Below are 115,343 nucleotides of genomic sequence, written 5' to 3' on the forward strand. Positions count from 1 at the left end.
GAATCAATGAGGAAAAAAATTAAAAATAAACGTTAACTTCAGCACCAAAATGAGTCGATCTCGTGCACTTGATTTGCACTGCTCAGTTTAATCCGCCGCAGGTGGTATACATTGACCGCCCTATCCAATCTACTGCGGTACTGGTTATACCTCCAATAGACATGGTACAAATTCCTTTGACGACATTGTTGTTGTTCAGATATACAACCTTGAAAGACTCATGAAGTTCGATATGGTCTTTGTCCCAAAAGTCATAGATGATTCGGTTGGCATCCTCGGATGACTTGATTTTTAATTTTTGATTGTTTTTACGATTGCCTTTGTAGCTAATTTTGATTTCTCTTGCTCGTTCCATAGTTTTTCTATTTTGATGGCGAGCGTTACCCGAATTTTGACTGAATAAGCCAAATACTTTCATTTGGTGTTTCATTCAAAATTTGGAGCTTGCAAGTCAAAATAGAAATACTGGATAAGGGTTGATGAAATATGGTTGTATAAGCTTCAATTTGAAAACATTTTACTTAAATGTCGGCTAGATGACCTAAACTAGTATGTTGGGAAGTATCCTTTTAGTGTCTAGTGAAAATAAATAGTTTGTATTATTCAAAACACTTTTAAGTATCAAGCTTGCACGTATATATGGTGTATATGGTATATTTTTTGTACATTTATGATTTAAATTTATGCCATGAGAAAGAACATTGACATTGACGAAACCACGTTGACCAAGTTAAAAATACTTTCTGCCTTTGAAGGTATGACTGTAAAGGGTTTGATGGAAAGAGCGGTTTCCTACTTTATAGAACAAAAAGAGAAAGAGCGTTTGGGCAAAATGACAGATGAAGAAAAAGAGGATTTGGGGCTACTATTACTAATGCAACAGGCTGACAGAAGCGAAACTGTCAGCGAAGATGAAATAATGAAGGAATTGCAGCGTAAACGATGAAGATAGTATACTTAAAGACCTTTCTTAAAGACATTAAGAAAATCAAAGACCCTAAGTTAGCCCTGAAAGTCGAACAACTAATTCTAGAAATAAAATCAGTTGATTCGTTGGAAGATTTGAAGAATGTTAAAAAGATGAAGGGTTATTCTATTGCCTACCGCATCAGAATAGGTGATTACAGAATGGGTATTTATAAAGAATCCGACTACGTAGAAATCGCCCGTTTTTTGAAGCGCAGCGATATTTATAAGGTTTTTCCTAAATAGATAATAGCTGCCGTCTCAATTGTATAATAATCTTTTTTGCACTTATGCACCAAATACATATTCATTTTCCATGTTTTGAGGACTTTATGGACAATGCCATAACTTTCACTATCGAAATGCCCTATGTACCGAGGATAGGTGATTGCATTTCCTTGGATAGCACTCTTTACGAACACCTTGAAAGAAAAATAGAGAAAAGTGATGGGCTAAGAAAAAAATATAAAAGATGGATTTTTGGAAACGGATACTGCTCTTTTGATGATGCTAGTGTAGTAGTGGAGTTATCCTATCTAGAGGCCAAAAAGGAAATTCATATAGAGCTAGGAGAAATATTAGACGAGAAGCAAAAACACGAGTATTAATGGTTTTTATCCTTTTGTTCCCATAGAATGATACCACCGTACCAAGAGTTAGATCATTAACCTAGATTTAAAACAGACATGATTTCTAGGATGATAACCAGTACTTAACGAAGATTTTCTGGACAGGAATTAGACAACTTTAGCTTATGCAAAATAATGACATCTTTTAAAGATGCTAATTGTTCGATATTTCTAATATGATAGGACTCCTCTTTTTTCGGCAAGAAGGAGTTCAATTTATTTTTGAGTAAGGTTTTGTAGTTTACTTCGATTTCTAAATAATATTTCAAAAAATTACTCGTCATATTGAAGTTTTCAAAGTATACAGGTCTTCCATAGACCCACAAAATCCAGTCAGAACTTCTTGAATAATAGCGTAATTTAGGTTGCATATTCAAATCGGAAACCACCCTATACAAGCCATAGAATTCTTTATCAAGGTAATATTCGGTAACTGGTACTTCAAGATATTCTAGTTCAAAAAACTTGGCAATCGTGGCTCTGTGATTTCCGCCTGTTATGAAGTACTTATCATCGTATTTTGAAAAGGAGATACCCCCATCATTGTATTTCTTGGCAAATGTAGAGCTATCCCAATTTCTGGCTTCAAATCGTTTTAGGCATCCTAAAACTTCTAACCACATCTTACTGTGGTAATCGGGATGCCTTGTGCCAACAATTCTATTGGTAGGTACTTTTTGGTTTTTATTGTGCTTACTTGGAATTATTTGCCAAAAATCATAAAATGGCATGTCTTTTTCATCTAAGCATTGTTTGAAATGCCATTGTTTGAATTTAAGCGTTGAATCGAGAATGCCCATCCTTTCCAATCCACAATTTGCACAATAAGCTTCATCTGCGTAATTCATTTTCGGCTTGCATAAAATTTATTCTTTGTTTTCTATGGCTATATGTATGTGAATGGCACCTACTATATGATCATAATGAGAACTATTTTTGCTTACTTTCAATTAGGCTAAGTCTAGCCTCTAAACTTTCAACTTTATCGACAAGTTTTTGCTCTTTTTGGTTGGACTTTTTTAGAATAAAAACGGCAGAGAAAACTATCATGAATAAAGAAATCACTAGCATTATTTTTGGGATTATTGTATTATCCCAAAAAGTTGTACGCTTATTGGCCATAAGTATTTAATTTAGAATCTATTCCTTTAAAATTAGGGAAAAATTCATGGATTGAATATAATCGAGGTTAAATAAGCTTACTTGATTGCTGATTAAGATGTTTTACTAAAATGCTTTTTTGACCTTCCCATCCAGCTTCATTTTCTTCAATGAATAGATTTGACAAAGCAATATTTACTAGAGTTTCATAAGTAAAATTCATATCGCATTTATGTATTTTTGACATAAGTCTGAAAAGAATATAGTATTCAAAGTTGATTCCATCAATTCTAAATATTTTGTTGGATTTGTCGGGAAATTTGAACCACTCTGAAAGAGTTAAATCTTCAATAAAAGACTTGTCAAATTTCTTGTTCGTAAACTTCACATCGCGATTATGTTTCGGCTTGAAAAGCTTTATAAATAAATCTTCTGCATTGTAGCTCCATTTAGAAAAGATAATCTGAGAAGTTTCATAGAATACCATTTTACCTTTATGATGGCATGCTATTCTTTGTTGCACAAAGTTTTCTGTTTTACCAACATAGATAATTTCATTCTTACTATTTAGAAATAGATAAATTGTAGTTTCCATGGTTTCTTTTTTTTGGAAAAAAATAATCATATCCCATCAAATATCTAGCAATGTATTAACTACTTTCGGTTTGATAATATTCTGAGCTTCAGCAATTATCTTATGATAATTTTTAATTATTTCATCAAAATTTACTTCTGGCATGGATCTTAAATTTTCTGGAATGTCAATTTTTGATTTGTCGTATTTGAACCTATGACCAATGAACTCTCTAGGGCTTCCTTCTGCGACAATGCCATAAAACTGACCAGTATCAGCTTTTAAAATTTGATTGACTTTTAATCGCTCCCGTTCTTGTATGCTTTGGCTTTTTCCTCGACTATCGTTTGAATTTAGGTGAACAATTTGCCCTGAAGTGCCAGTACTCTTATTGGACAACCAATACATTTTATCTTCTTTGCTAAAAACGGATTGGATTATTTCAGCGGTTTTGGTATTCGATGTTCGTCCATAGAATTGATTACCCAGATTGGCTATAATTACCTGCGCCTTATCGCTTCCGTATTTTTCGACAATCTGACTATAATCCTGTGTACCGAATACTGTTGAAATTTTGTTGCTTCTACCCGTAGCGGGCAACTGTTCAAAATTTGGAATATATAGCGTGGGAGCTTCGTCAAGTATAATTGTACTTGGTAATTTGTCCGGTTTGTTCATCAACTTGGCTGCCACCGAAATAATTAATGAGATTGCAGGGGAATACGTTTGGGGCAAGGAACTATCATTACCGATACATAAAAATTTTGGCGATTCAGGGTTATTCAGATCTAAGTTCAAATCGTTACCGGATAATAACCAGAATATTTCAGGGTTGTTCAATCTGGAAAGGGCGGTCTGCAACGTTGATATGACGCCGGCTACTTGTTTTTCAGCCCCTCTATTCATGGCCTGTCTAAGACTTACAACCATGCCAGCCGTTTCAGGGTCTGAACTAACTTTATCAAGCAATTGTTGCGTATCAGCTTCTAAAACCAAGCTTATTATATGTGGTAAGCTACATTGTTTTGGATGATGCTTTTTAATAAACCAAATTATGCCAGTCAAAATACTTTGAGCATCCCTATCCCAATATTTCCGTTCCTTAATTGTTTCTGGCAAAAGATTATTGATTATCACTTCGCTATATTCGAACGCATAAGGAGCTTTCAAGAGGTATTCTGGGGCTAATGGATTTAATCTATGACTTTTCAATGGATTTAAAAAATCCAAAAAATAAACGTCTAAATTCTGCTCTCCCTTTTGTTGGTGGTGATAATAGTATTTTGTTAGTTCTGTACTTTTAAAGTCGTACAATATTCCCGTAATCGACTTTTTTACTGCATTTTTTATGATTGGCTTAAAAAGGCTTTCTGATTTCCCAGAACCAGCACCCCCTTGAATATATATGCCGCGCATTGGATTGTTTAAATAAATTTTAGATGGTCTTGCGTCAAACACTATACCTTCTTTGCATAATCTTATTTTTTTATGTGCAGAAAGTTTTTTGTTTGATTTTCTAGAAATCAATATGGACATCACTATTTGGCAAGCTATTAAAACATCCATTATAAGGTAAATCTGTTCAATATCGTATTGCAGTTCATATATGTTTAAGGAGAATAGCAAGTTTACCGCCGTCATTTGCAAGAACGTTCCAACACTCAAGAAAAGAAAAGCCTTTGACCAACGTTTTGTGAATCTGTATAGTACTATATATAATAAAATTGGGTTGATTGTAAAGTAAATTCCTAATCCAGAATTCATTAGGAATTCTCTTGTATGAAGCGTAGTTTCGAAATCCAATTTGGTATTCATTCCGAAATCGGTGCTATAAAAAATTGAAACAATCCCCATCGCAAAACAGCCAATTGGAAAAATTGCCAATACTGCATAGAAGTAATACTTAAGAAATTTGAATATCATTGACGCTATCATAACCCTAGTGATTTATCATTTGACTGTTCTTTATTTTTAACATTCGATAATCTAGATTGCAGTTTATCCTTTTCCATGGCCGTGCCATTTTTGAGTGTATTTTGATTCTCGAATTTTTCTAGTTCATTTCTTTTGTACCCAAAGGAATTGTCAAAGGTTTTTTCATTATTTGTTATCCAAGCCTTTCTGTCAAAACCTACTTTGTATGTATTGTTCCCAATAGTCCTTTGCTTGGATTTTTCATTCGATAAAGGGCTTAATTTCATCTTCTGGGTTTTGTCCTTTCGGCTGACAATGACATGTACATGGGATTGAAGCCCCTTTTTCTTATCTCCCGATTTCTTTTTCCCATTTATCACTTCGGCATCCGTTCCCTTGTATTTTCTAGTATGCTCTATTTTAGCATAATACACCAAGTCATTTCCGCTTTCCAGTCCCTTGTTTTGTCTACCAAAATTTCCGGCATAATTGTCCATGACTTTTCTTGAATAATCTTTTAAATAATTATTGTAGCGTTCAAATTCTTCCCTGTTCATCTGCCAAGTATTTTGTATTGGCTTTCCGCTAGTTGCCTTATCCGCCAAATGCTTCAATTCATTTTTGCTAAAATTGATTGTCGGTGAAAAAAACTTTGCATCTTGTTTACCGAGTTTGGAGATATTCGCATCAATCTTTTCCTTTACTTCAAAACCCCTTATATTGTCGGAATAGGCATTGAAAAACTGCTGTTGTCTATTTCTCATATCGATTTCTCTTTCCCGATTTGTTTCGGATAATGCCATTTTTTCAAGTTCTTGGTTTTCCTTATCCAAGTATTCCACTAAGCTCGATGAGCTTCCTGTGTTGTTCGAGGCCAAACTGCTATGTGGTTTGCTTATCGGCATTAATTGAATATTTCCTTTATTCTTTGGTTTAGTCCAGATTTGCCCCTGCCATCTAGAAAAGATGCTATTTCAATAAGGCAGTCTTTATGTTTCGTTAATTCGCCTTTCACTAAAAGCGTTCGGTTTTTGTCCGCATCATTTATTTTTCCTAGTACATCTTTAAGGCTATTGGTTAGCTCAACTAATTCTAATTTTTGGTTTTTGCTGTTCATATAAACTTCATCTTTCAGAGGTTTGAGAATATCCCTTTCCTGGACTTTAAGAAATGACACTATTCTTTTATCAAGTATCTTTATCATTGTCGATGGGTTTTCGTTTATTGCATCCTTTGGATTTATTCCGGTACGTTTAAAATACCTTATCATAGCCTCTGTCAAAGCTCCGATAGGACTTCCGTAGGTTAGTGAAAGCTGCTTCATATCCTTATGGCTTCTTTCTGATATTATGATGCTTTTCTTTTTCATTTTATAACTGTACACTTTGGTATTCAATTAGTTACAAGTCGGATTATATTCTGGTTATAAATAGTTATAATCTTAAAAGTTCTTCAAACCCCAATTTTTATTGGGGTTTTGGCCCCGCAGGGCAAGTCGGAGATAGGGGCATCGCCCCTGTCCGACTTGCTCTTTTCAAGACCTACCGCCGTCTACTTCCTCCACCTAGTTCAATGAAATTGAACATCTCAAAAATTCTATCGTAAACCTGAGCACCGTACATAGCTTCTAAAGACCTTGTTGAAAGGTTGGTTGTTATATATGTCTTTGTACCATTCTCCTTAAAAATGTTATACCTTATTTGCAAAAGCCTCTCGAAAAGATTCTCTTTTATTCCCCAAGACTGAGCAATTTTTTCTGTTCCCAAATCTTCAAAATGAACAGTTCCCTTGCTGTACTTTTCAATTACTTTCTCTCCCAATGAATTAAATTCGGACACCACGGTATGAACTGAAACATTCCTAAACCATAAACTTTTATGCTGATAATGTTTGCCGATGCTTCCTATAATATCAAAAACCGAACTCTTGCCTGTTCCGCATGGCCCATAAACCAAAAGCCCCTTCCTTAACTCTCCGCCAGTAGCTTTCTCAAACGAAGGATTGTTTGAAAAATATTGGCTGATAACATCCAAAAATTGTCGATTATCCTTATCAACAATAAATGGCCTATCCATTCTATTAAAGTATGTCTTACCAAATGTCCATAGCAACTTTTTAAATTGCGCTGTCTGTAGTTCCTTTGCTTTTTCATGCGCTTGTTTCAACATAATTTCATCCTCGGTTTTAATATGTACTTTCAAATTCCGACCTAAACTATTTTCCATGGTAATATGTGTTAACAATTGAACGGATATTGTTATTTGCGACTAGCAATTAGGACTTCACGGTTTTTACGCGCTAGTTTTAAAAGTTCTGATTTGGAAAAGAAAATAGAGCGGCCTATTTGGTAGTAAGGGACTTTGCCTTTTTTCTTCCATGAAATCAGGCTTGTTATGGATATACCTAAAAAGGCAGCTGCCTCTCTTTGGGTCAACCTATCTTCCTTGACATTGATACCATCATCGTTGATATGTTCGGTCTTACGAATCTCTTCGACCACCATTTTCACGATGCGCTTTAAATCTTCCTTATTGTGCGTGTAAAACAGTACGTTACCCATGCTAATTCATTTAAGTTTAACTTGGAGCTAAACTCAATAAAAGTTGGGTCACCAGAAATTGGAATGAGGTATATTCTAATCTTGAAGACCACAATTAATTGATAACAAGTATGTTGAATTTTTAAAAAGATTTAATCAAAAAATGAAGATTCTAATTTTTCATTTCATTCAAGAGAGCAATCTCGCTTGTCAAACCTTGAAATGATAGCTTAATGCTTTGAATGTTATCGGGATTGTAGGATAGTTTTTTTAGGATATGGTAAAGATTACTTTGAGTCATACCCTTACTTTTTAATGAACAATTATTGGCTATAATCTTAGGTATGGAAACCTTTGGGTTATACTTTATATATTCATGTTTTTCGAGCAATAGTAAAAACTCAAGCATAGTTTGATTGCTTAAGTTCACCGTATCGGGAATCGGTTGACCTACTTTTTCCGTCGAAGTATGGAACAATTCAATTATTAGTTGGTTCGCAGAGCTATCAATTATTTCGGAACTTAAATCTAAATTCGATTTTTTAAGCAAGTACTTGAACCCTTTCTTTACATGACTTATATTTCTTAAAATCCGAATCTTAGAGTTTTTTAATTTCTGAAGGATTACTTCTTTTCTTTTTTCATCTTCAACAATTCTTGAGGCAAGATTCTTCTGATTTAATTTTTCAATATTGTCGAGTGGTAGACCAGAAATAAAGTCTGAATAATCGGATATTTTATTCGTGTATCCTTCAATACCATAATAAGCGTTGTACGTAGATTTATAGTATTCTCCATCATCAATTGAATAACCACTAAAATAGTTTTCAATTAAAGGGAAACGGTTATAATTTAAACGGTTCTCAAGTTCCTTTATTAAGGCAATAAACTTTTGTGCATATCCTTTTACTAACTTAGAGTGGTCAATTAACATCAATTCCCTGCTCAATAATTTTTTCCATTGTTCATAATTGAAAAGAATTGGTGATAACATTAAACAATCATCGTTCTGGTTTATTACGCTCAGATTGGAATCGACGAGGTACTCCACACTATTCAATAGGTTCATGCTCTTGAACAATTGTATTGACGATTGTAGTTCAACGTTGATATCAAAGAAATAACCTCTTATAAATGCCTCACATATATTTATGGATTCTTCTAAATTGACATGCTGGAACTTTTTGTTATAATATTTTTGTTTGGTATGGATTCTATAATTGATTTCTTCGATAATCAAGGCGTGTGCTTTATGATACAGCTTTCTGGGTTCATTTAGTTTGACAATATGTGCCAAAATCAACAAAATCCTTTCAAAAGGGGATTGGGTTTTTAAACTCGTAAGAAATCCTTGGGTTTCAGGAATAATTCCGAATTCTTTACTTTCAATAAAATTCAAAAAATAATCTTCTGATAGCTCAGAGATTGGTCTAAACTCTATGATTTTCTCATTCTCGTCTTCAAATATTTTAACATAGGTATCGGTGTTCCCTTCATTTTCAACAAATTCCTTTCGTACAGTTTCAATACTCTGATAACTTGCTGCCTCTTCAAGTATTATATCCACTTTATCAGATACTATTTTGTATTTTTTTATCATAAAACTGTACAATAAGTTTTAGTTCTTTCAAGATAGTAATAAGTTGACAAATCTAAGCAAGGGCAAGGCAAGTGCATAACTTTCGGAGTTCCCCCGTGAGGATCCGCGACCTACTGGATGAAGCTGTGCAGAAGTGGTCCCACGGAAGGGAACGGAGAAACGTTTTGCTCTTGTGCGCGGTTTCGAGGATGTTGGAAATTAAGGAGACCGCAAGACTTCCAAAGGTATCTAAGCCTTGCGGGACACTCGGTGTGTCTTAGAGACGGATTAATTTTCAACTTCCGCAGGAACATGGCCAGATGCATCAGGGATAGTGTGTAAATGCATTGAATGCAGTTTTTAGCGTGTTTTGTATGAGGAAGCCAATGCTACCGGAATAGTTAAAAAGCTTAATACCTTTGAAAATAATCGAAACCAAACCCCGTCCGATGCCCTAAACCTTTTTAAATATCGTATTTCTGTACTCGGTCTTGACCACTTCGTACAGCTCCCCTAAACGTCTATGGAAATCCGGGGTCATTTCCATCGTAAACGCCCTGAATCCTACTTCTAGTTTCTCTCCTGCAACGACCCTGCCCTGCACCAAGAAAGCATCGGGTTTGCTGTTCAGTTCTGTATCCATCATCTGCTCGTATGGATGGGCGGCGAAAGTCAATGTATTCTTTACATGCGGTGCTATCTCAAAAATTACCCTGAACCCAATATTCCAGTATTCTTTTTTGTACTTCATTTTTCATTTCCAAAGCATCTTTTACGGTTGGGGATTATCTTCAAATATAGGGTGTTGCCCTCGAATTTTGATTTTACTATATTTATAAAAAAATAAAATGGTACTCGCATTAATTTATAAAGGCTCCATGTTTTAAGTATTAACTTAAAACATAGTAATGGTGAAAAGTCAAAAAAAATTCGGAAAGGCTTTTGGTCTGAACGAAAAAGGATTGATAGATTTCCCAAAGAAAATATCCAGCGTAAGAATTTCCAGAATCAAAAATGTGGATAAAATGGGCGGCTGTTCTTATTGCTTTCCACATGGAATAGATACAACCAATTCTAAGCATTCAAAATTCACAAGAAACTGGAAGAAATATAGGCTAAAACAATATAAATCTTTAAACTTTGGCAATCAGAATTAATTTAATGTTAACCTCATTTTTCTACAGCAAAAAGAGGTTTTTCAATTTTTTTGGGTTTATAAAACAAACCTTCCATTGTTCCTGTTTTGAATTCTATTAATACTACATATATTGTCCATAGAATTGTGCGTTTCATCAAAAAATGGATTAAAAAAGCACACTTTGAGTGTCCTTTGTTGTACTTTAGTGACAGATTTAAAATTATATTAAGTAGGAATCTACGTTAAATAATGTTAATAGAAGTTGGAGAAATAAAAGTGATGTAAGGTCAAAAAAGCAAAAGAGCTAGGTAAATTTGGGTAATTATTAACCCTATAATTTATTTAGTTATGAAAGCACAAAAATTGATTTTTGCAGTGGCCGTATTGTTTACAATTGGATTATCAACTTCTTGTACAAAGAGTGATATTGCAGAACAGGACGAGCTGTACGAGCAGTCCATCGAAAGAGATGAAATTACGGAAGACGACGTTGTATGAGTTAGTGGTAGTGGTCGGTATCATTGTGGTATCGACCCTACCTTATTTTCATGACTTGGTTGCTGATAGGTCGGGCGTAAAGCCCAACGTTCCCGTTATTGGTGTGGAATCTTTTCTTACTGGTAGCGACGGGAAGATACTTGGGTTCAGTTCCTATCGTGTTTTTCTATATACCATCATGATTCACTTGTTCGCCCATGTCGGTTTTCTTGGTTGGATGATGGATGCAAAAGGGAAATTTTACCGTATTGCCCTGCTTGTTCCGGTAGTACTTAGCGGTTATACTTTGGCCGTAATATTGTTCAATGCCAGACAGGGGCCTTTTAATGATGTAAACACAAAATTTATAATAACGATAGTAACATCCCTTGGGGTGCTGGTTTACTATATCCTTGACCACAGAAATAAATTGAACCTCAAAAAATCCAAATCGAATCATGCGAGTTCTGAGGTGGGCAATTAGATTACATTTTCACTCCAAAGAAAAGCTTTGGAAGCTTTTCGACGCTTTTAACGAAGATAAAATCTACGTTGCTAATGTTAGTGACATACTTCAGAAATATATTGATTTCAAAATTGATGATATAGAGGAATTCGCTGCAACATATACCTACGATTTCCATGATACAAGGCGGATTCTAGACAATAAAAAAAGTAAGGAACACATGTACAATCGGGTATATAAAATGATGAAGGCACTTGAAGAAAAAGGGAGCCTTGACCGCTAAATCTTTCCGATATATTTTTCCATGCGTACACCGGATTTGAATATATGTTTTCGTAAAACAACGGATTCTTGCTTACTCCATTGCGGTTCTTTCAGGTATTCCAATTCAACAAAAAACGTATTTAGGGCATATAGCGCAAAGGAACTGGTTCCATTGTGAAGATGTGTTACCAAATTGCCATTTACCATGACTTTGGTCATTTGCTCTTTGGTGTCCAACATGAGAAAATCGTAGAGGGTCATATGATGGGCTGCTTAATGATTAAGCGTGTGTTGTAAAAGTAGTAAAACCTTTACAAATTAAAAATATTTTTGTGGGTTTTAAAGCCCACATTAATTTTTAGTAATCTGCGCAACTTGCGTAGATGGACGAAATGGATTTTTTAAGGGCGTTCGGAAAAAGATTGCAGCAACTTCGCAAATCTAAAGAACTAAGCTACCGTAAGATGTCCACTATGTGCGATATTGATTATAGCGACATATCAAAAATCGAAAAGGGTCAAGTCAATATACAGCTTTCTACAATTTTGGAACTTTCCAAAGCCTTGGAAGTAGAACCAAAGGAATTTTTTGAGTTCAACAAGGACTAGCAACTTCGTGGCTAGATAAAACGGCAACTTGACTTACTAGTGTCTATTAATAGACCTAAATCAAAATAATAATTGTTAAATAAATTGATTTAGGAATCAATAGTCTTTTTAGTACCGAAAAAGGTTCGTTTTATGACACTACAACGGTTTGTGTATGAAGCGTTGGCATTTCTAAGCACTTCATTTTCAGTTTACCGTAATGTTTATTTATAACTGTAATGTTCATTTAACCACTTATTGCCCAATGATTTATACACGTTGTTGTGCGTAGTTATTTATTATCATTCCTGATTATTTCGCCTTCTTTCATTACAAAATGAACTGTCCTTATTGACTCAATGTCGTTAAGTGGGTTATTTTTAACTGCAATTATATCAGCATAGTAAGAAGATTCAAGGATTCCTCTTTCTTTATCAATTCCTAAAAGTTCAGCCGCTTTAATAGTCATTGTCTGCAAAATATATGAAGCAGGTATTTCCGCTGCTTTCCACGTTTCTAAAACTTTAAGACTTGATTGTACACGGTTTAATTCTGGCAGGTCAACAATAATATCTGTCCCAAAAGCCATTGGAGTTCCGATTTTATAAGCTCTTTTAAGTCTGTCCACAAGCATATTATTTAATGCTGTTGCTGTCACAGAGTCCATGCCATAAGCATACCAATTGTCATAAGAGAAGTCTGTACCTACTAAAAATATCCCTTTATCTTTCATTAATTGAAGCTGTTCATTGTTCAATTGAAATCCATGTTCTATTCCAGCTGCACCACCAGAAATTACATTTGTTGCTGCTAATCCTCCACCCGCGTGAACTGTAACTTTTATGTTATATTTTTTAGCCTCGTCAACAGCTGCCTTAATATCTTCTGCATTATAAATTCCATTATCGCCTGTAACCATTTTAATCACAGTTGCACCATTATAAAGATTCTTTCTTACAGCTTTCTTTATTTCATCAGGAGTATCTGCATCTATATATTCAAAATTCCAAAAAAGTTCATGTTCAGGGTTTATTCCACTAGATTGTCCTCCATAGGGCGCAATTATTTTACCTGCATATATAATAGTAGGTCCTTGTATCCAGCCATTCTTAATTGCTTTGATAACATCAGCGGTGGCATAGTTAGCATCATTACCTATTTCTTTAATAGTTGTAAATCCGTTGTCTAAAAATTGTTTGGCAACCACTGAACCTCTTATTGCACGGAGAGATGTGCTTTCGCTTGCATACATCTGTTCCATCTGAAGGTTTCTATAAGGAAGGTTAGCAGTTATATGAACATGGCAGTCCATTAATCCAGGTAAAACCCACGAATTAGATAGGTCAATTATACTGTCAGTATCACTAAATTTTGGATTGGTTCCAATTTCTTTAATTTTTCCATCTTGAATGACTATGATTTGGTTCTCTAACATTTTACCATTTCGAGCATCGAAGAAATGACCTGCCTTAATCACAGTGTTTTGTGCATTTATTGTTAAAGAAGTTATCAGAAAGGCTAAAAGAAATATTATATTTTTGGTCATTATTTTTTCAATTTTTATGGTTTAGAATGAGTTTGGTTTTAATTACGCACAATGGGCTTTGTTTATGGCGTGTGAGGCGTGCCTCACCAGGAGCCATCATTACGCCTCATAGGTTATAAGTGTAGTCGATGGCCGTACCTTTTGCTCCAGTGCCAGTTTAAAATTAGGGAAAACTNGTAGTTGCGCAGCAATTACTTATAGCCAATGTTGTGTTTAGTATTTTTGTAGTTCTCAATTATTTTTAATCCAAAATCATTTACCCTTTTCCATTCAGTAAATTCAATTGGTTCTTTCGATTTTGTCGGACCATTCGTAATTAGCATTATCAATTTTATCATTATTCTATCTAAAAAGGAATATGAGTTATAATCCAATTTTCCTGCAAAGACCTGCAAGAAATCTGCTTTCCATTCAATCTTGTCTAAAAATTTAATCATATAAGGATTTGTGCTTGTTGAGTTCTTATCTTTTTTTCTTGCTACAAGGTTTACAGAAAAAAAAGCAGTTTGAATTTGATTGAGTTTATTCAAATTCGCCAAAATAAATTCTGACACCTTATTTTTATGTTTCCCATACCTAATGCTTGCTCCGATAATAAGTGTATGGTATTGCAATAAATCATTGTTAAAATTGTCAATTGGGTACAATTCAGTTTCGATTTGTTGTTTTTTAAAAATTAGGCTCAATTCTTCACATATCTTTTTGGTTTGTCCATCTACGGAAGAATAAATTATAGCAATCTTTTTTCTCATTCTTTAGAGATTACTACTTTTTTCTTTATCAAAGCATCTTTTTCTAAACTTTCTAACAAATGGTTCGCAACACTTTTTCTGCTTATTAAAATGCTTGGTTTAGGCTTATTGTCAAAAGTTTCCCTTATTCGTTCTTCTCTTTTTGAATTCGTCAATCCCACAGGTCTTACGATTGTCCAGTCAACATCAGAGTTAGAAAGTATTTTTTCTTGTCTTTCGTGGTCTTTATAAGCAACTCCAATATTACTGTTGTTAATGAACCATTTAAACCATTTTGGGATATCATTTTTTGTTTCAGCAACGCCCCAAGCCGAGCATATAGAAATTCGTTTTATGTTATGTTCTTTGGCAATTGGGACGAGCTTAGTTAGTACGTCTGAAAGGTAAGTTTTTGGTGTTCTTAAACTTGCCCAAGGAAAGTCAGATTTTCTTGAAATATTTAAAACACTAATTATATAATCGCAACCAGAAATCGCTCTATTCAAATCATCTTCATTGTTAGGAATACCCTCAAAGATTGTCACTCCCTCGCTTTTTGGAATTCTATTAGATTTTCTTGATAAACAATTTACTTGATAGCCCTTATTTAATGCTTTTTTCAACACCAATTTTCCTGTTCTTCCTGTGGCTCCAAGTAATAGTAGTTTCATTCTTTAATATTAAACACAATGGGCTTTGTTTATGGCGTGTGAGGCGTGCCTCACCAGGAGCCATCATTACGCCTCATAGGTTATAAGTGTAGTCGATGGCCGTACCTTTTGCTCCAGTGCCAGTTTAAAATTAGGGAAAACTTCCTTAGGTATGGGGTGTAATGTACAAAGCCCATCGATGGCGATAAGCAAAAGGGAAGCGTGCAATGTACGTGATTTTGCGTTCCCGAAGGGATATGGCCATCGACGGTTAGTATATGAAAAGTAGGCGATTTCGAAGCACTAAACTTTGGGTTAAGCACAAAGTTTCACACGAGCCAAAAGCCTTGTATTTATTACTGTTTCGCCTATTTTTTATATACATTGTTGGCAGCTTTTTTATGTTCAATAGTGATATTTTATTTACTTTCTTTTAGTAAAGCTTTTATTAATGACACAAGATTATTCATGTCTCGATAATCCATTACTTCAATTGGGGAATGAGAATACCTCCCTGGCCAAGACAATGGAATTGAAGGAATACCATAGCCAAGAAAGGCTTGACCATCTGTACCTCCTACAGTCATTCCATATTGCACCTTGATTTTATTTTGGGCTGCAAGACTTTGAGTTTCTTTTAAATTTGCTCTACTTATGAAATTTATACTTTCCAATACTCTAATTACTGCCCCATTTCCTAAAGGACAATTTGCAAATGTCTCGCTAGAATATGGGTCATCTGAGGATACATAGGTGTCAATAGGGTATACCGTTGTGGCATTGCTGAGAGTTTTTGCAGCGAATGAGGAACCAGACAAACCTGTTTCTTCTTCAACAGACCAAACAAAAGTGACTTTCTGACTCAAGAGATCAGGATTTAAATCGGACAAACTCATCAATAATGCTGCACACCCCACTCGGTCATCGAACCCGCGGGCGGTCGCTCTGTTTTCACTTAGCCGGATCATCTTTTTAGGCATTGTTACAGTGGTGGAACCTTCCCTTATTCCAGCTTCCTCAGCCTGGTTCTTTGAAGTGAAGCCAGCATTGACAGCAAGTGGTTCTGTAAATGACCTTTTTATAGCTGTTTTATAATCAGCTCTGGGTTCAAATACCCCGTCAATTGGATTTCCGTTAACATGAATCAATGCTGGTTGAGCTTCCCACAACCAATTAAGCATCCCACCCCTTGGCTGAAGTAGTAATGTTCCATTGTCTTTAATAGAATCCACCACATACCCTGTCTCATCCATGTGGGCAACAAAAACAATATGCTCATCTCCTTGTCCGAAAGTTAGATTAATATTCCCTTTTGAATCAACATTGGGGTTTGCCCATATAGGCAATTTGCTCAAAATAAGTTCTCGTACTTTATTTTCATCGCCACTCACACCATATTGATCAATTAGTGAAGAAATTAGAATGTGTTCATTTTGGAAGCTATTATAAGCACCTAGATTATCTGTACGATTTACCAGTGGTAACTCAGTTCGTTTTTTCTCAGTACCAAAAATAGTTATCCAATGTGCAATCAAATTTTCTATATCAGAAATTGCAACTAATTCAACAGGGGTTTCTGGATATAAGGAAGGAAACCCATATTCATATATCCTTTGCTTTGTAAACTCTACGGTAGATGCCGGCATTCTAAATGAAGTGGTAGGTTTAACTGCGACTAAATTATTAGTGTTTCTATTCAAAAGGGTACTATTGACTACCAATTTGTTATTGTTCACTTCATCAGATTCTAGAAACCTATTGAATCGATAGATTTCATCAAATACACCATAGTTATTGATGACAGTTTCAATTCCTTTTGAATTAATCAACTCAAGTGCTGTCCAAGCTACAACAACGGTTCCTTTAATGTTCTTCTTAGTCAATTGCTGTGCTACCATCGCCAACGCAATTGCTGCAGACTTGGTTTTAGCCGAATTCGCGGCAATAAACGTATTCCCAATAATCACAGGCTTTTTATTCAACGTCACTGGATCTAGCAGTTGAATCCCTTTTTTAGTTACATCCAATGCCGTAGATTCTCCTACGTCTAGGCGGGCTTCCTGCCATTTGAAAACTTCTTTGTTATTTTCACTCGGGGTTCTAGTCCCTTCAAAATGTGCAGAGGGTACAGTAGATACACCAATAAAAGAGCCCTTTTCAGTACTTATATTGACTTCATGTCCTTGTAAAAACTGATGATACAAGTTGCCATTATGTCCTGATCCAACCGGGTTGATTTTCAGATAACCATCATCCAAAATTTCGCTCACAACATAACCTGGTTCGTCCAAAGGAACCGTAATCAACCGCCTTGGTTCACCAGTCCCAATGGTGAGGATTAGATTCCCTAATTTATCTTTCTCCAGGTCAGCATTCTTAAACAAAGCTTGAATATAGGAAGCGGCCTGTTCTTCTCTTCCTGTTATCGATGAAGTTTTAGAAAATTCGATGAGATGATCGACTAAACTTGTATTTCCTCCATTATTTTGTGCCAAAGAAACCTGAGAACTAAAAATCAATGCTAAAAAGTAGAATGTCGTGAATTTCATATGGTCTAATTATTTTTTAAAAATTGCTGCCAATGGGCTTTGTTTATGGCGTGTGAGGCGTGCCTCACCAGGAGCCATCATTACGCCTCATAGGTTATAAGTGTAGTCGATGGCCGTACCTTTTGCTCCAGTGCCAGTTTAAAATTAGGGAAAACTTCCTTAGGTATGGGGTGTAATGTACAAAGCCCATCGATGGCGATAAGCAAAAGGGAAGCGTGCAATGTACGTGATTTTGCGTTCCCGAAGGGATATGGCCATCGACTATTGGATATCCGAACAATCCCGGACAACCATACCATTTTGGAATAAAAATAGTACTTTTTCATCATAAATAGATATCTTCACATTATTATGCCATTGCCTGATTTTGTGAAAATACTGGAGGTTAAACGGTATAGTAAGAATACCATAGAGAGTTATTCCTCAATCGTAAAGATGGCCATTCAATTTTTCGAAAAGCCACTGAACAAGATTGATGAAACCGAACTTCACAGGTACTTCTATCATATGGTACACACTAAGAAAGTATCCTATTCCTATCAGAAACAGATAGCAATGGCCTTGAAGCTGTATTACAGGGAGGTTTTCGATCAAAACATTAACCTGGAATTTCTGTTCCCAAGTAGAAAACCGGACAGACTTCCCGTAGTCATCGCAAGAAAGGAAGTTCTTAAAATCATTGAAAAAGCCAACAACATCAAGCATAAGAGCATGATAGCCGTGGTCTACAGTGCAGGCTTAAGGGTAGGCGAGTTGATTGCACTTGAAATCAAGGATATAGATTCATCCAGAATGGTGATACATATTAAATCAGGAAAGGGCAACAAGGACAGGATAGTACCCTTATCTGAAAAAACCTTGTCAATGCTTCGTGAGTACTATAAAGAATATACGCCCAAACGATACCTATTTGAAGGCCAAAAGGGAGACAGGTATTCTTCGTCAAGTTTCAACAAGCTTCTCCAGGCTGCTGCCAAAAGGGCCAGAATAAATAAAAACATCACCGCGCATACCTTGAGGCACAGTTACGCAACGCACCTATTGGAAAATGGTACCGATATTAGAATCATCCAAAAACTTTTAGGGCACAATTCCATTAAGACGACCATGATTTATACCCAAGTTACTGAACCTACTTTGTTGAATGTGACAAGTCCTTTTGATGATTGAACCGTTCCATAAATTGGCCGTTTTACGGCACAATACAAATATCATTTAGAAATATTCTTTTCCAGTTCCATTTTCCGTCTTTTTTAATAGTTTCGAAAATTAACGTTTTACGGGACTAAAATGATATTCGGATACGCTAGTGGATTTCACTCAAAAAATTTACGATTACAAATAAAATTGCTTATGGGTTTCGGTTGCGATAAAATTTACAGGGACAAATATGTAAATCGAAATGACTACCGCGATGGTCTTAGAAGAATGTTGAAAAGAACCAAAAAGGGAGACATCATTTTTGTCCATCGAAATGAAGTCATTTTTGCCTCGATGAATGAAATGGTCAGAATCCTATCAATCTTAAGAGATAAAAATGCTCATTACATTAGTTTATCTGATTTCCATTTCAATACACTTCGTCTCAATGGTAGTTTTCTCCTTAAAGTATTTGATTCCATTCGAAGGTTTCAAAACGATATCTTACTTGAAAAAAGAAATCATATCAAACGACCGAAACAGAGAACCCTTTTAATGGGTCGTCCATCAGGCATTCAAAATGCAACTTTGGATAAGTATGAATATGCAAATTTTCTATATGAAGTGAAGAAGGAAACAATTGAAACAGCTTGTCAGAAAGCCCAATTGAGTAAATCGAGCTACTATAGAATCAATTCTGTCTTTAAAACTGAAAACTATAAGACCTGAAATCATTTGTCTTTAACATTTGGAATAAACTTTATGTTGAAGGAGTATCTAAATACTATTCCAAGTGCTATCCATTTCCTGTTTTTTTAAATCCTCAGCGATTTTTACATACCGCCTAAAGGAAGCTTCTTTTTTGTGACCCGTAATATTTCTCACAACCATTTCTTTCATACCCAATACCAAGCTATTAGTGACGAACGTTTTTCTTGCTGTATGACTTGTTATAAACTTCCATTTGGGTTCTGTAAGATCAATTCTTTTCTGACCAACCCAACGAGATATTGAAGTGGGAGTTGTGATTTTTGCAAATCGGCAACACTCCTTTATATACTTGTTAAACTTGACATCAGATATAATTGGAAGTGGTTCATGTATTGTGTCTTCATATCTGGCTAGTATCTCCTTTGCAAAATTATTCAAAGGGATTTTATGTGATATAGTTTTGGTCTTTTTAATATTAAGGACTAAATAATCATCTAGAATATTGGATGATCTCAGTTGACTTAAATCGGAATATCTCAATCCTGTAAAACAACCGAAACAATAAACGTCTCTGACCTGCTTTAATCTATCATTGTGAAAATCATGTTTGTAAAGTGCCATCAATTCATCCATAGTGAGATAAATTACTTCTATTTCTTCTTCGGAAGCCTTGAATTTTCGGTATTCTACATTTTCATGATAACCTCTTTCAAATGACCAATTCATAAAGGTTTTTAAAATTGAAATCAACTTGGCAAAATAGTTGTTCAATGTGTTCTTTTCTTCAAAACAATAATCCCTGAACCGTTCAAAGAACTGAATATTAATAGTTTCAAAAGTTAAAGGAAAATTGGTGTTTTCTGAGAACTCCTTATAAAAATTCAGTACTGATTGATACTTCTTAAGAGTGCTAGTCGCCTTAACATTTTTACCCTTTTCTATAAATTCATCGAACGATGGAAAAAAATCATTTGTCAATTTGATTGGCTCCAAACCTTTGCTCATCTTTTCGACAATGAAATCTTTAGTAGGATTAATATTGTTTAAGAGAATATATCTAAAAAGAGTTTTAGCCCTATTTTCCGATTCATCTATGATTTTATTGTATTCAAGATGATAATTGTAGGCTTCATTTTTTCTTGGCGTTTTAATACGTTGATTGCTATCATCCCAATGTGGTTTAATACAATCTATACCCTTGATTACTTTAAAATATTTAAACCCATTAGCAGAAATAAGCATCCGAATTGGTACTAGACCTGATTTCTTGATTTTGTCCTGTCTTAAGTGAAATGAAACTTGCATTATACTTTATTTAGGTAAAATTTGATAAAATAGGGCAACTAATAGGGCTACATATTTTTATTTAAATTGACAAAAATAGAGTTTAGATACCCTTGTAAACCCCAATATAGGCAATATATACCCAAGAAACTACGTTTTAACGAGTTTTAAAATTGAAGTAGTCCCGTCCAGACCGCAGAAGCTCTCAAGAAATTGGGAGCTTTTTTCATGCTTGAAATTAATTAGCTCTTCCATACTTCTTTATACCAAATAGCACTATTCTATTTATCTGCAGTGAAACCAGAATTGAAAATAACAACTTAAACCTATTTTAAGTGAACTTATAGAAACGGCCTACCAAAAATCTTTCTATGGATAAAAACAAAGGCTAAACTTAACTAAGGGCCAGTGGTAAAATCGAAAGGTCTATGTATATTTATAAAGTCGCTAAATAATAAAGATTTCGTTTTAAAAAAGAAACGTAAACCGATGAGCAAATACCAAGGAATATTAGATCACATCGCCAAATATGTTAAATTGTCAGAGAGTGAAATAGCCGAGTTTATTTCGATATTGAAAATCACTAGGGTAAAGAAAAGACAATTCATCATCCAACCAGGGTTTGTATCAGAATATCGGAATTATATCGTGGAAGGTGCTGTCAGGGTTTTTTATTTAGATGACGCCGGAAAAGAACATACGGTAAGTATAGGTGTTGAAGATTGGTTTTTTACAGATTTTACCAGTTACCTTAACAGAACTCCAGCAGAATACTATGCAGAAGCCCTTGAGGACTCTATAATTATACAAATGAAGTATGACGATGTAGAGGCAATTTGCGAAAGAATACATGCTTTATGCCAATACTTTAGACTTTATATAGAAAAAGCACTTTCCTTTTCAAATCAGCGGGTAATTACCAATATTAGTAAAACTTCAGAAGAACGCTATTGGGAATATGTCAATAAATATCCCCAAATCGCCAATAGGGTACCGCAGTATGTTTTAGCTTCCTATTTGGGAATTTCCCCAGAATCAATAAGTAGAATACGTTCGAAATCATAAATCTTGATATACATCAAGATTAGGTCTTGATGCGAATCAAGCACTTTTCTTAACACACGTCATATTCCTCTCTTCACATATGACGCAACTTTGTCATGTCTAATAATTACAAAAAAATAGATGATGAGCACATAGGTCATTTCAGAACCTTCACCCTCATTCCATATAAAATTGGCAGTCATGAATTCACAAGCAATTCCTTCCTATAAAGAAGGTTCAAAAGAATTAAAGGAAAAACTATCGCATACGCTTTCAGCAAATGCGTTCGAGGTCTTTAATTCAGATGCGGAAAGAATCGGTAAGGAATATACATCTGTGTTAAAACTCAAGGTTGGGGATAAGGCACCAAATTTTAAGCTTGTCAACACAGACGATGAATATGTCAACCTCTATGAGGTTTTAGAAGCAAAAAGAGTAGTACTTACCTTTTTCAGAGGTACGTGGTGCCCTTATTGTAATTTAATCTTAAGCCAGTATCAGGCGGTGCTTCCTGAAATAGAGAAAGCAGGGGCCACAGTACTTGCTATCTCCCCACAAACACCGGATGCCTCTTTAGAGACAAAAGAAAAAAATGGGCTGGAGTTTGAAATATTGAGCGATAATGGAAATATAGTTTCCAAAGAGTTTACCGCAATTCATAAAAATCCCGAAGAATCACTACATAAAATGACCGAATTGGGATACGACTATGATTGTTACAACTGTGATGAAAAAAGTGAAATTCCGGTTCCCGCCACATTTATTATTGAACAAGATGCAACGATTTCCTTCGCAAAAACAGAAGGTGGAGATTATAGAAATCGTGTCGAACCTAGTGATATCATCAATGCTTTAAATAGAAAATAACAATCTCATCACCTATTAAATTCAATTTTTTTAATCACAACAACAGTAAAAACAAAGTAAAACACAGTAATCAAGTTATCATGAAAAAAGTAATTTTTAAAATCTTACCCTTCGTACTCATCACATTTACCATTTCTGCGCAAGCACAGGAAGCAAAAGAACTAATTGTCAAAGTGGTAGAAGCCAATGGTGGAAAAAAAGCCTTGCGCAAATTAAAGGATGTATCCTTTGACTATATCTTCAAAGTTAAAGACAACAACATTGAAGACATTTCTAAAGAACGATACATCTTTAATGGTGAGGTTTCTTATGCAGATTATACCAAAAGACAGGTTTACGCCATACCTCAGATGCCTGGCGAAACATACACACAGTTCTTTAACGGTACAAGTTCAATCTCTAAAATAGACGGAAAAACGATTACCGAGCAACAACCGGCCTTCATTGGTCATATTCTTAGAAAAACAAACTATTACTGGTTCACCATGATGTTCAAATTGGCTGATCCAGGTGTAAATCATAAAATGTTACCCTCAAGAGAAGTAGACGGTGTGACGTACAAAGTCGTTGAGATGACCTTCGGTGATAATATAGGGGAATCAAGTAAGGATAAGTACATCCTGTACATCAATCCAGAAACATATTTGGTAGATCAATTTCTATATAACGCAACGGGATTCGGTGTTACGGAGCCAAGTATTATGAAAGTGAAGTACGAGAAAGTAGATGGCATCTATTTATCTACCTACCGTAAATACGCCCCAGCGGACTGGGATGGCAATAAGCTAGAAGGACCATGGACAGAGCAGTACACCAAGAATGTGAAGTTCAATAATGGTTACAATTTGGAGAACATTCAAAGCTAGCACACGCTTATTTAACCATATTAAAAATCTCAATAAACAGAAAATTCTAAAACGAAATTAAATTAAAAACAAAGTAAATAATTAATTATGAAAGCAGTAGTATATAAAGAAAGAGCAAAAATCGAGGTCGTAGATATTCCAAAACCTCAATTGGTAAAAGATGATGATGTCATTGTACGCATTACCCTTGCAGGTGTTTGTGGAGCCGATTTGGAGTTCACTCAAAACGGACCTGAAATGGGCTTGTTTGAAGGCATGCGAATAGGGCATGAATTTGTTGGTATCGTTGACCAAGTAGGCAAGGATGTTCATACCTTAAAAGTTGAAGATCGGGTCATAGCTTCCGCTATGTTTGTTGACGGAGATTGCTACTATTGTAAACGCGATTTACCTAGCGCCTGTGACCATGGTGGACTTTTTGGAACACCACTTTTCGCTCAACATGGTGGTGATGATATCCAAGGTGGACAAGCAGAATTCATACGGGTCCCTTATGGAAATTCCTCCCTGTTTAAACTTCCAGAAGGCTTAACCGGCGATGAGCATGATACCAAAGTTCTTCCTCTAGGAGATAACTTCGCTACAGGTTACCATGGCGCATTAAATGCAAATATCAAAACAGGAGAAACGGTAGTAGTAATAGGTGATGGTGCTGTAGGCCTTAGCGCAGTAATGGCCGCAACATTATTTGGCCCTTCTACCATTATTCTCGTAGGACGTCATGATAGCCGATTGGAATTGGCGAAAACTATTGGAGCAACGCATGTTGTAAATTCTAAAAATGAAGATCCTGTTGCCTTTGTGAAATCACTGACGGAAGGAAGAGGCGCAAATTCAATTATCGATTCTGTTGGTAATAAAACGGCAATTGCTCAAGGTATGGAAATGACCCAGGCCGGAGCCTCGATAAGTGTACTAGGTTTTGGTCACCTTTATGAGACAGTAGAGCAACCTTATTCATCAGCTTTGTTTAGAAACATAACGATTCATACAGGGGTTGTAAACGTAGCCGCGTACATGAAAAAATTACTTCCTATAGTGGAAAGAGGGGTTATTGACCCAAGTAAGATCTTTACGGACATCTTACCGCTATCAGAGGCGGAGAAAGGATATGATTTGATGCGTGACCGTTCATCGGGAACGCTTAAAGTGGCTTTACGTCCATAACATCTTTTAAAGTTGATGTGTCGAAAAAGGTTTCTAGAAAGTCTTTTTTGACACATCATTCAACTCCATAATATAAAGCGCATTACGAATATGAGAAGATTATTTTTAGTTGTTTTTACGGGAATTTTATTGGCCTCCTGTGCAAATGAGCAAACAATAGTAGATAGAAAACAGGAAGAAGCCAATTTAATGGAAACCAGTCGTGAATGGTCACAATCATTTTCTACGGATGAATATTTTAGTTTCATCGGTGAAGGTGGTATCATGATGGCTCCGGGCCAACCCCTTTTAGAAGGCCATGAAAAAATCAGAAACGTGTTACAAGAATTTCAATCACTACCCGGTTTTAAAGTCACTTGGGAACCTCAACAAGCACTCGTATCTAAGAGCGGAGATTTAGGTTACACCATAGACAAAATGTTAATGAATTTTGACGATGAAAATGGCGTCACGGTAAATCAATTTCAAAAAGTCGTTTCTATTTGGAAGAAGAACGAAAAAGGCGAATGGAAAATGGTCGTAGACATTTGGAATGCTGACCCTACCCTAACATCGATCAATTAATAATTTTTCAGTATGAAAAAGCAGATAATGCCCTTTCTAACACTGACCATTTTTCTAACACTTTTTACCATGTCAAACTTAGGAGCTCAAATCACTACACCGGCTAAAAGCCCAGAAGCGGAGGTTAGTCAGCGTGTCGGTATTACCGATATTACCATTCATTATAACCGACCTTTTGTGAAAGGTAGAAAAATCTGGGGCGGTTTAGTGCCTTACGGATTTAACTATTTAGGTTTTGGAACTTCTAAAGCTGCACCATGGAGGGCGGGCTCGGATTATAATACTACGATTAGTTTCACGCATGAAGTTAGTATTCAAGGCAACAAATTTCCTGCTGGTAAATATGCCTTGTTCATGGCACCTGAGGAAAATGGTGAAGTCACTATAATTTTGTCTTCCAATACAACGTCTTGGGGCTCATACTTTTATGATGAAAAAGAAGATATACTCCGTTTTAAAGTTACTTCGAAAGATAAAAGCACTTCAACCGAACTATTAACCTATAGTTTTGATACGGTTAAACCAACAAGCGCGACTGCTTCTTTGCATTGGGGTACCAAAGAGATTCCCTTTACCATTGATGTTGCGGTTGATGAAATTGTAATGAAAGGTATTCGGAATGATTTGAGGAATCCGAAAGGATTTCAACAATCTACTTGGGATGCTGCCGCAAACTATGCTTTTAGTATTGGTCAATTAGAGCAAGCTTTGGAATGGGTAAATGCATCTATAGAGGGGAACTTTTTTAGTAAAGAAACCTTTAGCAATCTTTCCTTGAAATCTCGAATATTAGAAAAACAAGGCAACACTACCGAAGCAAATGAAATATTACAAAAATCATTGCCTTTGGGAAGTCCTGATGAATTGTACAGATTAGGCATAGGTTTAATTACAGATGGGCAATTGGATAAAGCCCTTGAAATCATGCAAGCCAATGTCAAATACAACAAAGGCGCTTTCCCCAGCCATTATGGTTTGGCTAGGGTGTATTCTGCTAAAAAAGATTTTAAAAATGCCCTAAAAGCTTTGGAAAAAACAGGTAACGATACGCCAGAACATTTTAAACCAAGATTTAAACAGTATAAGGAACGATTACAAAAAAAAGAAGATTTTAATTCGAAATAGTATGTGGTCTTTCGCTTTAAATCAGAGGCTAACTTTAATAAAAATCAAGTAACAATAAAAATTAAAACAGACATGAAAAGAATTCTATTAACATTAATGACAATAATTACTATGACAAATACAACAGAAGTAAATGCACAACAAACAGATGTGCTGCGCATTGAGACAACATTGAATTACTATCTAACAGGATTGGTAAACAATGATGCCGAAACCTTAACAAAAGCCTTTCACCCTACCGCAACAATGAAGTGGATTGGTGAAAAATACACGGAAGTTAATGCTATTGAAGGATTAACTGAAGGCATGGATGGAACTCCGTACAAAGAAAAGATAAAAACAAGAGTTGTTTCCATAAGCATTGCAGGAGATGCTGCAAGCGCTCAGTTAGAGATTCAATTTCCCACTTTCACTTATATCGATTTTATGCACGTATTAAAGATAGAAGGTGAATGGAAAATAGTTAGTAAAATATTCCACACTAGACAAGACTCTAAGTTATAGAATGCTTCTAAAAAGAGCTTTAATCTTAAAAAAGGTAGGTTCATTTACAACTGTTTTTGAACCTATCTTTTATGGGTACAGCACGGCTTTACACCACCGATTATTCTTGTGATATAAAACTTGATGTACATCAAGTTTTCTTTTTGATGGAGGTCAAGCTTTTTTCTTAGCACAGGTCATATTAATCCCTTCACATTTAACGCAACTTTGTAATGTCAATATAAACCAAATAAGCGTCTAAACAATTAATTGAAATTCTTGAAAATATCGCTATGAATAAGTATCTACTTCCTGTAATTGCCATTGTTATTGGAGTCACCATTGCCTTTGTAACCAAAAATCAAAAATCAATAGGCACCAAACTTCTATTATCATTCAGCGGTGCTTTTTTATTGGCATTAACTGTTTTTGATCTATTACCAGAGGTATATCATCATTTAGAGCCTAGACAAACCGGACTTTTTATCATGTGTGGTGTTTTATTACAAATTGTTTTGGAGTTTTTCTCAAAAGGTGCAGAGCATGGTCACGACAATACACATGAGAAAGACAAAAGGTTTCCATGGGTTTTATTTATAAGCCTCTGTATTCATAGTTTTTTAGAAGGCTTTCCTATTCATGAACACAATGATATGGTCTATGGTGTATTGATTCATAAAATTCCAATAGCTGCATTGATAACTACATTTTTGTTTCAATCCAGCTATAGCATAACTAAAATTATTGGTTTCTTATTAGTATTTAGTGCAATGACACCTTTGGGCACATACATATCCAATAACATGCTTTTGACAACCGAAAATATAGCGATTGTTAATGCTCTGGTGATTGGCATCTTTTTACATATTGCCACTACTATTTTATTTGAAACCGGCGAAGGACATAAATTTAACTTATCAAAATTGGCAATGATATGTTTAGGTATTTCTATCGCTCATTTTATATAATCAAGAAGGGGTCATCTGCGAGCACAGGTTAATCATTTCATGCATAAAAAGCATTATTATGTACTAAAGAAAAAAAGTATGCTACATTTTTAACGACTATTACATCATTCAGAACATTTGTTGAGTAGTTCTTATTATTAACTTTGAAAGAAACTGCTCTAAATGAAACATCTATTCGCATTTTATTTTTTAATCGCCCTTATATTTTCTTGTAACTCAAATTCCAGTAGTATTACAATTATACCAGAAGACGATTCGAATACTGAAGAACCGGTAGGTGAAAATCCTGATACGGGTAGTGGTTCAGCAAGTGAATTTGATAATGGGGTTATAAGAAATCTTTCACCTTCAGAGATAGTTTCTGAAATGAAAATAGGTTGGAATCTCGGGAATAGTTTAGATGCAGAAGGTCCTGACGAGACTTTCTGGGGCAATCCGGCAACCACTCAAGCAATGATCAAGGCAGTGTCAGATAGAGGTTTTAATACCTTAAGGGTTCCGGTCACATGGCGTTTTCATCAAGGTTCCGCTCCGAACTATTTAGTTGAAGAAGATTGGTTAGATCGAGTTGAAGAAGTAGTAAACTATGGCAGGGCCAATAATATGTATGTTATTATCAATATACACCACGATGACCCATGGATAATACCTACTGCAGCCATGACAAATGAAGTAAGCGATAGGCTCGTCAAGTTATGGACTCAAATTGCGAATAGATTCAAAAATTATAGCGATTATGTAATCTTTGAAACCTTAAATGAACCAAGACATGAAGGCACACCTGAAGAATGGAGCGGTGGCACAGCTGAAGGTAGAGAAGCCGTAAATCAGTATCACCAAGTAAGTTTAGATGCTATTCGAGCGACGGGGGGCAATAATAATTTGAGACAAATTATGATCTCGACCTACGCGGCAAGTACTTTACCATTAACAATGAACGCTTTACAGATTCCGAATGACGATCCAAATACAATTGTATCACTTCATTCATATTTTCCCTTTCCGTTTACCCTTGAAGGCACTGACCAGACCTGGGGTACAGATGACGACAAGGCCCAACTAACAGCAGAAATGGACCGAATTAAAACAAAGTTTATAGATAATGGAAAAGCGGTAGTTTTAGGCGAATGGAGTTCGGGAAACCAGAATAATCTAAATGATCGTCTTGCCCATGCTACCTTTTATGCGCAAGCTGCAGCCGAAAGAGGTTTCGCTAGTATATGGTGGGACAATGGCAATACTAGCGTATCAAACGATGGACTAGGTATATTTGACAGACGAACCCTAACGTGGCCATTTGGTGAAATAGCTGATGAGATTGTAAATGCTTACAATTGAGACGAGTTGCTTTTAGTTCAGTGAAATATTAGTAAAACTTCCCGCACCCAAAACAATTTTTATACTTAGCCAACATCGCACTTCATGATTTTTAAACTTAAAAACAAAAATGGCCTTAGTGCTACTTTCACTGACTATGGGCAACGTCTAATGGCTCTCAACCTTCCCGATAAAAATGGAAAAATAGATAATGCTGTTTTGGGATATAAAGACCCAAAAGACTATTTAAAAAAAGAACCTAACTATTACGGAGCTTTCTTAGGCAGGTATTGTAATCGAATCGCTGATGCCCAGTTCAAGATAGAAGTTAAGATAATAAAGCTTACTAAAAATTCTAATTATAAAAATTTATAAGAAAGCAAAGAGACTATTTGCCATCCCAAACTGTGCGAAAACCGATATGCTCGGCAGATGAATCAAGTGTTGTAGCCATTCTTGCCGAAATACGATAACTAGAGCAATAAGACGCGTTACATAAAAAAGAACCTCCCTTTATCACTTTCTCTTTTGCATATGGGTTATTAGGGTTATGCGGCGAAAGCGCTCCTTGAGGATTGACTATGGGAATAGCGCTCTCAGCTAATTCTCTATAATACCCGGTATTATACCAATCGTTGGTCCATTCCCACACATTACCGGCCATATCATATAAACCATTTGCATTTGGAGGGTACGAACCTACCGGGGCTGTACGGGTATAATTGTCTTCATTTGTATTGTTATAAGGAAAAGTTCCCGTCCACGTATTGGCTTTAGAGACCAATTCGGCAGATGAATTACCCCAGTAATAGATTTTATCTACAGCTCCGGCTCTTGCCGCCAATTCCCATTCAGCTTCAGTAGGTAACCTTCTATTTGCCCACTTACAATAAGCCAACGCATCTTCATAGGCGATATGCACCACAGGATGATTTTCATGTCCCTCAATAGAGCTGTCCGGTCCTTGCGGATGCTTCCAATTTGCCCCAATAGTCCAGCGCCACCATTGGGTGAAATCTCCTAAATTTTGTACCGGACTATCCGTTTTCAAAAAAGTTAGGGAACCTGGTTGCAAGATAGAGTCAGCTGGCTTGAGTGTGCCAGCAGGTACTTGATTTTTCATCTCATTCCAATCAATTCCTCTTTCAGCAACAGTCTTATAACCCGTGTTTTCAACAAACTCCTCAAACTGACGGTTGGTCACTTCAGTGATATCCATAAAAAACCCATCAACGATTACCTTATGTTTTGGTTTCTCGTGATTCATGGCAAACTTATCCTGATCAACTGCACCTTGAACAAAACTTCCACCGGGCACCCAAACCATGCCCGATGGAGGTTTTATATTTTCAGGTGGAACTATTTTTACCTTGTAGACTACCTCATCTTTTGCCTCCGTTCTACTTTTTTTTTGAGCATTGTTACATGCATTAAAAAGAAATAAACCAGAGAGTAGTAATAGAAGTCTATATTTCATAAAATTGATTTACTTGTTAAAATAACAGCCTAAAAAATATCAGTTCCATTCTATCCTAAAAATCGATTTTATTTAAAATTGTAATAAAATCTAACTGTTTAATGAACTCAAAACTGGGTAGAATAATATTCCATAAAAAAAGAAAAATAGTCCAAATTCAGCAATTTCAAATGTTTTATTCTCTTCTTAAATGAGCATTTTTTCGCATACAAACATCTAATTTGACCTTCCGAGCCCTTATAAAATGGGCTAAAACCATTTGTTCTAATCTTCAAAAGATTTGTCGCCTTTATTCGTTGCACACCCAACCTATATTTAACAAAATTTTAAACTGACTAAACAATTAATTAATGTAAAACTTATGAATTTAACTAAAAACAACCTGACTAAGTACCGATATGGTAAACTACTCTCGTTGCTGTTTTTGATGTTTGCGACCATGACGACTTATGGTCAAGCTCAATCAGTAAGTGGTACTGTTTATGATAATAGCGGAAGCCCTTTACCGGGTGTGAATGTAATTGTAAAGGGGACCTCCAGTGGTACCCAGACTGATTTTGATGGTAACTATACTATTAATAATGTAGATTCTGGAGCGGTTCTAGAGTTTTCATACATTGGTTTTAAGACAACCGAAGCAACCTTTTCTGGAAGTAGCGTCATTAATGTAACTATGGAAGAGGACACACAGGCATTGGACGAGGTGGTTGTGATAGGCTACGGAACACAAAAGAAAAGTGATGTAACCGGTGCAGTTGCAAGCATTGACTCTAAGGCAATTGAAAAATTTACGTTTACTGATGCCTCTCAGGCATTACAAGGGCAACTAGCCGGTGTAAGCGTTCAATCTGCCGGTGGTGCTCCGGGTGCGGGCACTGATATCGTAATACGTGGTATCGGCACCTTTTCAAACAACGGCCCTTTATTCGTTATCGATGGTGTAATTACCAACAATATGAGCTCTGTGAGCCCACAGGATATTGCTAATGTCTCCGTTCTTAAAGATGCTTCCGCATTGGCCATTTACGGTTCTAGGGCAGCAAACGGTGTTGTCATTGTTACTACCAAAAAAGGAACTAGAGGAAAATTAAGTATTGATTTTAACACGAGTTATGGGGTTGCAAGTGTAATTAGAGAGCTAGACTGGGCCAATAACAGACAATATGCCGATATCGTAAACCGTGCGAACGATAACGATGGTAATGCAAGATTTCCGGCAAACGACACGCAGTTCGATCCGAATTTTGGAAGCAACCTTTACGCCGAGTCTGTACAAACGGCTGGTGTCCATGATAGCAACCTTAGACTTTCCGGTGGTGGAGAAAACACACTTTTCAGCTTATCATTAAGCCACTATGACCAAGAAGGGGTGATTAAATTCTCCGATTTTGAACGATATACGGTAAGAGCTAACGCAGGCTTCACAAAAGGAAGATTCGACCTTCAAAGTACAATAGGTTTAACCAGAACAGTAAACAATCCCAATCCATACTTTAATAGGGAAAGAAACTTGTTACCTACTATTAATCTAAGAAATAGTGCTGGTCAATTTAGTGCTTCTGACTTAGAAGATAGAGGTATTGATGCTGCCCTTGGCGCTTTTTACGGTCCAGGAACCATCGTTAACGAATTAGGTTTGGCCGCTTTAGAAGACAGAACCATCACAAGAAATACTATTTTAGGTAATATCGCCGCTTCTTATGAGATATTCAATGGCTTAACGTATAAATTAAGTCTAGGTCTTGAATCTTATGCTAACAACAACTTTAGGTTTAGTCCGGCAGAACAAGTAATTTTCGATGGTTCTAACAGAGCATTCTCAGAACTTTCAGAAACCAATGAAAATTTCCTTTCTACTTTAGTAGAGCACACTTTAAATTACAACAGAACCTTTGGCAAACATACTGTTGATGTATTAGGAGGTTTCACAGAGCAAATTAACGATGTACGCAGATTAGGGGTTAATGCGATTAACTTTCCTTCAAATGATATTAGAGTTGCTTCTGCTGGTGAAGTACAAAATACTCCTGCATTTCAGGGTACCGATGCTATACAGTCTTATTTTGGAAGGGTAAACTATACGTTTGATGATCGATATGTACTTACAGGTACGCTTCGTCGTGACGGTTCTTCTCTTTTTAAGGAAGAACTGAGATGGGGTACTTTTCCATCAGCTGCCGTTGCATGGAATATCAGTAATGAACCATTTTTACAAGATTTCGATGCTTTGACAAATATCAAATTTAGAGTAGGTTATGGTGAAATAGGTTCTAATAATGTTGGGCGTTATGCCACGGACCCTGTATTAAATTTATTCAGTGAATATATTTTAGGAGACAACCAAACTAGGGTTCAAGGATACTCTATCACCAATAGTGTTAACCCTAACCTTACTTGGGAAACTACTAAAACAACAAACTATGGTTTAGAATTCAATACCCTCAACAACAGGTTGGGTATTACCATGGAATACTTTGTAAAAGATACTGAGGACATTTTGGTCTCTACACCTCTTTCTTTTATTACCGGAACTGGAAATCCTGTTCCTGCTAACCGAGGTAGTATTACAAATAGTGGTTTCGAATTTCTAGCCAACTATCGCGATCAAATCACCGACGATTTATCCGTTAGCGCAACATTTAACTTTTCAACAGTTAAGAACGAGGTAACTTCAATTGGTGATGGTTCACCGATTAGATCTGGTTCTTTTACTTCAAACACCATTTTTAGTACTCGAACAGATGTTGGGCAGCCAATTGGATCTTTTTATGGTTATATCGTTGACGGAATTTACCAAAGTGATGCCGAGGCAACTGCTGCCAACGACCAACCTGGTAATCCACGTGCCGGTGATTTAAGATTTAAGGATATAGCTGGCCCCGATGGTAGTGGCCCTGATGGAATAATCGATGAAAATGATGAAACCTATATTGGTAATCCTGCTCCTGATTTTGAATATGGACTTAATTTATCGGCAGAATATAAGAATTGGGACGTAAGCCTATTCTTTAATGGAGTTGCGGGTAACGAAATTTTAAATGGAACAAAATACCGAGGGTACTTCGATTTTAATGGCAACTACTTTGCAGATGCCCTAAACGCTTGGACACCTTCAAATACGAATACCAATATTCCAAGAAATACACAATCAGACCCTGGTTTCAATAGAAGAATGTCAACATTTTACTTAGAAGACGGTTCTTACTTTAGGTTAAGAAATGCCCAAGTAGGGTATTCTATACCAGATACCATTCTAGATAAGATAAAACTGGCCAAACTACGCTTATACGTATCAGCGATAAATCTATTTACCATTACAGACTATGAAGGTTATTACCCTGAAGTAGGTCGTAACGGAAGAGGCGGTCGCGGAGTATTTACAAGAGGTGTAGATGAAGGTTCTTACCCAACACCGAGAACCCTTCAACTTGGTGTACAAGTTTCTTTTTAACTCAAAAAAAATAATTATGAAAAACATTCAAAAGAAAATGAAGACAGGTATAGCTTTGCTAGCTATCAGTCTTGTTAGTTTAAATTGTTCTGATGATATTTTAAATCAGACAAATCCAAACTCTATTACCCCTGCATCATTCTGGCAGAATGCCGATGATGCCAATAGAGGGGCATTTGGTATGTATACTCCATTTACCAATATTTGGTACTATACCCGTTTTGAGATTTTTACTTCCGATTACAGAGATGATGTAATCAATGGTTTCAATACTTCTGAAAGAACCGCTGTTGGTTATTTTAGTGGTACTGCGGACAGTAACGCTACCTTTTGGGTATGGCAAGCTATGTTCCAAGGTGTGGCGAGAGCCAATGAAGTAATCTTTAATGTGCCTAACATAGATATGGATGCGACCCTTAGGGATAATATTGTTGGGGAAGGTCATTTTGTAAGGGCTTTTAATTACTTTAATCTACTGAACAATTGGAGAAATATTCCAATTATTACCTTACCAACATCAGAATATGATTTGAATGAAGTAATGCAGGCCCCACCAGAAGATGTTTGGGCTCAGATAGAGCTTGACCTTCAAACCGCCCGTGACCTATTACCTAATTCTTGGTCTGCCGAGTTTACCGGAAGAGCAACTGCAGGTGCTGCGGCTGGCTTATTGGGCAAAACATACCTATACCAAGGTAAATGGGCCGAAGCCAAAGCTGTATTTTCAGAAATAATGGCCGGTACTTACGGTAGTTACCAGCTTATGGATGATTATGCGGCCAACTTTACCGAAGAGTTTGAAAATAATGCCGAATCATTGTTTGAAATACAATTGGTAAATGATGGCAATGGTGGCTGGGGCGGCGACGGACCTGGAAGAGGGAAAGGTTCTGCCTACCAAGCCGATTTAGCACCTAGAGGTTTTACCAACCAAAACGGAATGCGTGTCAACCAATGGGCCTATGATCTATTCACTGATGAAGTGACTGTAAATGGAGAGTTAGATCCAAGAATCTATACAACACTTTTCGCTAACAGTGATGAAACCACTGAATATCAAGGTAAGACATTAGCATTTAAGACCTTTACAGACAAAACATTTTTAGAAGCTTATCCTGACACAGACTTAGATAAACCAATACCAATCTATGCTAATAAGTGGATGGATTGGGAATTTACTGGTCGTGTCGAATCTCGTGACGGCGGATGGCACGGTGGAGGAAATAATCTTAGACTATTAAGATATTCTGATATTCTATTAATGTTCGCAGAAGCAGAATTCATGCTAAATGGTTCTACGCCTGCAGCTCTAGATGCTATAAATCAAGTTCGCGCAAGGGTAGATATGCCAGCATTCACCAGCATAACCATGCAAGATATTGAAGACGAGCGTGTCAAAGAACTTACTTTTGAGCGCACACGTTATTATGATTTATTACGCTGGGGCAAAGTGGTAGAGAGAATTGTAAACAATCCTGATCTGAAGTCTGAAAGTGCTGGAACTGGTGCTTACAAACCTGGTAGAGAATACATTGCGATTCCACAGAATGATATTGACAGAAACTTCCCTCGCTGGACACAAAACGAAGGATATTAAGTAGTTTGATTGAGTTTTTTTAGAAAGGGAACCATTGTTTAAGATGGTTCCTTTTTGTATTTTAATGTATATGCAAAAACTGGTTGTTATTTTAGTGCTTACCCTATGTTTTTTCTCTTGTTCAGAAGATACAAGTGAACTTACGGCCAATTCGATTTCCTTTGAAAAAGTAACTCCTGAAACGTCGAATGTTACGTTTACAAATGCGATTATAGAGAACGACACGCTAAACTATTTTGAATACCCATATTTGTATCTAGGAGCAGGAGTTTCTATAGGAGATATCAATAATGACGGTTTGAACGATATCTTTTTCTCCGGAAATTTGACATCCAACAAGTTATACCTGAACAAAGGTAACATGGTTTTCGAAGATATTACCGAAACTGCCGGTGTAGGTGCAGAAGGAAAATGGTGCAGCGGTGTAACCATGGCAGATATCAACCATGACGGGTTTATCGATATTTACGTGAGCGTTTCCAATAAATTCGGCAACGGTGAGAATCTTCTTTTTGTAAATAATGGCGACAGTACTTTTACCGAAAGTGCATCCTCTTACGGTATAGCCGATACGGCAACTTCAATACAATCTACATTCTTTGATTACAATAATGACGGCCTATTAGACCTATTGGTAGCAAATTATCCCAACATACAAGTGAGCATGGGCAATGAGTATTATTACAATCTTATGCAGGAAAATAGTTTGGAAAACTCAGGCCATTTGTACCAAAATAATGGAGACGGAACTTTTTCTGACGTTACGGCAAAAGCAGGGGTCCAAAACTTTGGACTTACCTTAGGGGTCGTCGCATCCGACCTAAATAACGACGGATATAAAGATTTATACCTCTCAAACGATTTTAATGTTCCTGATTATCTCTACCTCAACAATGGTGACGGTACTTTTTCAGAGACTGTTAAAGAGTCTACGAGCCATACCTCAATGTTCGGAATGGGCCTAGACATTGCGGATTATAATAATGATGCCCTTATGGATTTAATACAGGTAGATATGACCGCAAACGACTATAAACGGGCCAAGACCAACATGGCCAGCATGAGTCCTTCTACCTTTTATGGGGCAGTTGCTTTGGGTATGCATTACCAATACATGCAGAACTCCTTACAATACAACAATGGAATTGACAAAAAAGGTCTGCCCAACTACAGTGATATTTCACGCTATGCAGGTATATCTACAACAGATTGGAGCTGGGGTCCCCTTTTTGCCGATTTTGACAATGACGGTTATAAAGATTTATTTATCACTAATGGTGTTAAAAGAGATGTAAACAATAACGATGTAAACGTCGAATATAGTTTTTCCGCATTGTTCGGAGATGACAAAAAAAAGGATTATCGTCTTTTACCAAGTACTCCAATACCCAATTTCGCCTTTAAAAACAAGGGTGATAATACTTTTGAAAAAGTTACTACGGCTTGGGGCCTAGATGAAAAAGGTTTTTCCAATGGGGTAAGTTATGGAGACTTGGACAATGATGGCGATCTTGATTTGGTTCTAAATAATTTAGATAATGTAGCTACCATTTATGAGAATCAAAGTAACACTGAGACCCAAAAATTTTTAAGGATAAAATTGAAAGGAAATGCCACCAATCCATTAGGCATAGGCACCAAAGTATTTTTAGAAACCGATAATTCATCTCAGGTTCAAGAGCTAACGTTGACAAGAGGTTACCAATCTTCAGTTGAACCCATTATCCACTTTGGGGTAAATTCAGCATCAAGTATCAAAGAAGTTAAAGTTCAATGGCCCAATGGTTTTCAAGAAACACTTTATGATGTTACAACGAACCAAACACTTCTTGTAGACATTAAGAATGCAGTGGAAATTTCAAAAAAAGGGAAGCAACGACAACAATTTGCAGAAGATATTACCGAAAGTACAGGCATCAATTTCGCTCATAAAGAGAATGACTATGATGACTTTATTCACGAACCGCTCCTACCCCACAGGTACTCCAATATCGGTCCAGGTGTTGCGGTAGCAGATATAAATTCCGATGGTTTTGATGATATTTTTATCGGTAATTCTTCCGGTAACCAAGCTATACTATATCTACAGGATGAAAAAGGCAATTTTAATGAAAAACAAGGGCCTTGGTTAGAAGATAAAGAATTTGAAGACGGGGGCGCTTTGTTTTTTGATGCCGATGGAGATGGAGACCAAGATCTTTATGTAGCAAGTGCAGGCTACATTGTAAAGGCCAGCAAGCAATTCTTACAAGATAGACTATACATGAATATTGATGGAGACTTTCATCATGTGAAAGGGGCGCTGCCCAATAACCCAACGAGTAATCGAACTATAGAAACTGCGGACTATGACAATGACGGGGATCTTGACCTTTTTATAGGTGGCCGCGTAGTTGTAGGCAAATATCCATTCCCCTCCAGTAGCGTTCTTTTAGAAAATCAAGGAGGTAAAGACAAGGAAATAAGTTTTAAAAATGTAAATGATGAAATAGCCCCTATGTTTAATTCTTTAGGAATGGTCACCGCTGCCGAATGGGATGATTTTGATAAGGATGGAAATATTGATTTGATTATAGCAGGTGAATGGATGCCATTGCGGTTCTTTAAGAATACCGGAAAAAACTTTAAAGAAGTCACCCAAGAAACCAACCTTGGTCAAAATGTAGGATGGTGGTATAGTTTGGAGAAAGTAGACTTAAATTCAGACGGCACAATGGAATACTTGGCCGGTAATTTAGGCCTCAATTATAAATATACCGCTACTTTAAAAAAGCCTTTTGAGGTCTATGCCAATGATTTTGATGAGAATGGCTCAATGGATATCGTTTTGAGTTATAAAAAAGACTCAAAAAATTTACCTCTTCGAGGAAGAGAATGCTCCTCACAACAAGTACCGGCCATAGCACAAAGGTTTAAAACGTTTGAGGCATTTGCCAATGCCAATTTAGAAGATATCTATGGTGAACATATGCTTCAAAACTCCCTCCATTACAGTGCAACCACTTTTAAAAGTTTTTTAATCAAAAAAGAGAATAGCACTAACTTTAAGAGTATTGAATTACCAGCCGAATTACAGTTCTCTTCTATAAACGATTTTGAAGTTTTTGACTATAACTCAGATGCTTACCCCGATATTATTTTAGGTGGTAATTTGTATGATGCTGAAGTTGAAACCACAAGAAATGATGCCAGTTTAGGCTTAATATTAGTGGGTGGAAAAGATGGCTTCTCAGAAGTTATTTCTCCTAATGAGAGTGGTTTATTTTTAAAAGGTGAGATACGAGCTTTAAAAATCATTAACTTATCAAAAGAAGATGAAAAAGGTCTCTTAGTCGTTTACAACGATAGACCCGTTCAATTATTTAAATTAAGACAATATGAATAGTCTAACCAAAGATTCAAGGTCAAACCAAAAAAACGAAGTACATAATTTCTTAAAAAACCAAGTACTTACTTTTGTATTATTTTCATTGGCCTTAGCGGCATTTTTAGTGTCAAATTCATCTTATGGTCAAGACAATATTTATTTTGATAAGATAACAACTGATGATGGCCTTTCACAAAATGATGTAAACTCTATTTACCAAGATGCCCAAGGTTTTATGTGGTTCGGCACCCATGATGGCCTTAACATGTACGACGGTTATGACTTTACGGTATATAATCCTCAAAATGATGTTGCTGGTAGCATAAACAGCAATCTTATTTTCAAAATATTGGGTGATGAAAAGGGAAACCTTTGGGTGGGTACCACAGGGCGCGGCCTTAATTTCTTTGATAGATCGACTTCTACATTTACAGCATTTATGCATGATGAAGAGGATGCCTCAACTCTTGATAATGACCATATATCAGATTTATTGATAGATACAAAAAATCGCTTATGGGTAGCTACAAGCAGAGGAATCAATCTTCTGGACCTTAACAAACCCCTAGATTCAGTAAATTTTCAGAAATACCATTTAGAAAATATTTCTTTTAGGCTGGGATGGGACGGAAAGATTATATATGACATTTTTGAGGATAGTGAAAAACGAATTTTCGTGGGGGGCTCTGGCGGCCTATACCAAATGGCCAGAGATGAAAACGGTCATATCTATTTTAAGTTAATGAATGAATCATTCGGACTCGAAGAACAGACCGTTACCTGTATTAATCAAGATAATTTAGGAAGACTCATTATAGGAACAAATCAAGGTTTCTACATACAAGAAAAAAGAAATGGGCATTCAAAGCTCAAGAAAATAGCTAAAGGACAATTCAATTCAATCTTAATCGATAAGAAAGGGCATATATGGGCGGGCAGTAACCAGGGTTTGTTACAATTTGCTAATTCACCTCTAAAAGACATCCCTACGCTCGTAAATCAGTTCGTGTATAGCCCTTACGACGAAAGTAGTATAAGCAAGAACATCATAAAATCATTATACACAGACAATACGGGTATCATATGGGTAGGTACCAATGGCGGTGGAATCAACAAATTTGATCCGGAAAGAAAAAAGTTTACTACAATTCAAAAAACCATGCATCCCAATAGCCTGAGTTATGACAAAATAAGGGCCATGTATGAAGATAGTAAAGGCACTTTATGGGTGGGTACCGAAGGTGGAGGACTCAACATGCAGGTTTTATCCAAAGATGGAATTTCAAAAAAGAAATTTAAAAACTTTCAAAGGGTATCCAAACCTTTCGCTCTAACAGAAATTGGAGAACCCGGAAACAAGAAACTCTTAATCGGTGTAGAGGGCTCACCTGGATTGTACAAAGTAGATATAGAAGATTCAGAAAACATTACGGATAACGATATTGTTCCTTTTCATGAGGTAAACCAAAGTGTTTTTGCCATACTAGAAGATAAAGACAAAACCCTATGGATAGGAACCTATGGGGCAGGACTACAACGATGGATCAAAAAAGACGATGGTTATAAAATAGATATTTTCATGAGTAATATTGGCGATGCTAAAAGCATCTCAAGCAATATTATCAGAAATATTTATGAAGATGTCAAAGGTAATATCTGGATTGGAACCGGTGATGGCCTTTGTAGACTTGACCTTGGTGAAAAAAACAAAAACAATCCCAATTTTAAAGTATTCAAGAATAGAAAGGATGATAAAAATAGCTTAAGTCATAATTATATCCTCTCAATGTATGAAAGTGAAAAAGGAGATTTTTGGGTGGGAACTTTTGGTGGAGGACTTAATAAGCTTACCATACAAAACAAGAAAGTTACTTTTAAATCCTACTCGGAATCCAACGGTCTACCAAACAATGTTATTAAAGGTATTTTAGAAGATAGTGAAGGAAGTCTTTGGCTATCGACCAATCAAGGTATTTCAAAGTTTTGCCCCAAAGAAGAAACCTTTAAAAATTATGATGTAAACGATGGACTTCAGAGTAATGAATTCCAAGAACTTGCGTGTCTTAAAAGAGCTAACGGGCAGATGCTCTTTGGCGGGGTGAACGGATTCAATACGTTTTTTCCGGAAGATATCGAAGAAAATAGCTTTCGGGCAGAAACTATAATTACCAATCTTTCCATTTTCAATAAAGAAATAAACGTTGGTGAAAAAATAGGTGGAAGAGTACTATTAAATGAACCTATTTCGAATACGGACCAAATAGAATTAAAATATCGTGAAAACAATTTTTCATTTGCTTTTGCCGCCTTACATTATGCAGCACCTCAAAAAAACCAATTTGCCTATATGTTAGAGGGTTTTGATGAAGAGTGGATAACGACCACCTCTGATAAACGTTTTGCTACCTATACCAATCTTGCTCCGGGCTCATATACTTTAAAGGTAAAAGCATCGAACAATGATGGCCTGTGGGATGACAGCCCAACCGCTTTGAAAATTAAAGTCATACCCCCAATCTATAGAACCAATGTGGCTTATGCCTTTTATGGGCTTTTGATTCTTGGGCTTTTATGGTGGTTTTGGCGATATACTTTTATCAGAACAACGGAAAAACACCAATTACAGCTCGAGCATATCGAAAAGGAGCAATCTGAAGAGTTACAAAGAGTGAAGTTGGAGTTCTTTACCAATATCTCACACGAATTCAGAACCCCGCTTACATTAATAAAAGGACCTTTAGAATATCTGCAAAAAAACGCTGGTTCATTAGATCAAGAAACTGTAGACGAACAGCACACGCTAATGCATAAAAACACCAATTACTTGTTAAGATTGGTAAATCAACTATTGGACTTTAGAAAATTGAATCAAGGTAAAATGCGTCTGGTAGTTCGCAATACAGATGTAATATCTTTTATCAAAGAAGTAGTCGAACCGTTTCAGTTTTTGGCCCACAAAAAGGCCATACATCTTAATATAAATACAAAACATAGAAGTCTTATAACTTGGTTCGACCATGAAGCCCTAGAAAAAATAATGAACAATTTGCTTTCTAACGCATTCAAGTTTACCCCAGAAAATGGTCACATTGTTACTAGCATACATAAAGAAACTATAAATGAACAAAACCACTTAGTCCTTCGAGTAAAGGATTCGGGTACGGGCATAGAAAAAGATAAACTCAACGATATTTTTCAGCGCTTTTATGTAGAAAAAGATGAAAATCAAGTAAACCCTGAAGGAATGGGTATCGGGCTTTCATTTACCAAAGACCTTATCGAGCTACATCAAGGGAGTATAAAGGTAATAAGCGAGCAAGGCAAGGGAACAGAATTTATAGTAATACTTCCTATGAACAAAGATGCCTATGAAAATGTAAAAGGCATTACCTGTAAAGAGTCTACAGATAGTGACTTTTTGGTTCGTTCCTCAGAGACCGAATCTTTCGCAATTGGCCTCAATGACGAATTAGCCGATGAAAACCTATCAAAGTCAAGATCAAAACAACCTGTTCTGTTAATCGTAGATGACAACGCAGATATTAGATCGTTCATAAAGCAGTCTTTAAAGGATTCTTATACGATTTATGAATCTGAAAATGGTAAGCAAGGTTTGGAGACGGCCAATGAAATATTACCAAATATAATTCTCAGTGATGTGGTAATGCCCATGATGGATGGTATCGAGTTTTGCAATCTAATCAAGACCAAAGAAGAGACAAGCCATATACCTGTAGTGATGTTGACGGCTAAATCTTCTGAGGAAAGTAAATTGGAAGGACTCAAAAGCGGTGCGGATGATTACCTCACCAAACCCTTTAATATGGAAATGTTAAAACTAAAGCTGGCCAATATCGTAAAACAACGTAATGAGCTAAGAAAACGATTCAACAGAAATATTGCCATTCAGCCTAGCGAAGTAACCGTTACGTCTACCGACGAGAAGTTTTTAAGTCAAGCAATGGAAATAGTTGAAAAACATATGATGAATACCGACTTTAATGTTGAGATGATGGTAAAAGAGATGGGACTAAGCCGTAGCAACCTCTATCTTAAATTTAAAGAGATTACAGGTTTATCTTCTAGCGAGTTCATAAGAAATGTTAGATTAAAACGTGCAGTACAATTATTCGAAAGCAGTGACCTTTCGGTAAAAGAAATTATGTATATGACCGGTTTTAATACGGCTTCTTACTTCTCTAAATGCTTTAAAAAACAATTTGGGGTTATTCCAAGTGAGTATGTTTCAAAAATGAAAAATGGAAAAAAAGCTTTAGGCAGCTAATTTAACTTAGGGTTACTTTAAAAAATCGGGTAGATTATCCAGAGTTTTTATTTTTATGTTACGGTAAAAGGCCTCAGCGGCTTCAGACTGAATTTGTAGTTTACCTGAAACAACTGGTTGAAAACCCTCTTCGGTTTTCTCCAAGGCCTTTTCAAGAACCATGACCACTTGACCGTTGACAATATGCCATGATTTTCCATTAAAACAAATCAACTCCAATGAATTCCACTCACCATTAGGCTTTTCATGATTTTGGGTTCTTACGCACCTATACATTTTATCACCTTCCATCACAGTTCCTAAAACAACCGCTTCCCCATCAGGGTTATAAGCATAAAAACCATCTTCATCGCGCACGGCTTTAGTTCTATTTACGGCACCTGCCAGACCAAAATAATCTCCCATATCCCCTTCCTGTACTTGAAATTCTTGAGATTTCATCCAAACATTCCAAAAAGCACCATGTGGACCATTGCAATGGTATAAAATGCCATTGTCTCGTTTATCATTTAGTCTAGGCTCCCATTTTTTTACGCCCCATTTAAAGTCCATTTTTAAATGATAATTCCCATAACGCTCCTTAGAAGTTAATCCACCATAAATTTGGCCACTTATGTACAAAACCAATTCTCCATCTATCCTTTTTACACTAAAGACATTTAGAGGATCATTATTTAACCCAAGTGGAGTGCCTTCCATACCATTTCCTTTGGGTATATCTTTTAGGCCCTCTATAGAATAATGTGGTACCCCCATGAACCTATCCCATTGGCTTAAATCTTCATCAAGAAGATTTTTCCATGTATCATCTTGACCGTGTACATTAAAAACTATTAAAAAAAAGATTAATGATTCAAACCCTAAAGACTTCAATATGTTCATGACTACGTTTATAGCCTCAAAGGTGCTCTTTTACAAATCATAATTAAAATGATCATGCTCTTTTTTGTTGTTCAAATGGTTATGTAATCCATACATGAAAAACGCTGATTTTTTCAATCCTAATCATATGTATAAGACTAAGAATCATCTGTATTGCAAAGCCGCTAACTTATCCAGACTTTTAAGGGTAATTTTGAATAAACAGATTTTTGTATGTTTAGAAGAATCTCTAATCCTCTTTTTTTAGTTTCTTTTCTTCTTTTTATAGGATGTAACGAAAGTGAAAAAAAAGAAAAACAGCAGGTTAACCGACCCAATGTAATCATAATTGTTACCGATGATCAAGGTTATGGAGATTTGGGATATCACGGCAATCCTATTATCAAGACTCCGAATTTGGACACCTTTGCAAGTTCAGCCTTTGAGTTAACAAATTTTCACGTTGGCACAACCTGCGCGCCCACCCGAGCGGGTATAATGACCGGTCGCAACGCGAATAGAAATAATGCTTGGCATACCATTGCGGGCTGTTCTATTCTTGAAGAAAACGAGCAAACCATTGCGGAAGTTTTTGCGCAAAACGATTACGCTACAGCGATGTTCGGAAAATGGCATCTTGGTGATAATTACCCTTTTCGCCCTCATGATAGGGGCTTTCAAAATGCCGTTTATAACGGTGGTGGTGGAGTTGGCCAAACACCTGATTATTGGGATAACGATTATTTTGACGACACTTATTTTAGAAACGGAGTTCCAGAAAAATTTGAGGGATATTGTACCGATATTTGGTTCAATGAAGCCAAAAAATTTATACAAAAAAGGGAAGATGAACGCCCTTTCTTTATGTACTTGGCAACTAACGCCGCACACTGGCCATTTAATGTTCCTGAAGAATATGCTAAAAAATACACTTCAGCAGAACTTACCGAAGATCAAAAGCGCTTCTATGGAATGATATCTAATATCGATGATAATTTTGGAGAACTTGTTGCACTACTGCGAACCGAAAAATTATTTGAAGACACTATAATCATATTTACCACAGATAATGGCACAGCCCTGGGGATACATTATCCAAAAGATGGGTCTCAGACCCTTGGCTTTAATGGCAATCTTAGAGGAGTAAAAGGCAGCCATTATGATGGAGGGCATAAAGTACCTTTCTTTATATCTTGGCCAAATGGCAACATAAAAAAGCAATCTTCAAGTGATGCCTTGACAGCTCATGTAGATTTGTTACCCACACTTGCAGAACTTACCAGTATAGATTTTAAACCCAAAAAGGTTTTAGATGGCAGCAGCATGGCGGGTATTTTAGAAGGAGCGTCGCCAACTGATAGAATGCTAGTGGTAGATACGCAGCGTAATCAATGGCCAGAAAAAGGTAAAAATCCATGTGTTATGGATGGCCCATGGAGGCTTGTAAATGGCGAAGAACTTTATAACACTTCTTCTGATATTGGCCAAAAGAACGATGTTGCCTTACAATACCCTGAGCGGGTTTCTAAAATGAAAGAGTTTTATGATTCTTGGTGGTCATCTGTAGAACCAGAAATACGATACTCAGAAATTCCGTTGGGCAATGAAAATGCCAATGAAGTTTTATTGACCATACATGATATGCACACACAAGATAATCTACCATGGAACCAATTTCAGATCAGAAAAGCTGAGGCCAAACCCAAGGGATACTATTCTGTTAGCGTTGAAAAAACCGGCCGTTATAGATTTCATCTCAGAAGATATCCCCAAGAATCCCAAATGGTAAATAGCCAATTTGTTCAAGCCATTGAAAGCACTCCGTATCGAGACGGAGCACCGGAAGGAAAGGGAGTTAAAGTAACAGGAGCCGTCATAAAACTTAACGATAAGACTTTAAACGTCGATAATTTAAACACTACATCGAATGTTATCATAGAAGGTGATTTTGAAAAAGGCAGTGCAACATTAGAGAGCCACTTTGTTCTTGAAGACGGAAGCTATTTTCCTGCATATTATACCCTAGTAGAATACATGTCCAACGAATGAAAAACAAAATGTCTTTAATCAATAAATTAACCGGCCTTTTATTTTGTCTATTTATTTTCTCTTGTAATCCTTCAAAAGAAAAACATGACGACCAGCCAAACATCATTTTCATTTTTGCAGATGACATGACCTATAGTGCTATTAATGCACTTGGCAATAAAGAAATTATCACTCCAAACTTAAACTGGCTTGTTGAAAACGGCACAACCTTTACCCACACCTATAACATGGGTGCCTGGAATGGGGCGGTATGCATGGCCTCGAGAGCCATGATCATTTCTGGCCAAAGCGTTTGGAACGCCAAGGCAATTACGGACGATTGGGAACAAAATAAAGCCTTAAAACAAACATGGGGAGCTTTAATGGACAAAGCTGGCTATGATACTTATATGACCGGAAAATGGCATGTGGCAGCACCTGCAAATCAGGTTTTTAAAAATGTAATTCATGTAAGGCCGGGCATGCCCGGAGATGCGTGGGAACATCATACAATGGTAGCCAACTTTAAATCTATAGAAGGCACGTCAGAAGACCCTTCAAAATTTATTCCCGTTGGTTATAATCGTCCCCTTAGTGAAAATGATACCACTTGGTCACCGACCGACCATAAATTTGGAGGTTATTGGGAAGGAGGCAAACATTGGAGCGAAGTATTAAAAAATGATGCCCTGAAATTTTTAGATAAAGCTGAAACCAGCGAAAATCCATTTTTTATGTATTTGGCCTTTAATGCGCCCCATGACCCTAGGCAAGCTCCGCAAGAATATCTAGACAGATATCCTGTTGATTCCATTAGTCTTCCTAAAAGTTGGCTAGAAGAGTATCCTTTTAACAAAGGGATGGGCAGTGGAAGAGATATGAGAGATGAAGCCTTGGCGCCGTTTCCTAGAACAGCGTATGCGACCAAAAAGAACATTCAAGAATATTATGCCCTTATTACACATCTCGATCATCAAATTGGGTTGATTCTTGAAAAACTAAAAGCCTCAGGTAAGATGGAAAATACCTACTTATTTTTCACCGCAGACCATGGCCTGGCGATGGGGCGTCACGGTCTTTTTGGCAAACAAAACCTTTTTGACCATAGTATACGAGCCCCTTTTATTATTAGCGGACCGGATGTTCCTAAAAACAAAAAAATAGATTTGGACATCTACCTTCAAGATATAATGCCGACGAGTCTAAATTTGGCAGGTATCGAAAAACCTGACTATGTGTTTTTCAACGATTTACTACCGTTAGTTAAGGGCAATCAACTTAAAAGCACCTATAATGCTATCTATGGGGCTTATGTGGATACCCAACGTATGATTAGAAAAGACGGATTTAAACTTCTGGTTTATCCTAAAATAGATACCGTATTGCTTTTTGATCTTAAAGAGGACCCTGAAGAAATGAACAATCTTTCAGAAGATCCTGTTTATCGCGAAAAAACCATTACTCTCTTTAAGGATTTGATTTCACTTCAAGAAGAAATGCATGATAATCTAAGTCTATCTGCTACATACGAGAATTACATTGGTCAATAATTTAAATTTTTGAATCTAAAAAATAACTTCTTTTAAAATCAAAGAATGTAACCTTAGAAAACAGGCCATTTAAGGTTTTTGCAGTCTTATTTTCTTTTATTTCAGCGGTTTAATATGCCTACATATCGCATTAGCAAAAAACTTACAAAATAAACTTGAAAGAATGTAGCAGTCTTTGAACCATATGGCCTACTAGAACAGATAAAAAATGCACATATTGTAGTTAAATCTTAGTTGTATCTACTGTAACAATGAGAACACAGAAATTAACGCTTTTAGTTCTAGGCATTCTTGTAGTGTTTTCTACTTTTTCCTTTACGCAAACAAGGGAAACTTCTGCCAATACATTTTCAAAAGATGTTGCCTTTTTAAAAAAGTTCACCAACATTATTGTCTTAGAAAAAGAAGCTAGCAAAATAGCTATTGCGCCAGACTATGAAGCACGTGTTATGACGAGTACGGACGGTAATCATTTAGATTATAGTTACGGGTATATCAATTATAAATTTATTTCTGAAAACAGAATAGTAGAAGGCGGAAATCCTTATGGGGGTGAAGACCGGTTATGGTTAGGGCCCTTGGGCAGTAAATTCACACTCTTCTATAATCAAAAGCCCATAAGTGAAAAAAATTGGCATGTACCCAAAGCCTTTGACACAAGCGCATATTCACTTATTAAAAAAACAGAAGGCACTGCCGCTTTTGAAAAGAAAATTACGGTACAAAATAATATTGGTACAGCATTTTTAGTTGGAATCACGAGAAACATTTCTTTACTAGACAAACAGCAAATTTCAAAAGAACTTGGCTTCTCAATTCCTCAGGATGTCCATTTCGTAGGTTTTCAATCTTCAAACACCCTTAGAAATAAAGGTGAAGCTTGGAAAAAAGAAGCAGGACTTATTACACCATGGGTGCTAGGTAAATTTAACGGAAATGATAAATGCGTTACCTTTTTTCCTTTTAAAGCTTCAATAAAGAGGCCTCTTGTTGTAAAGAAATACTTAAATACCATTCAAAATGATAGGTTGCGAGTGCTAGATAGCCTAATTGTATTCAAAACCGATGGGGCATACCGAAGCAAAATTGGATTGGAGAAACTAAATTCAAAAAATAGTATTGGAAGTTATGATGACCAAAATAAGGTATTAACTATTATAAAATTTTCTTTTAATCCCAGGGGGAATTATTTAAGTACAACCGAAACAGATAACCCTATTCTTTTTGGCGGTGATGTTGTGAGCTCTTATAATAACAATACAATGAATCATCTAAACTCATTTTATGAACTGGAAAGTACCTCAGAGGCGCTGGCCCTTGAAACAGATTCATCGGTTACCCATATTCACAAAACAATGCACTTTATGGGCTCTTTTGAAAAGCTTGATAGTATCTCAAGTACCTTTTTCGGCCATGGTTTAAAAAAAATAAAGAACAGTATTAGATAAAGCTTTTAATAAATTTAAAGAACTAAAAAAATAATGCTAAAACGCAGCGCAATCTTAGTAGGGTTTTTAACGATAGGACTTTTGGTCTCCTGTGGGCCTGAACTACCCGAATATGTTGCTGTAGAATACGAAAAACTTCTTGAACAGGTAGATTTCAATCAAGATGTAAAACCAATTCTTTCAGATAAGTGTTTTGCTTGTCATGGCCCTGATAAGGCAAAGATTTCAGCAGGCCTTCAATTGCACGAGGCTGAAGCAGCCTATGCAGAGCTTATAGAGAGTCCGGGTAAAGTTGCCATTAAACCCGGTAATCTTAAAAAATCGGAAGTTTATCATCGTATCTTAAGTGAAGACCCCGACTATATAATGCCAAGCCCTGAATCACATCTAAGCCTTACTGCACGTGAAAAAGCAATACTGATCAAATGGATCGATGAAGGGGCAGAATACAAAAAACATTGGGCATTTCAATCAATTCAAAAAACTAAAATACCTCAGATCAACGAAGGCAAGGGTTTAGTACAAAACCATATTGATAATTTTATACTTTCAAAACTTCATACAAAGGGACTTTCCTATTCAAAAGAAGCGGATAAAGAAATACTTCTGCGTCGCCTTTCATTTGACCTTACCGGTTTACCCCCGACTATTGAGGAAATTGATGCCTTTATAGCAGATAAAAGTGTTGACGCCTATGAAAAACAAGTTGATAGATTTCTAGAATCTCAAGCATACGGAGAACAAATGGCTCTGGGTTGGATGGATGTTGCCCGATATGCAGATACGCATGGCTATAGCGTTGATCGTTACAGAGACATGTCTCCTTACAAAGATTGGGTTATTGAAGCCTTTAATACGAACATGCCCTATGATCAATTTGTGACATGGCAATTGGCCGGTGATCTAATGGAAAATCCTACAAGGAACATGAAATTGGCAACCGCTTTCAATCGCATACATCCTCAAAATATGGAAGGTGGCATTGTTAACGAAGAATTTTTGGTTGAATATGCCGTTGATCGGGCAAGTACATCAGGGCAAGCTTTGATGGGTTTGACTGTGGCCTGCGCTCGCTGTCATGATCACAAGTACGATCCCATTTCGCATAAGAACTTCTACGAGATGACCTCGTTTTTTAATAATATCAATGAAGCGGGCCAAATTTCATGGAATGACGCGATGCCCTCACCAACCATGCTTTGGACATCAAAAGAAGAAGAGCAAATGCTCGATTATATGTCAAAATTGCTAAAAGGTGCCGAAAATAGTCTAGAAAAGACTTCAAAAGAGTTAATACCGGCAGCGGAGGCTTATGTTTTAAATAAAAACTACGAAAACAGTTCTCTTTCCAAAAAAGGATTAATTGCCTCTTACAATTTGAACACCAAATCTTTAGTAAATCAGATAAATCCTTCTCAAAAAGCTACTATTAAGAGAGAATATACCGAAAATCAACCTATTAATTTAGTAGAAGGCATTCAGGGGAAAGGCCTCCTTTTTGACGGTGACGCATGGTTAGACTTAAAAGGTTTAGGTGCCTTTGGCCGACACCAAGCTTTTACTGTAGGGGTATGGGCCAAAATACCCGAAGAAACTACTGATGGTAATATTTTTCACAAAGGCGATGGGGCCATTTTGCACGCTTGGAGAGGTTTTCATTTAAAAGTTGTTGCGAATAAGTTAGAATTGGTCATGGCCCATACCGGGCCAGATAATGCTATAAAGGAATTAACATTAAAAGAAATTCCTAAAAATAAATGGACCCACTTTGCTTTATCATACGATGGCTCCAGTAAAGCTTCCGGACTTAAAGTTTTCGTGAACGGTGAAGAATGGAAAACAGAAGTTTTAAACGATAACCTCTTTAAAAATATTCTATTTGGAAGAGCACAAGAACCGGGCATACAATTTGGGGCCAGGCTCAGAGGCAAAGGCATTTCTGGAGGAATAATAGATGATATTACAATATATGAAAGACAACTTTCGGCTATAGAACACCTACAATTGGCTAAAAATAAAAAAGCAGAGCTTATTCTCAATAAATCGCACAAAGACCTAGAAGAAGATGAAAAAAAGATGTTGAAAGCACATTTCATTGTTTCATCTCAAAATTACAATACACATTTTGCCAAATTAACAAAGACAAGGAAGGCCTTTGCAGATAGCATAGAAACTATCAAAGAAGTTATGATAATGAAAGAGGACAAAGCTGTTCAAGCTTTTGTTCTTGATCGCGGGGTATATGATGCCAAAACCGATTCTGTTTTCCCGAACACCCCTGAATTTCTGCCTCCTATGCCAAAAGGGTCGCCAAAAAACAGATTAGGTTTTGCAAAATGGTTGTTCAGCCCCGATCATCCACTTACTTCGCGTGTTGCGGTCAATCGAATATGGCAGCATTTTTTTGGAACGGGAATAGTTAAGACCTCTGAAGATTTTGGCAACCAGGGAGAACTACCAAGTCATCCAAAGTTACTGGATTATTTATCGCTCTATTTTATGGAAAATGAATGGGATATAAAAAAACTGAACAAGCTGATTGTAATGTCCAAAGCCTACCGACAGCATTCCCATACTCCTTTAGAACTAATGGAGTTAGATCCAGAGAATCGTCTTTTAGCCCGAGGTCCGTCTAGAAGAATGACAGGTGAAATGTTACGTGATAATGCTCTAAAAGCCAGTGGTCTTTTAAACGAAGAAATTGGAGGTGAAAGTGTAAAACCTTATCAACCAACGGGGCTTTGGAAAGTTAATGGTGCAGAATACCAACAAGATAGTGGTGAAAAGCTATATCGTAGAAGTATGTATACTATTTGGAAACGATCCGTACCAAACCCTACTCTTGCAACTTTTGATGCCCCAACAAGAAACGTATGCACCATAAGAAGACAAGAGACCAATACCCCATTACAAGCACTGGTGCTGTTAAATGACCCAACTTATATCGAGTGCGCAAGAGTTTTAGGAAAAAAAATGAGCGATATCGATGAAATCGAAAAAGGGATAACATTTGCCTTTAGGAGCCTAACCGGGAAAGTTCCGAACAAAAACGAACTTTCGTTACTATTAAAATTATATAAGGAAGAATACAATGCTTTTTCGACAGATTCGAATAGAATGCAAGGCTGGCTTAATAGTGGTGAATTCAAATTAGGACCTAATGACAACAAAGCCATGGTAGCAGCAAATGCCGTAGTAGCCAGTACCATTATGAATGCTGATGTAACCATAACAAAAAGATAGTAATTATGTGCAATCGTCATGATAAGCTAAGGTCTGATAACAAAGACCTACAAAAAGTAGAAAAACAGTTTGATCGTCGTGAATTTCTCACCAAAACCTCATTAGGTATTGGCGCTTTAGCATTCAGTTCTTTATTAAATTCCGACAAAGCCTGGTCTAACGTAAAAAATAATATCAAGCCCAACCTGGGCGAACTTGGCGACATCAATAATGTATTGCCACATCATCTTCCGAAAGCCAAACGGTGTATTTACCTTTTTCAGAGTGGTGGGCCTTCACAACTAGAACTTTTTGATTACAAACCAAAATTAAAGGGCCTTTTTGGCCAAGATTTACCTGAATCTGTACGAGCTGGTCAGCGTCTAACGGGAATGAGTGCAGATCAAACAAGTTTTCCCATTGCGGCATCTACCATAAACTTTAATCAATATGGAGAATCTAGAGCTTGGGTAAGTGATGCAATGCCTTACCTCTCTGAAGTGGTCGATGATATTTGTTTTATTAAATCGATGCAGACCGATGCCATAAATCACGATCCTGCTATTACCTTTTTTCAAACTGGAAGCCAACAACCAGGTCGCCCATCAATAGGTTCTTGGATAAGTTATGGATTAGGTTCGGACAATGATAACTTACCGACCTTTATTACCCTAGTATCTAAAAACGGTGGCGGGCAACCTTTGTATGCCCGACTATGGGGCAATGGTTTTTTACCAACAGAACACCAAGGTGTGCAGTTCAGAAGTGGCAAAGACCCTGTACTTTATCTTTCCGACCCAGAGAATTATGATGGTCATGACAGAAGGCATATGCTTGACTATCTCAGTAAGCTAAATAAAATTCAAAATGATGCTTATGGAGACCCCGAGATAAATGCACGTATGGCACAATATGAAATGGCATTTAAAATGCAGACTTCAGTCCCCGAAGTCACTGATATGAGCGATGAACCTGAGTATATTTTCGATATGTACGGTGAGGACAGTAGGGACCCTGGCACTTATGCCGCCAATTGCCTTTTAGGCAGAAAGCTTTTGGAGAAAGACGTGAAGTTTGTTCAGCTATATCATCAAGGATGGGATCAACATTTAGGTTGCCCCGGAGGGGTGAAAATGAATGCTAAAAAAACGGATCAAGCCAATGCGGCCCTAATTAAAGATTTGAAACAACGGGGTATGTTTGAAGACACCCTGATTATTTGGGGAGGAGAATTCGGTCGTACGGTCTATTCACAGGGTAAACTGACGGCCACGGATTATGGTCGTGACCACCACCCAAAGGCATTCACCATGTTCATGGCCGGAGCAGGTGTCAAACCGGGCATAACCTATGGAGAGACAGATGACTTTAGTTACAATGTAGTAAAAGACCCTGTTCATACGCATGACTTTCAAGCTACTTTATTACACTTGTTCGGTATTGACCATGAACGTCTTACCTATAAACACCAAGGACGTCGTTTTAGGCTCACCGATGTGCATGGACACGTAGTTAAAGACATCTTAAGCTAACTATTAAAAACATCTTATGATCTCAAGAAGAAAATTCATAAAAAATACTGCCATTGCAACAGGTGGACTAGCGTCGTCACCTTCTTGGGGCTTTCCATTACTAAATAAAAAATCTTTGGAAGAAGACAAAATTATTGGCCATGGTGATTTTCGCTACAAAGTAAAGCGAGACTGGGCCAAGGTGAGCATCGGGCATAATCCTATTTTTAATTGCCACGAAATGCAAATGGACTCTAAAGGAAGGTTGTTGATGCTAGGGGACCATACCGATAACAATATGCTGGTCTTTGATAAATCGGGAAAACTCTTGGATGCTTGGGGCACTCGTTACCCTGGGGGGCATGGTCTAACGCTAAACGATGAGGGAGGTGAAGACATTCTATATATCGTGGATTGCGGATGGATGCAAGATCGAAACGGTAAATGGCACAAACAGGCCGGAACTGTGCACAAAACTACAATCGATGGAAAATTGATATTCTCTTTTCCTGACCCTAGAACCATAGGAGTCTACGATGAGGACATGGAATATATGCCAACGGAAACCTGTGTGTCCGCAAATGGCGATGTATATATCGCCGATGGATACGGTTCCGATTATATCCTTCAGTTTAACCACAAAGGAGAATTTATACGCAAGTTCGGTGGTCATCATAATACGAATGAAACCCATAATCTAAAAAATGCCCATGGTGTTGCCATCGACTACCGCGATAAAGACAACCCATTGTTGGTATGTACTTCACGAAACGAACATGCATTTAAATGGTTTACCTTACATGGAGCGTATGTAAAAACAGTTGAATTGCCAGGGGCTTTTGTTTGCCGACCTGTTATGGACGATAACAATATTTACGCAGGTGTATGTTGGTCAACAACCCGCGAAGGAAAAGGTTGGGTAAAAGATACCGGTTTCGTTACCATTTTGGACGAAAAAAATAAGGTGGTTTCCAATCCTGGTGGTGAAGCTCCCGTTTATAAAAATGGTGAGTTACAACAGCTTTATCAAGCAGCAAACCCAACTTTTAACCATGGCCATGATGTGTTCGTTGATGAAGATAAAAATCTTTATGTCTGTCAATGGAATGCCAACCACACCCCACCTATAAAACTAGAGCGCGTTTAAACCAAGTATATGCAAGAAACACCGGATATTCTTCTATTTCTAGGCAGGTTTCATCCCTTGATCGTTCATTTACCGATTGGCTTTTTGCTAATGGCCTTTCTATTAAAGCTCTTTAGCCTCAGAAAAAATCATGAAAAACTAAAATTTGCCTTACCCTTTACTTTGTTTCTAGGGGCTATAAGTGCACTTTTCGCTTGCATACTTGGGTATTTATTATCATTTAGTGGCGATTACGCAGAAGATGCCCTAGATACCCATTTCTGGTTTGGCATTGCCACAACCCTTGCTGCATTTTTAGCATGGGCGCTAAGCGCTAAAAAAATAAAACTGACCAAATTACAAAATGGCAAATCAGTTCTTACAGTATTACTATTTACTGTAGTACTTCTTACCGCTACAGGGCATTACGGGGGGAATCTAACACATGGATCTGATTATTTAACGACCTATTTTCCTTTTGGAAAGAAAAAAAACACCTTATTACCAGCGCCAAATTCCGTTCAAGAAGCACAGGTTTATGGACATTTAGTTGCTCCGATTCTAGAAAATAAGTGCCTGAGTTGTCATAATTCAACAAAGAAAAAAGGAGGACTGTCATTTGAGAGCTCTGAAGCTATGAACAAGGGAGGGAAAACTGGCCCCGTGCTTATAGCAGGAGATACTACAAAATCTCAAATCATCGAGCGGGTAACCATGAATCCAAAAGATGAGAAATTCATGCCACCAGAAGGCAAAACCCCGTTGGATCAAGACGAAATTACCCTTCTTAAATTTTGGATTGCACAAGGCAATGGAAGTTTTGATACCATTTTAAATGCTGTTAATCCTTCTGAAGAAATTGAGCGTATAGCAGCAAAGCTCTTGGGTATAAATAGTGTCGAAAGTGACACCAAAGAGTTATTCCCAAAAGTTCCAGAGGTCTCAAATTCGATATTGAACGAATTAAGACTATCAGGATTTAAAATACGTGAGTTGATCTCAAAAAGTAATCTGTTCGATATATCGCTACCTGCTGGCTATTTGAAATCTGAAGAAGAAACTACTGTATTACTTCAAAAACTGAATGCTTTAAAGCAGAATATTCTTTGGTTATCACTACCAGAAAATAGTATTAATGACAATCATCTAGAAATGATCGGAGCCTTTAAAAACCTTAAAAGATTGCGTCTAGAAAAAAATAAAATTACCGACACCGGAATATCACATCTTATAAATCTTGAGAACCTAGAAGTCTTGAACCTATATCAAACCCAAGTTAGCCCATCAGCCATAGAGAAACTATTAAAAATTCCGTCTTTAAAAAAAGTTTACATCTGGGAAACTTCAATAAGTAAAAAAGATGTAGATGTTTTAGACAAAGACACCCTTGAATTTATTTTATGACCTATGCACAGGCGACAATTCTTGATTAAAATTAGTATTTCTGCAAGCTTGATTTTAAGTTCATTGGAGCTCTTTTTAAGCTGCAATTCTAAAACAAATTTCCCCTTTAAAAAGGGTTCGCGCATCGGTTTCTTCGGAGACAGTATTACCTATGCCGACCACAATGGTTATGTAGAGCTTTTACAAGAATATTTTAAAAAAAACTATCCAGATTATGTATTAGAACTGGTTAATCTGGGAAAGAATAGCGAAACCATAACCGGCTTAACGGAAAGCGAACATCCTGGTCCGCGCCCATTTTTATTTGACCGCTTAGACCATGAGCTTGAAGCTCATTCATTGAACGTCGCTTTTTTTTGCTACGGAATTAATTGCGGTATTTACCAGCCTCCTTCAGAAATGATTTTTGAAAAGTATAGAACTGGGCTTCAACTCTTTTTAAATAAAGCCCATGAAAAAAATATTGGCGTTTACCTCATAGGCCCTCCTCCTCTTCTACTTCGAAGTCTTTCAAATAACAAAAATTTTGGCCCTTATAACTGGCAAAATCCTTATCCGAACTATGAAGAAGAGGTACTTTCAGAGTTTAGAAAGATTCTTTTCAATTTTAAACATCCAGCAATCCTTAAAAAAATAAACATTCACAACACTTTAGCTAAGGCTAGCACAAAAGCGTATGGCACCGACCCCATACATCCTAACGCCATAGGCCATAAAATCATTTTTGAAGAAGTCATAAAAGCCTTAGGGCTTAAAAAATTACTAAAAATCGCCAGTACCATATTGATCATATGTGCTATTCTTTAAAACAAGGCTTCAAAAAATTCACTGTGCCTTAAAGATATTTACAATATGTTATATTTTGAATGGAACAGACCGGTTATTCTAGCGCTATGCATTATCCTTTTTGGATGTAAAAAGCGGGATAAAGAAATTGTAGATGATAGACCAAATATCATCTACATCATGGCAGATGACCACACAAGTCAGGCCTTCGGTATTTATAACAGTAGATTGGCCTCACTGAACCCTACCCCTACTTTAGATAAATTGGCCCGAGAAGGTGTAATTTTCGACAATGCTTTTGTAAATAACTCCATATGTGTGCCAAGTCGCGCTGCAATAATAACAGGGCAACGTGCACAAACTAATGGCGTGCTAGACTTGGAAGGCTCAATTCCTCCTGAAAAACAATATTTACCCCTTGAAATCAAAAAATTAGGCTACCAAACCGCTATTATAGGCAAATGGCATCTGCATGAAGAGCCTGCGGCATTTGACTACTATCAGGTGCTACCATCACAGGGGAGTTACTTTAACCCAGAATTTCGTGTCCGTGGTGAACAACCTTGGCCACAAAACGCAGTACAGACCAAAGGCCATTCTTCAGATAAGATAACCGATATAACTCTTGATTGGCTAAAAAACAAGAGGGACAAGGGCAAGCCCTTTTTTCTAATGCACCATTTTAAAGCACCACATGATGATTTTGAATATGCCCCTAGGTATGAAGAATATTTAAACGACACTTTTATTCCGGAACCTGAAAGTCTGTATGACAATAAAAACAATGGTTCAGTGGCCACAAGAGGAATAAATGACTCCTTGAGCCGGGTCATTGGGTCTTCTGTTTCTCATCGCAATCTAATTCGAAATCAGGCTATGAATATTTATAAAGAGGATACCACCCTTTATCGTAAATATCGCGATGCCTCTTCGATTCAATCGAATGAAATGATCGCATGGAAAATGGATTCAGAAGAAAAGGCGTATACCAGTAAAACCTACCAAGATTATCTAAAAAAATATTTGCGCTGTGTAAAAGGTGTTGATGACAATGTTAAGAGATTATTAGATTATCTAGAAGCAGAAAACATGATGGAAAATACCATCATAATATATACCTCTGACCAAGGCTTTATGCTTGGGGAACATGACTATATCGATAAACGTTGGATGTACGAAGAGTCTATGCGTATGCCTTTCTTTATACGATGTCCTAAAAAAATAAAATCTGGAATTCGAACCGACGCGATTATAAACAATACAGATTTCGCCCCCACCCTAATTGAGCTTGCAGGAGGAAAAACTCCAGATTACATGCAAGGGAAGAGCTTTAAAACCATTTTAGAGACGGGCCAAGAGCCAGAAAACTGGCAGAAATCTACTTATTACAGGTATTGGATGCATTTAGCCCACAGGCATCAAAACCCTGCTCATTTTGGTTTGAGAACAAAAGATTACAAGCTCATTTTTTATTACGGAAAATACTGGGTCGATACGGACAACCCCAACGCCATATGGAATGAAAAAAGTTGGGGAAACGATTTTACCAAACACACGCCACCAGCCTGGGAGTTTTATGACCTAAAGAAAGACCCAAAAGAAATGAACAATGCCTATAATGATCCTACACATGCTTCAATTATAAAAAATCTAAAAAAAGAGCTTAAAACACAAAGGGAGCACTTAAATGAAACAGATAAAAACTACCCCCATATTCAAAAAGTTATTGATGAACATTGGAATGATTAAATACCGACACTTTAGAAATGTATTACCACTGCTTTTTTATCTTCTTGGCATAGTATACCTCGAAGCCCAAGAACGACCTAATTTTGTCTTTATCCTAACGGATGACCAGCAATATGGATTGATGGGATGTACGGGTAATGCTATCGTTCAAACTCCTAATTTAGACAAGCTGGCAAGTGATGGTGTACTTTTTACCAATGCACATATTACCAGTGCAATTTGTACCCCCAGCAGAGCCAGTATTCTTACAAGTCAATTTGAACGAAAGCACCAAATAAATTTTAATTCAGGAACAAGTATGCCCAAGGAAGTTTGGGAAACAACCTACCCTATGCTTATGCGTAATAGTGGTTATTATACTGGTTGGATCGGTAAAAACCATGTACCTATTGGAGAAGGAGGCTATCGCAGTGGTTTAATGGAGCAAAGCTTTGATTACTGGTATGCAGGTCACGGTCATCTTCGTTTTTATCCAAAAGAAGTCCATAAAATATTTAAGCAGGCAAAGAACGATACACAGGCAGAGATTATAGGTGAAGGAATCGAAGATTTCTTATCTAACGAACAAAAATTGGAAGGTGTTGTTAAATTTATGGAACAGCGACCAAAACAAAAACCGTTTGTTTTATCTATTTCATTTAACCTGCCGCATGGCGCTGGAACTTCTACCATGCAAATGAAAGAAACAGATGATAGTATTTATAAAACGCTTTACAGGGATAAAACCATTCCCCTACCTAAAAACTACATCGCCAAGGCAAATATTAAGACACCGAAGCTCCCGAAAGAGATACACCATGCCGATGATAGGCAACAAGGATACAACTATGTTGATACGCCAACAGGTTATAGAGAAAGATATACAAGACAACTACAAGCTATGACAGGTATCGATAGAATTGTAGGACGGTTAAGACAGCTATTGAAAGCACATAATCTAGAAAAAAATACCATTATTATTTTCACTTCAGACCATGGTCTTTTTATGGGTCAATTTGGTCTTGGTGGTAAAGCGTTATGCTATGAGATTACCACTCACGTACCCTTAATCATCTTTGACCCAAAGCTCAAAAAATCAAATCGTGGTAGAACTTCCAATGCCTTGGTACAAAGTATTGACTTGGCGCCTACCCTTTTAAGCAAAAGCGGTATCGACATCCCTCAAAGTTATCAAGGGCATGATCTGTCTCCACTCTTAAAAGGCAAACAAAATGCTGTTAGGGAGTATCTTTACACAGAAAACCTTTGGTCTACACACTTTGGTAACCCCAGATGTGAGTCCGTTCAAAATAAGAAGTGGAAGTACATACGGTACTACAAGAATGAAAACTTCTCTGCCCAAGAGAAAATTAAAACGGCAGAACAAATCGGAATTCCAACAAGTAGTATGCTCTATAAAGTACATGACCCTGATATCGCAATATATCGCTCATACATAAACGGGCCATTGCAGGGCGAAATTCCAGCATATGAGGAACTATACAATCTCAAAACTGACCCAGACGAAACTACCAATTTAGCCATGACCGAAGCGAACAGGTCAGTTTTACAAAAAATGAGAGCTGTATGGAAGAAGGAAATCTTATATGCAAAAGGTAAAGATCTACCTCAAGTTTTACGCTATACAAGTGACAGTGAAGCCGAGAGGGCTATTCTAATAGAACCTAAATAGTTACAAAAAAAATAGCCACTTCATAGCTCAGATATTAATTCACATTTACAACTAAGTTTGCTGGTTTTAGCCCTTTAGAAGTCCCCTTTATTTTAATTGTACCGGCCTGGCTATTAGATTTTACGACCAAGAGCGCCAAGCCGTTGAATGCCTTTCTTTTATTATCTTGAAAAGACTCTAAAGAGGCAGCATTACCATTACCAACGGCTAAAATACTGCCAGCGCCTTCTACCTCAAAGTCAATTAAATTATCTGCCAAAGGGCAAAGATTACCTTCTGAATCTTCAACCCGGACTGTAATATAAGAGATATCTTCTCCCCCTTTATTTATCTCATTTCTATCGGCTGAAAGCTTTATTCTTGATGGTTTTCCAGCAGTATTAATTTCCTTCTGCACTACAGCTTTTCCATCCTTGTAACCGACTACCTTAATTTTCCCTTTTTGATAGGGAACGGTCCAAGAAAGACGATACTTGCTTTCATAGAAATCCTTGTCATAGTGATAAAGATCTGCAGGGATTGTGGTTGTATCCACCCCTTTTTTGCGTATGCCGTATGATTTTTCGTTTACAAACAATTCTACCCAATCACAGTTAGTATATGAGACCACCGGAATTTCTTGCCCCTCTTTACCTGTCCAATTCCAATGAGGAAGTAAATGTACCATGGGTTCTTCTGTCCATTGTGATTGATAAAGGTAAAAACGGTCTTTTTTAAACCCACATAAATCTACGGGTGCAAAGTATGAAGACCTAGAGGGCCAGTCGTCATTCCAATATCCATTTGTAGAGTTGTCCCTTCCTCCATACGGAGTTGGCTCACCAAGATAATCAAAGCCTGTCCAAATAAACTCCCCTAAAGAAAACTTGTTCTGCTCTTGCATATCAAATTCAATATCTGGTGCATAAGCCCAAGCAGGCCCTGTGGTAACATCATAACCAGAAACCTGTAAAGTATTCTTTTGGGTTTTTGCCTCTAATGGAAAATGATACGCCCCACGACTGCTTGTTTGAGATGAAGTCTCAGAACCATAAATAAACATATTTGGATGTAAGGCTTTTGCCTCGGCGTATTTCATGGGTTTATAATTCATCCCCACAACATCAACCTGATCTGCCAAACGGTTTTCAAAGGGAGCTGGGTAAAAATTAAAACCTATTGTAGTCGGTCGAGTACTATCTTCATCATGGCAGATATCGTTTAGATGTTTGGTAAGTTTCCAGCCATCCTTTTTTCCTTGTTCTAGAATTTCATTGCCAATACTGTACATAACTACTGAAGGATGGTTGATATCCCTTCTAATCATATCGCGAAGGTCTTTCTCGTGCCATTTATCAAAATACTTACTGTATCCATTGGGCACTTTTCCCATCTGCCATTCATCAAAGGCCTCATCGATGACCACAATACCCAATCGGTCACAGACTTGTAAAAGCTCTGGGGAAGGAGGGTTATGACTTGTTCTCAGGGCATTTACACCCATTTCTTTCATGATTTCCATTTGACGCTCTTTAGCCCTATAGTTTATTGCCGCACCCAAAGGTCCTTGATCATGATGAAGACATACCCCATTAAATTTGATAGGATTACCGTTTAGCAAAAAACCTTTTTCTTGATCTAGTGCAATAGTTCGAATTCCGAATTCTGAACTGTAATCATCAACTATTTTTGATTTAATCACAATTCTACTTTCGGCTTTGTATAAATTGGGTTGATATATACCCCATAGCTCAGGATTTTCAATCTTGATTTCTTGATTTATCTTTTCTTCAGACGATGCGTTCAAAAGAACCTCAACTTCGTTTGAGGCAACCTTATTTCCATTACCATCTTTTAACGTTGTTATCAAGCTGGCCTCAACATCATCATCTTGAACATTCTTAATTGTGGTAACAACGTTAACCGTTGCACTATCTTTTTGAACTGATGGGGTTGTTATGCGCACTCCCCATTGAGGAATATGGGTAGCATGGTTTATTTTAAGCCTTACATTTCTATAAATTCCTGCTCCCGTGTACCATCTGGCCGCTAAGTCTTCTGGGGCGAGTTTTACGGCAATTATATTATCTTCTCCAAACTTTATATAAGGAGTCAAATCAAATTCAAAACCTATATAGCCATACGGTCTTTCACCAATGAAATTACCATTTAGCCAGACTTTTGCATTGTTCATTGCACCATCGAATTCTATCGAGATTTGTTTGTTCTTATGTTCTTTCGGAACCGTAAAGTGCTTTCTATACCAACCTACTCCGTGTACCGGAAGACCACCTGTTCTGGCATTGTATTTACTATCAAAAGGGCCCTCTATGGCCCAATCATGGGGAAGGTTCAATTTTCTCCATTCCTCATCTTTTAAGTTAATTGCTTGGCCTTCTTCAACATCTCCTTTATTAAAAAGCCAGTTCTGATTAAAATTCTGGTCTGCAATATAATCCACCTCTACTTTTTGAGAACATGATAAAATAATCACTGCAATCACAACCAGATATAAGAGCCTTTCGAAACTTTTTCGCATCATTTAAAGTTTAAATATTCTTTCCATTTCAACCCATTTTTCGCCTTTTTTGGCCCATGGAAGGCGCTGTTGAAAGGTATCCATTAGTGTTTCCCATTCTTGCACTTTTGGGTTGTTCTTATCCATCTCAGCTTTGGTTTCAGGATTAAAGGTATCATCAACCTCCATGATCATGAACATGCGATTGCCGGTTAGGTAAATTTGCATATCCACAATACCTGCATCCTTGATACTTTTGGTAATTTCTGGCCATGCATTTCCAGAAGAATGATATGCTTTGTACTTGGTTATTAAATCAGGGTTATCCTTTAGATCACAAGAATAACAGAACCTTTTAGTGTAAGCCATTTTTAATTTGATTTAGAACGAGAACTACTATACCCATACCACGCAACTACCGCTAAGCATATTAAAGGGAGAATAAATGAAAAATTAACTTCAGGAATAAAACCAAGGATTTTCATATCGGCGAAACCACTGCCGCCCCAATCAAGAATACTACCCTGCAGTACCGGCATTAGTGCGCCCCCAACAATGGCCATTACCAATCCTGCGGAGCCGATTTTAGCCTCATCGCCCATTTTATTTAATGCTATTCCGTAAATGGTAGGAAACATAATGGACATAAATATAGAAATGCCCACTAAAGAAATTAAACCTATAATCCCTGGTAATAGAATGGCTCCGGCCGACATGAGAACACCACCTAGCCCGAACCACATTAATAATTTCGCCGGATTTATCGATTTCATTAATAAGGTACCTATCCACCTACCACACAAAAACAATATCATCGCACCGACATTGAACCAAGTTGCTGTTAATTGTGCATCTTCCGCACGAGAAAGATTTAAATTATCAACATATTGAAAGATATAGGTCCAACACATAATTTGTGCGCCCACATTGAACGCCTGGGCCAAAACTCCTCTCAAGTAGTTTTTATTGGCAAACAATTTTTTAAAAGACTCCCCAATAGACATTTTATCTTCATCTGAAGTCTTGGGCATCTTTGTAAAAACAATAATACCCATAATTACCAATACCAAAATACCGAGGCCGATATAGGGTATACTGATAATACCTAAGTCATTTTCTCTTACAGCGGCCAACTCTGTCGAAGAAAGAGCATTATATGCATCTGTAGTATAATCATCTGAACGAAGAGCGCCGATCACAAATACTTGCGCAATGATCATTCCCATTAATGAACCCATGGGATTAAACGCCTGGGCAAGGTTTAACCTTCGTGTTGCCGTTTCTTTATCACCCAAAGCTAAGACCAATGGATTTGCGGTGGTTTCTAAAAATGCCAGACCGCAGGTCAAAATCCAAAGTGAAATCAAAAAATAAGTGTATTCTTCAAAAGCCGCCGCAGGATAAAAAAGAAACGCTCCGATGGCATAAAGGATAAGGCCTAAAACAATGCCCGATTTATACGTATACTTTCTAATAAACAAAGCAGCGGGCAATGCCATAAAAAAGTAGCCAAAATAAAAGGCGAACTGCACTAGTGAAGCTTGAACATTTGAAAGTTCTGGCATCACTTTTTTAAAGGCCGAAACCATGGGGTTGGTCAGATCATTAGCAATTCCCCATAAGGCAAAAAGTGAGGTGATAATTATGAAGGGAAAAAGAAGCTCCTTTCTTACTACTGGTATTTTAGATGATTTACCCATGACTATTTTTGTTGGTTGGTCTAAAATTAAGGTTTGACCATCCCACAGATAGACTTATTTGATCAGGTAAATAGAACTAATGGTTATTCTGTCAATAAAGAACGGTCTAAATGGACATATCCTCCATCGATTGTGATAAACTGACCGGTAGTGTGTGAAGATTTGTCTGAAATAGTAAACAGACACGTATCAGCTATTTCTTGAGGAGTGGTCATTCTGTTTTCTAAAGGGATTTTTTTAACTATCGACTTCAATTTCTCTTCTCCATTCTCAAGGGACTTTATCCAATTATCATAAGCGGGCGTCCAGCTTTCTGCAATGATTATGGCATTAGAACGTATACCGTCTTTTATCAAATCAACGGCCCACTCCCTTGTTAAACCCAATACACCTCCTTTAGAAGCTGCATAACCTGAGGTTCCACCCTGACCAGTTAAAGCAACCTTCGACCCTATATTTAAAATATTGCCTTTAGCTTCTTTTAAATATGGAAGACAAAACTTGGTCATCGCAAAAAAGCTCACAAGGTTTAATTTAAGTGACCACATAAAATCTTCAATAGAGGCATCAAGGCCAGCACCATCATTGACACCGACATTGTTGATCAAGGCGTCTATTTTGCCATATTTTTCTCCAATTATTTTTGCGGCCTTTTCAATTTGATCAACGTCGGTTAAATCCGTTTTAACAAAAATAGCATCCACCCCTCGTTGCTGCAGTTCTTTTTCATACTCATAGCCTCTATCATTTCTACAGACGATAACCGGTATAGCTTCTTCCTTAGCCAGGGCTTGTATTAATGTTTCTCCAATACTTCCTCGCAGACCAGCGGCACCTGTAACTACAACTACTTTATTTTTTAATCCTAAATCCATCTGTTATAAGTTATAAAAAAACATGGCATTTTTGCCCATAATAGCATCTTGTTCATTTGAACTGAGTTCGGCAATAAAATCGGTGACGACCTCTTTAACTTTCGAATATTTTCCTGCCACCAAACAAACAGGCCAATCAGACCCATACATCAACCTATTTGGCCCAAAAGTTTCTAGCACTAGTTCCATATAAGGTTTTAGTTGTTCAGGAGTCCAAGTACTGTAATTCGCCTCTGTTATCATTCCTGATATTTTGCAGTAAACATTTTCTTGCTTTGCAATTTCCTTCATCATCGCGGCCCATCCTTCAAAAAAACCATCTTTTATATAGGGCTTTGCCAAATGGTCTATCACAAATTTTTGATCGGGGAAGTTTTTTACAAATTCCAATGTTGCTCCCAACTGGTGCGGAAAGATTAAGATATCATAGGTATACCCGAACTTTTTAAGATGGTCGATACCATTTAGAAAATCTGGCCTAAGCAAAAAATTATGATCCGCCTCACCTTGAACCACATGCCTAAAGCCTTTCATTTTTTGCTCTTCGCAATATGCCTCTAGATACTTTTCGACCTCTTTTGAACGAAAATCAACCCAACCTACAACACCTTTAATAAATTCATGTTTTTTGCTTAAGCCCAACAGAAAATCGTTCTCTTGTAAAGACTGGTCCGCCTGAACGGCAACACAACCCAAAACATTATCCTCTTTATAGATTGGCTTTAAATCTTCGGGCATAAAATCCCTTCTGATATTCGCCATTTCATCATCTATCCAAACATGTTTTAGAGGCTCATATTTCCAGAAATGTTGGTGGGAGTCGATTATCATTGTTCTATCTTAAACTAAAAATTACAAGTTTACTGAGAGATGGTTATTTTGATGACTGTCGCCATTTCTTCTATAGCTTTTGATGGTGCTTTTAAAGACAATCCTTTTTCTTCATTATAGTCCCAAACAATCTTTTCATCACTTCCAAGAAAAGTCACTTTTTCAATGGTGGGCGCATCTAATATCTTCTCTTTCGCAAATGATTGCAGCACTAAATCTTGATTGCTTTTTAAGGAACCCAAGACTATTGCATAAATGTCATAGTCTTTTGTGGTATATCTGATATCCTCATTTGAATATGTTAATTTGATAAATGCCTTATGATTTTTGAAATGGCCTTTTGGCTCTTTGGTGGGGCCTTCACCAAACGTATACCATGCTTCTGTATCATAAATAGCTTCACCATATTTCTCTAACCAAGCCCCCATTTCCAAAAGTCCGCTTCTTTGATTTTCTGGTATGGTACCATCTGCCTTAGGTGAAATGTTCAAAAGTAGAACCCCATTTTTACTTACGATATCAACTAACATATGCAATACATCTTTAGCGGGTTTTACCCCAAGACTTTCGGTATAGCCCCAACTTCCATCACTTATGGTTGCATCTGTCATCCATGTTTTCGTCCCAACAGTTTCTTTTCTGGCCTGTTCTAAATCTTCTACACTTACACTTAAGGGCAAATCATGTTGTTTACGCACAATAACTGGCTCATTTTTGCCTCCATCGGTGGCATTTAAATAATACGCGCAAAACTCTTTTCTATACTCTTCTGGGATATCACCCAACACATAATCAAACCAAATAATATCAGGACTATAATTATCTATCACTTCTTTCAACTTACCTAGCCATATGTCATTATACCATTTATCAGGGTCCATATTACCATACATCAATTGAAGGTCAGGGTCACTTGAACTTGGGGGCATGCCTTCGAAGTAAGGAAAATGACTTTTTCCGTTTTCTTCGCCCATAATAGTACTTCGTTGTAGGTTTTTTGCATGATGAAATGCGGTTATAAATTTCATTCCCTTGCCTTTTATCGCTTTCTCCAATTCACCAGTGATATCTTTTTTAGGACCTGTATCCATTACATCCCACGGTGTTAATTTACTATCCCACATGGCATAGCCATCATGATGCTCGGCAACAGGCCCTGCGAACCTGGCCCCGGCATCCTTGAATAATTGTGCCCATTCTTCTGCATTGAATTTTTCGGCTTTGAACATTGGAGCAAAATCATGATAACCAAACTCAGAAGGATGACCGTATTTTTCTAGATGGTGCTCATAAACTTTATTACCCTCAAAATGCATATTTCTTGGATACCACTCGTTACCAAAGGCGGGAACCGAGTATAGCCCCCAGTGAAAATAAATACCCAATTTCGCATTCTTAAACCACTCTGGGTCCTCATTATATTTGCCTAACGAAGCCCAATCTGCTTCATACGTCTTTTGTTTTTGGCTATCAGCCTTTTCTTCTATTCTTGATTCTTTTTCTTGAAGGCAACCAAAGAATAAACCTGATACTAAAAGATATAAGACGCCTTTTTTAATTTCTGATGTACCCATAAACTAGATATTATAATTTTTTCATGTACTCTTTAATTCCTTCACCCATCATTCCGCTTAAATTTTGTTCGACCATTTGGGCTAGCCCCTCAACTTTATTTAAATCTTCTCCCCATAATTCGTTTTTACCCAATACTTTTTTTACAAATGCAGAAAGCATATTATCCTCATCTGTATTTTCTTTCCATGCCTGTTTAAAAAACTCCAATACCGAAGCATCATCTTTTAAGGGTATTTTCTGCCCATTGACATTCCCTTTATAAAAAAGAAGAAGTGCTGAAAGTGAAAAGACGATACGCCTCGGAAGTTGGCCTTCGATTTTCAAATAATCTTTTAAAGTTGGTAATAGTCTTGTGCTAAATTTTGAGATACTGTTAAGGGAGATACTGATCAATTGATGTCTTAACACGGGGTTTCTAAAACGATTTAGGACATCATTTACAAATTGGCTGATCTCTTTTGATGAAAACTCTAGTGTTTTAGCCACCTCATCTAAAAGTAATTTTTCAATAAAGAAGCTTAGGTCTTCATCTTTCATTACATCTAAAACCAATTCTAGACCCATTAGATATCCTATCGGAACCATTGCTGTATGAGCCCCATTCAAAACACGAACTTTCATCTCTCGATAAGGGGTCAAATCTTTTACCAATTCAATATTAAGGTTCGTCTCATGAAAAGGAAGTTCCTTAGTGAGTTCAAACTCTTCTTGTATTACCCAACTATGATAATGTTCACCAGCAACTAAGAGTTCGTCTTTAAAACCGATTTCTGTTTGTATTTTTTCAGCTCTAATCGAAGGATAACCTGATACGATACGGTCTACCAATGTGCTACAGAAAAAGTTATTTTCTAAAATCCACTTTTTAAAATCTTCAGAGAGTTGCCAAAACTCTATGTACTCCACTATTGTATTCCGAAGGGCTTTACCATTGTCTTCAACGAGTTCACAAGGCAGAAAAATACATCCCTTTTCAGCCGCTCCTTTGAAATAAGTAAATCGATTGTACAGCCAAATCGTAAGTTTGGCCGGAAACTCTTGAGGTGGGGCATCCGAAAAATTATCTTGATCATTGAACCTTATTCCGGCCTCCGTTGTGTTCGATACAATAAACCGAAGCTCCGGAATCTTCGAAGTTTCTAAAAAAACGCCCCATTCATCATAACAGTGAATGATTTTTTGAACCACATTAACAAGAGAAACTTCGGTTGAAAAACCACCTTCTTTTATACCATCCAATACCACATGAAATAAGCCTTCTTGACTTTTTAGACTCAGATAATCACCTTTTTTTGTAGGCTTAACAACGATTACGCCACCATTAAACGAAGCCTGTTCATTTAGCTGCTGAAAAATCCAGTCAACAAAAGCACGTAAGAAGTTACCCCCTCCGAACTGTAACACTCGTAAGGGGTACTCTTGGTTTTGGTCGGTATTTTCGCGCTTTACTATTTTCATTCTAGATTTACTCAACAGGTTTATTCCTATGTCTTCCTATAAAGAAATTCCTCTTTTCCATGGGATAAAATCATTCTGGCCGTTTATATCAGCTTTTGTCATAAACTCACCCGAAGCCACCTTAATAAGATGTTCCATGATTTTTTCTCCCATACTTTCAATGGTTTCCTCCCCTCTTATGACACCACCTGCATTTATATCTATAATATCTTCCATAGACCTTGAGAGACTGTCATTGCTCGATAACTTAACTACTGGAACCAAAGGATTACCTGTTGGAGTACCCAAGCCGGTTGTAAATACGATGAGATTACACCCTGAACCCGCTAACCCGGTTGTACTTTCAACATCATTACCCGGGGTACATAGTAAATTCAAGCCCGGTTTGGTGACCATTTCAGCATAATCTAAAACAGCGGTCACGGCAGATGTACCCCCTTTTTTAGCCGCACCAGCAGACTTCATGGCATCGGTTATCAAGCCATCTTTTATATTCCCTGGTGATGGGTTGTTTTCAAACCCAGAGCCCACAGCAATTGCTGCATTAGAATATGTTCTCATAAGGGTTTCGAATTTTTTAGCATCATTTGGGCTTTCGCAGCGGTTTATAAGTTCTTGTTCCACACCGTTTAGCTCTGGAAACTCAGCAAGAACAGCTGTTCCTCCCAAGGCTACCAATAAATCGGAAGCATGACCCAATGAAGGATTAGCGGAAATACCCGAAAAACCATCGGATGCCCCACATTCAAGCCCCAATACCAATTTGTTTAATGGTGCGGGGTTACGTTCTATCTTATTGGCTATTGTTAACCCTATAAAAGTCTTTTTGACTGCTTCACCAATAAAATCCCTCTCGTTTTTTGATTGTTGTTGCTCTAAAAAGTAAAGTGGCTTATCAAAATTTGGGTTCTTTTCTTCGATGTATTTTTTAAGGATAGGTATCTGTGCATTTTGGCATCCAAGGCTTAAAATCGTAGCCCCCGCTGTATTTGGATGAACAATATAACCTGCAAGCAATTTACACAGCATTTCAGCATCTTCTCGAGTACCACCACAGCCCCCTTGATGACGTAAAAACTTAAGTCCGTCAACATTGGGAAAAACCCTATTTTGGCTATACTCTTTTGAGGAATTTGTAAGGTCTATCGCTTCCAATTCTTCTTTTGAAGCTCCTTCTTGGTACTTCTTCACCAATAAATGCGTATCTACCGAGAAATCTTTTTTTGTTTTATAACCCAAAGCACCGACCAAGGCTTCTTCTATCACATCTACATTTCTATTCTCACAAAAAACTAGTGGGATTACAAGCCAATTATTAGCTGTACCTACCTCTCCATTTGCGCGATGGTACCCTTTAAAAGTTCGGCCCTCAAATTTTGTAGTTGCTGGTTTTTGCCATTGAAATTGGCCAGAAGAACCGCTAAACGCCGCGGAAGCATGTTTTACATTTTTTATGGTAATAGCGCTTCCTCTTACAATTTTTTCAGTTACCGTACCAACAAGCACCCCGTACATAAAAATAGTATCGCCAACATGCATGTCTCGCATTGCAAATTTGTGCTTGGCACCGATATTTTCGGCTAGCCTGAATTGGTCATCGTCTATGTTTATTTCCAATCCTTTGGGCAAATCTTGCAATGCCACAACAATATTGTCTTTACTATGTATCCGAAGGTATTGGTTCACTTAGTTCTATTTTATTCCTTTAAAGATGATATCAGTGAAAGCGTATTTGATACACTCTTAGTGAGTTTTGCAAAATCGTTCTGTACAAGAATTTCTTTGGTGATTAATTTTGACCCCATTCCGACACAGGTAACTCCGGCTTCAAACCAAGCTCTAAGATTTTCCTCGGTGGGCGAAACACCCCCTGTCGGCATTACGTTTGTCCACGGACATGGCCCTTTTATGGCTTTTACAAAATTGGGACCATAGGTGCCTCCTGGAAATAGTTTTACTATTTCACAGCCCAACTCTTCTGCCTTTGCTATTTCGGTCAAAGTTCCGCAACCTGGAGACCAAAGAATTTTTTTTCTATTACAGACAATGGCAATGTCTTCACGCAACACCGGAGTGACCACGAAATTAGCCCCCAACTGCATATAAATTGCAGCTGTGCCAGCATCGGTCAGCGAACCCACACCAAGAATCATTTCAGGTAATTCTAACTCGGCATATTTTATGAGTTCTTCAAAAACCAAATGAGCTCGATCACCGCGATTCGTAAACTCAAGCAACCTTGCTCCTCCATCATAACAAGCTTTGAGGACTTTTTTACCCAAGTTTATATCAGCATGATAGAATAAGGGCACCAAGCCTGTTTTCTTCATGGTCATTGCCACTTCAATTCTTGTAAATTTTGCCATAATTATATACTAAGCTTTTATCTACTTACCCTGCCAGAGGCATCTCCTCCAACAAGTTTTTCAACCTCTTCTACGGTCACTAAATTTGCATCTCCTTTTATAGTATGTTTTAGGCAAGATGCCGCCACTGCAAAGTCTAAAGCATTTTGATCGTCATCAGGATATTTCAGTAATCCATAAATAAGACCGCCCATAAAAGAATCACCCCCTCCAACACGATCCACAATATCCGTAATCTGATATTCGGCCGATTTATACATAGTTTTTCCATCATAAAGAACGCCAGCCCAAGAATTGTGAGAAGCTGATATGGAACCTCTTAATGTTGTAATTACTTTTTTTGCCTTTGGAAATTTTTCCATCATCTGTTTACAAACAGAGAGAAATGCCTCGGCCTTAACATGCTCACCTTGAGTGGTGATATCAAGCCCTTCAGGTTTAATTCCGAAATGCTTTTCTGCATCTTCTTCATTACCAAGTACGATATCACAATACGATGTGAGTTCTGTCATTATTTTTTCCCTATCTCCACCGTATTTCCAGAGTTTTGCGCGATAATTAAGGTCCGTTGAGATAGTTATTCCTTTTTTGCTTGCGATTTTCACTGCTTCCAAACAGGCATCAGCAGCTCCTTGGGAAATGGCAGGCGTAATACCTGTCCAATGAAACCATTCGGCATCCTCAAAAACAGCATCCCAATCTACCATTCCCTTTTCAATTTCGGCCATGGCAGAATGTGCTCTATCATAAACAACCTTACTACCCCTTGAAACCGCTCCGGTTTCTAAAAAATAAATACCCAAACGATTACCACCATAGATTATCTTTTCGGTACCTACACCGCGCTTTCTGAGTTCCATCATAGCGCATTTACCGATGTCATTATCAGGAAGGCGAGATATAAAATCGACCGGCACTCCATAATTTGCCAAAGAAACGGCAACATTAGATTCACCACCACCATATACCACCTCAAATGCATTTGCCTGTGAGAATCGAAGAAATTCTTTTGGAGCCAGTCGCAACATAATCTCGCCGAAAGTGATCACTTTTTTCATATCCGTTTTACTTTAAAGATTAACCATGGCTTTAATTACCCCCGTCTCTGGTTTTGTAAAAGTTTCGAACACGTCTATCATCTCAGAAAATGCCACTTCATGGGTAATAAATGAAGTTGTCGGAAATTCTGAAAGAACCGATATTACATGCTCAAAATCTTCTAAGGTTGCATTACGACTACACATAATTGTAGATTCTTTGGCATGTATTTTTGGATGCGAATAGGTAAGCTCACCTTTCGAAAGACCAACAAGAACATATCGGCCTCCATGGGCCATATAATCAATTCCGTTTTCGATGGCATTTTTATTTCCGGTAGCATCAAAAACAGCCGTTGCCATATCACCACCGGTAATCTCACTTATTCGTTCAAGAGGATCATGCATGATGTTGAACGCATAATCTACTCCTATATCCTTTCTTGCATAGTCGAGCCTTTTATTATTTGTATCTAAAACGACAACTTTTGCCCCGGCAATTTGGGCCAGTTTAATTATTCCGATGCCTATAGGGCCACAACCTACTACTACCACGAATTCACCTTTCTTAATAGCAGCCCTCCTAATGGCGTGAGCTCCTATTGCCAAGGGCTCAACGATTGCCATTTCACCATAAGACAGTTCATTGGTTTTGATCAATAAATCAGTTCTGACCACAATCTGTTCTTGCATGCCCCCGTCGGTATGTACACCGAGCACCTCAATATTCTTGCAGCAATTGGTTTTACCATTTTGGCAAGCGATACACTTTCCGCAGCTCACATATGGCATGATTACTACTTTATCGCCGTTTTCAATTCCCTTTTCATTAGCACCTATACCAACAACTTTAGCTGCAAGTTCATGGCCTAAAATTCTTGGATAGGTAAAAAAGGCTTGATTACCCGAAAAAGCATGTAAATCTGTACCACAGATTCCGATTTTCTTTATTTCTATAAGCGCCTCCCCATTTTTTGGTACGGGAGCTTCCTTACTTTTTAGTTTAAAAATTTTAGGTTCTTCACAAACGATGTATTTCATATATTCTTTTTTGAAATCGCTTTACCAAACTTTAAAAACGCACCCCTAAGGGTGCGTTCTTGTTTAACAAACTTAAATTCACTAACTCAAAAACTATTCTCTTAGATTACCGAGAAAGACTCTTAAACTCTTATTAATCCCTAAATTTTTTATTATCATGATTGTAATCGAATCTTTAATGTGTACGCATAATCTCCTACTTTATCATCTAATCCTTTGATCACTAAACCCTTTTCTGTATGTGAAAAAGACACTTCATTTTTACTGCCCAACAAGCTCACTTCTTTAACCGTAACATCGTTTAAATACTTTGAGCCTTTTGCCAAAGAAGCTATATTGACTTCGCCTTCAGCAGGCCAATCAAGCATGATTGCATAAAGCACTCCATCTTTTTCCGTAAAGCGGATATCGGCGTGGGTAAAACTCTTTTCTCCTTTATTCTCACTCATATACCCCCCTGAAACTTGGGTAGGTCCTTCACCAAATGTTTTCCAATGTGAAGTTTCATAAATCGCTTCTCCATTAATATCTAACCAAGCTCCTATTTCCATAAGAATATTGCGCTGATCATCTGGTATCGTTCCATCTGATTTTGGGCCTACGTTTAATAAAAGATTACCGTTTTTACTTACAATATCCACTAGATCATCAACAAGTGAGTTGGAGGTCTTAGACTCCCAATTGGTCACATAACACCAAGAATTTTTGCCAATAGAAGTATCGGTCTGCCAAGGTAATTTTCGAATTCCGGGCAATTTGCCACGCTCTAGATCGTACACCACCGTTCCTTCTGGAAAAGCCTCGTGATATAGGTTCTTATCGTTGATTACAACTTCTTTACCCCATTCTTTGCCCTTGTTGTAATAATAAGAGGCCAGTTTTGGTCTGTAGGCTTCGAAATCTGGTATGTCCACATAAAAATCTAACCATAAAATATCGGGTTGATAGTTATCTATTAGATCCGTAGTGCGGTTCCACCAGCGTTTTTTAAATTTTTCAGAAACTGGCTCGGTAACATCAGTTCCCTTAGAGCTATACAAATCGGCATATTCAGAATCCACCGTATCAAAGTGATTTTTTTTATTATAAAAAGACCAATTGAATGCAAAATGTGTGGAGGCCCCCATAATAAGCCCTTGTTTACGCCCTTCTTGAAACAATTCCCTTAGCACATCACGTTTTGGCCCCATTTCTACAGCATTCCAACGGGTCGTATTCGATTTATACATGGCAAAACCATCGTGATGATCCGCTACCGGAATAACATACCTAGCACCAGAACTTTTAAACAGAGAAATCCATTCTACCGGATTAAATTTTTCTGCCTTGAACATGGGCACAAAGTCTTTGTAACCAAATTCTTTGGGATCACCCCATTCTTTCTTATGATGCAAATACTCTTTTGTTGGGCCATCGTGCAGAACCTTTAATTGCGCCGAAAAATTTGCCGTATCCATATACATCTGTCGTGGATACCATTCTGAACCAAATGCCGGCACACTATAAACGCCCCAGTGGATAAAAATTCCAAACTTTTGCTCATTAAACCAAGCAGGGTCTTTGTAATTTGCTTTTATAGATTCCCAATTGGGTTCCATTAAAACTTCTTCGTGGGTAAGCTCTTTGCGCTCGGTTGTCGAATCTTTACAAGAAGACCCCGTAAGTGAAACCACAAACAAGAAAAGAATGAAATAGTTAGTATTGCTCATTAATCAGTTAGCTGATAAGACCGTCAGGTTGGTTAGCAATGCTAAATTCTTTTTTTTAGAATGGAAGGATAATGTTGATTGTTTAAAATATTACCACAAATGGTTTCGAGATAATTTTATTTAATCAAATAGGTCTTAACTAACATAAATACAAGGAAATAAGCGATTTTCGGAAATAAAAAATAATTCAAAAAAATCTTTAGAGCAATTTGATACTATCCAATGCCCTCTGCATTTGAGCGACCCTTTCTGGAAATTTTTCGGCCAGATTATGCTTTTCCCAAGGGTCATTTTTTAAGTCAAACAATTGTGGTTCGTACATATGGCCACCATCTATTCCCTTACCTTCTATCCAATTGGGTAGGGGCTTAGATTTAGCCATTGGCGCAATATATTTCATGAAGTTTTCACGTAAAGAAAGTGTATACGATTCTTCCACCAGTATGTCGCGACCTTTGGCGTTAGCATTCATGATAACATTAGAAACATCAAAACCATCTTTTGCTATTTCAATTGGAAGTTTACTATCCGTAATTTTTGCCAAAGAAACTATTAAGTCTACTTGGCTCCAAAGTGCCGCAGTAGTATCGGGCCGTATTTTATTCTTCCAATAAGTAATTGTAGGCACACGTGTACCAGCTTCATAAACACTATATTTTCCACCGCGATAACCACCTGAAGGCTTATGAGAACCTAATTCTTCTGCAGCTCCGTCTTCATATCCATCATTTAAAACTGGCCCGTTATCACTAGTAAAAATAACAAGGGTATTCTCTAACTTACCCGTCGCCTCGAGCGCTTTCATAACTTGACCTGTCATCCAGTCCATTTGTACAATGGCATCTCCTCTGAGACCCATTTTACTCTTGCCAAGAAATCTATTATTCGGAACTCTTGGAACGTGGATATCATGAAAGGAAAAAAACAAAAAGAACGGTTCACCATCTGATGTTTTCATGAAATCTATGGCTTTTTGGGTAAGAATATCAGGGAAGTCTTCATCTTTCCACCAGGCAGATTCGGCTCCGTCCATATAACCTATTCTACTAACTCCATTGATTATCGTACCGCTATGTTGTGGGTCGGCAGCTTGTCGTAACCTTTCGGGATTATCTGTTCCGGTTTGTACATCGCCAACTTTATTTGCGTAGCTTACGATGAGTGGTTTATCTTCTTTTGAGGCGCCGACAATGGAATTGTTTTCAACATATACAGTGGGTACCCTATCACCTGTTGATGGTATTAAAAAACTATAGTCAAAGCCAACCTCTTTCGGGCCAGGTGAAATGTCTTTATTCCAATCTAAATTACCATCTCCTAGGCCTAAATGCCATTTTCCAACAACCGCGGTTCTATACCCGTTGTGTTGGAGCATTTTTGGTAAGGTCATTTTATTTGTATCTATAATCAATGGGGCATCTCCCGGCAAAACCGCAGCTTGGTTTCGAAATGCATATTCACCTGTCAACAATGCATATCGAGAAGGTGTACAAGTAGCGGAACTGGAATGGGAATCGGTATGACGAATTCCCCCTTTAGCCAATAGATCTACATTGGGTGTTTCAACATTTTGCGCTCCATAGCAACCTAAGTCACCGTAACCAAGGTCATCTACATAAAATATAATGATGTTAGGATTTTTTTCCTGCTCTATTTTTTTCTTCTGTTTTGAGTCTTCAACGACATCAAGACAAGAAGCATTAAGGAATAAAAATATGGAACAGATACTACAAAAAAACTTTCCTTTTATCATTATTTGGTAGATTATAGTTCTTTTAAGAAACTTCATTGTACCCATTTACAAGATTACAATAAACCCTAAAAAATTATCTTTCTTAAACTAAGTAACAGTTTTAAACAATACCCACAAGATTCTGATTTGAACTTGATTTATCACTTTCAAATGTTTTATTATCTAATTTAAATGTTCTTTAGAGTATTTTTCAACACTTTCATCTTTAATAATTACGTTGATATCTGCTAATCCCCAATAGCATTATTCATTCGCTTTTTGGCAAATTGTTCTTTATTTCCTGTTTTCATATCGGCATATCTAGGATCGGGAATATAGTCTTGCTTTTGCATTTTAATGACTTCGATACTCAAAAAACCAAATTCACTGACTACTTTACCGTAAAAACGATAGATTCCCTTGCCCCTGAAATGATACTTGGCTGCAACCGGTGGAAAAAGCACGGTATCAAAGACTTCACCATACTGATCTAACAGTGTAGCAAAATGCATCCGTTTTCCTGTATGGGTGCTTGTGTTTTTCACGGTAACCAAATACCCATAAATATCAATATGCCTATTTAAGTACTTTTGAAGATCTTGCTGTCCATTCGCACTTTTAGGTTGTTCTAAAAGAAGCTCAAAAGGACTACACAAGGGGAAGCCTAAAAGCTCCCACTGTTCGAAAGCGTTTTCTGTATTTGTAGCATATAACTTCGGAATTTCAAACTTTTGATGCTTGGCCGTGAAAAGTTTAGGGTGAGATGAACGTTTGTTTTTTGAAAGTAGCAAGTGAGCTTTCCATAATAATTCGTGTTTGTTGACTTGAGTGAACCTAAAAGCATCTATTCTAATAAGAATACTCAACTGCTCTATCGAAATAATGACACGGTCCAAAAAATCTTCAAGCGATAGAAACATTCCTGCCGCTGTGCGTTCTTTTATGATACGCTCCATAACACGCTGCTCTAGATCACGTAAATACATCATTCCTAAATAAATAGACTTTCCATAAATCACATTAACAATTTGACTCTGGTTAATGCAAGGCGGGTGTATCGTTGCCCCCATCATACGGGCATCGTGCACGTAAAATTCAGAACGGTAAAATCCGCCACCATTGTTAAGTACTGCAACCATATATTCCAATGGAAAGTAGGCTCTTAGAAATAAGCTCTGATAGCTTTCTACCGCATAAGATGCCGAATGGCCCTTTGCGAAAGCATAGCCCGCAAAACTGGCTACTTGATACCATATCTCATTGATCAGTTTTTCATCATATCCCTTTCGGAGGCAATTGGTCCGAAACTTGGCCTTTACTTTTTCAAACTCTTCTCTAGACCTAAACTTGCCGCTCATTCCCCTTCGCAGAACATCGGCTTCACCAAGCGTTAAACCTGCAAAATAATGGGCTACCTTAATCACATCTTCTTGGTATACCATAACCCCGTAGGTATCTGGCATAATACTCAACATCACAGGATGCCCCTTTTCTTCTGCCCTACCAGAATTACGATGTCTCAGAATATATTCTCGCATCATTCCGCTTTTTGCAACACCGGGGCGTATAATTGAACTCGCTGCGACCAAACCTAGATAATTATCTACCTCTAACTTTTTAAGTAACATACGCATAGCAGGAGATTCCACATAAAAACAACCTATACACTGTGCCGTTTTTATTAAATTATTAATAACGGGGTCTTTATAAAATTCTGAAACATTGTGAATATCAAAATTTGCTTTATCTGGCTGATTCTGTTTTACGATGGCTACGGTATCCTTTATTTTTCCTAAGCCCCGCTGTGCGAGAATATCGAACTTGAATAGGCCCACATCTTCTGCAATGACCATATCAAAATGCACTGTAGCGAAACCCTTTGGGGGCAGAAAAGTGGCAGAAAAATGCTGCAAAGGCTTTTCACTGATAAGAATACCACTTGCATGAACACTCACATAATTGGGCATCCCTTCAATCAGCTTTCCATACTTAAGTACGAGTCTGGCCATACTATCCATACTCGAAGAGACACCTTTGCCTTCACTTAGTGCATCTATCTCTTCTTTAGGCAGCCCGAAAACCTTGCCCAGTTCTCGTACCACGCCTTTGTACTTGAACGTAACATAGGTGCCGACAAGGGCAACATGGTCAAAACGGTCAAAAATATAGCGGGTCATGGCCTCACGGTCTCGCCAAGAAAAATCAATATCAAAATCTGGGGGATTGGCACGGTATAAATTGATGAAGCGCTCAAAATATAAATCTAGCGCTATAGGATCTACATCTGTAATATAAAGCAGGTAGGCCACAATACTATTGGCTCCACTACCTCGGCCTACATAGTAAAACCCTTGTTTGCGAGCCTCAGCCGTAATATCCCAATTGATAAGAAAGTAGGATACAAAGTTCTTGGCCTTAATAAGCTCCAGTTCTTTTTTAAGCCTTTCTTCAATTACATGGGATATTTTTCCCTTGTAGCGCATGGGCAAACCCTTCATGCATAGATTTTCCAATAAACGCTCATCCTCTTCCCTGCTACTACTATAAAACTTTAGATTTTGAGAATCTCGATCGACAGAAAAATCAAAATCAATACTGCATTCGTTAAGTAAGCGTTCGGTATTTTCAAGGATATAGGTATGTTCAGAAAAAGCCTTGGTCAAATTCTCTAAGGGATGCATTTTTTCATCTTCATTGGCAACTTCACTATCATCAAGTTTACTTAGTAAAACGTTGTTAGCTATGGCCCGTAACAATCTGTGGGCATTAAAATCACGCTTATTTCTAAAAGTTACCCGTTGCAGTACCACTAACTTATTGGTATATCTTTTTAATCTTGAAAAAGGAAGCCGTCTTAAATCTTTTGTAGAAATCCCGATAAATTCGTGCGCTAAAAACTCCTCTTTGTCACTTAAGAGTATCGCCTCAAAAGGATAGACCACAAAAATACTTTTAAAAGTAGGTGCGTGTATGGGTATCTCAATTTTATGATGGAGATGGTATGATAAAAACTCGTTCAATTCTTGGTAACCTTTATTATTTCTAGCAATACCAACAAAGCATTGATCAACTCCATTTCTAAAATCAATACCTAAAATAGGTTTAACGCTATACTTAGGAGCTTCTCTAACAAAATTCAAACAGGCCGAAGTGTTGTTGATATCGGTTAGCACCAATTGCTTAACGTCATTTTCTTGAGCTAGATGCAGTAAGTCTTTTTCAGAAAAAGTTCCGAATCGTAAACTATAGTATGTATGGCAATTGAGATAGATAGCAATCTTAGATTTACTTATTGTTTTCTATGCGCCAAAACTATCGGAGGTTGGCCATTAAAAGGGTTATGCATTCTGCCAATGGTTTTTGCACCCATAGCCGATGCCCTAAAAACCGAGCGGTCTCCATAACGGGTGCGTACATGATCCATCGCCTTGTACAGGTTCAATGCCTCCTCAGTGTCGTCAAAAAGATTGATCTGATAATTGCCCGACACCAAATGACTAAAACGAATTCCTACCAAGCGCACCAACATACGTTTGTTGTACAACGAATCAAATAAACCCATAATCTTAGGAATAAGAATATGGTCTGCACTCGTATAGGGAATACGCATTTGTTTAGAATAGGTGTTAAAATCTGAATACCTGATCTTAACCGCGATACATGCCGTAAGCTTTTCTCCACGGCGTAATTGAAAAGCCAGATTTTCTGCCATTGCCAATAGAATACCACGAAGTTTTATTACATCTATCGTATCACGGTCAAACGTACGCTCATTTGAAATGGACTTTCGCTCATGAAACGGAATTACCGGGGTATTATCCAATCCATTTGCTCTTTTCCAAATAATCCCTCCATTAGCTCCAAGGACTCTTTTCATAATATCCACCGGCATCTCTTGTATGGTCTTTACTTGTCGAATACCAAGATTTCGAAGCGTTTGATAAGTCTTATCACCTACCATGGGTATTTTTTTTACGGAAAGAGGCGCCAAAAACGGTTTCTCATAACCAAAGTCTATCTTTAACTGATTATTGGGTTTGGCCTCATTAGTAGCCACTTTAGACACTACTTTATTTACCGAAAGTCCAAAAGATATGGGCAACCCGGTTTCTTGTATAATTTTTTGGCGCAGCTCAGAGGCATATTTATAACTACCGAAAAAGCGGTCCATTCCAGAGAGGTCGGCATAAAATTCATCAATACTCGATTTTTCAAATACAGGCACTGCCTCTTTTATAATCTCGGTAACATCGTCAGAAAATCTACTGTAAGTACCTGCATTTCCCTTAATGACCCTAGCTTCAGGACATAGTTCCCTTGCCATTCTCATGGGCATGCCCGAATGAATACCATAACCTCTGGTTTCATAACTACAGGCAGCTACGACACCTCTGTCGGTAATACCACCTACCAATAATGGCACGTTCTGTAGCTCGGAGTTTAGCCTGCGTTCCACGGATACAAAAAAAGTATCCAAATCCAAATGTAAAATGGTCTTGTTCACTATTTCAAAAAAGGATAGCTAATTTATGGATTATTTCCTATTTTATGGATTTTTTCCAATAATATGTGATTAAAAAACATCAATACCAATCTAAAAATTTTTGATTTTAGCATTAAGCACTAGTCTGGTGAAGACACCTCTAGTCTCGAGATTGAAAAATTTCCCGAGTCATCCTTTGACACTACCTCAATCTCATAATCAGTATTTAACGTAAAAGAGATAGGGGCGATTTCGGACGTAGTCAAATCGACAGATTCAAAAATCAATTCATTTTCTTCAAGGATTTTAATATCATAGGTCAAAGGGTCACCGTCCTCGTCACTACCCCCCCCAGGAAACGATTATCTCTGATGTGGCCTCATCAAACACAACCATAATCTCAGCAGTGTAAGGAGCAAAATTTCCTATCGGGGTACCTGGAGTGGTAAAAGAGTAGCTATCTCCTGCGGTCTGGCCATCTTCATTTACGGATGTCACTGACCAAGAGTAAGTCTTACCGCGATCCAATTCTACATTAGCGCTTAAGCTGTTAAACGAATTATTGAAAACCTGATTGTTACCCTCTAAAAACGGCCAACAAATAACTATCGGCAAACTGGGTGGCATTCCAAGTAAACAAGATCGATACTTTAGAATCATCGCTAACTACCTCCTCGTAATCGGAACAGGGTTCTCCATTGGCCGACAATGTACCAATAGCTTTAGCTGGAGGTGTTTCAATGAATCCTTACGTTGATTAAAGAACTTAGTTTTCTTTAAGGTAAATTCGATTTCTTGCTCAGCATCTATTTGGACATCGAAAACGGTCTTAACGAAGTAACTTACTCAATCCATTCTTTCATTGGAATATACTTAAACTATATAATTTTTCTTACTTAATTTGTAAATTAAAAGTTATATATGTAGGAATTAAGCTAAAAAAACAATACTTTAGAAGTAATGTAATACTATGTTATGTTAAAACAGTGTCAGTATTTCGGTTGTACACTAACCTACTAGATAGCTAATTGTTCATTATGCCCAACGCACTCTTTTTTTTGCTAAAAAAATTTCTTCAAAAAGAAAACTACAAAATGAATTTTGAGGAATTGGAGTTTCAGTTGTTGAGTCACCCCTCATTTCCAAGTTTACATTCGATTACTAGCGTTTTTGATCATTTTAATATTGACAATGTTGCCCTGGTAGTTCCAAAAAATAAGGAAACCATAGGGCTACTACCCACCTTCTTTCTCAGTACGGTTTCACCTGGGAATGAATACGTCATCGTTTCAAAAAAAGACAATGGCATAAGCTTGTTTTTTGAAGAAGGGGGTACAAAAAGTTTGAGCATACAGGAGTTTTTGGAGGTTTGGAGTGGATATGTTGTCAGTATCGAGAAAGCTGCGGAAGAAGGCTATTCTGATAATAGCGCCCAACCCTTAAAGCGAACCCTAGCCCAAGCAGTAATTGTTGTTTTGCTATTGGGTGTATTTTTTATGTTAAAGCCCAATGGGTTTCAGTCCGCACATTTCGCACTTTCTATAATTGGTCTGGCCATTAGCATCCTTATTATCAAACATGAATTAGGTTATGCTTCCCCCGTTATTGATCAACTTTGTGATGGCAAAAAATCTACAAGTTGTGATGATGTTTTGGATTCGAAAGGCGCCACCATTCTTAATCTGTTTAAGCTAAGTGATATTGCTGTGGTTTACTTTCTGGGCTTGGCACTAACTTGGATCACCAATTTGGCTTTCGGATTTGATACCGCAGTTATCGAAGTGCTTAGTGTGGTAGCATTGCCCTTTACCTTTTATTCCATCTACTATCAGTATGCCGTAGTTAAAAAATGGTGTCCACTTTGTTTGGCCATAGTAACCACCCTCTGGTTCCAAAGTGCTAGCCTGCTTTTAGAAAGTTCATTGTTCTCTGAAGTTGGATTCAGCATTTCCAATATAGCAATTTTAGTAGCCAGCTTTGTAACATCGGCAGCCATATGGATGCTTTTAAGGCCGCTGCTTGAAGCACAAAAAAGCCTAAAAGAACTTACCATGACCCACTATAAATTCAAGAGAAATTTTGAATTGTTTCAATCCGCCCTTCAGAAAGCAGATCGATTGCAAACTTCGATACTTGAAATCAACGGGCATGAAATAGTGCTGGGAAATAAAAAAGCAAAGCTGGAAATTGTTTTGGTTACCAACCCATTATGTTTTTACTGTAGGGCCGCCCATGCAGATTTTGAGACGGTCTTAAAAAATAAGGCCAAGGATATTAAGCTTACCCTACGGTTTAATGGGGGTGCAGAACATAAAGACAGTGTAGTATATAAGGTAACCAGTAGGTTATTGGAGCTATACCATACGGAATCGGAAGATCGCTTAGCAACCGCTATGCACGAAGCCTTTGATGATGATGCTGATTTTGATGCCTGGATCGATAAATGGGGCGGGGTACACAGCTCTATTTATGACGGCATCCTTGAAATGGAAGATCGCTGGTGCCAAGAAAATGCCGTTCATTTTACGCCATCTGTATTTATAAACGGATATCTATTTCCAAAAGAATACGATAGGACCGATCTCACCTTTTTTATCGACGATTTATCGGAGATGATCGAAAAAGAAAACAGGAAACAACCATTAAAAATAAACAAACCTGCTGCCAAATACGAAAGTTGAATTTAGTAAAGCAGGACACAAACCCTGAGTGTCTTAAAATGTTCAGGGAATAATAAATTTAAATTATACTATTATGAAAAATTTAATGGATTTAGAAGGCGTAGTTGTCTTGGACAAAGGGCAGCTTAAAGCTGTTAACGGTGCTAGTCAAGCATTTTGTGGATGTTGGATTGTTAAGCCGCACTGTCCTGGCATTCCTACATCTCAAGGTTGCATGCCCTGTTAATTCAATATTGAACAGGAACGGATCATCCCAAATTTTGGGGTGGTCCTTTTTTATCAGCCATGTCAAAATTTCCGTTCTACAAACAGGCAAATCTAAAGGACTGCGGTCCTACATGCCTAAAAATTATAGCGAAGTATTTTGGCAAAAAAACCCCAATCCAATATTTAAGGAAATTGGCTGAAACCACCAGAGCGGGCAGCGACCTTTTGGGTTTAAGCGAAGCAGCTGAGAAATTGGGCTTTCATACCCTTGGCATTCAATTGGATTTTGAGAAACTGTTGGAGGCACCCTTACCTTGCATTCTTCATTGGAACAAAGAACATTTTGTGGTCCTCTACAAGATTAAAAACGACAATATATTCATTTCGGACCCTGGGCACGGATTGCTAAAATATACCTTGCCGGAATTCCTGAAGTTATGGATTGGAAATAATTCAAATACTACAACAAAAGAAGGCATTGCCCTATTGGTGCAACCGACCCCGAGATTTTATGCGCATACGGAAGAAGTTGAGCATGAAGAAAAATTTGATTTTCGGTTCATCTCCAAATACCTTTTGAAATACAAGCAATTCATTCTCCAGCTGGTCATTGGCTTGGTGGCGGGTAGTTTGCTACAGTTGATCGTCCCTTTCCTTACACAGAGCATTGTTGATGTTGGTATCCAAAATCAAGACCTTAATTTCATACTGCTAATCTTGGCGGCGCAGTTGTTTCTCTTTGCTGGCCGAACGGCACTCGATGTCATACGGGGTTGGATCCTTTTGCACCTGAGTACGCGTATCAATGTTTCTTTGATTTCCGATTTTTTTATCAAATTGATGAACCTACCCATGTCCTTTTTTGATGCGAAAGTAACCGGGGATCTTCTGCAACGCATTAACGATCATAAGCGTATCGAAAAAATATTGACAACCTCTTCCTTAAGCGTACTGTTTTCAATGGTGAACTTTATCATTTTCGGATTCGTGCTCGCTTACTACAACCTACAGATTTTTGGCGTCTTTCTTTTGGGGAGCATCCTATATTTTGTTTGGATCATCTATTTCCTAAGAAGAAGAAGGGAGCTTGACTACAAACTTTTTTCCGAGGTGAGCGAAGAGCAGAGCAAGGTAATTGAATTGATCAGTGGTATGCAAGAGATAAAACTACACAATGCCGAGCGCCGCATGCGATGGAATTGGGAGTACGTTCAGGCGCGTCTTTTTAAGGTAGAAATGAAAAGCCTAGCATTGGAACAGTCGCAAAGTGTGGGTTCTTCGTTTATTAATGAATTAAAAAACATCTTGATTACCGTTTTGTCCGCCAAACTGGTCATAGATGGGGAGATTACTTTGGGGATGATGGTGGCCATATCGTATATCGTAGGGCAATTGAATGCGCCCATTGCACAAATGATCAATTTTTTCAAGGATGCACAAGATGCCAAGATTTCCATAGATCGCTTGGGTGAAATCCACAATTTGGAGGTCGAAGAGAAGGTCTCCGATCATAAAATTACTCGTTTGCCGGAAAGTGCCGATTTTGAGTTGACCAACGTTTCTTTTAGGTATGTTGGCGGATTGGATCTTGTCATAAAGAACCTCAATCTGATAATTCCTGCCAACAAGGTAACGGCCATTGTAGGTGTTAGTGGAAGTGGAAAAACGACCCTGATGAAGTTGTTATTGCGTTTTTACGAGCTGGAACAGGGCAAAATAAAGATTGGGGAATTGAACATTACGGACATTTCACAGCATACATGGCGTGAGCATTGTGGGGTAGTCATGCAGGAAGGCTATATTTTTAATGATACCATTGCCCGGAACATTGCGGTTGGAATCGACCTGATCGATGAAGAAAAATTAAGACATGCCATTGCCGTGGCCCATATAGGAGATTATGTGAATAACCTACCTCTTGGGGTCAATACTAAAATTGGTTTGGAAGGAACAGGGCTTAGTACAGGTCAAAAACAGCGGTTGTTGATTGCAAGGGCGGTTTATAAAAATCCCATATGCCTGTTTTTTGACGAGGCAACTTCGGCCCTTGATGCCAATAATGAACGGGTCATCATGCAAAACTTGGAGACTTTTTTTACAAACAAAACCGTGGTGGTTATAGCCCACCGATTGAGTACAGTAAAGAATGCCCATCAAATTGTAGTACTTGATCAAGGAAAAATCATTGAGATTGGTAGCCACAAGGAGCTTACGGCCCTTAAAGGCAACTATTATAATCTTGTAAAAAACCAGTTGGAATTAGGAAATTAATATGCCTGGAAATCAACATATGGATAAGCGTGAAATTCGACTCCGCAGTGAGGCGATACAAGAATTAATGGGCCGTGTTCCCCACTGGATGGTTCGTTGGGGAAATTCATTGATTTTAATCCTGATAGTGGGGGTGCTTGTGATTTCGTACGTTATAAAATATCCAAATTCCATTACGGCCAAGGTTCTGGTAACAACCACTAATCCCACTCAAAATATGTATGCCCCAATAACGGGAAATTTAGCTGAGGTGAATGTAAAAGATGGCCAAATGGTAGAAGAGAATGCGCTATTAACAACATTTAGCAATAACGAAACCGATAAATCCATTAGGGCGTCCAATACCGGTCAAGTACATTTTGTTGATTTTTGGAAAACCGGGATGCCTGTTAAAAAAGGGGAGCTACTATTCAGGATCGTCCCAACGGATTATGGTGCCTACATAGGGCGGTTGGAGCTTCCCCATCATTTAAAAATGAAGATTGACGAAGGGGATCAAGTGCGGATCCGCATTGCTAAAGATCAATTGATGGAATTTGAAATGCTAGAAGGGGTGGTTCAAAATATCACAGCGATAGCAAACGAAAAAGGTGCTTTTCAAGTTGAAATTGCAATAGGTGACGCATTGGTTTCTGAGAGCGGTAAAAAAATTGACTATCAGCTTGGTATGTCTGGTACAGCGGATATAATTACCGAAGACTTAAGGCTGATCGAGCGCTTTTTCTATCGATTGAAAGACATATTTAATGATTGATGTTCATTTGGGTTATATTTAGACTTTTACTTTTTAGTCTACCTTTTTTGACAATCACCAAGAAGAAAAACCGACCGATTTTTAATCGAACAGTTCAATCGATAGATTTCGTAGTAATTGGTTTCAGCAGAGTTCCTTGGGTTATTCTATATGTTAAATTTATGCTAAAAGGTGAGTCTAAAAAAGATCTCTTTGACAGGCCTTTGATATAGCACGCTTTGAAAAAAAGTTCGAGTCCCGTCCATCATAGAGCATTGTTTTATCAATAAATACTCTTAAATGCACCCATTTAATAGTATTGTTAAAACCTAGTGATTGTTGTACCTATATTGTACCAAAATAAAAAGCCGAGACATCAAATCTCAGCTTTCTTTTTAAGTACTCGAGGTGGGAATATCCGTTTCATACCAAATGAAACCATATGAATACAAATGACTGTAAATCAGTTATTTAAAATGTTAAAAATTTGGTTTGCTTTCCCTTTATTTCCTATTTTTAGATGAAAACCGTCACTAAACCGTCACTTTTATGTCTGTACAATTAAGAAGTAGGAAGCTAAAATCAGGAGTAAAAAGTTTGTATTTGGATATACATCACAATGGAGAGCGATGGCGGGAATTTCTCAAAATTAGATTGTCGCCAAAAGATGCTGACCGAATTGAAAAGAAAAGGTTAGCGGATAAAATAAGGGCAAATCGAGAATTGGAAATACTTTCTGATGAAACAGGTCATGTACCACAGCATTTAAAAAATCAGAACTTCTATTTATTTGCGGAACACTTCATTAAGACGTACAAGTTTAAAGACGTTCGAATCGTTGCTAGTGCAGTTGAAAAATTTAAACTGGCAATAGATAACCCAAGGTTAAAAATTTCTCAAGTTACCCCTTCCCTAATGGAAGTTTATAAGGACTATTTAATACATGACGCAGGACTTGCAGGAGAAACGGCTCACAACTACTTTACAAGGTTCAAGAAAGTTCTAAGGTCGGCCAAAATTCAAGGGTATTTAAAAACCATGCCTACGGAGGATATTCGGTTTTCGAACCCCAATAAGGATGATACATTAAGGAAACAGGTGCTTGATGGAGAAGAATTACAGAAACTGGCCAATACACGTTGTGGCAATTCAGAAGTGAAGAAAGCCTTCTTGTTCGCCTGCTATACTTCGTTAGGTTTTGCCGAAATCAGGGAATTAACATGGGGCAACATCAATAAAAGTCGTTTGATTACACATAGAAAAAAGACAGGCGAATTGATTAATAATCGATTGAACCCGACCGCTCTTGCTATACTGGGTACACCTAAAAAAAAGGACGATTTTGTTTTTAACGTTCAAGACCTTAGTGTTAACGGTCTCAACAAAACAATCGGTTATTGGGTTCAGCGGGCGGAAATCAATAAACATATTACTTTCTACTGTGCCAGACATACATTTGCCTGTTTGTTGCTTATGAATGGTTCAAACCTAAAAACGGTGGCCGACGCAATGGGCCACAGCTCTACCAAAAGCACGTTAAAATATTTAAACTTCATCAACAAGCTGCAAGACGAGGCCATTGACAACCTTCCAACTTTAAAGATTGCTTAATTAATAGCCCCTATTGAGCGTGGGAAAATAAGGGCATGGAGCGTTTTTTCGCGCTCCATGCGGTTATGCGCGGTGCCGAGGATGTTGGAAAACCGTAGGTTTTTTAACTTCCGCAGGAACATGGACTTATATGGGATAAAAGCTCTTTTTTATTTCAGTAGTATTATGTCAAGTTTTTTGCGCAAAAAACTTGACTTGTTGGCCTTTTAGATTTTTTGGAAGAAGGTATTGATGGGACACTTTACGATTAAAATAATCATTTAATGCTATAGTCCCTGTAACTTGCGAGTGGTAAAGACACTCGCAAGTTACAGGGACTAATGAAACAACACAACAAAAGTTATCAGCACTTATTAAAATATGTCCAGTTTTTTAATAAATAAACTGGACATTTTAAATACCTTTGTGTAAATAGTTTCCAATGAAAACCTCTGAATACATTGAAGATAAGATTAATAAATTATCCAAAGGATATGTGTTTACCTATATGGATTTTATGAACGAGGTGACTAGAAGGGAAGCCATTATTAAGCATTTAAATAGAATGGCTGCTTCCGGTAAGATAAACAAACTATCCAAAGGTAAATATTTCAAACCGCAAGAAACGGTATTCGGTACTTTATTACCAGACCAATACCAAATTGTAAAAGACTTGTTGGAGGAAAATGGAAAACTTGTCGGTTATATTACAGGGTATAGCGTTTATAATTCTCTGGGGCTTACTACACAAGTGAGTAGCACGATACAGATAGGCAAACGGGAGATACGGCCTTCGTTTAAAAGAGGTCGTTTTAGGATTTCGTTCATCAAACAAAAGAATACGATCAATAAAGAAAACATTCCGCTATTGCGATTGTTGGATGCCATACGTTACATTAAGAAAATACCCGATACCACCGCTGAAAAAAGCTGTACTCGATTAATGGCATTGTTGCGCGAATTGAAAACTAGCGAACAGATTAAACTTGTAAAATTAGCTTTTAAGTATTCTCCTGCAACCAGAGCTTTGTTAGGTGCATTGTTAAGCGAGATCAGTTGCAAGGCAGAGAATGGACTAAGAGACCTTCAAGATAGTTTAAACCCGATAACGGTTTATAATCTCAATATTTCTGAAAAGGTGTTGTCAAATGCGAAATACTGGAATATCAAATGAAGCTGCACGAGAACGAACCACTTTTCAGGCAAGCGGTACAAGCAACCGCACAGCGTATGGGAATTTTAGATATCTATATCGAAAAGGACTATTGGGTATGCTATGCACTAAAACTCATTTATGATAGTGCCAACAAAGATGAAGTCATATTTAAGGGAGGTACAGCCTTATCCAAGTGTTATACATTTATCGAACGTTTTTCCGAGGATATTGACTTGGTCGTATTGCGCAGGGAAGAAGAGACAGGGAACCAACTAAAGACGAAGCTTAAAAAAATTACTCAGGAAATAACTGCGCCATTCGTAGAGGTAGAAATGGAAGGGATTACCAACAAATTGGGAATGATTCGAAAGATAGCCTATAACTATCCCAAAATTTTCAAAGGAAATTACGGACAGGTACGGGATGCCATTATCATAGAAGCAACATGGCTAGGCTATTTTGAACCGTACACTAAAAGAACTCTGAATACCTATATCTATGATATGATCAATGCCACCGATCAAACCACACTGGCGGAAGAATATAATCTATTACCCTTTGAAGCACTTGTACTGGATTCGCGAAGAACACTCTGTGAAAAAATAATGAGTTTGGTTCGCTTTTCATATACCGAAACTCCAATAAATGACCTGAATAATAAAATCAGGCATGTGTATGATATTCATCAACTATTGAAAGACAAAACTGTTCAACAGTTTTTCAATTCGGATGCTTTTGATACGATGCTCCTAAAGGTAGCCCATGACGATGTACAAAGTTTTAAGAACAACAACGACTGGTTAAAGTACCACCCAAAAGAAGCATTGATTTTCAAAGAACCTGAAGAAACGTGGAATCAACTTAAAGACACCTATCAGAATGAATTTAAGTTTTTGGTTTTTGGGGAGTTGCCCGATGAAGAAAGTGTATTAAATACTATTCTAAAAATATCCACTCAATTGGCTAGTATAACTTGGACGATAGTACCATCTGAGTAATAGTAGGGATAATTCTAATCACAAAAAATACAATTTATATTAAAAATTATATACAATAAAAATTAATTATTATATATTTGCTTTATGAAAGCAAATATTTTGAATATGACCCACAATCCAAAAAGACCCCATGTAAAAAGAAAGCTAGCAACTAAAGAAGGTGTTGAATACGACCTTTCAGAGTATTTGTCCAAGCTATTCAAGGCATTTTCAGGAGCAGTTAGAATGTTTGAAGAGGAAATAGTTAAAACGCCCCCACAATCTAGGGCTAGAGCTTTTGAAGCTTCGTTACTTAATTCCAAAATGATTCAATCTATTCAAGAGCATTTTCCTAAAAATTGGAAGTTTGGGAAATATAAAAGATTCCTTTTGAACCTAGAAGGATATACCGTTCTATTCAAAAAACTGAATAATAAAAATATGCCGATGAATATTAAGACTTCGCACACGTTGGCAATTTCAAACCAAATGCAAACATCGCTATTTGACAACGAAAGTATTTCCGTAGACCCAATTTTGTTTTTTGGATATAGAAAAGATAAAACAGGTCGTATATTTGACCCAAAATTGGTATACATTGATGAGAACAAGATTCAGTGGACACTTACCAATGTAAATGAAGAAGTTACTGTTACACCTAGTCTTATTACTCCAAAAGTAGAAAAAGCTGTTCCGGTACTAAAAGATGGTTTAAAGAAAGACAAAAAAACCTCTTAAAACATATTCCCAACTATATGACAATTTAATTATAGATGCGCTTTAATCACAAACAAATAACCTTTGCTCGAGAGTACAGAGGTTATTCTCAATCCGACCTAGCTTCTAAAATATCTGGGCTTTCGCAGCCTAACTTATCAAAACACGAGAAAGGCTTTGATGTCTTGTCGGAAGATATGGTCATCAAGGTAATAGATTATCTAGGCTTTCCTAAAGATTGGTTATTTAAGAATATTTCTAATTTTTCAGAAAACACGCATTACAGAAAACGAGCAACTTTAACCAAGCGGGACAAAACGTCTATTGAACTTGGAAATCGTTTGATAGGTCATTTGATAGATCAAATGTCAGACTCTTTGGAGTGGCCCGAATTTAAGCACGTCCCTTTGGATATTCAAGAAGGTCATACTCCTAAAAGCATTGCTCAACACGCTAGAAAAATGCTAGGTCTTAATAATGGTGTTCCCGTGACAAATATCTTTTCTTTATTAGAATCGAAAGGTATTGTGGTGGTCGAAATAAACGCCCATGTTAAATTTGATGGTGTTTCGTTTATAACGGACGGGGGAACTCCTGTTATAATAATCAACAAAGGTTTTAGTAATGACCGAAAACGTAGGACGCTGGCTCATGAATATGGGCATATATTAATGCATTGCTATTTCGCAATACCTTCACATAGAACTGAAAAGGTAAGAGAACAAGAGGTTGAAGAATTTACCTCTGAATTTCTTATGCCTGAAAAACATATTGGTCCTATGATAAGAAATTTGCGTATTGGTGATTTAGCAGAACTAAAAAGATATTGGCTTACTTCAATGTCATCAATTGTTAGAAGTGCAAAAGAATTGGGCTTTATCAATAATGACCGATATGTTTATTTTAATATAGAACTAAGTCGAGGAGGTAGAAGTGATGATAAGTTAAGTGTGTTTATAGATGAGCCAAACTTGTTTGCAGAAGCATATAATATTCATAAAAAATCTTTGGGTTACTCTAAGGAAGAATTAGCAACTGCTTTTAATTTGCCAGTCGATATTGTCGAAAAATTTCTAGAACCGAATACTTTTAGAATAATAAAATAAATAGACTCCGCTTTAATTTATTAAGTTATTTGGTAGGGCAACGGAATTTTGACCCCCAAATCTTACCTCAAAACTTTGCGCATGGATCCTGTCCGGTTTTTGTAGTGATTCCAGCAGATTAGCGTAAAGCAAAAACCGGATAGGGCGCACCTTACTTTTTGCTTTGGGGTTCTCGCCATTCTTGATAGAGTGCGCTGGCCTCCGGGCTGGCCTTGAAGAAAGCCCTGAAATGCCCGACCGCTTTTTCTTCTCCCTGTCCATAAGCTTCTTGCTCAATTTTAGAAATTCGAGAAACCTTATAAACGGAAAAGCCCAATACCAGAATAATACAGGTAAATAGCCCACAAAATAGCTTTATCACCCATTTCGGAGTGGTCATTGACTTTTTAATGTAGTAGACCACGTTCGCCATCAGTTTGTGTTGGTCTTGAATTGTTCTCTTCTGGTCGTCATTGTACCGCCTTAAGATAAAGTCAATGTCTTTCGTGTCGGGCTTGATTTTGTAGTTCATCAAAAAAGCTTGCATCTCTTCCAAGCGACTGACCGAGTTTTCAAATTCTTTGATTTCTTCGGTTATCAATTCTGCTATCTCTTCTAATTTTGCCATAATTTTATATTTCCATTCCTAATCCTATTGTTTTTTTAACGGCTATCTTGATTGCTTTTTGCGCGATGCTCGCTGCCAAGTTGGGCGATAAGCCAACAGTGTTTCCTAGCATTGAAAGGGTGTTCTCCTTTGCTATTTTTTGAGCCATATTTTTATCAAACCCGATTCGCTCTGCTATGCGTCCCATTGACATGGAACGGTGTACTTCACTTCCCTTTAGATTTTGACCTTGATATTCAAAGCGGAAGCCTCGTAACTGATTCGATTTGTTGATGCTTGGAATAACCTTTACATTATTTTGTTTCATGTATTTGATGTACTGGTCAAAATCCTTGGGCTTCATTTCGGCAACAACCTTTTCATGCATTTGCTTTATTTCTTGGCGTATATTCTTCACTTCATTTAGTTTTTCTTGTTGCACTTCCCTGACCGTGGTCAATCCCATTTGTTTGGCAACCTTTTCGGCGGCCTGTTGGCTCCGTTTTCCGATATAGTTGTCCTTGTAAGCCTTACCATCAAAACCGATGCGGTTAACATATAAATGGATATGCCGATGACTTTTATCCTGATGTACAAAAGCGATTGCCTGTCGTTCTTGTAGTTTCATTTCCTTTATGAATCCTTCTGTGATTTCTTTCAGTTCTTTTTCTTTTAATTCCTGTCCATCTTTAATAGTAGGACTAAGCACGAAACTCAAGGTGTTCTTTTTGCATCGGTGGTTTTGTGTTTGTATGATTTTGAATTCCTGTGTTAGCTCTATGGGATTGTCCCCTGCCAGATGTTCGCGATAGACCACCTTGGCATCTTTCTCCTCGTTCCATCCGTAACCCATGGAAGCTCCTGTATGTGATATGGATTTTCCCATGCCTATCATTTCTTGAAATTGTAAAGATGTTTTCGAATTTCATTTGCCAAATGCACGACTTCATCGGCCAATTTCGGATTGCGTTTTCGGTACATATTCCCGATACGCTTAAAGTTGACCTGATACTGAACCAACAATTTGTAGACATCGATTTGTTCATCGGAAAACCGTTCGACAATTCTATGGTCGAAGGCGGCACGCCGACAATATTCACTTATGGAAAGTCCGCTCTTTTTAGCCTTGATTTTGAGCAGTTTCTTCTCATAAATGGAACATCGAAATTGTACAAATTCCTTTTTCACCTGTGGTTTTATTTAATTTTTTAAATCAAATTATCCTTTGCTAAATCATATATCGAAAACTCAATTAACAGTTCCTACCCTTTTGCGACCAACGGGAGCAAAAGCAAGATTTGTCATGACAATGACACATCTTGAATTCTCACTCAGACGCATTTTTACAGCTATCTTCCGTTTTCTTTATTTCTCCGTATCCACATCTCATTTATATCTTTGTAATCTTCATATAAATTGGATTTATCGATGCATCCTTTATGGTTTTGCATCAACCATTCCGTAGCTTCATTTCCTGCTTTATCATTATCCAAATAAAGCTTAACATCCTTGAAAAATTCTATATGTCTAATTGCCTTTTTAAGAAAGGAAAGCGAGTTAAAAATGAGAAAGGACATCTTATCGTGATAGAAGTTCGTGACCGTTAAAAAATCGAACATTCCCTCCGTTACCACCAATTGATTACCTCTGTTTGACACATATGTAATGTCCTTTGAGGAGGAGGAACTCTTATAGTACCTATTACGAAGTTCCCAACCACCGGAATCGTTTAGTAGTCCAATACCGAAGTAATGGTTTCCTTTACGAGAGTAATGGACTTCTTTACAATATTTATTGGCAGTTTCCAGCGTTATGTTCCGTTCCTTTATATAAACTTTCAGGCCGTAGTGCCAAATAGGGCGGGCACTTTTGATAATGAGATCATCATTCTTAGGTGGCTCAAAAGGTTGCGGGTGAAAAGAAAAAGAGGGCGGTATGTCAGAAAGAAAGTCAAGCGCATCCAGCAAACGGCAATCGTAAAGCCGGATGACCAAATCGAGGGTGTTCCCACCAAAGCCCGACCCGTGGTCGAACCAAAGGTTCTTGATTTTCGAAACCTTGAAAGAGGCATGGGTCTCTGGCCGGAACGGGCTTAGAAACCAAGCATCTTTCTTCGTTTCCCTGCGGGGAAAGTGCCCTGCCTTTGCCATCGTTTTCACGATGCAGATGGCACGGGCTTTTTGCCAGCTTATTTCTTCTCCTTTCATCTGCGCTTGTTTTTAAAGGTATAGTTGAGAGCTTCGGTCTCGATTTCCGAATTTGACTTCCTGCTATTCTGAAGAAGCCACGCATTGAGTTTGGCCTTTTCAAAGAACAGCATCTTGCCATTAGGTTTGGAGTGTGGGATATTTCCAGAAGCCGTCAATTTGTACAGATAGCTTCTAGATATTCCTGTGTAGTCACAAGTTTCCTCGAAAGTGAGTACTTCCTTATTGGCTATTAAAAGCCGTTCCAAACGATCAAGTCGTTCAAGGATTAAAAAATTGTCCATTGGTTTCCTTTTTTAGGTTACGAAATGAACAAAAGCGCTTTTGTTTTCTTTTGAAGAATTCTTGGGATAAAGGTAAAATAAAGGAAGGTGCAACCCTTGATATCTAAAATTTATTTATTCACAAAAATCTGATATACAGTTACTTATATTAAATGAGTTTAAATGAAACCATATGAAATATGGTATTTTAGATTTGGTTTCAAATGGAATCAAATGGTTTCATTTGATTTTTGTCAAAAATGGGCGCTTTTTGAGTTATTAACAATTTAAGACAGCTAATTACTAAAGTTTCAGTTTAAAAAAGGTCAAATATCTTCTTTTAGTAGAAGTCAATTACATAATTATTTTTTGAAGAAACTTTACATTATAATGTTGAATGCTGTCATATAAAAGGTTCTTTTTACAGCACTCGTCAAAACACAGGTAACTCCCCGTGAATGGTGTCGCAGCTTCTCATAGTGTGCTATACACCTTGCATATTGTTGGCTTTTCGTTATTTCTGTTTAGACAAAACCCCTAATTGTTCACCCATTAACATATGAATATAAGAGTTCCCATCTTCTTGCATTGGAGCGTCCAAAGTGAATGAAACACCATCTTGAAAAATCATTATAAAATCAGAACCACCGAATGCAAAATGCCCAAGCAAATCACCTTTTTTTACAATTGTTCCAAGAGTAATATTTTCTTCAAAATTGACTGAACCGACAACTCCCATACCGATAGGGATTAAAGCGACCAGTCCATATTCCGCAGTTTCCAATATAACACATCCTCTTGTCTCAACAGATTGCCATCCCGTTTTAGCACTTGGATTAAATGCATACCTATTGTTTTCCTTATCCCACCACAGTTGACCCCCTGTTGGATTGGCACCTTGAATTATTCGGGCTTCTTTTATTGTTCCACCTAATGGAAAGTGATATCTGTGATAGTCGTTTACATTTAAAAAGGAATGCGTAAATGTGCCGTTTGCAAATGCGTCTTTATACTGGCTGTCATCGCCGATGAGTTTTGATATAGATTTGAGAGTAGCAGACTTTACAGGAACCCCCTCTTTTTCTATCAAGTTGGAGGTACTATCTATTGCCCATACACCCTGTGGTTCTGAGTCTGCAAATGATACCACCACAGAATCTAAACCTGGACTTGCAACGGGCCGCATATCAGGAGATTTCAAGTGTCTGGCAAAGAATTGATTGAAAGTCTTCCAGTTTGAGGGATTTTCATACCAACCATTTTGTAGACCGAAATTAGGGTCGTTTAAAGCCATTTGATAATATTCTTCATTCCAGGAATCTTCAGTGTCCAAGTAAACACCCCATGATTTGCTGAAAGTGACCAACCATTTGGCAAATGGTTCATAATACTGCAATGAGTTATTCACTAATCCTTTACCCTCCAATTCTGGAAGTGGTTGATCGATTAAAAAATAGAAGGCACAGAGTCCCTGGAATATATTATCAAATATTTCAGGATATTCTTCCTTTTTAACAATTGCCCAAGGCATTGTTGTTTCCGTCCATGTAACAAACTCGTAATATTCTGCAAGGTTCTGAGCTGGGTTCGTATTTCTGTCGGGATTTATCTCTTTTGCTTTCTGCAGAGAAGATTCAAGCATTAACTTAAGTTCTGGATTATTGTCTAAAAGAGTGATTAGTTCTTTTGTTGCTTCACCATATTCAATAGTTTTTTGAGGAGAATCACAGGAGAAAACACTAATAATGGTCAATAGTGTAAGCAAGAGATTTCTATAATATTTCATTTTAATTGTGTTTTGTGTTGGTTATGATGAAGCACATCGGCTTTTATTTTTAATTCCCATTCAACTGTTTTTCATATTCCTCCGCATCGTACTTCCCGATTGATTTTTGGACGAGTCCTTGGTCATTCATAGTCCATTCTTCAAATCCGCTGAAATCCACTTTATTTCCAGTTCCGTTTGGTCCAGAATTAGTTCCTTTAAAAGTCCAATAATATCTATAAGTCTCATTTCCCTTGGTTAGGCTGTCCATAGTTAATTCCAAATCAGGAAATGCCTCCATATATGAGTTCGCCGTTTCTGCCAATTGTTTTCTTCCGACTGCTGGTGTTCCTTTATTCACAGTTAAAGTTCCGTCCTCTGCATAAAATGAAGCCATTTTTTCTGGCACTTTACTGTTCCAAGCATCGGTATATTTTTGTCCGAATTCGACCATTTTATCCAATTCCGACTTATCAGATTTATGTACTTCAAGTTCAATTTCAACCATAAATTCTGGTAATGCCAATCCTTTTACTTCAAGCCATGAACCAGTTGGAAATCCATTTTTATAAATTTCAGCTCGATATGCCGATTTTTCCAACATCTGTGCCATATCAGTTGTGAAAATATCTTCTTTTACCACATCGTCAAATGAGCAACCAAAGTGTTTTAATATTTTCTCCAAATCAGCATAACAGTTTTTCATCTGCTGTTCGATATCGCCAACCGCGGTTGGGTTGCCTTCATCGTCCATACTTACTGCTCCTGAAATTTTAATGCTATTTCCAATTTTCACGGCATGGGAATATCCGAAAGCCTTTTCCACTTCTGGCCGTAACAGAAAATATTCAGGTTTTTCAGATTCCACGATTACTTCTTTTTCAATTTCTTTCGTTTCTTCCTTTTGTTTTTCCTCACAACTTTGCAGTCCAAAAGTTAATGTGCAAAGGGTTGCCAGTAAAGCCAGTCGGTTGGTCTTTGTTTTCATAATTTAGATTATTTAGTGCCTACTTTAGCGGGTTATAGGTTGTCTCGATTATTTTTTTGTGTTTTCACCGATAGCTCAAAAAGACAGCAGTTAGGTTTTCTGCTTGGGAAATCCCAACAAGATTATTTGGCTTCGAAATCCAGCCAGTTTAAAGATATAGGTTTTTATTTTTTCCACAGGACAAAGTGAAATTTTAGCCTTCTTTGTTTTTACATTCTTTATTTTTTAACAATTCAATAGGTTCTTGCATTTCCTTCTTTAAATTAGACAAGTGCTGTTTCTGTCGAATCAGCATTCCTATATAAATAACAAGGTTATCCTGAAACTTTAAGAATATGGGATGATTAGGGTCATTCGTCCAGTTATTTTTTGGTAAAAGTTCAATATGTTCTCTATCGAGCTCTCGCTCCAGATAATCAATGTCTTGCAACCCAAATTCACTCATAAACTCAAAATCACTCATTCTGTCAATAATGACATTCCTGTTTTCTTGAAGTAGATTTAAAATATTGTTCAAAAACGTACTATGCTGAATAAGTCTGTTTTTAAGCCTTAAATCAGTTAACAGTTTTAACTGACCTGAAGAGGTTATATCTTCAAAAGCAATATTGCTGGGAACAAAAACATCTTGTCTTATTGCAACTACATGTTTATTCAGTATAAGACTTCTATCATTTGGTATGTTATTTAAATCTGACATCAGCTCTTTGCTGAGCTTTATCTTATTCGTTATACGTGCAGAAGTTTCATCAATTAATTTTTCATTTAACTCAAAGTCGTCTAAAATTCTACAGTAGTAATCAGCTTCTGCGATTTTATTTTTTCGATTTTCGTTCCAATTATTGATTTGAAGTGCAATCAAAATACCGATGACCACTAAAATGATTTCGCCTAAGGCGTAGAGCAGGTACTTCGAAAACTTATTTTCAGAAAGTTGTTTTTGGCGGATTTTTCTAAAGAATTTTATCATCATTCAAAGTTTTCCCCTCTTGGGAGGGGATTAAGGGGTGGGTTTTAATCTATCTATTTGGTTTTTGATTTCCGACAGAGCCCAACCCAGGTTATTCTTTAATCTCGGAAGCTAAAACTTCAAGAATATAATCGATTCGCTTTAGCAATGTTTGACTTTCTTGATGGGTAAAGGTATTTAAGTTCAAGCTCCATGTAATTACACCTTCAAGTTTTGCGTCCAAAAGCAGTTCTTCTTTACTTACTTTGCTGATTTTTGATTTTCCAGGTATTGGATTAAGGGTTTCTGTAGTCTCTAACAGGTTTGAGCCTGCTTTTTGCCAAAAACTATGACCGTAATTGCGTGTAATGCCTATTTCATTGATGTAATTCGAAAATTGCAATTCCCAATATCTTAAAAAAATTTGCTCCACCTCTTGTAGCTGGATCACATCGGTACTCCAATTGATAAGTAGCTCCTTTAACTCTTCACTTTTAATGATTTCAATATTTCCCGAACGCACCAAATCATTTTGAATCGGGTCAAATGTTGTTGGAATAATACTTCCAAGATAGGCGAATATACTATCTAATTCCGCCTTTTCTGGTTCGTTATAGAAAGTGAGCAAACGACTACATTTTTTATTTATGTCCCTTTTGCTTCCGGTCTTTTCTAGAAGTTGTGCCCGGTTTGATGTAAACTCTTTTCTTAACCTTTTTAAAATCTCCTGCTCTTTGACCTTGTCTTTCCGTTGCTCGTTCCAAGTATTTATTTGTAAGGCAATCAAAATTCCAATAACTACTAAAATGATTTCGCCAATGGCGTAGAGCAGGTATTTACTGAATTTGTTTTCAGAAAGAAGTTTTTGACGGATTTTTCTAAAGAATTTGATCATTGGTTAATGGTTTGATATAATACAGGATAGATTGTTTTGGGTTCGTTATTTTTCATCTAAATACTGAATCAAACTTTCCCTTAATGCTATGCCTTCTTGAAGCAATTCACTGTGAGTAGAATATAATGGTAGCAATAGCGCTTGTCTGGCGGTAGTTTTATTTACAAATTCTTTTACCCGATTAGACGCTATAGATTCATAAAAAAATGAATTGTCAAAAGCATCTACTTCCATTTTTGCGAAATCTGGCAAAACGTTTTGAAACACTGAATTATAATCCAAAATATCACTCATGCCAACGCCTAAACCGTATATTGTATTAAGATTGGATTCCTGATAGTCGAGTACATTTGAAACATTATCATAATAGGATAGAATTCTAGTTTTAATGGAATCGTTTAAGATATACGTCAACTTGCCTGAAAATTGTATTTGATTAAAAATGATTTGATTAGGTTTTAAACTAGATACGAATGCAGCCTGGTAAATTTTTTGTTTTAGCAAGGGTTTGTTTCTTCGTATGGAATCATTCTTCAAGGCGCTCAATAGTATTCGATTGGCATCTATGTTAATGCTATCTTGTTTCGTCACGGTTGTTAAACTCTCAATGTCATCTTCAATATTTTGTATTAAACCCGTAATAAGTATTTTTTCTTCTTTTTTTATTTTCTGATTTTCACTCCAAGTATTGATTTGAAGGGCAATTAGAATACCAATAACCACTAAAAAAATTTCACCAATGCCGTAAAGGAGGTATTTACTGAAACGGTTTTCAGCGAGTAGTTTTTGACGGATTTTTCTAAAGAATTTTATCATTATTGTAGTTCACTTTTTATTTTAACACGAATCTTTTCGTAATCTTTGAGTAACCTTTTTGCTTCTCTTTCGGTTTGATTGGTCAGGATTATTTTTGTGGCCACTAAATTTTCAAAGTAAGCATTTGAAAGCATCTTGCCGTTGTTCGATTGAAAATTACTTTTCTTTTGCTCAAGATTCTCTGTAATGCCCGGCACAATAAATAAGTTGTTTAATATCTGTGTTTTATCCATTAAGAAGGGAAGCGAATTATTATCAATAAATTTCATGGTTTGGTCAGTTGCCCAACTATATCGATTTTCAGTTGCCAACAATTCTGAAATCATAAACTGTAATTCTGAACTTTGAATTAAGGCAATGTTTCCCGTGCTGATTAGTGTATTTCTTACCGTTCTTTTTGGTCTAAAAAATTCGCCGTTCAATAGCTCTAATATGGTATTTGGAAATGGGGCTCCTATAGTTGAAATGATACTACTGTCAATATGAATATACGGAAGTATACGTTCTAGGCTTTCGGTGGTTTTTAGGTGACTTGCGATAGTTTCTTCCAAGCGATCAATATTATCGTCTATTTCAGAAGATAATTTTAATAACAATTGTTGTTCCTTTTTAAGATTCTGAGTATGGGTGTTCCAGTTGTTAATTCCCAGCGCAATTAAAATCCCAATAACAACAAGAATAATTTCGCCAAATGCATATATCAGGTACTTGCTGAACTTATTCTCAGAAAGTAATTTTTGCCTGATTTTTCTAAAAAATTTAATCATACTGAGTTTCAATAAGTATTTTATCAATCAATAGGTCTAATTCGATCATTAGGTTTTTATTATCTACAATCCAGTATAAAAATTCGTCAGTATTGTTTTCGAATTCAATTTCTTTAAAAATTTGAAATTTATCCACCTTCAGGGTTGATTTTTCTTGCCAATTTAATGGGCTATAGGCATCCATATCTTTAAAGGGATATCTTTCTGATAAATAGGGCCAAATCTCGTTATCTAATTTTGCGGTAAACCTTGTTGTTCTATCTGTCAATGCCTTCATCGTTCGTCCCCAATTATATATTGAATTAACCAATTCCTTATTCTGGAGCAATTCCAAACGTCCCGACTGTATGAGACCAGAAATAGTATTTTCTGAGGGTCTGAATATAGGAGGATCAAAGGCATAAAAAAGTAAACTGTCGACATTTTGCCTTTTAATATAAGCTTCGTCTTTGCCTATCATTTTCATTAATTGTCTAAGGGCTGCCTCACATTGTTCAGCTTCTTTAATTCTTATTTTTGCACTGGTTTTGTTTTGCAAATATTCAATATGAATGTTCTTTACAATGGATTGTTCTTCAAGTTGCTGGATTCGTTTTTGGTTCCAATTATTGATTTGAAGTGCAATGAGAATACCGATGACCACCAAAATGATTTCGCCTACGGCATACAGAAGATACTTAGAGAATTTGTTCTCGGAAAGCAGTTTTTGACGGATTTTACGGAAGAATTTAATCATTTGGATTTTTGATTTTACAACAATTGTAAAATAGCATTTGCTGAGGTTAATAAGTCGCTATAAAATCTTTTAAGCTCCACATTTTGGTAATAACGCGATACGATGAGGCCCTCCAATTTTTTGTCATCCAAAAACTTTTCCTTATCAAATTTCCGTATTGGTCTTGGGTCGTCACTATAGTAATTTTTGATAAAGTTCCACTCATTGTTTTTCTGATACACCCCTGCATAATTATCATTGATATGAGGCTCATATTTAGTTTGTAATTGCGTATTGCTTATAAGCTCACGTTCGCCTGTGCTTTCTATCAAAGCATAATAGTCTAAAATTGCGGTTTGAAGTTTGGTTTCTAAAAATGGAATTTCATTGGATTGGGTCATTGTCTCTATAGCATTGGTATTTGGCCTAAATTGATGTTCCAACAAAAGATTTGTTAGGTATTTGGTGGTGTGTTTATTGATTGGGAGAATAGTTTTCATCTGCATCATCAGAGAGTCTGAATAATTATAATTGTCCGTAATATTTTGCACCAAAACGTTCAATTGAGCCTTATCTTCATTCAGGTTCTGTTTAAGAATTTCTAGGTGCTTGTCCACCGAACCACTAACTTTTTTATTCTCATTCCAGTTATTAATTTGCAAGGCAATCAGTATTCCTATTACCACAAGAATGATTTCGCCAGTGGCATATTTAAAGTACTTCCCCATTTGGTTTTGGTTAATTAGTGAGCGACGAATATGTCTGAAGAATTTAATCATTGTTATTGCATTTATCTTGCAACAATTGCTTTATTTGGTCTACTTCACTTTCAATAAGTTCTAATAGTTGATGGCGTCTTCCGTTATCTGTACCTGTGATTAAGATAGCGTCGTATAAAATAGGCTTATAATCTTCAGAAATATACTCTGGTAGATCTTCTTTAATCTTTTCTCTTATAGCATCCGTAAAAACATCGTTATTGTATCTCGAAAATATGTTAACGTGATGAACACCCGCCTCAAACCAACTGTCGAGGGACTTTATGCGATCCACAGTAAAGTCCGAATTTATAATTATGGTTTCGGCATAACCAGCTACGTTAGTATAGTATGTATTAAGCGCTTCTGTAATCGCTTTATCTTGAATAATACTTAAATTTCCGCTAGATTTTATATCAGAATAAGTAGCGTTATTAGGCCTAAAAGTAGTTGTGACTCTTTGAAGTGCATTAATCCAGCTTTTGCCAAATACTTTTGCCTTTGGTTTCTCTTTTTGAATTTCTAGTATAGCTTCATAACTACCATTTTTACGCTCTTCATTTAAGGCCTTTAGTTGTAAAACTTGTTCTTTGTCTTGTTCTACATTTTCTAACAATAAGCAATAATACTTTTGTTCTTGGTCTCGCGATTTTCTATTCTCATTCCAGTTGTTAATCTGTAGTGCGATTAAAATACCGATGACCACCAAAATGATTTCGCCTATGGCATAGAGCAGGTATTTTGAAAACCTGTTTTCAGAGAGTAGTTTTTGACGAATCTTTCGAAAGAATTTAATCATTGATTAGCAGTACGTTTTCGTTTTTATTCTTCAATTTCTTGCGCTATGATGTCCAGTATGTTTAAGATTCTATTACGCAAGGTCTGCGATTGAATGTTTGTAACTTGATGCGTTGTGATTACCTGGCTCACAATGCCCTCAAATTCTACATCTGCAAGAACCTTTGTCAAATCCACACTTTTTCTTGTTGGCTTAATGGTGAATTTAGAGATTGATTTTTTGTCCAATGCTTCTGTGGGCGTGTAGCCATCTTTCCATAAGTTATTATTTACGTTCCTCGCAACACCCAATCGAAGGTAACACGGCATTAAAATCTCCGTTCGAAATTTTTGGTACTCCAACTCCATTTCTTGAACCTGAAAAACCTCAGAAGACCAATTTGATAAAAACCTCACCAAGGTGTCATTTTGTATAAGGCGAAGGTTTTCTGAACCAACGATATCGTTTTTTATGGGGTCAAAAGTCGGGTCCCTAAATATGATCCACAATGATTGATAAAATCCGTCTTGATTAATTGCCGAGGTGGGATTGTCTATTTGATTTAGTAAATTATTGCAGGCTTCCAGTGCCTGGTTGCGCATCAGTATTTTTTCATCAAGTTGCTTGAGGTTATTTTGATATTCACTGAACAATTGTTTTAAAATTAATTGCTCCTTGGCCAAATCTTTCTTGTTCTCATTCCAATTGTTAATCTGTAATGCTATGAGAATCCCGATGACCACCAAAACGATTTCGCCAATGGCATAGAGCAGGTACTTTGAGAAACGATTTTCTTCAAGCAGTTTTTGCCGGATATGGCGGAAGAATTTAATCATAAATGCATGGTTGGTCACTCTAAAGATATGACTTTATGAAGTTAATGGATTAAATAATGGGGTTGATAGTCTTGTCAACCCTCGGTTAGGAAAGCTAGGGATAATATTGTCAGCTCTCACTAAACCGAAGATGTAGGGATAGAGCTATTATGTTCTCGGTCTCTATTTTATTTATATAGTTTTTAAATTGGCCTTTTTAGGGAACCGTCTAGCAAAAACTTGATTACTTATGAGAGGGTGTCCCAAATGTGGTCTTTTTTAGTGTTCCCGTTAATTCACCTTTTATGGGACAATTATTGACACAAAAAAACTTGTAAAGGCTTTAACTAATATTTAGATTCAATTCAAAAATCAAATTAGTCGCTTTATTCATTTCTCTATCGATAACCTTGGAATAGATGAAGGTTTTTCACATTTAGTAATGCCTAAAATGCTTTGATATGGTGTAAATATCCGAACCATATTCAAGTTGAAACAAATAAAACATCCGTAATTAGCGGCGATTTTCATATCTTCCTTTCAGGAAAATAAAAGGTGAAAATTAGGTTTATATTTAAAAAACCGTCACTCAACCGTCACTTCAAAAAACACAAAACCCTGTTAATCAAATTATTAACAGGGTTTTAAAGTACTCGAGGTGGGAATCGAACCCACACTCCAAAGGAACTGGATTTTGAATCCAGCGCGTCTACCAGTTCCGCCACTCGAGCAATTATTTTTAATCGGACTGCAAAGCTAAAAAATAATTTCCGTTCGACCCTAAAATTCATACAATTATCCTTTAGCAACCCAGATTAATTTTTAAATTTGCACCTCCTTAAAAGAAATAGGCTTTAAAAAGCGCAACGCTAATTAATTATAATGTCTTATCAAGTTCCGGAACCTAAAATTTTTGCCTGTACCCAGAGTACTGCCCTAGGTGAGAAAATTGCCACCTCTTATGGAGCGAAATTAGGTAATATATTATTTTCGAGATATAGCGATGGGGAATACCAGCCATCATTTGAGGAATCTATCAGAGGAGCCAGAATTTTTTTAATCGGCTCTACCAACCCAAGCTCAGATAATCTAATGGAAATGTTGTTGATGATCGATGCTGCCAAACGTGCATCTGCAAGACATATTACAGCTGTTATTCCATATTTCGGGTGGGCAAGACAAGATAGAAAAGATAAGCCCAGGGTTCCTATTGCCGCAAAACTAATAGCTAAAATGTTGGAAACAGCAGGTGCAACCCGAATTATAACTATGGATTTGCACGCGGATCAAATTCAGGGCTTCTTTGAAAAACCTGTTGACCACTTGTTCGCTTCCACTTTATTTTTTCCTTATTTAAAAGAATTAAAATTAGATAATCTCTGTATTGCATCACCTGATATGGGCGGTTCAAAAAGAGCTTACTCTTATTCAAAAGCTTTAGAGTGTGATGTTGTTATCTGCTACAAGCAACGCGCTAAGGCCAATGTAATCTCCCACATGGAACTCATTGGTGATGTTCAAGGAAAAAATGTTGTGCTTGTTGATGATATGGTGGATACGGCAGGTACGCTTACCAAAGCTGCAGATTTGATGATGGAAAGGGGTGCACTAAGTGTTAGGGCAATTACAACTCATGGCCTGCTTTCGGGCAATGCTTATGAAAAAATAGAAAAATCACAGTTGAAGGAATTGATTATCACCGATTCCATTCCGATTGAAATAAAGAGTGATAAAGTAAAGGTATTGAGTTGTGCAGGCCTCTTCGCAGATGTGATGCACCGTGTTCACCATAACACCTCGATATCTTCAAAATTTTTAATGTAGCCTTCGACTACCTTAAGACCTTAAGCCTTATAATTCGAAATTGAATTTTAAACATTTTTAATATATATAATGAAGTCAATTACTATCAAAGGATCTCAAAGAGAAAGCGTGGGCAAGGTTTCTACCAAAGCTTTACGTAATGCTGGAAAGGTTCCTTGCGTACTGTACGGAGGGGATAAACCATTACACTTTTCAGCTGATGAATTATCATTCAAAAAATTAGTGTACACCCCTAACGCATATACCGCTGTAATTGAGTTAGAAGGTGGCGAAACTTTTAAAGCAGTTTTACAGGATATTCAATTTCATCCTGTAACGGATAAAATTTTGCATATCGATTTTTACCAATTGTTTGCTGACAAAGCCGTTACTATGAATATTCCTGTTCGTTTAGAAGGTAATTCGCCAGGTGTAAGAAACGGTGGTCGTTTATTATTTAGAAAAAGAAAACTTTCTATCAAGGCCTTACCAGACTTATTACCAGATTTCATCACTATTGATATTTCTAAACTTAAAATTGGAGGTACAATTGCCGTTGAAACTTTATTAAGTGACGATTTCACTATTCTTCACCCAGACAGTACTGCTGTCGTTCAAGTAAAAGCATCTCGTAATGCTGTTGAAGATGATGAGGATGAAGAAGAAGGAGAAGAAGGTGCCGAAGGCGCAGCAGATGGTGGTGATACCCCAGCTGAAGCTCCTGCAGCAGAAGGTGCAGAATAAACTAATTTTTATAAAAGCTAAAGCATCCATAATCGAGTTAAAAGCTTGATTTTTGGATGCTTTTGTATTTTTGGGCAAATACAACAAATATGTTCAAGTGGTTATTATCCATTTTTAAAACCGAAAATCAAATTCTAAGCGAAACCGATATTATGAAAAAGTTTTTAGTGGTTGGATTAGGAAATATTGGCGATAAGTATGAAAATACACGACATAATATTGGCTTTAAAATTTTGGACACACTAGCACAAAAGGAATACTTTGTCTTTGAGGATGCAAAACTTGGAGCAATCGCAACTTTTAAATATAAGGGCAGAAGCATATTATGCCTGAAACCATCAACATTTATGAATTTGAGCGGTAAAGCCATTAGATATTGGTTGGATAAAGAAAAAATTCCACTTCAAAACCTTCTGGTAATCACCGATGACATCAACTTACCCTTCGGTACGATAAGGGTGAAGACCAAAGGCAGCGATGGTGGGCATAATGGTTTAAAAGACACACAAAATATGTTGCAGACCACAAAATACAATCGTTTTCGATTCGGGGTAGGTGCAGATTTTGGTACAGGCAGACAGGTAGATTATGTACTTGGCGAATGGAATGAAGGTGAATCTAAAGCTCTTCAAGAAAGGCTTGAAAAATCATGCGATGTAATCAAGTCTTTTGTTTTTGGTGGTATTCAGAATACGATGAACCAGTTTAACGGTTCTTAAGACTACTACAAAACCTTAAAATCGTAAACTCCGGAATCTGATGTGCTTCCTGCGCTATCGGTTGTAACTACTCTCCAATAATAAGTAGTCCCCGAGCTCACTGTTGTTGTCACTTCCATTTCAGTAGCATCAGTACTTTCCAATAAGCTCGTAGGCGGATTTTCTTCAGAAAAATAGACCTCAAAACCTGAAATATCGTCTTCTACATCGGCTCCTATCCATTGAAGTACAACTTGATTTCCTTGATTAGCTTGTACTGTACTTCCGGATACGGGAGATACAATCTGCGCCGGAAATGGCGGATAACTTATTTGTGGACCCGCATTGTAGAACAACCAATTTTCACTAGCTGCCGTAATATCGGAGTCATTGTTTGATGAGGTCACCGTCCAAGAATAAGGTGCTCCTTTTTGAATTGACAAACTCGCCGATGTTGAGGCTGTAGTAATTGTTTGCGGCGTATTTGTATTCAGGTTTACAACACTTAAAGTATAAGTCTGCGTATTTGCCGAAGGCTGCCACTCAAAAGTCACTTGACTTAAGGTTTCATTAATGCTTATACCTGTATTGCACTCAGAATTTTCTAAAGGAAAAACGAGTAGCGCAGCTTCTGGAGACCTAGGAGCTCTGTCTTTTTTACACGCCACAAGCAGCAGTATCAATATAAAAGAAAAATACCTTATTCTCATTTTTTCAATACCTTAAATTCTTCTTTAAAATTAACTCCAGAAACTCTTAAAAAATAAATACCTGCCACATAGGGGCCAAATTCCATCTCAAGATTTGTTCCATTCAACACTTCATCACTTTCTTTTATCAAACGACCGTTACCATCAAATAGTTGTATGGTTACATTCCCCATTTCTTGATTTAAAAACACATTCAATGTTTCTTGAACTGGGTTCGGATATACTATTGGTATTGTTGCAACGAACAACGACTCTTTAAAACTACCTTGACAGGGAAGATTCGTGAATACTCGAAGTTCATTTATACCAGGTTGAAGATCGACGGTTAGTTCAGAGTTCTCGGTTTGCGTAACCACACCGTTTACCTCAACATTGAACAAGCTAGCCCCCTGAAGACGAACTACGGCTTGCAAAGCACCTTCTATAAGTTCTGCCGAAACCGCTAAAATTTCGGGTTCGTCAATCACGATATCAAAACATCGTTCTTCGTACGTGATTCCTGCATTTGTGCCCGTAATGCATAATCTATAATTACCCCCTAGTAGGTTGTCGAACAAAAATATATCGGTGAAGCTTCCATTAAAATTTCCGTTATCACCAACCAGAGTAGCAGTGTATGAAATGGCATCGTCAACTGCTTCGATTTCAATAGAACCATCATTATTATTACGGCAAGATTCGCTCTGTACTTTTACACTAAAATTATCCGCCGCAAATCTATGCACGGCGCAGCCGGTAACGTCAACTTCAACTCCTTTTGGCGTTCCTAAACACAAATCGTCTCCATCATCGAAAACACCATCTTCGTCATCGTCTGGCCTTAAGATACCTTCAACACAAAACGCCAATGAAAACGAATCTAAAGAACCTCCATCACCATTAGCGGTATCTTGAATTTCAAGTACCCAATCTCCAAGAGAAGATTCTCCATTAAATGAACTTAAAGAGCCCAAAGGCTGTATTGTACCATTTATTGCAGGAGTATTAGTTGAACAACTAAGTTCAACCCCTTCATCATCAAAAACTGCACTAATATTATTAAGGTTTCCACAATTTTTAGATAATAAGGTAATCGTTGTGCCCGAAGGTGATGTAAGTGTAATTATCAGGTCTTCTAAAAATGTATGTGAAATATCTAAATTGACATCTAAATCGGCAATGGGTAAATCTTGCAAAACACTTATTGTACTCGTAATAGTAGATGCATTACCAGCTGAAATTTCTACTGGAAAACCTCTACCATCTAGAGCTGTGCAGGTCACTGGAGATGTAGTAAAACTAAAAGGCGTTCCAAAAGTTCCCGTTCCACAGTCATTCTTAGGTCTTACCCTCCAAAAGTAGCTAGTTTCGGGGAGCAAATTGCCGGGCTGATACGATTCAAAACTTACCGTAGCACTTTCAATAAGTGTTGCAAAAGAAGCTTCTGTGGCAATTTCAATATCGTAAGCAGTATTGTTCAAATCGGCCTGCCATTGCAATTGTGGACTAATTCGGGTATTGGTCTCTAAATCACCTGGCGAAAGCAAGGTTACAGGGGTGAAACTTGTATTGTACACCTTAAGATTGATACTATTTTCAACCGTTAAACCTGCAGCCGCTCCCCGTATTGTTATTGGATAATCGCCAACGGCAACACTTCCTGTATTTGACAAGGTCAGTATTACATTGGTACCATTTATAGACGCACTAATTGCTGAGAAATTAACCGTTAATCCTGCAGGTGTATTTAGCGCACTAAAAGTAACTTCTTCATTAAAGCCGCTATAAGTTTCAAAGGTAAAAGGAACTAGTACATCATTCGGTTGGCACGTTTCAAAACTCAGCTCTTGAAAGTTCAAAACTACCTGAGATTCTTGAATGGTGAAGTTTGTGGAATTTACGGCCAAGAAAATATTATCTGAGGCTCTTACCATAATCCGCGTAGTTGTGCTCGCTTCTCCGGGCAATTGTACAACTGCATTACCAGTGTTTGGCACATCATCACCAATAAGAAAAGGAAAGGTGACCCCACCATCTGTAGAGAGTAAAATGTCGACGGCCTGTGTATTTATTGGCGTTTTATCGGTATTCGCAACATCCCATGTAATTTGCTGAATGCTACCAGCATCATAAACTTCATTTGTGGTTTGCGAAGTGACCAAAAAAGGACCAGCAGCATTTACGGTAGTAACTTTAGCCAATTCTGCTGTTACCTGCCCCCCTCCAGTAGCATTATCCCTGGCGGTAAATGCGAAATTAAAATCACGTTCTATTGTTGCGACCGTCTCCCAAGCCGAACTCTCTGCGGGATTAGTTTGAGTAAGATTTCCTTGAATTATTCGTGATAGCTTCGGAAAATACCTTTCAGGATTTGTTGTTGGTTTTTGAGACCTAAAGTTTGCTCCACTTGCGTTTTCAGGACCAAAAGTACTGGTTACCACTACCCCATCATCAATCTGCTCCCAAGTATAGGTTAAAACATCACCCGCATCTACGTCGGTGGCATTCGCCGTTAACACAAAGGCCGTACCCTTAGGAATGGTATAATCTGGAACCGGATCTATCGTCGGTGGTGAATTCGTTAAAGCTGCGGTCTGACCACAACTTGTAGTCTGTAAATAATTGGTGATTTGAACAATGCTGTTGTGATGAAAATAATCATCGCCATTAGGCGCTACATTATTACCTTCAACAATACCTGCATATCCCATAATAGTGGTTCCACTGGCAGGTTCGGCTTGTACTCCTGTATCCTCCGTCTCAAATGACCAAGTGTGGTTAGCTCCGAACTGGTGTCCAAGTTCGTGGGCTACAAAGTCGATATCAAATAAATCTCCTTCAGGGTCCGTACCAGATGAAAAAGCACTTCCTTTTCTATTATCTGAACATACAGAGCCAACAAAGCCTGCATTTCCGTTGTTGGACCCACGTTGAAAAACGTGCCCGACATCATAATTTTCCTCACCAATGGTAGCGGTCAAAGTGCTTTGCGCCTGTGCATTTAAATTTCCTGTGTAGGGGTCTGTATTAGCATCCGTAAAAATGACTTGGTCGTTATTCGCGACCAATTGCAAACGTACCCCTAAGTCCGTTTCAAAAACTTCGTTCACTCTCGTCAGCGTTGCGTTTATGGCCGCTAAGGCATCGGCAACCGTTCCGCCATGATATTGTGTGTATTCTCCAGTAGCCGAAACCGCAATCCGATATGTACGTAAGGTCTGGTCGTCGACGATAGCCTTTGAAATTGTAGATGCCGATAATTTTTGAAACCCCTCGGTATCACAACTAAAACCATCTTTAGCCGTTGCCCTGCTATTGCCCCTAAAAGCAATATACTTTTCAGAATTCTTTTTCTTTTCGATAAAAGTGGCTTTTTCATCATCCGATAAAGAAACTAACATTCCCTGCACTCCTTTTGGGGAAGAACTAAAGCGGATTTTATGCTTTTTATCTTCACTCCACCCCGTGTATGATTTAATTTGAGGGTATTTTGCTGCCAGAACAGGGTGAAAAATCGGGGTTTCCTCAACCATAAAACCAATTAGCTTTCCCGTAGCTTCAGGAAAATAAATCAATTCTTGGGTGCTTGTTTTTGCACCTTTGTCAAGTGCACTTTTAAAAATTGCTTCCTTTAAATCAAATTCAGAAACTTTACCTATTATTGAATTTGTTTGATTTTCTTCACTAGCCGCAAGAGGTTTCCAATAGGTATCTTGTGACCATCCGGAAAAGGCAACAAAAAATATGGATATTGATAAAACAAAATGTAATTTAGCTTTCATTCTAGGGGCATAAGCAGTTCATAAATTTAAGCCTTTTTATTTTTAGCATCCAAGTGGTAACAGTCCAAGGAATTTCTAAATTCAAAAATAAACTTCCCACAGCGATTACTATTGGCACTTTCGACGGAGTGCACATTGGTCATCGCCAAATACTCCAACGCCTCATAAATAATGCCAAAGAAGCCAATTTAAACTCGGTCTTGGTTACATTTTTTCCCCATCCTAGAATGGTGCTGCAAAAAGAGAGCAATATAAAGCTCTTAAATACTTTGGATGAAAAAATAGAAATACTGCGCGATTTAGGTCTAGATTATATCATCGTACATCCCTTCACAAAAGAGTTTTCGCGTTTATCGGCGATAGAATTCGTCAGGGATATTTTGGTAAACCAACTAAAGGCGAAAAAAATAATTATAGGGTATGACCATCGCTTCGGGAGAAACCGAAACGCTAATATCAACGACCTTATAACTTTCGGAAATACGTTGGACTTCGAGGTTGAAGAAATTTCAGCTCAAGAAGTAGATGAAGTTTCGGTGAGCTCTACCAAAATTCGTACGGCTCTTGAAGAAGCCGATATTACTACTGCCAATTCTTATTTAGGCTACGCCTTTATGCTTACAGGAACGGTTCAAAAAGGCAAAGGTTTGGGTAGGCAAATCGCTTTCCCTACCGCCAATCTAAAAATTGCCGAATCTTATAAGCTTATCCCTAAGAACGGGGTTTATGTTGTGCGAAGCAGAATTGATGAGAAAGTTTATCATGGCATGATGAACATTGGTTTTAACCCAACAGTCGAAGGCACTGAAAAAAGTATTGAAGTACACTTTTTCGACCTCGATCAAGACCTTTATGATAAAAAAATAAAGGTCGAACTTTTACACCATTTGCGTGACGAACATAAGTTTGATTCTGTAGAGGAACTCAAACTGCAACTATTAAAAGATAAGCAAGCCTCATTAGCCATAATTACGAATTAAGATGATCCAGCGATTTCTTTTTAAACGGATTGATAATGCGCAGCTTATTGTTTTTAGGGTTTTTTATGGGCTGTTGGTTTGCGCAGAGTGTTTTGGGGCCATTATTACAGGTTGGGTTCGAAAGACTTTTATAGAACCGCAATTCAACTTTTCATTTATAGGTTTTGAATGGTTACAACCCTTACCCGGTAATGGCATGTATGTTTACTTTATTATCATGGGTATTTGCGGCATTCTCATCACCGTAGGGTATAAATACCGCTATAGCGCGTTAACTTTTGCCTTTATGTGGGCCGGTGTTTACTTAATGCAGAAAACGTCATACAATAATCATTACTACTTACTCATGTTGCTGGCCTTTATCATGGCGTTTTTACCGGCAAATCGTAGCTTTTCTCTCGATGTTAAATTAAAACCAGCCCTCGAGTCTCAGAGCATGTTCAATTATGTGCGATGGCTAATTATTTTACAACTATTTATAGTCTACACCTATGCTTCTTTGGCCAAACTTTATGGCGATTGGTTCGACCTTAGCATTATAGAGATACTCATGGCAAGTAAAAAAGATTACCTGTTTATTGGTGAGTTTTTACAACAAAGATGGGTGCATAGGTCGATTGCCGTTTTTGGTATTCTCTTTGACATGCTCATAATTCCTGCGCTACTCTTTAAACCTACCAGAAAAATAGCTTTTGGTCTGTCTATCTTTTTTCACTTGTTCAATAGCTTTGTTTTTAGAATAGGTATTTTCCCCTACCTCTCCTTAGCCTTTTGTGTTTTCTTTTTTGATACTCAAACCATTAGAAACCTGTTTTTGACAAGA

99 protein-coding genes and 1 tRNA gene (1 of these 100 running past the window's edge) are annotated in these 115,343 nt (G+C 37.3%); 47 read left to right on the top strand and 53 right to left on the bottom strand.

The window, feature by feature from the left end; translation table 11 throughout:
- Positions 1-82: 82 nt before the first annotated feature.
- Positions 83-355, bottom strand: a complete 273-nt coding sequence (locus tag ACFSQJ_RS10245) for a DNA repair protein RadC (protein ID WP_377766868.1) — start codon at positions 353-355, stop codon at positions 83-85.
- A 333-nt stretch (positions 356-688) separates the two neighbouring features.
- Between ACFSQJ_RS10245 and ACFSQJ_RS10250 the strand changes: the two genes are divergently transcribed.
- Genes ACFSQJ_RS10250 through ACFSQJ_RS10260 form a run of 3 tightly spaced genes read left to right on the top strand, consistent with a single transcriptional unit; the run spans position 689 to position 1,574 of the window.
- Positions 689-946, top strand: coding sequence for a hypothetical protein (locus ACFSQJ_RS10250; protein WP_339142037.1), 258 nt, complete (start codon positions 689-691; stop codon positions 944-946).
- A complete protein-coding gene (locus ACFSQJ_RS10255) occupies positions 943-1,212 on the top strand; it encodes a type II toxin-antitoxin system RelE family toxin (protein WP_339142035.1) in 270 nt (89 codons plus the stop codon). The genes ACFSQJ_RS10250 and ACFSQJ_RS10255 overlap by 4 nt, the downstream gene beginning before the upstream one ends.
- A 44-nt stretch (positions 1,213-1,256) precedes the next feature.
- Positions 1,257-1,574, top strand: coding sequence for a hypothetical protein (locus ACFSQJ_RS10260; RefSeq protein ID WP_339142034.1), 318 nt, complete (start codon positions 1,257-1,259; stop codon positions 1,572-1,574).
- Between the two features lie 104 nt (positions 1,575-1,678).
- Here the strand turns inward: ACFSQJ_RS10260 and ACFSQJ_RS10265 are convergent, their stop codons facing one another.
- The 10 genes from ACFSQJ_RS10265 to ACFSQJ_RS10310 form a co-directional block, all read right to left on the bottom strand.
- Entirely contained in the window at positions 1,679-2,443 is a 765-nt protein-coding gene (locus ACFSQJ_RS10265) for a hypothetical protein (RefSeq protein ID WP_339142033.1), read from the bottom strand.
- An 82-nt stretch (positions 2,444-2,525) separates the two neighbouring features.
- Positions 2,526-2,717: a hypothetical protein gene (locus tag ACFSQJ_RS10270; RefSeq protein WP_377766869.1), complete on the bottom strand. Its 192-nt coding sequence runs from the start codon at positions 2,715-2,717 to the stop codon at positions 2,526-2,528.
- A 67-nt stretch (positions 2,718-2,784) separates the two neighbouring features.
- A complete protein-coding gene (locus tag ACFSQJ_RS10275) occupies positions 2,785-3,291 on the bottom strand; it encodes a GIY-YIG nuclease family protein (RefSeq protein WP_339142031.1) in 507 nt (168 codons plus the stop codon).
- Between the two features lie 36 nt (positions 3,292-3,327).
- Positions 3,328-5,193, bottom strand: a complete 1,866-nt coding sequence (locus ACFSQJ_RS10280) for a type IV secretory system conjugative DNA transfer family protein (RefSeq protein ID WP_377766870.1) — start codon at positions 5,191-5,193, stop codon at positions 3,328-3,330.
- Between the two features lie 8 nt (positions 5,194-5,201).
- Positions 5,202-6,089, bottom strand: a complete 888-nt coding sequence (locus ACFSQJ_RS10285; protein WP_339142028.1) for a DUF5712 family protein — start codon at positions 6,087-6,089, stop codon at positions 5,202-5,204.
- Positions 6,089-6,553 carry a BfmA/BtgA family mobilization protein gene (locus ACFSQJ_RS10290; RefSeq protein ID WP_339142027.1) on the bottom strand — a complete coding sequence of 155 codons (465 nt, stop codon included), beginning with the start codon at positions 6,551-6,553 and terminating at the stop codon, positions 6,089-6,091. Before ACFSQJ_RS10290 ends, ACFSQJ_RS10285 begins: the two co-directional genes overlap by 1 nt.
- Before the next feature lie 172 nt (positions 6,554-6,725).
- Positions 6,726-7,409 carry a hypothetical protein gene (locus tag ACFSQJ_RS10295; protein WP_339142026.1) on the bottom strand — a complete coding sequence of 228 codons (684 nt, stop codon included), beginning with the start codon at positions 7,407-7,409 and terminating at the stop codon, positions 6,726-6,728.
- 32 nt (positions 7,410-7,441) lie between these two features.
- On the bottom strand, positions 7,442-7,744 hold the full coding sequence (locus ACFSQJ_RS10300; RefSeq protein ID WP_339142025.1) for a helix-turn-helix domain-containing protein: 303 nt from the start codon (positions 7,742-7,744) through the stop codon (positions 7,442-7,444).
- Positions 7,745-7,895: 151 nt separating this feature from the next.
- Positions 7,896-9,323 carry a hypothetical protein gene (locus tag ACFSQJ_RS10305; protein ID WP_339142024.1) on the bottom strand — a complete coding sequence of 476 codons (1,428 nt, stop codon included), beginning with the start codon at positions 9,321-9,323 and terminating at the stop codon, positions 7,896-7,898.
- A 433-nt stretch (positions 9,324-9,756) separates the two neighbouring features.
- The gene (locus ACFSQJ_RS10310; protein WP_339142022.1) at positions 9,757-10,053 is read right to left on the bottom strand and encodes a hypothetical protein; all 297 of its coding nucleotides are present in this window, start codon (positions 10,051-10,053) and stop codon (positions 9,757-9,759) included.
- A 157-nt stretch (positions 10,054-10,210) separates the two neighbouring features.
- Between ACFSQJ_RS10310 and ACFSQJ_RS10315 the strand changes: the two genes are divergently transcribed.
- The 4 genes from ACFSQJ_RS10315 (at position 10,211) to ACFSQJ_RS10330 (ending at position 11,666) form a co-directional block, all read left to right on the top strand.
- Positions 10,211-10,459, top strand: a complete 249-nt coding sequence (locus ACFSQJ_RS10315; RefSeq protein ID WP_377766871.1) for a phosphate ABC transporter substrate-binding protein — start codon at positions 10,211-10,213, stop codon at positions 10,457-10,459.
- Positions 10,460-10,788: 329 nt separating this feature from the next.
- Positions 10,789-10,938, top strand: a complete 150-nt coding sequence (locus ACFSQJ_RS10320; RefSeq protein WP_377766872.1) for a hypothetical protein — start codon at positions 10,789-10,791, stop codon at positions 10,936-10,938.
- Positions 10,910-11,401, top strand: a complete 492-nt coding sequence (locus tag ACFSQJ_RS10325; protein WP_339142020.1) for a hypothetical protein — start codon at positions 10,910-10,912, stop codon at positions 11,399-11,401. The genes ACFSQJ_RS10320 and ACFSQJ_RS10325 overlap by 29 nt, the downstream gene beginning before the upstream one ends.
- Positions 11,376-11,666, top strand: a complete 291-nt coding sequence (locus ACFSQJ_RS10330) for a hypothetical protein (protein WP_339142018.1) — start codon at positions 11,376-11,378, stop codon at positions 11,664-11,666. The genes ACFSQJ_RS10325 and ACFSQJ_RS10330 overlap by 26 nt, the downstream gene beginning before the upstream one ends.
- Here the strand turns inward: ACFSQJ_RS10330 and ACFSQJ_RS10335 are convergent.
- Positions 11,663-11,908, bottom strand: a complete 246-nt coding sequence (locus ACFSQJ_RS10335) for a hypothetical protein (RefSeq protein ID WP_339142016.1) — start codon at positions 11,906-11,908, stop codon at positions 11,663-11,665. The genes ACFSQJ_RS10330 and ACFSQJ_RS10335 overlap by 4 nt on opposite strands.
- Positions 11,909-12,030: 122 nt before the next feature.
- Here ACFSQJ_RS10335 and ACFSQJ_RS10340 point away from each other — a divergent pair, with 122 nt between their 5' ends.
- Entirely contained in the window at positions 12,031-12,255 is a 225-nt protein-coding gene (locus tag ACFSQJ_RS10340; protein WP_339142015.1) for a helix-turn-helix domain-containing protein, read from the top strand.
- A 271-nt stretch (positions 12,256-12,526) separates the two neighbouring features.
- On the opposite strand, the gene ACFSQJ_RS10345 is transcribed toward ACFSQJ_RS10340, so the two are convergent.
- The 4 genes from ACFSQJ_RS10345 to ACFSQJ_RS10360 all read right to left on the bottom strand — a co-directional run bounded on the left by ACFSQJ_RS10345 (position 12,527) and on the right by ACFSQJ_RS10360 (position 17,710).
- On the bottom strand, positions 12,527-13,780 hold the full coding sequence (locus ACFSQJ_RS10345) for an amidohydrolase family protein (protein ID WP_377766873.1): 1,254 nt from the start codon (positions 13,778-13,780) through the stop codon (positions 12,527-12,529).
- Positions 13,781-13,971: 191 nt separating this feature from the next.
- A complete protein-coding gene (gene hemG / locus ACFSQJ_RS10350; RefSeq protein WP_377766874.1) occupies positions 13,972-14,532 on the bottom strand; it encodes a menaquinone-dependent protoporphyrinogen IX dehydrogenase in 561 nt (186 codons plus the stop codon).
- Entirely contained in the window at positions 14,529-15,182 is a 654-nt protein-coding gene (locus ACFSQJ_RS10355) for an NAD(P)-dependent oxidoreductase (RefSeq protein ID WP_377766875.1), read from the bottom strand. Before ACFSQJ_RS10355 ends, hemG begins: the two co-directional genes overlap by 4 nt.
- A gap of 398 nt (positions 15,183-15,580) precedes the next feature.
- A complete protein-coding gene (locus ACFSQJ_RS10360; RefSeq protein WP_099544566.1) occupies positions 15,581-17,710 on the bottom strand; it encodes a M28 family peptidase in 2,130 nt (709 codons plus the stop codon).
- 351 nt (positions 17,711-18,061) lie between these two features.
- Here ACFSQJ_RS10360 and xerA point away from each other — a divergent pair, with 351 nt between their 5' ends.
- The gene (gene xerA / locus ACFSQJ_RS10365; protein ID WP_099543058.1) at positions 18,062-18,880 is read left to right on the top strand and encodes a site-specific tyrosine recombinase/integron integrase; all 819 of its coding nucleotides are present in this window, start codon (positions 18,062-18,064) and stop codon (positions 18,878-18,880) included.
- A 120-nt stretch (positions 18,881-19,000) separates the two neighbouring features.
- A complete protein-coding gene (locus ACFSQJ_RS10370) occupies positions 19,001-19,579 on the top strand; it encodes a recombinase family protein (RefSeq protein WP_339142008.1) in 579 nt (192 codons plus the stop codon).
- A gap of 48 nt (positions 19,580-19,627) precedes the next feature.
- Here the strand turns inward: ACFSQJ_RS10370 and ACFSQJ_RS10375 are convergent, their stop codons facing one another.
- A complete protein-coding gene (locus tag ACFSQJ_RS10375; protein WP_339142006.1) occupies positions 19,628-20,866 on the bottom strand; it encodes a site-specific integrase in 1,239 nt (412 codons plus the stop codon).
- 468 nt (positions 20,867-21,334) lie between these two features.
- On the opposite strand from ACFSQJ_RS10375, the gene ACFSQJ_RS10380 reads away from it, so the two are divergent.
- From ACFSQJ_RS10380 to ACFSQJ_RS10425, 10 genes are all read left to right on the top strand, one after another.
- On the top strand, positions 21,335-21,910 hold the full coding sequence (locus ACFSQJ_RS10380) for a Crp/Fnr family transcriptional regulator (protein WP_377766876.1): 576 nt from the start codon (positions 21,335-21,337) through the stop codon (positions 21,908-21,910).
- Positions 21,911-22,090: 180 nt separating this feature from the next.
- Positions 22,091-22,756, top strand: coding sequence for a peroxiredoxin family protein (locus tag ACFSQJ_RS10385; protein WP_377766877.1), 666 nt, complete (start codon positions 22,091-22,093; stop codon positions 22,754-22,756).
- 80 nt (positions 22,757-22,836) lie between these two features.
- The gene (locus ACFSQJ_RS10390) at positions 22,837-23,622 is read left to right on the top strand and encodes a hypothetical protein (RefSeq protein WP_377766878.1); all 786 of its coding nucleotides are present in this window, start codon (positions 22,837-22,839) and stop codon (positions 23,620-23,622) included.
- Positions 23,623-23,709: 87 nt separating this feature from the next.
- Positions 23,710-24,789, top strand: a complete 1,080-nt coding sequence (locus tag ACFSQJ_RS10395) for a zinc-dependent alcohol dehydrogenase (protein WP_377766879.1) — start codon at positions 23,710-23,712, stop codon at positions 24,787-24,789.
- 90 nt (positions 24,790-24,879) lie between these two features.
- Positions 24,880-25,353 carry a YybH family protein gene (locus ACFSQJ_RS10400; RefSeq protein WP_377766880.1) on the top strand — a complete coding sequence of 158 codons (474 nt, stop codon included), beginning with the start codon at positions 24,880-24,882 and terminating at the stop codon, positions 25,351-25,353.
- Positions 25,354-25,365: 12 nt separating this feature from the next.
- Positions 25,366-26,478, top strand: coding sequence for a DUF2911 domain-containing protein (locus tag ACFSQJ_RS10405; RefSeq protein ID WP_377766881.1), 1,113 nt, complete (start codon positions 25,366-25,368; stop codon positions 26,476-26,478).
- 72 nt (positions 26,479-26,550) lie between these two features.
- Entirely contained in the window at positions 26,551-26,982 is a 432-nt protein-coding gene (locus tag ACFSQJ_RS10410; protein ID WP_377766882.1) for a nuclear transport factor 2 family protein, read from the top strand.
- 272 nt (positions 26,983-27,254) lie between these two features.
- Positions 27,255-27,929 carry a ZIP family metal transporter gene (locus ACFSQJ_RS10415; protein WP_377766883.1) on the top strand — a complete coding sequence of 225 codons (675 nt, stop codon included), beginning with the start codon at positions 27,255-27,257 and terminating at the stop codon, positions 27,927-27,929.
- A 162-nt stretch (positions 27,930-28,091) separates the two neighbouring features.
- Positions 28,092-29,267 carry a glycoside hydrolase family 5 protein gene (locus tag ACFSQJ_RS10420; RefSeq protein ID WP_377766884.1) on the top strand — a complete coding sequence of 392 codons (1,176 nt, stop codon included), beginning with the start codon at positions 28,092-28,094 and terminating at the stop codon, positions 29,265-29,267.
- 84 nt (positions 29,268-29,351) lie between these two features.
- Entirely contained in the window at positions 29,352-29,621 is a 270-nt protein-coding gene (locus ACFSQJ_RS10425) for an aldose epimerase family protein (RefSeq protein ID WP_377766885.1), read from the top strand.
- A 13-nt stretch (positions 29,622-29,634) separates the two neighbouring features.
- On the opposite strand, the gene ACFSQJ_RS10430 is transcribed toward ACFSQJ_RS10425, so the two are convergent.
- Positions 29,635-30,723: a formylglycine-generating enzyme family protein gene (locus tag ACFSQJ_RS10430; RefSeq protein ID WP_377766886.1), complete on the bottom strand. Its 1,089-nt coding sequence runs from the start codon at positions 30,721-30,723 to the stop codon at positions 29,635-29,637.
- A 361-nt stretch (positions 30,724-31,084) separates the two neighbouring features.
- Between ACFSQJ_RS10430 and ACFSQJ_RS10435 the strand changes: the two genes are divergently transcribed.
- The 4 genes from ACFSQJ_RS10435 (at position 31,085) to ACFSQJ_RS10450 (ending at position 43,423) form a co-directional block, all read left to right on the top strand.
- On the top strand, positions 31,085-34,174 hold the full coding sequence (locus tag ACFSQJ_RS10435) for a SusC/RagA family TonB-linked outer membrane protein (RefSeq protein ID WP_377766887.1): 3,090 nt from the start codon (positions 31,085-31,087) through the stop codon (positions 34,172-34,174).
- 16 nt (positions 34,175-34,190) lie between these two features.
- Positions 34,191-35,771, top strand: coding sequence for a RagB/SusD family nutrient uptake outer membrane protein (locus tag ACFSQJ_RS10440; RefSeq protein ID WP_377766888.1), 1,581 nt, complete (start codon positions 34,191-34,193; stop codon positions 35,769-35,771).
- Positions 35,772-35,841: 70 nt separating this feature from the next.
- Positions 35,842-39,156, top strand: a complete 3,315-nt coding sequence (locus tag ACFSQJ_RS10445; protein ID WP_377766889.1) for a VCBS repeat-containing protein — start codon at positions 35,842-35,844, stop codon at positions 39,154-39,156.
- Positions 39,149-43,423 (top strand): hybrid sensor histidine kinase/response regulator transcription factor, encoded by a 4,275-nt coding sequence (locus tag ACFSQJ_RS10450; protein WP_377766890.1) that lies wholly within the window; start codon positions 39,149-39,151, stop codon positions 43,421-43,423. Before ACFSQJ_RS10445 ends, ACFSQJ_RS10450 begins: the two co-directional genes overlap by 8 nt.
- Positions 43,424-43,435: 12 nt before the next feature.
- Here the strand turns inward: ACFSQJ_RS10450 and ACFSQJ_RS10455 are convergent, their stop codons facing one another.
- The gene (locus ACFSQJ_RS10455; protein WP_377766891.1) at positions 43,436-44,305 is read right to left on the bottom strand and encodes a 3-keto-disaccharide hydrolase; all 870 of its coding nucleotides are present in this window, start codon (positions 44,303-44,305) and stop codon (positions 43,436-43,438) included.
- A 213-nt stretch (positions 44,306-44,518) separates the two neighbouring features.
- Between ACFSQJ_RS10455 and ACFSQJ_RS10460 the strand changes: the two genes are divergently transcribed.
- The 10 genes from ACFSQJ_RS10460 to ACFSQJ_RS10505 all read left to right on the top strand — a co-directional run bounded on the left by ACFSQJ_RS10460 (position 44,519) and on the right by ACFSQJ_RS10505 (position 60,780).
- Positions 44,519-46,333 (top strand): arylsulfatase, encoded by a 1,815-nt coding sequence (locus ACFSQJ_RS10460; protein WP_377766892.1) that lies wholly within the window; start codon positions 44,519-44,521, stop codon positions 46,331-46,333.
- Positions 46,330-47,862, top strand: a complete 1,533-nt coding sequence (locus ACFSQJ_RS10465; protein ID WP_377766893.1) for a sulfatase-like hydrolase/transferase — start codon at positions 46,330-46,332, stop codon at positions 47,860-47,862. The genes ACFSQJ_RS10460 and ACFSQJ_RS10465 overlap by 4 nt, the downstream gene beginning before the upstream one ends.
- A gap of 251 nt (positions 47,863-48,113) precedes the next feature.
- A complete protein-coding gene (locus ACFSQJ_RS10470) occupies positions 48,114-49,310 on the top strand; it encodes a DUF6786 family protein (protein ID WP_377766894.1) in 1,197 nt (398 codons plus the stop codon).
- 33 nt (positions 49,311-49,343) lie between these two features.
- The gene (locus ACFSQJ_RS10475; protein WP_377766895.1) at positions 49,344-52,553 is read left to right on the top strand and encodes a DUF1553 domain-containing protein; all 3,210 of its coding nucleotides are present in this window, start codon (positions 49,344-49,346) and stop codon (positions 52,551-52,553) included.
- A 5-nt stretch (positions 52,554-52,558) separates the two neighbouring features.
- Positions 52,559-54,064 carry a DUF1501 domain-containing protein gene (locus ACFSQJ_RS10480; RefSeq protein ID WP_377766896.1) on the top strand — a complete coding sequence of 502 codons (1,506 nt, stop codon included), beginning with the start codon at positions 52,559-52,561 and terminating at the stop codon, positions 54,062-54,064.
- Positions 54,065-54,080: 16 nt separating this feature from the next.
- Positions 54,081-55,190, top strand: coding sequence for a twin-arginine translocation signal domain-containing protein (locus ACFSQJ_RS10485; RefSeq protein ID WP_377766897.1), 1,110 nt, complete (start codon positions 54,081-54,083; stop codon positions 55,188-55,190).
- A gap of 9 nt (positions 55,191-55,199) precedes the next feature.
- Entirely contained in the window at positions 55,200-56,573 is a 1,374-nt protein-coding gene (locus ACFSQJ_RS10490; protein WP_377766898.1) for a c-type cytochrome domain-containing protein, read from the top strand.
- Between the two features lie 21 nt (positions 56,574-56,594).
- Positions 56,595-57,380 carry a GDSL-type esterase/lipase family protein gene (locus ACFSQJ_RS10495; protein WP_377766899.1) on the top strand — a complete coding sequence of 262 codons (786 nt, stop codon included), beginning with the start codon at positions 56,595-56,597 and terminating at the stop codon, positions 57,378-57,380.
- Positions 57,381-57,425: 45 nt separating this feature from the next.
- Positions 57,426-59,108, top strand: a complete 1,683-nt coding sequence (locus tag ACFSQJ_RS10500) for a sulfatase family protein (protein WP_377766900.1) — start codon at positions 57,426-57,428, stop codon at positions 59,106-59,108.
- Positions 59,047-60,780 (top strand): sulfatase-like hydrolase/transferase, encoded by a 1,734-nt coding sequence (locus ACFSQJ_RS10505; RefSeq protein WP_377766901.1) that lies wholly within the window; start codon positions 59,047-59,049, stop codon positions 60,778-60,780. The genes ACFSQJ_RS10500 and ACFSQJ_RS10505 overlap by 62 nt, the downstream gene beginning before the upstream one ends.
- Positions 60,781-60,814: 34 nt before the next feature.
- Here the strand turns inward: ACFSQJ_RS10505 and galB are convergent, their stop codons facing one another.
- The 16 genes from galB to ACFSQJ_RS10585 form a co-directional block, all read right to left on the bottom strand.
- The gene (gene galB, locus ACFSQJ_RS10510) at positions 60,815-63,301 is read right to left on the bottom strand and encodes a beta-galactosidase GalB (protein ID WP_377766902.1); all 2,487 of its coding nucleotides are present in this window, start codon (positions 63,299-63,301) and stop codon (positions 60,815-60,817) included.
- The gene (locus tag ACFSQJ_RS10515) at positions 63,302-63,646 is read right to left on the bottom strand and encodes an L-rhamnose mutarotase (protein ID WP_377766903.1); all 345 of its coding nucleotides are present in this window, start codon (positions 63,644-63,646) and stop codon (positions 63,302-63,304) included.
- 2 nt (positions 63,647-63,648) lie between these two features.
- On the bottom strand, positions 63,649-64,977 hold the full coding sequence (gene fucP / locus ACFSQJ_RS10520) for an L-fucose:H+ symporter permease (protein ID WP_377766904.1): 1,329 nt from the start codon (positions 64,975-64,977) through the stop codon (positions 63,649-63,651).
- Between the two features lie 83 nt (positions 64,978-65,060).
- Positions 65,061-65,852, bottom strand: coding sequence for an SDR family oxidoreductase (locus ACFSQJ_RS10525; protein ID WP_377766905.1), 792 nt, complete (start codon positions 65,850-65,852; stop codon positions 65,061-65,063).
- 3 nt (positions 65,853-65,855) lie between these two features.
- Positions 65,856-66,683 (bottom strand): amidohydrolase family protein, encoded by an 828-nt coding sequence (locus tag ACFSQJ_RS10530; RefSeq protein WP_377766906.1) that lies wholly within the window; start codon positions 66,681-66,683, stop codon positions 65,856-65,858.
- A gap of 29 nt (positions 66,684-66,712) precedes the next feature.
- Positions 66,713-68,257, bottom strand: coding sequence for an alpha-L-fucosidase (locus ACFSQJ_RS10535; RefSeq protein ID WP_377766907.1), 1,545 nt, complete (start codon positions 68,255-68,257; stop codon positions 66,713-66,715).
- Between the two features lie 10 nt (positions 68,258-68,267).
- Positions 68,268-69,716, bottom strand: a complete 1,449-nt coding sequence (locus ACFSQJ_RS10540) for a tagaturonate reductase (RefSeq protein WP_377766908.1) — start codon at positions 69,714-69,716, stop codon at positions 68,268-68,270.
- Positions 69,717-69,752: 36 nt separating this feature from the next.
- Positions 69,753-71,402 carry a UxaA family hydrolase gene (locus ACFSQJ_RS10545; protein WP_377766909.1) on the bottom strand — a complete coding sequence of 550 codons (1,650 nt, stop codon included), beginning with the start codon at positions 71,400-71,402 and terminating at the stop codon, positions 69,753-69,755.
- Positions 71,403-71,413: 11 nt separating this feature from the next.
- A complete protein-coding gene (locus tag ACFSQJ_RS10550) occupies positions 71,414-72,082 on the bottom strand; it encodes a bifunctional 4-hydroxy-2-oxoglutarate aldolase/2-dehydro-3-deoxy-phosphogluconate aldolase (protein WP_377766910.1) in 669 nt (222 codons plus the stop codon).
- A 17-nt stretch (positions 72,083-72,099) separates the two neighbouring features.
- The gene (locus ACFSQJ_RS10555; RefSeq protein ID WP_377766911.1) at positions 72,100-73,140 is read right to left on the bottom strand and encodes a PfkB family carbohydrate kinase; all 1,041 of its coding nucleotides are present in this window, start codon (positions 73,138-73,140) and stop codon (positions 72,100-72,102) included.
- Between the two features lie 12 nt (positions 73,141-73,152).
- Positions 73,153-74,160: a zinc-binding alcohol dehydrogenase family protein gene (locus tag ACFSQJ_RS10560; protein ID WP_377766912.1), complete on the bottom strand. Its 1,008-nt coding sequence runs from the start codon at positions 74,158-74,160 to the stop codon at positions 73,153-73,155.
- Between the two features lie 155 nt (positions 74,161-74,315).
- Positions 74,316-75,869, bottom strand: coding sequence for an alpha-L-fucosidase (locus tag ACFSQJ_RS10565; protein WP_377766913.1), 1,554 nt, complete (start codon positions 75,867-75,869; stop codon positions 74,316-74,318).
- Between the two features lie 199 nt (positions 75,870-76,068).
- The gene (locus tag ACFSQJ_RS10570) at positions 76,069-77,658 is read right to left on the bottom strand and encodes a sulfatase family protein (protein WP_377766914.1); all 1,590 of its coding nucleotides are present in this window, start codon (positions 77,656-77,658) and stop codon (positions 76,069-76,071) included.
- 191 nt (positions 77,659-77,849) lie between these two features.
- Positions 77,850-80,873 carry a DNA polymerase III subunit alpha gene (locus ACFSQJ_RS10575; RefSeq protein WP_377766949.1) on the bottom strand — a complete coding sequence of 1,008 codons (3,024 nt, stop codon included), beginning with the start codon at positions 80,871-80,873 and terminating at the stop codon, positions 77,850-77,852.
- Positions 80,874-80,890: 17 nt separating this feature from the next.
- Entirely contained in the window at positions 80,891-82,105 is a 1,215-nt protein-coding gene (locus ACFSQJ_RS10580; protein ID WP_377766915.1) for a DNA polymerase Y family protein, read from the bottom strand.
- Positions 82,106-82,426: 321 nt separating this feature from the next.
- Positions 82,427-82,711, bottom strand: a complete 285-nt coding sequence (locus ACFSQJ_RS10585) for a hypothetical protein (protein WP_377766916.1) — start codon at positions 82,709-82,711, stop codon at positions 82,427-82,429.
- A gap of 467 nt (positions 82,712-83,178) precedes the next feature.
- Here ACFSQJ_RS10585 and ACFSQJ_RS10590 point away from each other — a divergent pair, with 467 nt between their 5' ends.
- From ACFSQJ_RS10590 to ACFSQJ_RS10625, 8 genes are all read left to right on the top strand, one after another.
- Positions 83,179-84,765: a vitamin K epoxide reductase family protein gene (locus ACFSQJ_RS10590; RefSeq protein ID WP_377766917.1), complete on the top strand. Its 1,587-nt coding sequence runs from the start codon at positions 83,179-83,181 to the stop codon at positions 84,763-84,765.
- A 285-nt stretch (positions 84,766-85,050) separates the two neighbouring features.
- A complete protein-coding gene (locus ACFSQJ_RS10595) occupies positions 85,051-87,243 on the top strand; it encodes a peptidase domain-containing ABC transporter (RefSeq protein ID WP_377766918.1) in 2,193 nt (730 codons plus the stop codon).
- A gap of 19 nt (positions 87,244-87,262) precedes the next feature.
- Complete coding sequence (locus tag ACFSQJ_RS10600) at positions 87,263-87,997, top strand: HlyD family efflux transporter periplasmic adaptor subunit (RefSeq protein ID WP_377766919.1); 735 nt, start codon at positions 87,263-87,265, stop codon at positions 87,995-87,997.
- Positions 87,998-88,525: 528 nt separating this feature from the next.
- On the top strand, positions 88,526-89,587 hold the full coding sequence (locus tag ACFSQJ_RS10605) for a tyrosine-type recombinase/integrase (RefSeq protein WP_377766920.1): 1,062 nt from the start codon (positions 88,526-88,528) through the stop codon (positions 89,585-89,587).
- Positions 89,588-90,008: 421 nt separating this feature from the next.
- Entirely contained in the window at positions 90,009-90,740 is a 732-nt protein-coding gene (locus tag ACFSQJ_RS10610) for a DUF6088 family protein (protein ID WP_377766921.1), read from the top strand.
- Positions 90,737-91,720, top strand: a complete 984-nt coding sequence (locus ACFSQJ_RS10615) for a nucleotidyl transferase AbiEii/AbiGii toxin family protein (protein WP_377766922.1) — start codon at positions 90,737-90,739, stop codon at positions 91,718-91,720. Before ACFSQJ_RS10610 ends, ACFSQJ_RS10615 begins: the two co-directional genes overlap by 4 nt.
- Positions 91,721-91,804: 84 nt before the next feature.
- Positions 91,805-92,437 carry a hypothetical protein gene (locus ACFSQJ_RS10620; RefSeq protein WP_377766923.1) on the top strand — a complete coding sequence of 211 codons (633 nt, stop codon included), beginning with the start codon at positions 91,805-91,807 and terminating at the stop codon, positions 92,435-92,437.
- Positions 92,438-92,472: 35 nt separating this feature from the next.
- Positions 92,473-93,522, top strand: coding sequence for a helix-turn-helix domain-containing protein (locus ACFSQJ_RS10625; RefSeq protein ID WP_377766924.1), 1,050 nt, complete (start codon positions 92,473-92,475; stop codon positions 93,520-93,522).
- Positions 93,523-93,673: 151 nt separating this feature from the next.
- Here ACFSQJ_RS10625 and ACFSQJ_RS10630 read toward each other — a convergent pair whose 3' ends face one another.
- The 16 genes from ACFSQJ_RS10630 to ACFSQJ_RS10705 form a co-directional block, all read right to left on the bottom strand.
- Positions 93,674-94,129 carry a DUF6730 family protein gene (locus ACFSQJ_RS10630; RefSeq protein WP_377766925.1) on the bottom strand — a complete coding sequence of 152 codons (456 nt, stop codon included), beginning with the start codon at positions 94,127-94,129 and terminating at the stop codon, positions 93,674-93,676.
- A 4-nt stretch (positions 94,130-94,133) separates the two neighbouring features.
- Entirely contained in the window at positions 94,134-94,994 is an 861-nt protein-coding gene (locus ACFSQJ_RS10635) for a relaxase/mobilization nuclease domain-containing protein (protein WP_377766926.1), read from the bottom strand.
- 5 nt (positions 94,995-94,999) lie between these two features.
- Positions 95,000-95,296 carry a mobilization protein MbpA gene (gene mbpA / locus ACFSQJ_RS10640; RefSeq protein ID WP_377766927.1) on the bottom strand — a complete coding sequence of 99 codons (297 nt, stop codon included), beginning with the start codon at positions 95,294-95,296 and terminating at the stop codon, positions 95,000-95,002.
- 161 nt (positions 95,297-95,457) lie between these two features.
- Positions 95,458-96,315, bottom strand: a complete 858-nt coding sequence (locus ACFSQJ_RS10645; RefSeq protein ID WP_377766928.1) for a toprim domain-containing protein — start codon at positions 96,313-96,315, stop codon at positions 95,458-95,460.
- Positions 96,312-96,599 (bottom strand): helix-turn-helix transcriptional regulator, encoded by a 288-nt coding sequence (locus ACFSQJ_RS10650; protein ID WP_377766929.1) that lies wholly within the window; start codon positions 96,597-96,599, stop codon positions 96,312-96,314. Before ACFSQJ_RS10650 ends, ACFSQJ_RS10645 begins: the two co-directional genes overlap by 4 nt.
- 493 nt (positions 96,600-97,092) lie before the next feature.
- Positions 97,093-98,364 carry a phosphatidylserine decarboxylase gene (locus tag ACFSQJ_RS10655; RefSeq protein WP_377766930.1) on the bottom strand — a complete coding sequence of 424 codons (1,272 nt, stop codon included), beginning with the start codon at positions 98,362-98,364 and terminating at the stop codon, positions 97,093-97,095.
- Positions 98,365-98,413: 49 nt separating this feature from the next.
- Complete coding sequence (locus tag ACFSQJ_RS10660) at positions 98,414-99,331, bottom strand: Rid family hydrolase (protein ID WP_377766931.1); 918 nt, start codon at positions 99,329-99,331, stop codon at positions 98,414-98,416.
- A gap of 193 nt (positions 99,332-99,524) precedes the next feature.
- Positions 99,525-100,301, bottom strand: coding sequence for a DUF6090 family protein (locus ACFSQJ_RS10665; RefSeq protein WP_449257570.1), 777 nt, complete (start codon positions 100,299-100,301; stop codon positions 99,525-99,527).
- A 91-nt stretch (positions 100,302-100,392) separates the two neighbouring features.
- Complete coding sequence (locus ACFSQJ_RS10670) at positions 100,393-101,175, bottom strand: DUF6090 family protein (protein ID WP_377766933.1); 783 nt, start codon at positions 101,173-101,175, stop codon at positions 100,393-100,395.
- A 45-nt stretch (positions 101,176-101,220) separates the two neighbouring features.
- Entirely contained in the window at positions 101,221-101,991 is a 771-nt protein-coding gene (locus tag ACFSQJ_RS10675; protein WP_377766934.1) for a hypothetical protein, read from the bottom strand.
- The gene (locus ACFSQJ_RS10680; RefSeq protein ID WP_377766935.1) at positions 101,991-102,758 is read right to left on the bottom strand and encodes a DUF6090 family protein; all 768 of its coding nucleotides are present in this window, start codon (positions 102,756-102,758) and stop codon (positions 101,991-101,993) included. Before ACFSQJ_RS10680 ends, ACFSQJ_RS10675 begins: the two co-directional genes overlap by 1 nt.
- Entirely contained in the window at positions 102,751-103,494 is a 744-nt protein-coding gene (locus ACFSQJ_RS10685) for a DUF6090 family protein (RefSeq protein ID WP_377766936.1), read from the bottom strand. The genes ACFSQJ_RS10680 and ACFSQJ_RS10685 overlap by 8 nt, the downstream gene beginning before the upstream one ends.
- Before the next feature lie 14 nt (positions 103,495-103,508).
- Positions 103,509-104,252: a DUF6090 family protein gene (locus ACFSQJ_RS10690; protein WP_377766937.1), complete on the bottom strand. Its 744-nt coding sequence runs from the start codon at positions 104,250-104,252 to the stop codon at positions 103,509-103,511.
- Positions 104,245-105,030 (bottom strand): DUF6090 family protein, encoded by a 786-nt coding sequence (locus tag ACFSQJ_RS10695; protein WP_377766938.1) that lies wholly within the window; start codon positions 105,028-105,030, stop codon positions 104,245-104,247. The genes ACFSQJ_RS10690 and ACFSQJ_RS10695 overlap by 8 nt, the downstream gene beginning before the upstream one ends.
- A 23-nt stretch (positions 105,031-105,053) precedes the next feature.
- On the bottom strand, positions 105,054-105,845 hold the full coding sequence (locus tag ACFSQJ_RS10700) for a DUF6090 family protein (protein WP_377766939.1): 792 nt from the start codon (positions 105,843-105,845) through the stop codon (positions 105,054-105,056).
- A 629-nt stretch (positions 105,846-106,474) separates the two neighbouring features.
- Positions 106,475-106,555, bottom strand: a tRNA-Leu gene (locus tag ACFSQJ_RS10705).
- Positions 106,556-106,706: 151 nt separating this feature from the next.
- On the opposite strand from ACFSQJ_RS10705, the gene ACFSQJ_RS10710 reads away from it, so the two are divergent.
- The 3 genes from ACFSQJ_RS10710 to pth all read left to right on the top strand — a co-directional run bounded on the left by ACFSQJ_RS10710 (position 106,707) and on the right by pth (position 109,090).
- A complete protein-coding gene (locus ACFSQJ_RS10710; RefSeq protein ID WP_377766940.1) occupies positions 106,707-107,648 on the top strand; it encodes a ribose-phosphate pyrophosphokinase in 942 nt (313 codons plus the stop codon).
- Between the two features lie 69 nt (positions 107,649-107,717).
- Positions 107,718-108,371: a 50S ribosomal protein L25/general stress protein Ctc gene (locus ACFSQJ_RS10715; protein WP_377766941.1), complete on the top strand. Its 654-nt coding sequence runs from the start codon at positions 107,718-107,720 to the stop codon at positions 108,369-108,371.
- Between the two features lie 89 nt (positions 108,372-108,460).
- Complete coding sequence (gene pth, locus ACFSQJ_RS10720) at positions 108,461-109,090, top strand: aminoacyl-tRNA hydrolase (RefSeq protein ID WP_377766942.1); 630 nt, start codon at positions 108,461-108,463, stop codon at positions 109,088-109,090.
- A gap of 5 nt (positions 109,091-109,095) precedes the next feature.
- Here the strand turns inward: pth and ACFSQJ_RS10725 are convergent, their stop codons facing one another.
- Together ACFSQJ_RS10725 and ACFSQJ_RS10730 are read right to left on the bottom strand one after the other, a co-directional pair.
- Entirely contained in the window at positions 109,096-109,779 is a 684-nt protein-coding gene (locus ACFSQJ_RS10725) for a fibronectin type III domain-containing protein (protein ID WP_377766943.1), read from the bottom strand.
- A complete protein-coding gene (locus ACFSQJ_RS10730) occupies positions 109,776-113,540 on the bottom strand; it encodes a reprolysin-like metallopeptidase (protein ID WP_377766944.1) in 3,765 nt (1,254 codons plus the stop codon). Before ACFSQJ_RS10730 ends, ACFSQJ_RS10725 begins: the two co-directional genes overlap by 4 nt.
- A gap of 53 nt (positions 113,541-113,593) precedes the next feature.
- Here ACFSQJ_RS10730 and ACFSQJ_RS10735 point away from each other — a divergent pair, with 53 nt between their 5' ends.
- Together ACFSQJ_RS10735 and ACFSQJ_RS10740 are read left to right on the top strand one after the other, a co-directional pair.
- Entirely contained in the window at positions 113,594-114,520 is a 927-nt protein-coding gene (locus ACFSQJ_RS10735; RefSeq protein WP_377766945.1) for a bifunctional riboflavin kinase/FAD synthetase, read from the top strand.
- A 1-nt stretch (position 114,521) separates the two neighbouring features.
- Positions 114,522-115,343: the 5' portion of an HTTM domain-containing protein gene (locus tag ACFSQJ_RS10740; protein ID WP_377766946.1), read on the top strand. It continues 495 nt past the right edge of the window; the window shows 822 of its 1,317 coding nt (coding positions 1-822); its start codon is at positions 114,522-114,524; its stop codon lies off the right edge, out of view.

It is taken from the genome of Croceitalea marina, from assembly GCF_042684265.1.
GTDB lineage: Bacteria > Bacteroidota > Bacteroidia > Flavobacteriales > Flavobacteriaceae > Croceitalea > Croceitalea marina.

What these genes read in the sequence shown, in the direction of transcription:
- ACFSQJ_RS10470 (WP_377766894.1), top strand. Translation starts at nt 48,114, where the DNA reads ATGAGAACACAGAAATTAACGCTTTTAGTTCTAGGCATTCTTGTAGTG.
- ACFSQJ_RS10710 (WP_377766940.1), top strand. Translation starts at nt 106,707, where the DNA reads ATGTCTTATCAAGTTCCGGAACCTAAAATTTTTGCCTGTACCCAGAGT.
- ACFSQJ_RS10665 (WP_449257570.1), bottom strand. Translation starts at nt 100,301, where the DNA reads ATGATAAAATTCTTTAGAAAAATCCGCCAAAAACAACTTTCTGAAAAT.
- ACFSQJ_RS10320 (WP_377766872.1), top strand. Translation starts at nt 10,789, where the DNA reads ATGAAAGCACAAAAATTGATTTTTGCAGTGGCCGTATTGTTTACAATT.
- ACFSQJ_RS10445 (WP_377766889.1), top strand. Translation starts at nt 35,842, where the DNA reads ATGCAAAAACTGGTTGTTATTTTAGTGCTTACCCTATGTTTTTTCTCT.
- ACFSQJ_RS10490 (WP_377766898.1), top strand. Translation starts at nt 55,200, where the DNA reads ATGCAAGAAACACCGGATATTCTTCTATTTCTAGGCAGGTTTCATCCC.
- galB (WP_377766902.1), bottom strand. Translation starts at nt 63,301, where the DNA reads ATGATGCGAAAAAGTTTCGAAAGGCTCTTATATCTGGTTGTGATTGCA.
- ACFSQJ_RS10585 (WP_377766916.1), bottom strand. Translation starts at nt 82,711, where the DNA reads ATGCCACCCAGTTTGCCGATAGTTATTTGTTGGCCGTTTTTAGAGGGT.
- ACFSQJ_RS10535 (WP_377766907.1), bottom strand. Translation starts at nt 68,257, where the DNA reads ATGGGTACATCAGAAATTAAAAAAGGCGTCTTATATCTTTTAGTATCA.
- ACFSQJ_RS10690 (WP_377766937.1), bottom strand. Translation starts at nt 104,252, where the DNA reads ATGATTAAATTCTTCAGACATATTCGTCGCTCACTAATTAACCAAAAC.
- ACFSQJ_RS10315 (WP_377766871.1), top strand. Translation starts at nt 10,211, where the DNA reads ATGGTGAAAAGTCAAAAAAAATTCGGAAAGGCTTTTGGTCTGAACGAA.
- xerA (WP_099543058.1), top strand. Translation starts at nt 18,062, where the DNA reads ATGCCATTGCCTGATTTTGTGAAAATACTGGAGGTTAAACGGTATAGT.
- ACFSQJ_RS10435 (WP_377766887.1), top strand. Translation starts at nt 31,085, where the DNA reads ATGAATTTAACTAAAAACAACCTGACTAAGTACCGATATGGTAAACTA.
- ACFSQJ_RS10420 (WP_377766884.1), top strand. Translation starts at nt 28,092, where the DNA reads ATGAAACATCTATTCGCATTTTATTTTTTAATCGCCCTTATATTTTCT.
- ACFSQJ_RS10390 (WP_377766878.1), top strand. Translation starts at nt 22,837, where the DNA reads ATGAAAAAAGTAATTTTTAAAATCTTACCCTTCGTACTCATCACATTT.
- ACFSQJ_RS10700 (WP_377766939.1), bottom strand. Translation starts at nt 105,845, where the DNA reads ATGATTAAATTCTTCCGCCATATCCGGCAAAAACTGCTTGAAGAAAAT.
- ACFSQJ_RS10515 (WP_377766903.1), bottom strand. Translation starts at nt 63,646, where the DNA reads ATGGCTTACACTAAAAGGTTCTGTTATTCTTGTGATCTAAAGGATAAC.
- ACFSQJ_RS10450 (WP_377766890.1), top strand. Translation starts at nt 39,149, where the DNA reads ATGAATAGTCTAACCAAAGATTCAAGGTCAAACCAAAAAAACGAAGTA.
- ACFSQJ_RS10645 (WP_377766928.1), bottom strand. Translation starts at nt 96,315, where the DNA reads ATGAAAGGAGAAGAAATAAGCTGGCAAAAAGCCCGTGCCATCTGCATC.
- ACFSQJ_RS10305 (WP_339142024.1), bottom strand. Translation starts at nt 9,323, where the DNA reads ATGATAAAAAAATACAAAATAGTATCTGATAAAGTGGATATAATACTT.
- ACFSQJ_RS10295 (WP_339142026.1), bottom strand. Translation starts at nt 7,409, where the DNA reads ATGGAAAATAGTTTAGGTCGGAATTTGAAAGTACATATTAAAACCGAG.
- fucP (WP_377766904.1), bottom strand. Translation starts at nt 64,977, where the DNA reads ATGGGTAAATCATCTAAAATACCAGTAGTAAGAAAGGAGCTTCTTTTT.
- ACFSQJ_RS10530 (WP_377766906.1), bottom strand. Translation starts at nt 66,683, where the DNA reads ATGATAATCGACTCCCACCAACATTTCTGGAAATATGAGCCTCTAAAA.
- ACFSQJ_RS10265 (WP_339142033.1), bottom strand. Translation starts at nt 2,443, where the DNA reads ATGAATTACGCAGATGAAGCTTATTGTGCAAATTGTGGATTGGAAAGG.
- ACFSQJ_RS10455 (WP_377766891.1), bottom strand. Translation starts at nt 44,305, where the DNA reads ATGAACATATTGAAGTCTTTAGGGTTTGAATCATTAATCTTTTTTTTA.
- ACFSQJ_RS10395 (WP_377766879.1), top strand. Translation starts at nt 23,710, where the DNA reads ATGAAAGCAGTAGTATATAAAGAAAGAGCAAAAATCGAGGTCGTAGAT.
- ACFSQJ_RS10250 (WP_339142037.1), top strand. Translation starts at nt 689, where the DNA reads ATGAGAAAGAACATTGACATTGACGAAACCACGTTGACCAAGTTAAAA.
- ACFSQJ_RS10405 (WP_377766881.1), top strand. Translation starts at nt 25,366, where the DNA reads ATGAAAAAGCAGATAATGCCCTTTCTAACACTGACCATTTTTCTAACA.
- ACFSQJ_RS10650 (WP_377766929.1), bottom strand. Translation starts at nt 96,599, where the DNA reads ATGGACAATTTTTTAATCCTTGAACGACTTGATCGTTTGGAACGGCTT.
- ACFSQJ_RS10360 (WP_099544566.1), bottom strand. Translation starts at nt 17,710, where the DNA reads ATGAAATTCACGACATTCTACTTTTTAGCATTGATTTTTAGTTCTCAG.
- ACFSQJ_RS10685 (WP_377766936.1), bottom strand. Translation starts at nt 103,494, where the DNA reads ATGATTAAATTCTTCCGTAAAATCCGTCAAAAACTGCTTTCCGAGAAC.
- ACFSQJ_RS10590 (WP_377766917.1), top strand. Translation starts at nt 83,179, where the DNA reads ATGAATTTTGAGGAATTGGAGTTTCAGTTGTTGAGTCACCCCTCATTT.
- ACFSQJ_RS10310 (WP_339142022.1), bottom strand. Translation starts at nt 10,053, where the DNA reads ATGAAGTACAAAAAAGAATACTGGAATATTGGGTTCAGGGTAATTTTT.
- ACFSQJ_RS10260 (WP_339142034.1), top strand. Translation starts at nt 1,257, where the DNA reads ATGCACCAAATACATATTCATTTTCCATGTTTTGAGGACTTTATGGAC.
- ACFSQJ_RS10245 (WP_377766868.1), bottom strand. Translation starts at nt 355, where the DNA reads ATGGAACGAGCAAGAGAAATCAAAATTAGCTACAAAGGCAATCGTAAA.
- ACFSQJ_RS10325 (WP_339142020.1), top strand. Translation starts at nt 10,910, where the DNA reads ATGAAATTACGGAAGACGACGTTGTATGAGTTAGTGGTAGTGGTCGGT.
- ACFSQJ_RS10620 (WP_377766923.1), top strand. Translation starts at nt 91,805, where the DNA reads ATGAAAGCAAATATTTTGAATATGACCCACAATCCAAAAAGACCCCAT.
- ACFSQJ_RS10670 (WP_377766933.1), bottom strand. Translation starts at nt 101,175, where the DNA reads ATGATCAAATTCTTTAGAAAAATCCGTCAAAAACTTCTTTCTGAAAAC.
- ACFSQJ_RS10555 (WP_377766911.1), bottom strand. Translation starts at nt 73,140, where the DNA reads ATGAAAAAAGTGATCACTTTCGGCGAGATTATGTTGCGACTGGCTCCA.
- ACFSQJ_RS10715 (WP_377766941.1), top strand. Translation starts at nt 107,718, where the DNA reads ATGAAGTCAATTACTATCAAAGGATCTCAAAGAGAAAGCGTGGGCAAG.
- ACFSQJ_RS10625 (WP_377766924.1), top strand. Translation starts at nt 92,473, where the DNA reads ATGCGCTTTAATCACAAACAAATAACCTTTGCTCGAGAGTACAGAGGT.
- ACFSQJ_RS10460 (WP_377766892.1), top strand. Translation starts at nt 44,519, where the DNA reads ATGTTTAGAAGAATCTCTAATCCTCTTTTTTTAGTTTCTTTTCTTCTT.
- ACFSQJ_RS10280 (WP_377766870.1), bottom strand. Translation starts at nt 5,193, where the DNA reads ATGATATTCAAATTTCTTAAGTATTACTTCTATGCAGTATTGGCAATT.
- ACFSQJ_RS10540 (WP_377766908.1), bottom strand. Translation starts at nt 69,716, where the DNA reads ATGAAAATAGTAAAGCGCGAAAATACCGACCAAAACCAAGAGTACCCC.
- ACFSQJ_RS10525 (WP_377766905.1), bottom strand. Translation starts at nt 65,852, where the DNA reads ATGGATTTAGGATTAAAAAATAAAGTAGTTGTAGTTACAGGTGCCGCT.
- ACFSQJ_RS10465 (WP_377766893.1), top strand. Translation starts at nt 46,330, where the DNA reads ATGAAAAACAAAATGTCTTTAATCAATAAATTAACCGGCCTTTTATTT.
- ACFSQJ_RS10570 (WP_377766914.1), bottom strand. Translation starts at nt 77,658, where the DNA reads ATGAAGTTTCTTAAAAGAACTATAATCTACCAAATAATGATAAAAGGA.
- ACFSQJ_RS10380 (WP_377766876.1), top strand. Translation starts at nt 21,335, where the DNA reads ATGAGCAAATACCAAGGAATATTAGATCACATCGCCAAATATGTTAAA.
- ACFSQJ_RS10505 (WP_377766901.1), top strand. Translation starts at nt 59,047, where the DNA reads ATGAAACAGATAAAAACTACCCCCATATTCAAAAAGTTATTGATGAAC.
- ACFSQJ_RS10725 (WP_377766943.1), bottom strand. Translation starts at nt 109,779, where the DNA reads ATGAGAATAAGGTATTTTTCTTTTATATTGATACTGCTGCTTGTGGCG.
- ACFSQJ_RS10330 (WP_339142018.1), top strand. Translation starts at nt 11,376, where the DNA reads ATGCGAGTTCTGAGGTGGGCAATTAGATTACATTTTCACTCCAAAGAA.
- ACFSQJ_RS10595 (WP_377766918.1), top strand. Translation starts at nt 85,051, where the DNA reads ATGTCAAAATTTCCGTTCTACAAACAGGCAAATCTAAAGGACTGCGGT.
- ACFSQJ_RS10730 (WP_377766944.1), bottom strand. Translation starts at nt 113,540, where the DNA reads ATGAAAGCTAAATTACATTTTGTTTTATCAATATCCATATTTTTTGTT.
- ACFSQJ_RS10695 (WP_377766938.1), bottom strand. Translation starts at nt 105,030, where the DNA reads ATGATTAAATTCTTTCGAAAGATTCGTCAAAAACTACTCTCTGAAAAC.
- ACFSQJ_RS10605 (WP_377766920.1), top strand. Translation starts at nt 88,526, where the DNA reads ATGTCTGTACAATTAAGAAGTAGGAAGCTAAAATCAGGAGTAAAAAGT.
- ACFSQJ_RS10675 (WP_377766934.1), bottom strand. Translation starts at nt 101,991, where the DNA reads ATGATAAAATTCTTTAGAAAAATCCGTCAAAAACTACTCGCTGAAAAC.
- ACFSQJ_RS10335 (WP_339142016.1), bottom strand. Translation starts at nt 11,908, where the DNA reads ATGACCCTCTACGATTTTCTCATGTTGGACACCAAAGAGCAAATGACC.
- ACFSQJ_RS10410 (WP_377766882.1), top strand. Translation starts at nt 26,551, where the DNA reads ATGAAAAGAATTCTATTAACATTAATGACAATAATTACTATGACAAAT.
- ACFSQJ_RS10550 (WP_377766910.1), bottom strand. Translation starts at nt 72,082, where the DNA reads ATGGCAAAATTTACAAGAATTGAAGTGGCAATGACCATGAAGAAAACA.
- ACFSQJ_RS10630 (WP_377766925.1), bottom strand. Translation starts at nt 94,129, where the DNA reads ATGGCAAAATTAGAAGAGATAGCAGAATTGATAACCGAAGAAATCAAA.
- ACFSQJ_RS10285 (WP_339142028.1), bottom strand. Translation starts at nt 6,089, where the DNA reads ATGCCGATAAGCAAACCACATAGCAGTTTGGCCTCGAACAACACAGGA.
- ACFSQJ_RS10610 (WP_377766921.1), top strand. Translation starts at nt 90,009, where the DNA reads ATGAAAACCTCTGAATACATTGAAGATAAGATTAATAAATTATCCAAA.
- ACFSQJ_RS10615 (WP_377766922.1), top strand. Translation starts at nt 90,737, where the DNA reads ATGAAGCTGCACGAGAACGAACCACTTTTCAGGCAAGCGGTACAAGCA.
- ACFSQJ_RS10400 (WP_377766880.1), top strand. Translation starts at nt 24,880, where the DNA reads ATGAGAAGATTATTTTTAGTTGTTTTTACGGGAATTTTATTGGCCTCC.
- ACFSQJ_RS10500 (WP_377766900.1), top strand. Translation starts at nt 57,426, where the DNA reads ATGTTATATTTTGAATGGAACAGACCGGTTATTCTAGCGCTATGCATT.
- ACFSQJ_RS10375 (WP_339142006.1), bottom strand. Translation starts at nt 20,866, where the DNA reads ATGCAAGTTTCATTTCACTTAAGACAGGACAAAATCAAGAAATCAGGT.
- ACFSQJ_RS10560 (WP_377766912.1), bottom strand. Translation starts at nt 74,160, where the DNA reads ATGAAATACATCGTTTGTGAAGAACCTAAAATTTTTAAACTAAAAAGT.
- ACFSQJ_RS10485 (WP_377766897.1), top strand. Translation starts at nt 54,081, where the DNA reads ATGATCTCAAGAAGAAAATTCATAAAAAATACTGCCATTGCAACAGGT.
- ACFSQJ_RS10345 (WP_377766873.1), bottom strand. Translation starts at nt 13,780, where the DNA reads ATGACCAAAAATATAATATTTCTTTTAGCCTTTCTGATAACTTCTTTA.
- ACFSQJ_RS10340 (WP_339142015.1), top strand. Translation starts at nt 12,031, where the DNA reads ATGGACGAAATGGATTTTTTAAGGGCGTTCGGAAAAAGATTGCAGCAA.
- ACFSQJ_RS10430 (WP_377766886.1), bottom strand. Translation starts at nt 30,723, where the DNA reads ATGAAATATAGACTTCTATTACTACTCTCTGGTTTATTTCTTTTTAAT.
- hemG (WP_377766874.1), bottom strand. Translation starts at nt 14,532, where the DNA reads ATGAGAAAAAAGATTGCTATAATTTATTCTTCCGTAGATGGACAAACC.
- ACFSQJ_RS10255 (WP_339142035.1), top strand. Translation starts at nt 943, where the DNA reads ATGAAGATAGTATACTTAAAGACCTTTCTTAAAGACATTAAGAAAATC.
- ACFSQJ_RS10415 (WP_377766883.1), top strand. Translation starts at nt 27,255, where the DNA reads ATGAATAAGTATCTACTTCCTGTAATTGCCATTGTTATTGGAGTCACC.
- ACFSQJ_RS10275 (WP_339142031.1), bottom strand. Translation starts at nt 3,291, where the DNA reads ATGGAAACTACAATTTATCTATTTCTAAATAGTAAGAATGAAATTATC.
- ACFSQJ_RS10440 (WP_377766888.1), top strand. Translation starts at nt 34,191, where the DNA reads ATGAAAAACATTCAAAAGAAAATGAAGACAGGTATAGCTTTGCTAGCT.
- ACFSQJ_RS10300 (WP_339142025.1), bottom strand. Translation starts at nt 7,744, where the DNA reads ATGGGTAACGTACTGTTTTACACGCACAATAAGGAAGATTTAAAGCGC.
- ACFSQJ_RS10290 (WP_339142027.1), bottom strand. Translation starts at nt 6,553, where the DNA reads ATGAAAAAGAAAAGCATCATAATATCAGAAAGAAGCCATAAGGATATG.
- ACFSQJ_RS10270 (WP_377766869.1), bottom strand. Translation starts at nt 2,717, where the DNA reads ATGGCCAATAAGCGTACAACTTTTTGGGATAATACAATAATCCCAAAA.
- ACFSQJ_RS10475 (WP_377766895.1), top strand. Translation starts at nt 49,344, where the DNA reads ATGCTAAAACGCAGCGCAATCTTAGTAGGGTTTTTAACGATAGGACTT.
- ACFSQJ_RS10655 (WP_377766930.1), bottom strand. Translation starts at nt 98,364, where the DNA reads ATGAAATATTATAGAAATCTCTTGCTTACACTATTGACCATTATTAGT.
- ACFSQJ_RS10635 (WP_377766926.1), bottom strand. Translation starts at nt 94,994, where the DNA reads ATGGGAAAATCCATATCACATACAGGAGCTTCCATGGGTTACGGATGG.
- ACFSQJ_RS10385 (WP_377766877.1), top strand. Translation starts at nt 22,091, where the DNA reads ATGAATTCACAAGCAATTCCTTCCTATAAAGAAGGTTCAAAAGAATTA.
- ACFSQJ_RS10425 (WP_377766885.1), top strand. Translation starts at nt 29,352, where the DNA reads ATGATTTTTAAACTTAAAAACAAAAATGGCCTTAGTGCTACTTTCACT.
- ACFSQJ_RS10600 (WP_377766919.1), top strand. Translation starts at nt 87,263, where the DNA reads ATGGATAAGCGTGAAATTCGACTCCGCAGTGAGGCGATACAAGAATTA.
- ACFSQJ_RS10480 (WP_377766896.1), top strand. Translation starts at nt 52,559, where the DNA reads ATGTGCAATCGTCATGATAAGCTAAGGTCTGATAACAAAGACCTACAA.
- pth (WP_377766942.1), top strand. Translation starts at nt 108,461, where the DNA reads ATGTTCAAGTGGTTATTATCCATTTTTAAAACCGAAAATCAAATTCTA.
- ACFSQJ_RS10660 (WP_377766931.1), bottom strand. Translation starts at nt 99,331, where the DNA reads ATGAAAACAAAGACCAACCGACTGGCTTTACTGGCAACCCTTTGCACA.
- ACFSQJ_RS10680 (WP_377766935.1), bottom strand. Translation starts at nt 102,758, where the DNA reads ATGATTAAATTTTTTAGAAAAATCAGGCAAAAATTACTTTCTGAGAAT.
- ACFSQJ_RS10565 (WP_377766913.1), bottom strand. Translation starts at nt 75,869, where the DNA reads ATGAGCAATACTAACTATTTCATTCTTTTCTTGTTTGTGGTTTCACTT.
- ACFSQJ_RS10370 (WP_339142008.1), top strand. Translation starts at nt 19,001, where the DNA reads ATGATATTCGGATACGCTAGTGGATTTCACTCAAAAAATTTACGATTA.
- ACFSQJ_RS10355 (WP_377766875.1), bottom strand. Translation starts at nt 15,182, where the DNA reads ATGAAACTACTATTACTTGGAGCCACAGGAAGAACAGGAAAATTGGTG.